The sequence below is a fragment of the Thalassorhabdomicrobium marinisediminis genome, assembly GCF_003072065.1.
Taxonomy (GTDB): Bacteria; Pseudomonadota; Alphaproteobacteria; order Rhodobacterales; family Rhodobacteraceae; genus Octadecabacter; species Octadecabacter marinisediminis.
In genome coordinates, this window is record NZ_QCYG01000001.1 from 113,674 (window position 1) to 223,353 (window position 109,680).

The window sequence follows — 109,680 nt, forward strand, 5'->3', positions numbered from 1 at the left end:
GGCATGACGGTCTCTCCTGCTGCTGCATGGGACGTGATTCTGTCGCGGTATACTATTGCACACAATTCCTGCCAAGGGGCCGATGCGCTGTATTTGAGGTGTTTTCACACGGACCCCCGTAAGGCGGGCAGACAGCGACCGGGCAAGGGCGGGCAAGGGCCGCGATGCGGTCCCGCGGCCACAGAAGGTGAATGTAACAGGCCCCTCGCAAACGGTTGATTGGCACGCACCGGCGCCCTGCGATAGGCACGGTGCAACCACAGGATATCTTATGCGCCAGTTTCTTGCCAGTCTCCTTACCCTAGCGGCCTTCGCGACCCCGGTTGTGGCCGAGGGGCCCGTGGTGGTTGAGCTTTATACCTCGCAAGGCTGTTCAAGCTGCCCGCCCGCGGACGAGATGTTGCTTGAGCTGGCCGACCGGCCCGACGTTCTGGCCCTGGCGCTGCACGTGGATTACTGGGATTACATCGGCTGGGCCGACGCCTTTGCCGATCCGGCGTTCACCCGACGGCAGCAGGCCTATGCCAAGGTTGCGGGCAGCCGGTCGATCTATACCCCGCAGATGGTGATCGGCGGGCAGGATCACGTGATCGGCAGCAAGCCGATGGATGTGATGGAACTGATTGAGGCACATCGCGACAGCAAGACCGAGGTGCAGATCGCCTTGCACCGCGACGAGGGCGGGCTGGTGATCACCGGCGCCGCCGCCGCGCCCTTCGACGCAAGCGCAATCGTGCAGGTGGTGCGGTTCGTGCCGCAACGGACGGTGGATATCCAGCATGGCGAGAACGCGGGAAAATCCATCGTTTATGCCAACATCGTCACCGAATGGCGCCGCGTTGGTCATTGGAGCGGCGCGCGCGACCTGCACTTGACGGTGCCCGGTCCGGACGAGGGCCCCGTCGCGGTGATCGTGCAAGAGCGGGGGCCCGGAGCGGTGCTTGCGGCGGCGCGTCTGCCCTAGGGTCAGGCGGCTTCGTCTTCCTCGACGATCAGGGTGATCGTGCCCGCATCGACGGCAGCGCGGATCGCGCTGACCACGGCGGTCTGGGCCGCCTCTGCTTCGGACTGCTTGATCGTACCGACTTCGCCCATCTCCTCACGCAGGTTGTCAGCCATCCGGGTGGACATGTTGTCGAGCAGGTGATCGGCGGCCGCAGCCAGCGGCCCGTCCGTGCCCGCCGCCGCGCCAAGCGCACGCACCAGATCGGCCTGATCGATGTCGCGCAGGATCTTGGGCACGTCCAGCGCCGCCAGCCGCGCGGGAATGTCGGCGAAGGTGAAGATCGCCTTGCGCACCCCCTCACCAAAGCTGCGATCCTCGGCCATGAGTCCTTCAAGCACCTGATCCCTGGTCGAAGCCGGGCTGGAGTTGAGGATCGCCCCGATGCGGCTTTCGGCGGTCTCGGCAAAGGCGGGCAGGGCCGCGCCGCAGTATTGCTGCGCCAGACCGGTGCCGATCCGGGCGATGGCATCGGCGCGGATGGTGGTCGTGCGCGACATGGCATAGGCGATGCGGCGCGCGACCTCACCGGGGACAAGGCCAAGCAATTCCGCCGCCTTCGCCGTGGGCAGTTTGGACAGCAGGATCGCCGCAACCTCGGGGCTTTCGCCTTCGGTGATCGGGATCATCTCTTCGGCGGAAAGGTCCATCACGATGGCCCAGGGGTCGCGCCCCGAGGTGCCGGCCGCTTCTTCGCGCAGCCGCGCCACGGTGCTGGACGAGATGCGCCCGTCGAGCGATTTCAGCGCCGCCTCGACGCTGCCCGGCGCGGTGAGGGCGACGTCAGCCAGTTCGGTGGCAAATTCGCGGGCCACGCTGTGCAGCGTTTCGCGGTCGATCAGGTTGAGCGCGCCCAGCTCCCGCGTGAGGCGCGCCTGCGCCGCTTCGGGCAGGTCGCTCAGCGGCAGGTCCCCGCCATCGCGCAGCAGCAGTTGCACCACCATCGCGGCCTTGCGCGAACGCGAGAGGGAAGAACGGGGGGCGGTTGTGGGAAGTCCGGTCACGGGCGGCGATCCTTGGAATCTGGTCGCCCCCGTTTAACCGCAGCTTGGTGAAAGCAGTCTTAACGGGCGCCGCCCGAATCGCGCCACGGTGATAAAGCTGCGGTCGCGCAGCGCCCAATAACGGGCAAGCGGCGCGGGTATGCACCTTTAGGTTGTATCTTAGGGGGACTTATTGGTGCGTCATTTTGACCGAGAGGTCATGCAGACGCGCGCGCAGATCGTCGCTCATCCCGGTTTTTGACGCGGTCAGGTCGTGCAGATGTTTGACGCAGCGGCTCAGTTCCTCGATTTCCTCATCGGTGAATTCGCGGTCATTGCGCGCGAAGCCCGCGACGCTGCGGCTGCCATCGGTTTCGGTTGAAATGGCCACGCCGAAGCCCATCTCATGCTCTTGTGATTGGGCAAAAATATCGTGGTCGTCTAAATGTTTAAGGGAAGACCAACGCTTCGAGCCAGTTTCGCTGAGGCCCCAGCGCACGATGGGGTCAACCATGACGTAACCTTTTTCGGAGTAGGTGTCGGTCCAGGCTTTCGGATAGGTCTGGAACAGAAAATCAGGAGAGGTGAGGCGGATGTGGAACGCAATGGCGAAGCCCGAGGGCGACATTGCCTCCATTGTTTCCAAATGGGATTTAATCTTCGAGAGCTCAGGCATTGGTATTGGTCCACTCGCTTTGCAGTTGCCAGACTGCGCCAGGTCGCAGTATGCTATATGCTTTAGTCGGTCGCCGGATGGAAGGTGTTCTTGTTCCCAAATAACAGCGACACCTACTTTGATCGACCGACGGGGTGCCCCGCGGTGAGAGAGCTTGTTTCTACAGACGATGTCGCAGAGCTGGCGACGAAAGGGTATTACCTTGCCTTGCGCGTCGGTTTCGCCTTTCCCCTGGAAGAGGTGAACGAACTGCCCCCAGCTTGGGTCGAGCACTACACCACGCACCGGTTCATGCTGCATGATCCTGTGATCCGCTGGAATTACGCCAATATCGGTGCCATCCGCTGGAGCGAGATCACGTTGGACGACCCTATGCGCGTGCTTGATCAGGCGCAGACCTTCGGGCTGCGCTATGGGGCGGCGGTCGCCTGTTTTGACGGGGACCGCGGCGGCCAGCGGTCCTTCGGCCATTTTGCCCGGGCCGACCGGGAATTCGAGCAGGACGAGATCGACGCGCTGTACCGGTATGTGGAAAAGCTGCACCGCGCGAAAGCACCTCCGACGAATTTGACAGCGGCGGAGCTTGAAGCCCTGAAAATGGTCATGGACGGGCTGCGGCTGAAACAGATCGCCCATGCGCTTGGCGTGACCGAGGGGGCCGTGAAGCAGCGTCTGAAGAACGCCAAGACAAAGCTCAACGCGCAAACCTCCGCGCAGGCGGCGGCCATGGTCAAAGAATTTAACCTGATTTGATAGCGGCAAAACCTTAACAAATCGTTAAGAAATCCCGGGGGAGGGACCTCTTTGCCGCCTAGGGGGGAATTAAGGGCCTTTCAATTATTCATGGTTAACAATTAATTTCACCCGTCCCTAAATGAACTCGCCTAATAGGAGAGTTCAAATGAAAACCATCACTTTCGACTTGTCGAATGCCCACCAGCACGGCGCTGCTTTCTTTGACTACCTCGCCCTGCGCAAACACTTCTTTGTCGATACGCTCAACTGGCAAATCCCCCACAATGCCGAGGTCGAGATGGATCAATACGACAACCCCATGGCGCGCTACGCGCTGGTTCTGGATGACGGGGGCCGCGTGTTGGCCGGGGCGCGGGCGATGTCCACGGCGGCGCAGTGGGGCGATCATACCTACATGCTCAAGGATGCGATGACCGGCAAGCTGTCGAGCATCCCCGGCGATCTGATCCCCGATCTGATCGAGAGTCCGGAGGTCTGGGAATGCACGCGGCTGGTGATCTCGCCCGAGGTCAAATCCATGCGAATGCGCACCCGGTGTCTTGACAGCATCGTCGAGGGGCTGATCGGAATGGCCCGTGACGAAGGGGCGAACACGTTGATTTCCCTGTCGAACCTGTGGCTGCTGCGGGCGCTCAAACGGTTGGGCTATGGCGCGGAACTGCTGGGCGCACCCTATCGCAACGATGAGGATGGCCACAAATACGCGGTCATGGCGATTGCTGCGCGACACAAGGTGACGACGGCCCGCGAGGGGCAGGCCGCCGCGTAAGCGCCGCCCGACCCGAAGGCCGGGCAGGGGCCGGATCAATCCGCCGCGCCGAACACGCGGGCGAAGATCGTGTCCACGTGTTTGGTGTGGTAGCCGAGGTCGAACTTCTCGCGGATGGCATCTTCGCCCAGGGCGGCGACTACTTCCGCGTCGTTCAGCAGCTCTTGCTGGAAATCCGTGCGCTCTTCCCAGACCTTCAGGGCGTTGCGCTGCACCATGGCATAGGCATCCTCGCGGCTGACGCCGGCTTGGGTGAGCGCCAGAAGCACCCGCTGGGACATGACCAGCCCGGGGAACTTGTTCATGTTGTCGAGCATATTGTCGGGGAAAATCAGCATCTTGTCGATCACCCCGGTGAGCCGGTTCAAGGCGAAATCCAGCGTCACGGTCGCATCGGGCCCGATGCCGCGCTCCACCGAGGAATGCGAGATGTCGCGCTCATGCCAGAGTGTGACATTCTCCATCGCCGGAATCACCGTCATGCGCACCAGCCGTGCCAGCCCGGTGAGGTTTTCGGTCAGCACGGGGTTTTTCTTGTGCGGCATCGCGCTTGAACCCTTCTGGCCCATGGAGAAGAACTCCGCCCCCTCAAGCACTTCGGTGCGCTGCATGTGGCGCACTTCCGTGGCGATGTTCTCGATGGACGACGCGATGACGCCCAGGGTGGCGAAGAACATCGCGTGCCGGTCGCGGGGGATCACCTGCGTGCTGATCGGCTCGGGGCGCAGACCGAGTTTTTCGCAGACGTGTTCCTCGACCCGCGGGTCGATGTTGGCGAAGGTGCCCACGGCGCCGGAAATCGCCCCCGTCGAGACCTCGTCCCGGGCCTGTTTCATCCGCGCAAGGTTGCGGTCCATCTCGGCATAGAACCGCGCGAAAGTCAGGCCCATGGTCGTGGGTTCGGCGTGGATTCCGTGGCTGCGGCCCACGCGCACGGTCATCTTGTGCTCCATCGCCCGTTTCTTCAGCGCCGCCAGCAGGGCTTCGAGATCCGCGATGAGGATATCGGCCGCGCGCACCAGTTGCACGTTCAGGCAGGTGTCGAGCACATCCGAAGATGTCATGCCCTGATGCACAAAACGCGCTTCATCCGCGCCGACGTGTTCGGCCAGATGGGTCAGGAAAGCGATTACGTCGTGCTTGGTGACGGCCTCGATCTCGTCGATGCGGGCGACGTCGAACTCCACATCCTTGGCCGTCCAGACCGCTTCGGCATTCTCGCGCGGGATCACGCCAAGGTCGGCCATGGCGTCGCAGGCGTGGGCCTCGATCTCGTACCAGATGCGGAATTTCGTGGCGGGCTCCCAGATCTGGGTCATTTCGGGGCGGGCATAACGGGGGATCATGGGCAACGGGCCTTTACGTGAGGTTCAAAAGCAGATGCCCGCGTCATAAGCTGCGCGCAGGTCGGTCACAAGAGAGAGGGCAGGCCGCAAGGGGCGGTTTTGCCGCCGGACGGGCGGAACGGGGGTCGCGTGACACGAACATTGGCAGATTTCATCGGGCGCTACGCGGTCGCGCGCGAGATCGAGGATCACCTCACCGGCGGGCGCACGCGCTTCACAGGCGTGGCCGAAATTGTGGCGCAGAACGCAGGCGCGCACTACCGCGAGAGGGGGCGTCTGACCCTGCCCACGGGGCAAGAGGTGATGGCCGAGCGGCGCTATCTGTGGCGGCCGGAGGAGGAGGCGATTGCGGTGGATTTCGCGGATGGCGCGCCGTTTCACCGGTTCGATCCTTCCCTCGGGGGGGCCGCAAGCGCGCATCTGTGCGGCGCGGACGTGTATCGCGGCGGCTATGACTTCACCGGCTGGCCCGAATGGTCCCTGCTGTGGGAGGTGTCCGGCCCGCGCAAAAGCTACCGGTCGCGCACCGTCTTCCGACCCGATCCATAGGCGGCCCGCCACGGCTTCGCACTTGCAGAAAGCCCGGTGCTGGGGCATCACTTGGGCAATGACATGCAACAAAGGAGCCTGACAGATGGCGACAACGATGAACAAACCGGCGCTGGCGGAGATTTTCGGGCCCACCGAAGGCTCGGCCTTGCGGATCAAACAGGCCGCGCTGGTGGCATTGGGCATCGCGGCGCTGGCGCTTTGCGCAAAGGTGCAGTTCTTCCTGCCGGGCAATCCGGTTCCGGTGACGTTGACGACCTTCGGCGTGCTGACGATCGGCGCGGCCTATGGCGCGCGTCTGGGTCTGGTGACGGTTCTGGGCTATCTGGCGCTGGGCGCCATGGGGGCGAGCGTTTTTGCCGGCGAAGAAGCTGGCCTGACCTACTTCATGGGTGGCACCGGCGGCTACCTGCTGGGCTATGCGCTGGCGGCGGCCGCCCTGGGCCATGCGGCGCGGATCGGCTGGGACCGCAACGTGGCGCTGATGGCGCTGGCGATGCTGATCGGCAACGCGCTGATCTACGTGCCCGGCCTTTTGTGGCTGAACGGTTTCGCCGAAAGCTGGTCGCAGACGCTGGCATGGGGCCTGACGCCGTTCCTCGTCGGGGACGCGCTCAAGCTGGCGCTGGCGGCACTGATCCTGCCCATGGTGTGGAAGCTGGTAGGCAAGGCCCGCGGCTGACCGCGGCAGCAGACCGAATTGAAAGGCGCGGGGCGAGGGCTCCGCGCCTTTTTTGTTGCTTGGGTGTCGGGGATGGGGCCGCGGGCGGGATCGCGTGCTTAGACCTGCGCCTCCGGCGGGGATATTTGACAAGCAAAGATGGGGTCAGGCGAGCTTTGTTTCGATGTGGCTGGTGCGCTCTAAGGTCTGGTGCACAGGGCAGCGGTCGGCAATCTCGCGCAGGCGCTGGCGTTGAGCGTCGTCAAGCGCGCCCTCAAGGTGGATGGTGCGTTTGAAGCTGTCGATCTTCGCCTCGGTCTTGCTGCTTGCGTCCTGTCCGTGGACCTTGTCATGCACCACGTCGACGCTGACATGGGTGAGCGGCCAGCCCTTGCGGCGGGCATACATGCGGATCGTCATGGAGGTGCAGGCCCCCAGACCCGCCGAGAGCAAGCCGTAAGGCGTAAGCCCCTGATTGGTGCCGCCATAGGCTTCGGGTTCGTCCGCAAGAATGTGGTGCGGGCCGGACTGGACGTCCTGCAAGAAACCGTCGGGGTCGGATTCAGACACCCGCAGCACCCCTTCCGGCGCGCCCACGGGCGGTGCGGGGCGGTGCAGGGCGATATATTTCCCGGCCCATGCGGCGATCACGGCGGCGGCGTATTCGGCATCGTCTGCCGCGGTCAGCAGGTGGTCGGCATCGTCGAGGGTCACGAAACTCTTGGGGTGTTTCGCAGCCAGAAAAATCTGCGAGGCATTGTCGATAGAGACCGAGGCATCGCCCGGCGCGTGCAGCACCAGAAGCGCGGCCCCGAGGTCGCGGATCGCGGGGGCAAGCTCACCCTGCGCGATGTCGTCCAGAAAGGCCTTCGAGATGCGGAACGGCCGCCCCCCGAGCGAGACTTCGGCCACGCCTTCGCGCAGGATGTCCGGCAGGCTGTCGTCGAACTGCGTGGTGACATGGGCCGGATCGAAGGGGGCGGCGATGGTAACGACGCCTTTGATCCCGCTCAAGTCAGGAGCAGCCTTGAGCACGGCCGCGCCGCCCAGCGAATGGCCGATCAGCAGCGCGGGCGCCATGTCGCGCGCGGCCAATGCCGCGCAGGCGGCTTTCAGGTCGGCGACGTTGGTGGTGAAGGTCGTGTTCTCGAATTCCCCCGCCGAATGGCCCAGCCCGGTGAAGTCGAACCGCAGCACAGCGATGCCCAAAGCGGCCAGACGCGCGGCGATGCGGCGGGCGGCGGCGATGTCCTTGGAGCAGGTGAAACAATGGGCGAAAAGTGCCGTCGCCAAATGCGGTCCGTCGGGGCGGTCAAGGCGGGCGTCAAGGTCTTGGCCATCGTGACCGGGGAAGGTAAAGCGTTCGGTGGGCATGCGACTTCCTTGCTGTTTTGTCCAAGGTGGACGCCGGGGTCATGGGCTGCAAGGCATGTTGCAAGGATGTGACGGAAGCGTCACGGGAAGGTGAGACGATGGGGTATTGGATCGGGCGCGGGTTTGTCGTCGCCGCGGCGGTGGTTCTTGCGGCGTCCTTCGCGGGGGACCTGCATCCCTTGGCGACAGTCTGGCGGTGTTCCGGCCAGTGGTGCTGACCGGCGCCGCGCTGGTGGCGCTGGCGGTCTGGCGCTGGACCGGGGCGCGGCTTCTGGCTGTTGCAGTGGTGGTGGTGGCGCTGTGGCACGGGGCGGGGATCCTGCGCACCGGCCCGCTGCCCGAGGGGCCAGCCGATCTGGTGCTGTATCAAAAGAACATGCTGTATCGCCCTGCGGACCGCGGCCCCCTGGCCGAGGATATCCGCGCAACGGGCGCCGATCTGGTGACCCTGCAAGAGGTGAGCCCCGCCAACCGCCCCATGCTCGACGCCTTGCGCGACACGTTTCCCCATCAGCTGCTGTGCGGCGAGAGCGAAGTGGGCGGCGTCGTCATCCTGTCGCGCACACCGCTGGCTGATGAGCGCTGTTCCGAACGGTTCGGCGTGGCGCGGGCGGTAACCCGGATCGACGGCCAGCCGCTGCAGGTGATCGCCCTGCATCTGCCCTGGCCCTGGCCGATGGCGCAACAGGAGCTTGCGCAAGAATATGTGGCTGACATGGCGCCCTTGCCGGACGGGCCGACCGTGGTGGGGGGCGATTTCAACATGGTCGCCTCGGGGCGCAGTCTGGCGTGGGTCGAAGCGGCGACGGGCACGACGCGGGTCGGGCCGCTGGTGCGCACCTTCAGCCTGAAGGGCTATCCGCTGGGAATCGACCATATTCTGGCCACCGGGGGGACGGCGCGGCTGTCGGTGCGGCCAAAACTGGGGTCCGATCACTACGGTCTGGCGGCGGAAATCCGGTTTCCTTGAGGCGTTTGGGCGTACGCGTCACGCCAGCATCACAACAAGCGCACCCAGCAGCCCCGCGCAGACGGCTTTGCGCCAGGTCGCGGCCAGCACCCAGCGCAGCGGGTCGAGTGCAATGTCGCCCAGGCTGCGCACGCTGTCCGCACCGGGAAACGGCTGGGCCTTCGGCGCCTCGCGCGATTGCCAGGCGGCCGGCATCGATGACGCGCCGGACGCCACGGCCGATGCGGGCCGGTCGCCCATCCGGTGGGCGCCGAAGCTGAAGGTATGGGACATGCGCGACGGATCGGGCGCGGGTTTGTTGTGCTGGGTCATGGGGCGATCCTTGCCCCGATTGGCGTCAAAGTTAGGTTAACAGCGCGAAAAATTTGTGCCGTATTCATGGCAGGAATGGGACGTGTTCCGCCCGGTGGGGGGCATAGAAAAGGGCGCCACGGGGGCGCCCTTTGGTGGTGGTCTGATATGCGTTAGCAGCTGTAATACAGTTTGAACTCAACGGGATGGGGCGTGTGCTCGTATTCGTAGACCTCTTCCCACTTCAGATCGATGTAGCCCTGCAACTGCTCTTTGGTGAAAACGTCGCCTTGCAGCAGGAAGTCCATGTCCGCCTCAAGCGCTTCCAAAGCCTCCCGCAGGGAGCCGCAGACCGTCGGGATGTCGGCCAGTTCTTCCGGCGGCAGGTCGTAGAGGTCCTTGTCCGAAGCCGGGCCCGGATCGATCTTGTTCTTGATCCCGTCAAGTCCGGCCATGAGCAGGGCGGCAAAGCACAGATAGGGGTTCGCCGTGGGATCGGGAAAACGTGCCTCTACCCGCTTTGCCTTGGGGCTTTCGGTCCATGGAATGCGCACGCAGCCCGAGCGGTTGGATGCGGAATAGGCCCGCAGCACCGGCGCCTCGAACCCCGGGATCAGCCGCTTGTAGCTGTTGGTCGAGGGGTTGGTGATCGCGTTGAGCGCCTTGGCATGCTTGAGGACGCCGCCGATGAAATAGAGCGCTTCCTGGCTCAGATCGGCATATTTGTCGCCTGCGAACAACGGCTTGCCGTCCTTCCAGATCGACATGTTCACGTGCATGCCCGAGCCGTTGTCGCCAGCGATGGGCTTGGGCATGAAGGTTGCCGACTTGCCATAGGCCTGTGCGACATTGTGCACGATGTATTTGAACTTCTGCTGCTCGTCGGCCTGTTTGGTCAGCGTGCCGAAGATCAGCCCCAGCTCGTGCTGGCAGGACGCAACCTCATGGTGGTGCTTGTCGACCTTCATGCCCAACCGCTTCATGGTTGAGAGCATTTCCGAGCGGATGTCTTGAGCATCGTCGATGGGGTTCACGGGGAAATAGCCGCCCTTGACGCCGGGGCGGTGGCCGGTGTTGCCCATCTCGTATTCGGTGTCGGTGTTCCAGCTCGCATCGATGGCGTCGACCTCATAGGCGACCTTGTTGATGCCGACCTTGTAGCGCACATCGTCGAACAGGAAGAACTCGGCCTCGGGCCCCCAGTAGGAGACATCGCCGATTCCGGTCGAAATCAGATAGGCCTCGGCGCGTTCGGCGGTGCCGCGGGGGTCGCGGTCATAGCTCTCGCCCGTGTCCGGCTCGACGACCGAGCAATGGATGCACAGGGTTTTTTCCGCATAGAACGGATCGACATAGGCGCTCGACGCGTCGGGCATCAGCTTCATGTCGGAATCGTTGATCGCCTTCCAACCGGCGATGGAGGAGCCGTCGAACATGAAGCCCTCTTCGAGGAAATCCTCATCCACTTCGTCGCTCACCAATGTCACGTGCTGCAACTTGCCGCGCGGATCGGTGAACCGGATATCGACGAATTCGATACCCTCGTCCTTGATCATTTTGACGATGTCTTTGTTTTCCATGTCAGGTGTCTTTCTGTGTGGGGAAATGGGGGGCGGTTACAGGGCGTCGTCGCCCTGTTCACCGGTGCGGATGCGGATGGCCTGGCTTACGTCCGAGACGAAGATCTTGCCGTCGCCGATCTTGTCGGTGCGCGCGGCCTCGATGATCGCGTCGATTGCGCCGTCGACCTGATCGTCCGGCAGGACGACCTCGATCTTCACCTTGGGCAGGAAATCGACCACATATTCGGCACCGCGATAGAGTTCCGTGTGGCCTTTCTGGCGGCCGAAGCCCTTGACCTCGACCACGCTTAACCCCTGAATCCCGGCCTCTTGCAGGGCCTCTTTCACCTCGTCCAGCTTGAACGGCTTGATGATGGCTTCGATCTTCTTCACGGGGCAGTCTCCTTGGAACGCTTGACGTCGGGGATGTGAGACCAGCTTTTCCGGCAGGCCACAACGCGCTTGCACGAAAGGATAGGGGGGGGCGGTGCGATTCCAAGGCGATTGCCTAAAAATTGGGCGTTTTGCCCGCATAATCGGCATCCCGCGAACCGCGCCTTAGCCGATGGTTGAAATGCAGCCGGGCGGCGATACCATTTTGCCAGCACGGGAAAGGGGCACCATGGGCCAGACGATCAAGACGCTAGACCGCGACGACATCCTTACAGCAGGCCTCGGCAAGCATTCGGGGCATAAATACGACTACGGGCATGCGCTGGTCCTGTCGGGCGGCGCCGGGCGCAGCGGCGCGGCGCGGTTGGCGGCGCGCGCGGCGCTGCGGGTCGGGGCCGGGGCGGTGACCCTTGGCGTGCCGCCCAGTGCCCAGCTTGAGGTGGCGATGCAGGTCACGGCGGTCATGCTGCAACGGGTGGCCGACGCTGCGGCGCTTGCGGATGTGCTGCGTGACGACCGGCTTAATGCGCTTTGTCTTGGTCCGGGCTTCGGCCTGTCCGACCGGGAAGAGGCTTTGGTCGAGACGGCGCTGGCCTCGGGTCGGGCCTGCGTGCTCGACGCGGATGCGCTTACGTTGCTGGCCCGCTCGGACGCGCTCTTCGACAGGTTACACGAGGCATGTGTGCTCACCCCCCATGGCGGCGAGTTCGCGCGGCTGTTCCCGGATCTGGCGCAAGCGCTAGACCGCGGCACCTGCGACAAACCCGATGCGACCCGCGCCGCTGCAAAGCGGGCCGGCTGCACGGTTTTGCTCAAAGGTCCGCAGACCGTGATTGCCGACGCTGCGGGGGCCTGCGCGATCAATGACAGCACCGGCGCGCGGGCGACGCCGTGGCTCGCCACCGCAGGGGCAGGGGATGTCCTTTCGGGGGTGATCACGGGGTTGCTGGCACGGGGGCAACCGCCCTTTGACGCTGCCGGGCTGGGCGCATGGTTGCACAGCGAAAGCGCGCGCCACTTTGGCCCCGGCCTTATCGCCGAAGACCTGCCAGAGGCGCTGCCTCCGGTGTTCCGGGCGCTGGGCCTCTGACCTTCTCTGGTCCACAAATACCTAATTCCGCCGCCAAAACAAAACGCAGCCCCTAAAGGCTGCGCTGCTCCGTCAAAACGATCTTTTCCAAGCTGCCGAGGTGTCAGACCGCCGCCGAGGCCACCTCAAGCCCGTCCGCATAAAGAATGTGTTGCCGGTCGAAGATCAGCTCATGCACGGTCATCTTCCGCGGCGCAGCTTCCGAGACGAATTCTCCGTCGATCAGACGTCGCGCCTTGACCATGGCCACGTCTGCCCCGAACAGCGCCTTGGCCCGCCAGTCGCGGATATGGACCAGCGTGTCGGGTCCCACCTGCATGTCCGATTGCGGCCGCGTGTGCCCCAGAGACCCCGCCTTGATGCGGATCGGGGCGACGAAAACCTCTGACCGGCGGATATCGCGCAGGATCGACATGCCCGCATCGCGGGTGATGATCCGGTCGCCCGGTGTCAGGTGTTCGACGGGCAACTCTCCGTCAAGGGTCATCACCGTCGTGCCTTCGGTCAGCCCCGCCACATTCGCGGCCCTTGCGGCCACGGCGATACCGTCTTTGAAATCCTGTGTCTGTCCCACGTGCATTGGCGTTTCTCGCTCTGTGCTATGTTTCTGCCATCGTTTTTCGCATCAGAATATGGCAAGAAAGCGTTACGAAAAGGACAATTGTGGCGCGAAACCGTGTCGGCGGCGCGCTGAGTCTTTTGCGCCACGCCGTAAATTTGCCCCTGCGCGCTGCCCAATCCGCGCCGCCGCCCTGAAATGCGCGCGGTTTTGCACGGGCGGGGCGCTGTTTTTCTCTCGCATCCGGCAAAGGTCTTTGTTAGGAGGTGCGCAACTTTGGAGGGGGGCGCCTGTCGGCCCCTTCTGGGATCGTTGCGGGTGTGGCGGAATTGGTAGACGCACCAGATTTAGGTTCTGGCGCCGCAAGGCGTGGGGGTTCAAGTCCCTTCACCCGCACCAGAATGTCCCCGTTTCGGCGGGGGAGTTGAAGGAATCGCCCCCCTTTGGGGCGTGGTTGATATCGCCCCCTTCGGGGCGTGGTTGATATCGCCCCTTTGGGGCGTGATTGATAAGGAATTTACCATGACGGTCAAAGTGACCCTGAACGAAGGTCTCAAGCGTGGCTACGAGATTACGATCACCGCAGCCGAGTTGGACGCAACGGTCAACGACAAGCTGAAAGAGGCCCAGCCCGAGATCGAGATGAAGGGGTTCCGCAAGGGCAAGGTGCCCATGTCGCTGCTGAAAAAGCAGTTCGGCCCGAAGGTTCTGGGCGAAGCCATGCAGGAATCGGTCGATGGTGCGATGAACAAGCACCTGGAAGAAAGCGGCGACCGTCCCGCGATGCAGCCCGAAATGAAGATGGCGAACGAGGACTGGAAAGAAGGCGACGATGTGGTCGTCACCGTGTCCTATGAAGCGCTGCCCGACGTGCCCGAGGTCGATTTCTCGGACATCAAGCTCGAGAAGATGGTCGTCAAGGCCGACGACGCCTCTGTCGATGAAGCTCTGACCAATCTGGCCGAGACCGCGCAGAACTTCGAGGACCGCGAAGAAGGTGCGGCCGCACAGGACGGCGATCAGGTGATCTTCGACTTCCTCGGCAAGGTCGACGGTGAGCCCTTCGAGGGCGGTGCCGCCGAAGGCCACGCGCTGGTGCTTGGTTCGGGTCAGTTCATCCCCGGCTTCGAAGAAGGTCTGGTCGGCGTAAAGGCCGGCGAAGAGAAAGACGTCGAAGTCACCTTCCCCGAAGAGTACAACGCTGAACACCTCGCCGGCAAAAAAGCCGTGTTCGAATGCAAGATCCACAACGTCAAGGCGCCTCAGGCCGCCGAGATCGACGATGAGATGGCCAAGCAGTTCGGTGCCGAGGATCTGGACGGTCTGAAGGGCCAGATTCGCGAGAAGCTGGAAGAGGAATACGCGGGGGCCGCCCGTGCGGTGACCAAGCGTGCCCTGCTGGACGCGCTGGACGAGAAGGTCGACTTCGAGCTGCCACCGTCGCTGGTCGAAGCCGAAGCCGGTCAGATCGCTCACCAGCTCTGGCATGAGGAAAACCCCGACGTTCAGGGCCACGACCACCCCGAGATCGAGCCCACCGAAGAGCACACCAAGCTGGCCGAGCGCCGCGTGAAGCTGGGTCTGCTTCTGGCCGAGATCGGTCAGAAGGCCGAAGTGCAGGTTTCCGACGCGGAATTCACCCAGGCGGTGATGAACCAGGCCCGTCAATACGGCAACCAGGCGCGCCAGTTCTTCGAATTCGTGCAGCAGAACCAGCAGATGCAGCAGCAGATCCGCGCACCCCTGTTCGAAGACAAGGTCGTTGACCACATTCTCGAGCAGGCCGACGTGAGCGAGAAAGAGGTCTCGAAAGACGATCTGCAAAAGGCTGTCGAAGCGCTCGACGAAGAATAATCGCGCCACATCGCCAACACAAAGGCCGTCCCGGATCGGGGCGGCCTTTTTCGTTGCCGGTGTCGGCGTGGGCAGGGCAGGCCAAAGTTTACCCTAGGACAATCCCGCGTTTGCGGTTTACGCTGGGGGCACTTTGCGAACCGGAGATTATTATGAAACGTTTACTTCTTACCCTTGCCGCTTTGATCGGATTTGCCGGCACAGCGCAGGCTTGCCCGAATTGGAGCCTTAATCCGATTTACGGACAATATAATGTATCCATGGGGCAGTTGCGCGCGGGTCAGCAACTGTCTTTGACGGCGGGGGGCGACAATAATATCTGGAGCTGCCGGAACGTCCGGCCCCAGACCGACACCGGTGACGGTTATTTCGGCTCTTCCCCCGACGCGCGCATTTTCGTCAACGGGATTGAGGGGCGGACCCTCAAGCTTGAGGTGCGCAGCAATTGCGACAGTGCGCTTCTGATCAACACGGGCACGGCGACGTGGTATTACGACGATGACGACGCGGGCAATCTGGACCCGCAGATCGTGCTGACGCGCCCCCAAAGCGGGCAGATCGACATCTGGGTCGGCACTTATGACGGGGCCTATTGCGATGCGGTTCTGATGATGAGCGCCTATTAACAGCGCAGGCCGTCAGGCGGTCTGATGACCACAAACGAAAACGGGCCGCGCATGATGCACGGCCCGTTCTGTTTTGAAGTCTGACGGGATCAGTCCTCGTCAGAGGCAGCCTCATCGGTGGAAGCTTCGGCGGGGGCCGCCTGTTCATCACCGTAGTCGTCCAGACCGGCAGCACCGATGTCGTCGAAGAGCTCTTGAATCTCGAAGTCAGCGGCGGCTTCTTCTTCGGCGGCCAGTTCGGCAATGGTCTTGCCTGCAGCCTGAAGCTCGGCTTCCTCGGGGGAGCGCGCGACATTCAGCTTGATCTTGGCGTCAACCTCTGGGTGCAGCTTGATGGACACTTCGTGAATGCCCAGCTCCTTGATCGGATCCAGCAGCACGACCTGTTTGCGATCGATCGAGAAGCCGTTCTCGTTGGCGGCTTCGGCGGCGTCACGGGTGGTGACCGAGCCATAAAGGCTGCCGCCGTCCGATGCCGAGCGAATCACGATGAAGGATTCACCGTCGAGCTTCGCAGCCAGATCTTCGGCTTCTTTCTTGGTCTCGAGGTTGCGGGCCTCAAGCTGGGCCTTTTGCGCTTCAAAGACCGCCATGTTGGCGTCGTTGGCGCGCAGCGCCTTGCCCGTGGGGATCAGGAAGTTGCGGGCGTAACCGGGTTTGACGGCGACGACTTCGCCCATCTGACCAAGCTTCGCGACACGTTCGAGAAGGATAACATCCATTGGAACTCTCCTTACTTAACGGCGTAGGGCAGCAGGGCGAGGAACCGTGCGCGCTTGATGGCACGGGCCAGCGCTCGCTGGTTCTTGGCGCCAACTGCGGTGATGCGGGACGGCACGATCTTGCCACGCTCAGAGATGTAGCGCTGCAGGGTGCGGGTGTCTTTGTAGTCGATCTTCGGGGCGTTTTCACCCTCGAACGGATCGGACTTGCGACGGCGGAAAAATGGTTTTGTAGCCATGGGTTATGGTCCTTATCTGATCGGCTGAATTAGCGGCGTTCGCGGCGGCTGTCGCGCTCGTCACGTTTCTGCATCTGCACAGAGGGGCCTTCCTCGTGCTCGTCGACCTTGATGGTCAGGACGCGCATCACGTCGTCGTGCAGGCGCATCAGACGCTCCATCTCTTGCACGGCGGCGGCCGGTGCGTCAGAGCGGATGTAGGCGTAGTGGCCCTTGCGGTTCTTGTTGATCTTGTAGGCCATCGTCTTGACGCCCCAGTACTCGGATTCAACAACTTTGCCGTCGTTGTCCGCGAGAACCGTGGAGAAGTGTTCGATAAGGCTTTCGGCTTGCGTGTTGGACAGGTCCTGACGCGCAATGAACGTATGCTCGTAAAGAGGCATGCGATACTCCAGTCAAATTCAGCGCATTTCATAGGGCGAGGGTGACCCCTCCCGCTCTCGCCCACGAGAGCCTGCGCAGGTCATAATATGCTGCGGGAGGATTGGGGCCTTATACAGAGGGGCGGGTCAGGATCAAGGGGGGATCGGCGCGCCCGGGGCGCGTATGGCCGGAAATATCTTACCAAAAGGTTAATTTTCCCCCGTATCACCACGGACCTGCCGCGTTTGTGCCGAAGTTCGCGCAAAAGCTGACAGTGAGCAACGGAGCAGAGCCCATGACCGCACTACCTGACACCTTCGCCCGACCCTCGCGCCTGGGGACAGCCACGCCGCCGGATTTCCACTATCCGCGCGTGTCCGAGCGGTTTTGGGGCTACGAGGTCAGTTTCAACGAACAGGTGGTCGATCTGGCGGTGCTGGCGCGGGGCGTGACCCTGTTGGTCACCATCGGCGCCTTTCTGGCCGCGGCCGCCGTCTGGTTGCTGCCCGACGGCGCATTTACCGGCGCGGCGGCAGTCTCCAAGGCGCTGATTTCCTTCGGGCTGTTGATCCTGTCGGGGTGCCTTGCGCATTTCGCGGGCCGCAGCACGCGGGTGCAGGTGCAAGTGGACAAGAACGCGGGCGAGCTGCGCGAAGTGGTCAAGGGGCTGACGGGGGCGTCGATCGTGCTGACCCGCCACGGGCTGGACACGGTGCGCTCGGTGACCGTGGTGCCATCGATCATGCATCCCAGTCTGGGGCAGGTTCATGTGACGTTGCAGGACGACGCCCGGATCGCGGTGGGCGACGGGGCTGTGACCGCGCTGTACAGCCTGCGCGACCGCCTGTCTGCCGATTGTGGGCTTGAGCAGGCCGGGTCTGCACGCGAAGCGGTCTGGTCGGGGCCCTTGCAGGGCTGACACGGCCCGCGAAAGCCCGCCTTTGCAGCCCGTCTTCACACAGGATGCGCTTGTGCGCCCTTGTTCCCCGCGCTAACCCTAGGGCTGGCAAAACAAGGGTGCAGTATGAAATCATTCATCTTTCCGGGGCAGGGCGCCCAGACCATCGGCATGGGGCAGGCCCTGGCCGAGGCGTATCCGGCCGCAAAAGCGGTCTTCGACGAGGTGGACGCCGCCCTGGGCGAGAAGCTGTCCGACCTGATCTGGTCCGGTGACATTGCCGACTTGACCCTGACCCGCAACGCGCAGCCCGCGCTTATGGCGACCTCGCTGGCGGCGATGCGCGCGCTTGAGGCCGAGGGCGTGACGATTGACGCGGCCTCCTATGTGGCGGGGCATTCGCTGGGCGAATATTCCGCGCTGGCCGCGGCGGGTGCGCTGAGCCTGGCCGACACCGCCCGTCTGTTGCGCATCCGCGGTGAGGCGATGCAGGACGCGGTGCCCGTGGGCGTGGGCGCGATGGCGGTGCTTCTGGGCATGGACTTCGACGCGGCCAAGGCGGTCGCGGAAGAGGCGGCCCAGGGCGAAGTCTGCGAAGCGGCCAATGACAATGACCCCAGTCAGGTGGTCGTGTCCGGCCACAAGGCCGCCGTGGAACGTGCGGTCGAGATCGCCAAGGCGAAGGGCGCGAAACGGGCCATGTTGCTGCCGGTCTCCGCGCCGTTCCATTCCTCGCTGATGGCCCCCGCCGCCAAGGTGATGCAGGACGCGCTGGACGGGGTCGAGATGCAGGCCCCCGCCGTGCCCCTGATCGCCAACGTGCGCGCCGAAGCCGTCGATGCCAGCGACATCAAGACATTGTTGGTCGAACAGGTGACCGGTTCGGTGCGCTGGCGCGAAAGCGTGCAATGGATGGCCGGCGCCGGTGTGACCGAGGTCTGGGAAATCGGCGCAGGCAAGGCCCTGAGCGGCATGGTCAAACGGGTCGATCGCAGCATTGCGACACGGGCCGTGGGCACGCCGGACGACGTGAAAGCGGCGGCGGCCGCACTCAACGAAGGATAGAACATGTTTGATTTGACAGGAAAAAATGCGCTGGTCACCGGCGCGTCGGGCGGCATCGGCGGCGAGATTGCCAGAACCCTGCACGCCGCAGGGGCCACCGTGGGCCTGTCGGGCACGCGCGAAGCCCCGCTTGAAGCTTTGGCGGCGGACCTGGGCGAGCGGGCCCACGTGCTGCCGTGCAACCTGAGCGACGCAGCCGCGGTCGATGCGCTGCCCAAACAGGCGGCTGAGACCATGGGCTCGGTCGATATTCTGGTCAACAACGCCGGAATCACCCGCGACCAGCTGTTCATGCGGATGAGCGATGACGAATGGGCCGATGTGATCAATGTGAACCTCACTTCGACCATGCGCCTGTGCAAGGGCGTGATCCGGGGCATGATGAAAGCCCGCTGGGGCCGCATCGTGAACATCAGCTCTATCGTGGGGGCCACGGGCAACGCCGGTCAGGCGAATTACGCAGCGTCCAAAGCGGGCATGGTGGGGATGAGCAAGTCGATCGCCGCCGAGGTCGCATCGCGCGGGATCACAGTCAATTGCGTGGCCCCCGGCTTTATCGCCACGGCCATGACCGACAAGCTGACGGACGATCAGAAAGCCAAGATCGACCAGCAGATTCCCGCGGGCCGGATGGGCACGCCGGAAGAGATCGCCGCCGCCGCCCTCTATCTTGCAAGCGAGCAGGCGGGCTATGTGACCGGCACGACTTTGCATGTTAATGGTGGCATGGCGATGCTGTGACCCCTATGTTGAGGGCACCTGAAAGCGTTTGCCACGGCGGGAATCTCTGCTATAGGCGGCGCAGAAATTGGAATTGTGACCCAACGTCGCATTCTGTATGAGGTTCTAACAAGGGCCGAACATCAGCTTTGATCGCGTAGCGGTTGGGGTAACAATGGGGCCCAAGGCCCGGAACGAAATGAGGAATTTAACATGAGCGACGTCGCAGATCGTGTTCGTAAGATTGTAGTAGAGCACCTTGGTGTTGAAGAAGACAAAGTCGTTGAAAGCGCCTCTTTCATCGACGATCTGGGCGCAGACAGCCTTGATACCGTTGAGCTCGTGATGGCGTTCGAAGAGGAATTCGGCATCGAAATCCCCGATGACGCTGCAGAAACGATCCAGACTTTCGGCGATGCCGTAAAGTTCATCAAAGAAGCCCAGTAAACGGGTCTTTGACGATTGAATGACAGGGCGGTGCCGCAGGGCGCCGCCTTTTTTTCTTGTCCGGTTTCATGTCCGGCGTTCCGATTCAACGGGCGCGGGCGTCCGGCGCGCGGCGCTCAACCTCGCCGTTGGAGATTTGCCGCACCTGTCGCGCGGGCAGGGTGCGGCGGAACACCAGACCGGCATAATGGCTGTTCTGCCAAGCCACCCGTGCGGCCACGGTGCGCCGTCCCAGCGTCACGAAAATATGGTCAAGCAAAGGCCGGTCCCCCGAGAGGCGCAGCTTCGCGCCCACGGCAGAGATGTCGATCAGTTGCAGGCGCTGCACGCCGCCGTCATCCTCGACCATGGCGGGCACGTTGCAACTGAAACGGACCTTTTGCAGCGCACGGTTGCGCGCCGCCCGCAAGAGCACGGCCACCAGCGCGAGGACCGCCGAGAGCAGCAGCGCGACCCGCGTGGCAGCGCCCGCGCCGCCGAGCCCGCGCAGGGCAGACATGGCTCCGGCCTGCGTCGAGGTGTCGACCGCGTCTTCGGAGGGCGGGGCCGGATCGCTCGCCGCGTTGCAGATCGGCGTGCCAAGGGTCATCATACGGCGCAGAAGGGCGTGATGAGCGGGGACCGCCAGCGCCCGCGCCGTGATTTGCACACCGACGGCGGGTTGCCGCCCATGGATCCGCGCCACATCGGCGACATAGGCGGCGACCGCGCGGTTGAAGGCCGCGTCCCGCGTGGCAAACGCAGACAGATCCCGCGTGCGCCGGACAAGCTGGCCGATGGTGGCGGCCACGGTGCGGGCGGGATCGGCGTCGGGCGTGGCCTCGGGCGCGACCATCAGCACCGCCTCCAGCCGCTCAACCTCATACATCACGGCGCACATCTGTGCCGCCGCCGGACCCGCCATCACCGCGAGCCAGACCACGCCTGCCAGCCGTTTCAACGCGGTGACCCCCGCCATGGCTCAAGCCTCCTTGCCTGTTGCGCGCTCGATACCCCATCGGCCTTTCCATCGGATTAATGGGCGAAAGGATGCCGCGCGACCCCTGTCGAACCCTTGCCCCGACGGGGTGATGCACGGTAAAGGGGGGAAAGCTTCAAAACGAGAAGGTACGCCCATGCGTCGCGTCGTCATTACAGGACTAGGATTGGTTACCCCGCTGGCAGACGGGGTCGAAAAAAGCTGGGAGCGTATCCTCGACGGGCAGTCCGGCGCCGGACCGATCACCCATTTCGACCCCGAAGGCTTCGCCACCACCTATGCCTGCGAAGTGCCCTATGGCGACGGCAGCGACGGCACCTTCAACCCCGACGCCTATATGCCCGCCAAGGAGCGCCGCAAGGTCGATGATTTCATCGTGTTCGCGCTGGCGGCGGCGGAACAGGCGGTCAAGGACGCCGACTGGACGCCCGAGGACACCGAGGCGCTTGAGCGCACCGGAGTTCTGACCGGCTCGGGCATCGGCGGGCTGAACTCGATTGCGGAAACCGCCGTGATGATGAAGGAAAAGGGGCCGCGCCGGGTCTCTCCGTTCTTCGTGCCCGGGGCGCTGATCAACCTGATCTCCGGCCAGATCGCCATCAAATACGGCTTCAAGGGGCCCAACCACGCGGTGGTCACCGCCTGTTCCACCGGCGCCCATGCCATTGGCGATGCCACCCAGCTGATCAAGTCGGGCCGCGCGGATGTGATGATCGCCGGCGGGGCCGAGGCCACCATCTGCGAGATCGGTATCGCCGGCTTCAACGCCTGCAAGGCGCTGAGCACCAAGCACGGCGACAACCCCAAGGCGGCCAGCCGCCCCTATGACGTGGACCGCGACGGCTTTGTCATGGGCGAGGGCGCGGGCATGGTCGTGCTTGAGGATTACGAACACGCCAAGGCGCGCGGTGCGAAGATCTATGCCGAGGTGCTGGGCTATGGCCTCACCGGGGACGCCTATCACATCACCGCCCCGCCAGAGGACGGCGAAGGCGGTGAGCGGGCAATGCGCATGGCGCTCAAGGATGCGGGTCTTGACCCTGCGGACATCGATTACATCAACGCCCACGGCACATCGACCATGGCCGATACCATCGAATTGGGCGCGGTTGAGCGGATGATGGGCGATGCGGCCAGCAAGGTCACCATGTCCTCGACCAAATCCGCGACCGGGCACCTTTTGGGTGCGGCTGGCGCGATCGAGGCGATCTTCAGCATCCTCGCGATCCGCGATCAGGTGGCGCCGCCGACCATCAACCTTGACAATCCGGCGGTGGAAACCGTGGTCGATCTGGCCCCCAAAGCCAAGGTTGAACGCAAGATCGATGTGGCCCTGTCGAACTCCTTCGGCTTCGGCGGCACGAATGCTTCGGTGCTCTTCGGCAAGGTCGACTGACCATGTGGAAACATATCGCCAGCAATGCGCTGACGTTCCTGATCGTGACGCTGTTCCTTGTGGGCGGCGTCATTGCTTGGGGCACGGCCGAATATTCCGCCGAAGGACCGCTTGAGAACGCGATCTGCCTGAAGGTGCAGTCCGGGTCGAACATGAGGCTGGTGAGTGAGGATCTGGCCGAGCGTGATGCGATCTCTTCTCCTGCGATCTTCCGCATGGGCGTTGATTATTCCGACAAATCCGCGCTTCTGAAGGCGGGCAGCTTCCTTGTTCCCGCGGGCGCGTCGATGGAGGAGATCGCCGAGATCGTCACCCGTGGCGGGCAGAACACCTGCGGCACCGAAGTGGTCTACCGCGTGGCGGTCAACCGGCTGAGCGCGCAGGTGCGTGAGCTTGACCCCGCCGAAGGTGAATTCGAAGAACTGGTGCGCTTCGACATCGAAGAGGGTGTGGAGGCGCCCGAAGACTACCTGCGCACGCGGCAGGATGACGACACGCAATACCGGATCGTGGTCTCGGAAGGGGTGACAAGCTGGCAGGTGGTGCAGGCCCTGAACGCGCTGGACGTGCTTGCCGATGACGCCACCGAAATCCCCCCCGAAGGGATGCTCGCCCCCGATTCATACGAGGTGCAGCCCGGTGATTCCGTCAAGGCGCTGCTGGCGCAGATGCAGGCCAAGCAGGAGCGCATCCTTGCCGACGCCTGGGCAGGCCGTGCCGAAGGGCTGCCGCTGGAGTCCCCCGAGGAGGCGCTGATTCTCGCGTCGATCATCGAGAAAGAGGCTTCGACCTCGGATGAGCGGTTCGACGTGGCCTCGGTCTTCGTGAACCGGCTGAACGAGGGCATGCGGCTGCAGACCGACCCGACGGTGATCTACGGCATCACCGAGGGCAAGGGCGTGCTGGGCCGCGGTTTGCGCCAGAGTGAGCTTCGCGCGGCAACCCCCTGGAATACTTACGTGATCCAGGGCCTGCCAGAGACGCCGATCGCCAATCCGGGGCGCGGGTCCATCGAGGCGGCACTGAACCCGTCGGACAGCGATTATCTGTTCTTCGTGGCGAAAACCCTTGATCCGCGGGACGGGCACAACTTCGCCGCCACGCTGGACGAGCACAACCGCAACGTCGCGCTTTATCGCCAGCTTGAGGCCGAGCGTGACGCGGTGCAGGACAACTGAAGGTTAACAAAGCGTGGCGCGAACGGGCGCTAACCTTCTGTAAAGATTTCGAAAAACAACCGGTTTGGCGTAGTGTGTGATCTGCGCTGGTCGAAAAATCAGCGGGCGTCGGGGCCATCCCGATGCCCGTTTTTCGCTTCATGGGCGGAGCAACCTGAAAGGGATCCTCCCTTATGAGCACCAAACCTGGTGGACCCTCCACCGATCACACCACGGCTGCCGCCCGGATCGAAGAGGCGCGGCAGCTTTTCGAAACCATCGGCACGACGTTGAGCGCGGTTCTTGAGCTGGTGAGCGCCGGCGACTTCAAGGACATCGATCTGTTGCCCAGACAGATGGCGCGCCTGACCGATGCCCTTGCCGACATTCGCAAGAAGGAGGCGGACTTCAATGAAAAATTTTCAGATCAACCGGCAGGAGGCGAGATTGATTTCGACGACCTCAGACACGAAATCGGGTGCCGCCTTAATCGCATCCGCCAGTGCTGCCGACCGCAAGGCGTTTCTGGACAGTCTGACGAATGAACAGGTGCGGGCGTTGCCCTATCTGTTCGAGTTCTGGGCGCTGGAGCATCAGATACCGCCCGAAGGCGACTGGCGCTCTTGGGTGATCCTGGGCGGACGCGGGGCGGGCAAGACCCGTGCGGGCGCTGAATGGGTCCGCAGCATGGTTGAGGGGTCGCGTCCGCGCGACCCCGGTCAGGCCAAACGCATCGGGCTGATCGGTGAGACGATGGAACAGGCGCGTGAGGTCATGGTCTTCGGGGAAAGCGGGATTTTGGCCTGCTCTCCACCGGACCGCAGGCCCACGTGGATCGCCGGGCGGCAAATGCTGGTGTGGCCCAACGGGGCCGAGGCGCGGCTCTATTCCGCCTTTGATCCCGAACGCCTGCGCGGGCCGCAATTCGATGCGGTCTGGGCTGATGAATTGGCGAAGTGGCCCAAGGCACAAGCGACCTGGGACATGATGCAGTTCGCGTTGCGTTTGGGCAAGAACCCCCGCGCCTGCGTCACCACGACGCCGCGAAATGTTGGAATATTGAAAGCGCTTCTGGAGCGCGACAGCACGGTGACGACCCATGCGCCCACCGAGGCCAACCGCGCCTATCTGGCGGACAGTTTTCTGGAGGAGGTGCAGAACCGCTATGCGGGCACCCGGTTGGGCCGGCAGGAGCTTGAGGGCGTTCTGCTGGCCGATGTGGACGGCGCGCTCTGGACCTCGGACCAGATCGAGGCGGCGCGCGTGAAGGAGGTGCCGAAACTCGACCGTATCGTGGTCGCGGTGGACCCGCCCGCGGGGGCGACCGCCGCCTCGGACGCCTGCGGGATCATCGTCGCGGGGATCGTGGCGCAGGGGCCCCTGCCCGAGTGGCAGGTCTACGTGCTGGAAGATGCCAGCGTGCAGGGGGCCAGCCCCAACGACTGGGCGGCGGCGGCGATTGCGGCGATGGACCGGCACGGGGCCGAGCGGCTGGTGGCCGAGGTCAATCAGGGCGGTGCGATGGTCGAGGCGATCGTGCGGTCGATCGATCCGGCCGTGCCCTACCGCGCGGTCCACGCGACGCGCGGCAAGGGGCTGCGGGCCGAACCGGTGGCCGCGCTTTATGAACAGGGCCGCGTGCGGCACCTTCCGAACCTCGGCGCGCTCGAGGACGAGATGTGCCAGATGACCGCGCAGGGCTATGCAGGCCAGGGGTCGCCGGACCGCGTGGACGCGCTGGTCTGGGCGCTGACCGAGCTGTTTATCGACCCCGCCCGCCGCTGGCGCGCGCCCCAGGTGCGCAGGCTTTAGCCTTGGTATTGCACGATTTTTCGGGCCGTTGCGCCGGGGGCGCACGGTCGCTTGCGGGCTTGGTAACAGATTTCGTCGAAAGTGCATCGTGTTGGATCGGACGCCAGATCGAAGCGGCACCAAAGGGGATTTGAATGTTTGAGTTTTTGAAACGACCAGAGGCGGACGAACAGGTCGAGGTGAAGGCCTCGGCCACCGGGCGCATCGCGGCGCGGGCCGCGGGCTGGGGAACCGCCGGTCGCGCGGTCTGGTCCGCGCGGGACAGCGCCACCCTGACGCGCCACGGCTTTGCGGCCAATCCAGTGGGCTTTCGCGCGGTCAAGATGATCGCCGAAGCCGCCGCGTCGCTGCCGCTGGTGTTGCAGGACGACGAACGCCGCTACGACACCCATCCGGTGCTTGCGCTGCTGGCGCGGCCCAATGGCGCGCAGGGCCGGGCAGAGCTGCTTGAGGCTTTGTTTGGCCAGGTGCTGCTGTCCGGCAACGGCTATGTTGAAGCCGTGGGCGGCGAGGGCGTGCCGGTGGAGCTGCACGTGCTGCGCTCGGACCGGATGACGGTCGTGCCCGGGGCCGATGGCTGGCCCGTGGCCTATGATTACACCGTGGGCGGGCGCAAACACCGCTTTGCTTTGGGCGAGGGGCCCGCGCCGATCTGCCATATCAAGAGCTTTCATCCCCAGGATGACCACTACGGCCTGTCCCCCATGCAGGCGGCGGCGGCGGCGCTGGACGTGCACAATGCCGCCAGCCGCTGGAGCAAGGCACTTCTTGACAATGCGGCGCGGCCGTCGGGGGCGATCGTTTACAAGGGCGCGGACAACCAGAGCCAACTGTCGAGCGATCAGTATGACCGTTTGCTCAGCGAGATGGAGACCCAGCATCAGGGTGCGCGCAACGCAGGACGGCCGATGCTGCTGGAAGGGGGGCTCGACTGGAAGCCCATGGGGTTCAGCCCCTCGGACATGGAGTTCCAGAAAACCAAAGAGGCCGCCGCCCGCGAGATTGCCGTGGCCTTCGGCGTGCCGCCCATGCTGCTGGGCATCCCCGGCGACGCAACCTACGCAAATTTTCAAGAGGCCAACCGCGCCTTTTACCGCTCGACCGTGTTGCCGCTGGCCACCCGGGTGGTGAGTGCGCTGGCCCATTGGCTGGGAGATTTCACCGGCACGACTTTCGAGCTGAAACCCGACCTGGATCAGGTGAGCGCGCTGGCGGCGGAACGCCAGTCGCAATGGACGCGGATCGGCGATGCGAGCTTTCTGACCGACGCCGAGAAGCGCCGCCTGCTGGGACTGCCCGCGCTTGAGGTGGGCGATGGGTGAGTATCGCGAGACCTTCGAGTGCGGCCCCAGCCTGCGCATCGAGGCCCATGAGCGCGTGGCCGCGTTGCAGTTCGCCCAGCTCAACACCCAGTTGGGCAAGATCGAAGAAATGATGCAGCGGCTGGAGCGACGCTTGTGGCTGACGGTCTACGGCGTGGTGGCCGTGATCCTCGCCCAGGCGGTGGATTCGATGCTGAACCTGACCCCGTGAGAGGAAGAGACATGACCTTAGAGCATAAATTCATGGCCCTTGGTGACAGTGTCGCCGTCGAGGACGGGACCCGGATCAGCGGCTATGCCTCGCTGTTCGGCAAACCCGATCAGGGCGGTGACGTGGTGGCCCGTGGTGCCTACGCGGCCTCGCTTCGGGCGCTGGCGGGCAAGGGGGCGCGGGTCAAGATGCTGTGGCAGCACGACCCGGCCCAGCCCATCGGCGTCTGGGACGAGGTGCGCGAGGATGCGGCGGGGCTTTGGGTCAAGGGGCGCATCCTGCGCGATGTGGCCCGCGGGCGCGAAGCCGCGGCGTTGATCGAGGCGGGGGCCATCGACGGGCTCTCCATCGGGTATCGCACCGTTCGTGCAAGCAAGTCCGACAGCGGCGGGCGGCTGCTGTCCGAACTGGAGCTTTGGGAGGTGTCGCTTGTCACCTTCCCGATGCTTCCCGATGCGCGGGTGGGGGCCAAAGGCGATGCCGGTTTGGCCGACACCCTGCGCGATCTGGCGGGGGCGTTTCAGGATGCCCGCGCCGTGCTGGGCCAGAGATAGGCGCGGCGCACCAACCCAACCGACGTAAAGGATCGAAACATGACGACACCTGAGCCCAAGGCCCGGGCCGGGGAGGCTGCGCCCGATGCGGCGACCCCCGCCCGTGAACTGAAGTCCGCGATGGCGGGTTTCGTGACCGATTTCAAAGACTTCACCCGTGACATTCACACCAAGCTGAAAGAGCAGGACGACCGTATGACCAAACTTGATCGCAAATCCATGATTGCAGGTGCGCGGCCCGCGCTGGCCGGGGCCGTGACCGAAGGGGCGCCGCACCAGAAGGCGTTCGAGGCCTATCTGCGCTCGGGCGACGATGACGCGCTGCGCGGCCTTGAGGTTGAGGGCAAAGCCATGTCGACCGCCGTGGCCGCCGACGGGGGCTATCTGGTCGATCCGCAGACCTCGGCCACGGTGCAATCTGTGTTGTCATCCACTGCGTCATTGCGGGCAATCGCCAATGTGGTGAACGTCGAGGCCACGTCTTATGACGTGCTGATCGATCACACCGAGATGGGCGCGGGCTGGGCCACCGAGACCGACCCCACCGCCGAGACCGGCACGCCGCAGATCGACCGCATCACCATTCCCTTGCACGAATTGTCGGCGCTGCCGAAAGCGTCGCAGCGGCTGCTGGATGACAGCGCGTTCAACATCGACGAATGGCTGGCCCAGCGCATCGCCGACAAGTTCGCCCGCTCCGAGGCGGCGGCCTTTATCAACGGCGACGGCATCGACAAGCCCACGGGCTTTCTGACCGCGCCGCAGGTGGACAATGACGTCTGGGTCTGGGGCAACCTGGGCTATGTGGTCACCGGCACCAGTGGCGACTTCGACGCCACCGATCCGGCCGATGCGGTCATCGATCTGGTCTATGCGCTGGGCGCGGAATACCGCGCCGGAGCGTCCTTCGTGATGAACTCGAAAACCGCCGGTGCCGTGCGCAAGCTGAAAGACGCCGACGGGCGGTTCCTGTGGTCCGACGGGCTGACCGCCGGCGAGCCTGCGCGCCTGCTGGGCTATCCGGTGCTGGTGGCCGAGGATATGCCCGACATCGCTACGGACGCCACGGCGATTGCCTTTGGCGATTTCGGCAACGGCTATACGGTTGCGGAACGCCCCGATCTGCGGGTGCTGCGCGATCCCTTCAGCGCCAAGCCGCATGTGTTGTTCTATGCCACCAAGCGCGTCGGCGGGGCGATCAGCGACTTCGCCGCGATCAAGCTTCTCAAGTTCGGCCTGAGCTAAGGCCGCCAGAGACGGGCGCGGAGGGCTTGCCTTCCGCGTCCGGGGTCCGGGCGCGCGCGCGGCGAGAGCCGACCTCCGTGTTGTCCAGCTGCTTCCTTCCGTCCGAGCGACGCGGAGGGCACGCGCCCGGACCCGCCCACCGGCCCATCCACGCACAGAACAGCCGTTTTCGGAGTAGACCCATGATATTGATCGAAGACACCAGCGTGCCCGCAAGCGCCCTGCCGGTCGCCCAGTTCAAAGACCATTTGCGCCTTGGATCGGGGTTTGCCGATGACGGGCTGCAGGATGGCTTGCTTGACGGGTTCCTGCGCACGGCGCTGGCCGCGATCGAGGCGCGCACCGGAAAGGCGCTGCTTGAGCGCACCTTCTCCTGGACCGTCACCCGCTGGCGCGCCGCCGACGCGCAGGCGCTGCCGCTGGCGCCCGTCTCGGCCATCGTGTCGCTGGTGCTGACCGACGCAGGCGGCGGCGCCGTGACCGTTGATGCGGACCGCTACCAGCTGAGGCCCGACATCCAGCGCCCGGTGCTGGCCGCGCGCGGCGCCACCTTGCCGCCGGTGCCGACGGGCGGATCGGCGACGGTCACGATGTTGGCGGGCTTTGGCCCGGACTGGAGCGATCTGCCCGCCGATCTGGCGCAGGCGGTGTTGCTGCTGGCCGCGCATTACTACGAATACCGCCACGAGATGCAGTATGATGGCGGCTGCATGCCCTTCGGCGTGAGCGCGCTGATCGAGCGGCACCGCACCGTGCGGCTGGGCGGGGGGGCTGCGTGATGGCGTATCGTCTCAACCGCAAGCTGGTGCTGGAAATGCCCGCACGGGTGCCCGATGGCGCAGGCGGCTTTGCCGAAAGCTGGATGCCGCTGGGGATCGTCTGGGCCAATGTCACCGCCCGCACGGGGCGCGAGGCTGCGGGGATCGCTGCACCGCTGAGCCGCGTGGCTTACCGCATCATCACCCGCGCGGCCCCGCCCACCTCGAACGCGCGGCCCCAGCCGAACCAGCGGTTCCGCGAAGGCGCGCGCTATTACCGCATCCTGTCGGTGGCCGAGCAGGACGCCGACGGGCGCTATCTGATCTGCACCGCGCAAGAGGAGACCGTCGCATGAGCTATGGCGTATCCGCCGCCTTGCAGGTGGCGATCTTTCAGGCCCTGACCTCGGACGCGGCTTTGGGCACGCTGGTCGGCGCGAACATCTTCGATGCGGTCCCCTCGGGCACCGCGCCCTCGCTTTACGTGACGCTGGGCCCCGAGCTGGCCCGCGACCGGTCGGACGGGACGGGAGCGGGGGCCGAGCACCGCTTCACCGTTTCGGTCGTCACCGACAGCGCCGGATTTGCCACCGCGAAACAGGCGGCGGCGGCGGTGTCGGACGCTTTGGTTGATGCGGACCTGAGCCTGAGCCGCGGCACGCTGGTCTCGCTCACGTTCTTTCGAGCGCGCGCGGTGCGGGTCGCCAAGGGCAATGAGCGCCGCATCGATCTGACCTTCCGCGCGCGGGTGCAGGACGATTGAGCCTGCGCCAAAGACGATAATTTTCAACCCCTTACGGAGTATTCGATATGGTAGCCCAGAACGGCAAGGATCTGTTGATCAAGATCGACATGACTGGCGGAGGCCAGTTCGAGACCGCGGCGGGCCTGCGGGCCACGCGGATCAGTTTCAACGCGGAAACGGTGGATGTCACCTCGCTCGACAGCACCGGTGGCTGGCGCGAGGTGCTGGGCAGCGCCGGGGTGAAGACGGCCGCGATCAGCGGCTCGGGCGTGTTCAAGGACGAGGCCACGGACGAGCGCGTGCGCGAGATTTTCTTCGCGGGCGAGACGCCGGACTTTCAGGTGATCGTGCCGGATTTCGGCACCATGGAGGGGCCGTTTCAGGTCTCGTCCATCGACTACGCCGGCACCCATGACGGTGAGGCGACCTATGAAATGGCGCTGACCTCGGCTGGCCAGATCATCTTCACGCCGTTCCCGTGATGCAAAGCGAGCCGCACAACCCCTGGCGCGGCGAGGTCGCGCTGATGCTCAACGGTGAGGCGCACCAATGCCGGCTGACGCTGGGTGCGCTGGCCGAGCTTGAGGCCAGCTTGGGCGAGGACACGCTCGTGGCGCTGGTCGCCCGGTTCGAGCGCGGCGCCTTTTCGACCCGCGACGTGCTGGCGCTGATCGTGGCCGGATTGCGCGGCGGCGGCTGGCGCGGCACGGCGCGCGACCTGCTGAGCGCCGAGATCGAAGGCGGTCCGGTGCGCGCGGCCGAGGCGGCGGCGGAGCTTCTCGCCCGCGCCTTCGCCACCCCGTGAGCGGCCCTGAACCCGCGCTCGACTGGCCCGCGCTGATGCGGGCGGGTCTGCGCGATCTGGGGCTGGCGCCGGATGTGTTCTGGGCGCTCACCCCGGCGGAACTCTGGCTCATGCTGGGGGCCGACACGGGCACGCTGCCCATGGGGCGGCGCAGATTGGATGAACTCAGCGCGGCCTATCCAGACGGGGGCCGGGAAGGAGACGATGATGGACGAGATTGACGGGCTCGATGCCCTTGAGAGCGAGGCCAAACAGCTTGAGGCGACCCTGGGCTCGGTCACCACGATGACCGACGCCTTTGAGGGTCAGTTGCGCCGGATGAAGGCCACGTTGGGCGACACCACGCGCGATCTGGGCAATCTGGAGCGCGGCTTTTCCGGCGGGCTGCGCCGCGCCTTTGACGGGTTGGTCTTTGACGGCAAGTCCCTGTCGGACGCCTTTGCCACCTTGGGGCAAGCCATGTCGCGCACGGTTTATAACAACGCCATGCGGCCGGTGACGGACCACTTCGGCAGCATCCTTGCGGGGGGCGTCAACTCGCTGGTGTCGGCGATGATGCCTTTCGCCAAGGGGGGCGCGATTTCCCAGGGCCGGGTGACGCCTTTTGCCAAGGGGGGCGTCGTGTCGGGGGCCACCAGCTTCCCCATGCGAAGCGGCACCGGGCTGATGGGCGAGGCGGGGCCGGAGGCGATCATGCCCCTCAGCCGCGGCCCCGACGGCAGCCTTGGTGTCAAGGCGCAAGGCGGGCAGGCGGTCAACATCACCATGAACATCACCACCCCCGACGTGGCCGGTTTCCAGCGCAGCCAGAGCCAGATCGCGGCGACCCTTGGCCGTGCCTTGGGGCGTGGCCAGCGCAACCGCTAGGACAGGAGCAGCCAAGATGAATTTCCACGAAGTCCGCTTTCCCACGGATGTCAGTTTCGGCGCGCTGGGCGGGCCGGAACGCCGCACCGAGATCGTGACGCTTGCCAACGGGCACGAGGAACGCAACACGCCATGGGCCCATTCGCGCCGCCGCTTCGACGCCGGGATGGGCCTGCGCTCGCTTGATGATCTTGAGGTGCTGATCGCGTTCTTCGAAGCCCGGCGCGGGCAGATGTATGGGTTCCGCTGGAAGGATTGGGCCGACTACCGCTCGGCCAAGCCCAGCCGCGAAATCTCCGGCGGCGATCAGTTGATCGGCATGGGGGACGAGGTGCAGACCGTGTTCCAGATCGTAAAGAATTACACCTCGGGCGGGGCGGCCTATGCGCGCCCGATCGAAAAGCTGGTCGCCGGCACGGTTGAGGTGCAGGTCTCGGGCGATCCTTTGGTTGAGGGCGTGGACTACGAGGTGGACCTGAACACCGGGCTTGTGACCTTTGACCACCCGCCGGACATTCAGGCCGAGATCACCGCAGGCTATGAGTTCGACGTGCCCGTGCGTTTCGACATGGACACGCTGATGACCTCGGTGGCGACCTATCAGGCGGGCGAAGTGCCCCATGTGCCGCTGGTCGAGGTGCGGATATGAGCGCGTTTCAGGAGCATCTGGATCAGGGGCTGACCACGCTGGCGCGGTGCTGGGCGCTGACCCGCCGCGACGGCACGGTTTACGGCTTCACCGATCACGACCGCGATCTGGCGTTCGACGGGATCACCTTCAAGGCCGATGCCGGCCTGACCGCGCGGGCGATCATCTCGGGCACCGGGCTGGCGGTGGACAACTCCGAGGCGATGGGCGCGCTCTCGGACGCGGCGATCACCGAGGACGACATCGAGGCCGGGCGTTTCGACGGCGCGCTGGTGCAGGCGTGGTTGGTGAACTGGGCCGACGTGGCTGTGCGATCGCTGCGGTTCACCGGCCATATCGGAGAGCTGCGGCGCGAGGGCGGAGCCTTCCATGCGGAGTTGCGCGGGCTGACCGAAGCGCTCAACCAGCCGCAGGGGCGGGTCTATCAGACCCCCTGTTCCGCCATTCTGGGCGACAGCCGCTGCCGGTTCGATCTGGAGACCGAGGGGTTCCACACCGAGGTCGCGGTTGAGGTGTTGGAGGAAGACCGCCGGTTTCGCTTCTCCGACCTGCGCGGGTTCGAGCCCGCGTGGTTCGAGCGCGGGCGGCTGGTGGTGCTGAGCGGCGCGGCGGCGGGGCTGGTCTCGGTCATCAAGCGCGACCGGTTTCGCGACGGCGTGCGCGAGGTCGAGATCTGGGAAGCCCTGCGCGCGCCCGTTGTGGCGGGTGACAGGATCCGGCTTGAAGCGGGCTGCGACAAACGCGCCGAGACCTGCAAGGCCAAGTTCAGCAACTTTCTGAACTATCAGGGCTTTCCCGACATCCCCGGCGATGACTGGTTGATGAGCACCCCCAGCCGGGGCGGCCAGAACACCGGTGGCAGCCAACGGCGGGAGGGGCTGTTTTGAGCTCCATTGTCGCCGCCGCGCGCGGCTGGATCGGCACGCCTTATGTGCATCAGGCAGCGCGGCGCGGGATCGGGTGTGACTGTCTGGGCCTGTTGCGCGGCCTCTGGGCCGAGGTCACGGGCACGCCGCTGATCCCCGTGCCGCCCTACACCGCCGACTGGTCCGAACCGCAGGGCGATGAGCGGCTGCTGCGCGCGCTGGCTGCGCGGCTTGCGCCCAAGCCCCGCGACCGGGCGGCGGCGGGCGATGTGCTGGTGTTCCGGATGCGGCAGGGCGCGGTCGCCAAACACGTGGGCGTGCAGGCCGAGATCGGCCCGCAGGCCAGTTTTATACATGCGTATCAGGGGCATGGCGTGATCGAATGCGCCCTGACCCCGCCGTGGCAGTCGCGCCTTGTGGCGCGGTTTTCCTGCCCGGATTTCGCGTAACTTGAGGGTCTGACTTATGGCGACGATTGTTCTTTCGGCAGCAGGCATGGCGCTGGGCGGCTCCATTGGCGGCACGGTTCTGGGGATCGGCATGGCGGCGATCGGCCGCGCGGCGGGCGCCGCCATCGGCAGCGCCATCGACCAGCGGCTGCTGGGGGGCGGGGCCGACGCGGTCGAGACGGGCCGCATCGACCGGTTCCGGCTGACCGGCGCCAGCGAGGGCGCGGCGATCCCGCAGCTTTACGGCCGCATGCGCATCGCGGGGCAGGTGATCTGGGCCACCCAGTTTCAGGAATCCAAGACCACCACCGGCGGTGGCAAGGGCGGCCCGCCCAAGCCAAAGGTCACGCGCTACAGCTATTCCGTCTCGCTGGCCATTGCACTGTGCGAAGGCGAGATTTCCCGGGTCGGGCGCATCTGGGCCGACGGGGTGGAGATCGCGCCGGACGACCTGAACCTGCGCGTCTATACCGGCGGGCGCGACCAGATACCCGACCCCAAGATGGAGGCGGTCGAAGGCGCGGGGCAGGTGCCCGCCTATCGCGGCACGGCCTATGTGGTGATGGAAGACCTCGACCTTGAACCCTACGGCAACCGGGTGCCGCAATTCTCGTTCGAGGTGATGCGGCCGGGCCCCGATGAGATGGGCGCTGACCCGGTGCACGACGATCTGCACGATCTGGTTACCGGCGTGGCACTGGTGCCCGGCACCGGGGAATATGCGCTCGCCACCACCACCACGACGCTGAAAAAGGGCTTTGGCCGGCGCGAAGTGGTCAACGTCAACACGCCGGCGGGCAAGACCGATTACCTCGTGTCGATGGAGGCGCTGGACGCGGAACTGCCCAAGGCCAATTCGGTGACCATGGTTGTGTCGTGGTTCGGCGACGATCTGCGCTGCGCCGAGTGCCGGATCAAGCCCAAGGTCGAGCAGACGACGACCGACGCGAGCAAGATGCCGTGGCGGGTCGCGGGCGTCCCGCGCGGGGCCGCCGGGGTGGTCCCGTTCGAGGCGGGCCGGCCGATCTATGGCGGAACGCCTGCCGATGCCTCGGTCATCGAGGCGCTGCGCGATATGGCGGCGCGGGGCAAGCGAGCGGTGTTCTATCCGTTCATCCTGATGGAGCAGCTCGCGGGCAACTCCCTGCCCAACCCCTGGACCGGAGAGCCGGGCCAGCCGCGGCTGCCATGGCGCGGTCGCATCACGACCTCGCTGGCACCGGGGCAGGCGGGCACGCCGGACCAGACCGCCGCCGCCGATGCGGAAGTGGCCGCGTTTTTCGGCACGGCGCAGGTGTCGGATTTCGCAATTGACGGCGACCGGGTGACCTATTCGGGGCCGGACGAATGGTCCTACCGCCGGTTCATCCTGCATTACGCGCATCTCTGCGCGGCGGCGGGCGCGGTTGATGGCTTCTGCATCGGCTCCGAGATGCGGTCGCTCACCCAGATCCGGGGGGCGAACGGCTTTCCGGCGGTGCAGGCGATGGTCGATCTGGCCGCCGATGTGCGCGCCGTGCTGGGGCCGGACGTCAAGATCGGCTATGCCGCCGACTGGTCGGAATATCACGGCTACCAGCCCGGGGGCGGCGACAAGTTCTACCACCTCGACCCGCTCTGGGCCTCTGACGACATCGACTTCATCGGCATCGACAACTACATGCCCCTGTCCGACTGGCGCGAGGGGGAGGATCACCTCGATGCGTCTTACGGATCGATCTACAACCTCGACTACCTCGGGGCCAACGTCGAGGGGGGCGAGGGTTACGACTGGTATTACCATTCGCCCGAGGCCGCCGAGGCGCAAATCCGTACGCCGATCACCGACGGGCTGGGGGAGCCTTGGGTCTGGCGCTACAAGGACCTGCGCAACTGGTGGCTGCGCGCGCACCATGACCGCGTGAATGGAGAGCGCGCACCTTTGCCCACCGCGTGGGAGCCGGGCAGCAAGCCCATCTGGTTCACCGAGGTCGGCTGCCCCGCCGTGGACAAAGGCAGCAACGAGCCGAACCGCTTCGTGGACCTGAAATCCTCGGAATCCGGCCTGCCGCGCGCCAGCACCGGCATCCGCGATGACTACATCCAGATGCAGTTTCTGCGGACGATCTATCGCCACTACAACGACCCCGACCTGAACCCCGTCTCGCCGGTGACCGGCCTGCGCATGGTCGACCCCGAGCGCATCCACGTCTGGTCGTGGGACGCGCGGCCTTTTCCGGCGTTTCCCGGTAATGGAGAGCTGTGGTCGGACAATGTGAACTATGCACGCGGGCATTGGTTGAACGGGCGGGCCTCGGCGCGGCCCTTGTCCTCGGTCGTGGCGGAAATCTGCGAACGGGCGGGGGTGACCCGCTATGACGTCTCGGACCTGCACGGCGTCGTGCGCGGCTACGTCGTGGACCGGGTGAGCACAGCCCGTGCCGCGCTGCAGCCCTTGATGCTGGCCTATAGCTTCGACGCCATCGAGCGCGAGGGGCGGTTGATCTTCCGCACCCGCGACGCGCGGCTGGATGCGGCAATCACGCCGGGTGAGTTCGTCTATGAAGACGACGCGGAGGGTGCGGTCGAACTGGTGCGCGCGCAAGAGCCGGAGGTCGCGGGACGGGTCCGGGTGGCCTTCATCGAAAGCGACGCCGACTACGAGGTGCGCGCCTCGGAAGCGGTGTTCCCCGACGACCGCGCCCAGACCACCACGGGCACCGAGTTGTCGCTGGTGCTGACCAGCGCCGAGGCGCAGCGCATCGCCGAGCGCTGGCTGGCCGAGGCGCGGGTGGCGCGGGACACGGCGCGGTTCGCCCTGCCGCCGTCGCGTCTTGAGGTCGGCGCGGGCGACGTGGTGCATCTGCCAGACACCTATGGCGACGGGCTGTTCCGCATCGATCAGGTGGAACGCACGGACCGGCAGGTGCTGGAAGCGGTGCGCATTGAGCCTGCGATCTACGAGCCGCAGGACGTCACCGAGCGGACCTTCAACCTGCGCGGCTTCGTGCCTCCGGTGCCGGTGGAGCTGATGTTCATGGACCTGCCACTGCTGCGCGGGGACGAGGATCCGGTCGCCCCCTATGTCGCCACGTCCGGCATCCCGTGGCCCGGCTCGGTGGCGCTTTATTCGGCCGCGCAGGATGCGGATTACGCGCTGAACCGCCTGCTGACCGCGCCCTCGGTCATGGGGCTGACGCAGACCGAGCTGCCGCGCGCGGGGGCGGGGCTTTACGATCACGGGCCGGCCTTGCAGGTGCAGCTGATCCGCGGTGCGCTGCAATCGGTGTCCGACGCGCAGATCCTCGGCGGGGCGAATGTGGCGGTGATCGGGGATGGCACTGCCGACAATTGGGAGGTGTTCCAGTTCGCCCAAGCCGATCTGGTGGGAGAGGAGACCTATGAGCTGCGCCGCCGGTTGCGCGGGCAGGCGGGCAGTGACGGGATCATGCCCGACGTCTGGCCTGTGGGGTCGGTCTTTGTGCTGCTGGACGGGGTGCCCGAACAGATTTCCCTGCCCGGCTCGGCCCGCGGGGTGACGCGGCATTACCGCTATGGCCCCGGCACGCGGCCGATCAGCGACCCGAGCTACCAATACCGGACCGAAGCCTTTGCCGGCGTGGGCCTGCGCCCCTATTCCGTGGCGCATCTGCGCGCCGAGCCCGAGGGCAGCGCCGTGGCGATCCGCTGGACCCGCCGCACCCGGCTGGATGGCGACGGCTGGGACGGGCCGGACGTGCCGCTGTCGGAAGCTTACGAGCGCTACGCCGTGCGGGTGTTCCGCGACGGGGTGCAGGTGCGCGCGGCGACGACGTCGCAGCCGCAGTGGACCTACAGCGCGGCGATGCAGGCGGCGGACGGGACCGCAGGCGGGACGGCGGTGACGCGGATCGACGTGGCGCAGATCTCGGACGTGTACGGCGAAGGCCCGTCACGGGCGGTCACGCTGGCCCGCTGATGCGTCAAGTGGGGTGGAGCGATCTGGACATGGCGGCGCGGGCGCTGCTGGCGCGGCCCCCGGCAGAGCGCCCCCGCGCCGCCCGCGCGATGATCGAAGCGGCCCATGTGGCCGACCTGTGGCGCAAGCGCTTCGGCACCGCCCATCCCGGCGGCGGCACCGGGTCGCTGCACGCGGAAGCCTGTTTGCACGCGCGCCGTGCCGCGCGCCCGGGATCGCCCGAATATTGTGCGGCGCTGGCGCAGGTTCTGGCCGCGCTCGCCGCTTGGCGGGCGCGCCTGCATGACGATTTGTGATCACCCGCGCCACCGGTTTCATCTTGGATTTTGCAGCCGTTTCGCGGTAGGAGGGGCCCGAAAGAGAGGTGCGCCCATGGCCCGGACCAACCCAAAACTCGCCCAGATCGACCCCGTCTGGCAGCGCATCTGCCGCGAGGCCGAGGAGGCGATCGCCGATGAGCCGTTGATCGGCGGCTTCGTGCACACCTCGGTCCTGCATCACAAATCGCTGCAAAACGCGCTGGCCTACCGGATTTCGATGAAGCTCGCCTCGTCCGAGATGTCCGACCAGATGCTGCGCGAGATTGCCGATGCGGCCTATGCCGACGATCCCGATCTGGCCGAGGCCGCCCGCGCCGACATCGTGGCGATCTTCGACCGCGACCCCGCCTGCCTGCGGTTTCTGCAACCGTTGTTGTTCTTCAAGGGATTTCAGGCGGTGCAGGCGTATCGGCTTGGCAATTATCTTTGGAAACAGGGCCGCCGCGATCTGGCCTATTACGTGCAGATGCGCGTGTCGGAGATTTTCGGCGTCGACATTCACCCCGGGGCCGCCATCGGCAAGGGGCTGATGATCGACCACGCCCATTCCATCGTCATCGGCGAGACGGCGGTGGTCGGCGACAACGTGTCGATGCTGCATTCGGTAACGCTGGGCGGCACCGGCAAAGAGGAAGAGGACCGGCACCCGAAGATCGGTGACGGCGTGCTGATCGGGGCCGGGGCCAAAGTGCTGGGCAACATCCGCGTGGGCGAATGCAGCCGCATTGCCGCCGGATCGGTCGTGCTCGACCATGTGGCGGCGAAAAAGACCGTCGCGGGGGTGCCGGCGAAGGTGGTGGGCGAAGCGGGCTGTTCGCAGCCGTCGCGGACCATGGATCAGTTGTTGCGCACCCACGGGTAGGCGTGCGGCTTGGCGGGACGAAAGAGGGGGGGCAGCCCCCCGTCCTGCGGACTCCCCCCGGGATATTTTTCAAGCAAAGATGAGGCGGGGGGCGAATGAATAAGGCCGCCGGGGTGGGTCCGGCGGCCCTTGTGTTTCGGCGTGTGCTGCCTTAGGCGAGCATGCCCATGGGGTTTTCGAGGTGCGTCTTGATCGCGTTGAGCAGGTTCGCCCCCAGCGCCCCGTCGATCACCCGGTGATCAACCGAGAGCGTGGTGGACATGACCGTTGCGACCTTGAGCTCTCCGTCTTCGCCGACCACGGGCTTTTTCGCGCCGGCCCCGACCGCGAGGATCGCGGCGTGGGGCGGGTTGATGATCGCGTCGAAGTTGTCGATGCCGAACATGCCGAGGTTGGAGATCGCGAAGCTGCCGCCCTGATATTCATGCGGCGCGAGCTTGCGGTCGCGGGCGCGGGCGGCGAGGTCTTTCATCTGGGTGCTGAGCGAGGACAGGGATCGGGATTCTGCGTCCTGCAGCACCGGCGTGAAGAGCCCACCTTCGATGGCCACGGCCACCGCCACGTCCGAGGCTTTCATCCTCAGCACGCGGTCCCCGGCCCAGACGGCGTTGGCGTCCGGCACCTCTTGCAAAGCGAGCGCGCAGGCCTTGATGATGAAGTCGTTGACGCTGAGCTTCACGCCGCGGTCTTCCAGCGTTTTGTTGAGCTGGCTGCGGAACTTCAGCAGGGCATCGAGTTCGATGTCGCGGCGCAGGTAGAAATGCGGCACGGTCTGCTTGGCTTCGACCAGACGGGTGGCGATGACCTTGCGCATCCCGTCAAGCGAGACCTCTTCGTAGTCGCGGCCCTGATACATCGCGGCGACCTGATCGGCGCCCATGCCCGTGGGCATCGCGGGTTTTTGGCCTTCGGTCTTGGCCGCGGGGGCCTCGGCCTTGGCGGCTTTCGGCTGGGCGGTCGCGTTTTCAACATCGACCTTGATGATCCGTCCGCGCGGGCCGGAGCCTTCGATCTGCGCCAGATCGAGGCCTTTGTCCTTGGCGATACGGCGGGCCAGCGGGGTGGCGAAGATGCGGTCTCCGTCCTTGCCGGCGGGGGGCGAAGAGGCGGCGGGGGTCGCATCTGTCGCGCCCTTGCCGTAGCCCTTGGCGGGCGCGGTCTTCTCGCTCGCCCCGGCGGGGGGCGCATCGGACGCGGTGTCGGCGGAGGACGTGTCGGCGGGTGTGGAGGCGGAGGCGCTGCTCATATCCTCACCCTCTTCGCCGATGAGGGCGATGGGGGAATTGACCTTCACGCCCTCAGTGCCCTCGGCCACCAGCAGCTTGCCGATGACGCCTTCCTCGACGGCCTCGAACTCCATCGTCGCCTTGTCGGTCTCGATCTCGGCCAGAAGGTCGCCCGACTGCACGGTGTCGCCCTCTTTCACCAGCCATTTCGCCAGCGTGCCTTCCTCCATCGTGGGGGACAGCGCGGGCATGAGAATTTCGGTTGCCATTGTCTGTTCTCCTTAACGGTAGGTGACTTGGTTCACGGCCTCGATCACCTCATCAGTGGTGATCAGGGCGTGTTTTTCGAGGTTCGCGGCATAGGGCATCGGCACGTCCTTGCCGGTGCAGTTGATCACCGGCGCGTCGAGGTAGTCGAAGGCCTGCTGCATGATCGTGGCACCGAGGTGGTTGCCGATGGAGCCCACGGGCCAGCCTTCCTCAACCGTGACGCAACGATTTGTTTTCTTTACACTTTCCAGAACGGTGCCATAGTCGATGGGGCGCAGGGTGCGCAGGTCGATCACCTCGGCCGAGACGCCATCCTGAGCCAGCTTTTCAGCGGCCTCCATGGCGTATTGCATGCCGATGCCGAAGCTGACGATGGTCACGTCGGTGCCTTCCACGGCCACGCGGGCCTTGCCGAAGGGGATGGTGAAATCGTCGATCTTGGGCACCTCGAACGAGCGGCCATAAAGGATCTCGTTCTCGAGGAAGATGATCGGGTTGGGGTCGCGGATCGCGGTTTTCAGCAGGCCTTTCGCGTCGGCGGCGGTGTAGGGCATCACGACCTTGAGGCCGGGGACCATGGCATACCACGCCGCGTAATCCTGCGAGTGCTGGGCCGCCACGCGCGCCGCAGCGCCATTGGCCCCGCGGAACACCATGGGCGCGCCCATCTGGCCGCCAGACATGTAGAGCGTTTTGGCGGCGGAGTTGATGATCTGGTCCATGGCCTGCATGGCGAAGTTCCAGGTCATGAATTCGACGATCGGCCGCAAGCCGCCGAAGGCCGCGCCGACCGCAACGCCAGTGAAGCCATGTTCGGTGATCGGCGTGTCGATCACGCGTTTTTCGCCGAACTTGTCGAGCAGGCCCTGACTGATCTTGTAGGCACCCTGATACTCGGCGACCTCTTCGCCCATCAGGAACACGGTGTCGTCGCGCTCCATCTCTTCGACCATGGCTTCGTTCAAAGCCTCGCGCACGGTCATCGTCTTCATCTCGGTGCCTTCGGGATAGTCCGGCGAGCGGTCCGAGGGGGCGAAGTCGATGGCGCCCGAGCCGCTGTCGGAGCGGGCGACGGCGGGGGCGGCGGGTTCGTCGGAGGGGGTGGCCTCGGCAGAGGCGGTAGAGGAGGCAGCGGCCTCCATGTCTTCGCCTTCTTCGCCGACGATGGCGATGGGGGTGTTCACTTTCACGCCCTCGGTGCCTTCGGCGACAAGGATCTTGCCGATCACGCCGTCATCGACGGCTTCGAATTCCATCGTTGCCTTGTCGGTCTCGATCTCGGCGATGATATCGCCGGATTTCACCTCGTCGCCTTCTTTGACAAGCCATTTGGCGAGCGTGCCTTCCTCCATAGTGGGGGAGAGGGCGGGCATGAGTAGTTCAGTAGCCATAAATGTGCCTCTTATGTCGTCTGGTGTTGCAGTGTCTACGGCGCTGATGCGTGACCTGGCGCTGCGGTTGATGTGTGAAGGTGCCGGTCATCGGCATAGTAATCGTCGACAAAGCGCCGCACGGGGCCCTCTGTCAGCTCCGGCAGCACGCGCCAATCCGAAACCTTCTGTTCCGGCTTCGCCAGATTAAGCAACCGGCGCAGCCCGCGGCGGGAAGACCGTCCCCCGCTTGTAGATTGATTGCGGCGACGGGATGACAGACGTTTACCAGTCACCTGCTCTATGTGCTGCAAAGCTGCGGTGTAATCTTCCAACCGGAAGATATCTGCCACGATCTGTTGATCATCTACGTAGAAAAACGCCTTCTGCTTCGAGAAATGGCAATACTCCGCAGGCGCACATTCCGGCCGCGCCTCGATAGCGCGCAGCACTTCGTCAATCAGGCCTTTGCGTTCGGTATCGCTGTAGCTGTCTAAAGCGCGATCGCGAAACCGGCGCGTGTGTTCGGCCAAAGCAGAGCCGAACCGTTGCACCGGATCCCTGACCAGTCCGAAGGCTTTGACCTTTTGCACAATCGCAAGATCCTCGGAGAAAAACCGCGCCATGACAGGTAGCGTGACATGGCCCATATCAACAGTGCCATACCCCGGCAAAACATGCGTCCTCGCCTTATATTTGCCACCCGTCTCATCATAACGCATCAGTTGCTTGCGCACAGACGATCCTCCCGCTTTGGGATTGTGGATGAAGGCAAAGCCCCGGGACTGTGCGAGCACATGCGTCATCTCTAGCTTGCGCTGGCCTGCGGAAGATCGTCGGCGTAGATGTCTGTCCAGAGTTCGCTGAGGTCCGGCTCGGGGCTTTCCTTGGCGAATTCGGCGCTTTCGTTGACGACGGCCTTGATGTCCTTGTCGATGGCCTTGAGGTCATCTTCGCTCGCGTGTTTGCCGGTGAGCAGCAGGTCGCGGACCTGTTCGATGGGGTCGCGTTCGTCGCGCATCTTCTGCACCTCGTCACGGGTGCGGTATTTGGCGGGGTCCGACATGGAGTGGCCGCGGTAGCGGTAGGTTTTGACCTCAAGCACGTAGGGGCCCTTGCCCGCGCGGCAGTGGGCGACGGCTTTTTCCGAGGCTTCCTTGACCGCCAGCACGTTCATGCCGTCGACAATCTCGCCGGGGATGCCGAAGGCTTCGCCGCGGGTGTAGAGGTCGGGGGTGGAGGTGGACCGCTTCTGGCTGGTGCCCATGGCGTATTGGTTGTTCTCGATCACGAAGATCACCGGAAGATCCCAGAGCGCCGCCATGTTAAAGGTTTCGTAGATCTGGCCCTGATTGGCCGCGCCGTCGCCGAAATAGGTGAAGGTGACGTTGTCGTTGCCTTTATATTTGTCCGAGAAGGCAAGGCCCGCCCCCAGCGGCACCTGCGCGCCGACGATGCCGTGGCCGCCGTAGAAATGCTTCTCGGACGAGAACATGTGCATCGAGCCGCCCTTGCCCTTGGAGTAGCCGCCCTCACGTCCGGTGAGTTCGGCCATCACCCCCTTGGGGTCCATGCCGCAGGCCAGCATGTGGCCGTGGTCGCGATAGGAGGTGATGCGCTTGTCCCCCTCTTTCGCGGCGGCCTCGAGCCCGACGACGACGGCTTCCTGACCGATGTAGAGGTGACAGAACCCGCCGATCAGGCCCATGCCGTAAAGCTGGCCGGCCTTTTCCTCGAATCGACGGATGAGAAGCATGTCCCGATAATATTCAAGGAGCTCTTCGGCAGAAACGTTTGATTTCTTTTGCGATTTCTTGGCGGCCATGGGTCCTCCCTCGGGGCTGCGGAAAAGTAGTTTAACATTAAACTATCTTCTACAGCGATTGACAGGAAAAATCGACACACAATCTGACGTGCGGTAATTTTCCTTGCCCAGCAGGGCAATTCGCGCCTGACGGCGCTGGCGCGAGGGGAAGGGCCGGACGGGACAGGCGGCGCGGGTGCGCGGTTAGCGGATCACGATTTCGTCGGCGCGGACCATGCCCAGCACGTCGCGGGCGCGTTCGTCGAGCAGGTCCAGATCAAGGTAGGTGTCGCTGAGCCGGCGGGTGAGGTTTTCCAGCCGCGCCACGTCGGCCTGCACCAGCGCCAGCTCTTCGGTGAGCGCGCGAGCCTCGGCGTCGATCTCGGCGCGTTTGAACACGCCGTAATCGCCCTGCACCGCGGCGAAGGTGAAGTAGAGCCCCAGCATCAGGGTGCCTGCGAAATAGAGAAGAACCCCCATCGGGGCGCGGTTCACTCGGGTCATCTGGGTCTGCCTCATGTTTGCGGCCTCTGGGGGCCGCTTGCGGGCAGAATCGCACAAATGATTCGCCTTGGGAATCCCCTTTATGTAGGGGCGCGACCCTTTGCCGGTGGCAGATGCAGGTTTTGCCGGACCGTTTGGCTCAGGCGACCGAGGCTGCGTGAATGCTCGCGATCGCGCGGCCCAGTGTGGCGTTGAACTCCGCGTCGGACTGGTGCGCCGAAAGCCCTTCGGTCAACGCCCGGCTGAAGCTGGCAATCACGCCGGGGTTCTGTGCCAGACGGGCGTTCGCCTCGTCCCGGTCATAGCCCCCCGACAGCGCCACCACCTTGAGGCAGTTGGGATGATCCACAAAGGGCTGATACTGGCCGGGGGTTTCCGGCAGGGTCAGCTTCAGCATGACCTGCTGGCCCTCGGGCAGGGCGTCCAGATGGCGCAGGATGGTCTGGGTGACCATCTCTTCGATCTGCGCCTTGTCGGTGGCCTTGATGTTCACCTCGGGCTCGAGGATCGGCATCAGGCCGTGGCCATAGACCTGCGCCCCAAGCGCGAACTGCTGGGCCACGATGGCGTTGATCCCGTCTTCGTTGGCCGCATGGATGACCGAGCGTTCCTTGGTGCCGAAGATGCCGCCCTTGGCCGCCCGCTCAAGCAGGTGATCAAGGTTCGGGATCGGCTTCATCATCTGCACGCCGTCCTTTTCCTCCTCAAGGCCCTTGTCGATCTTGAGGAAGGGGACCACGCCGTTGTCTTCCCAGAGCGCCTTGGCCGAGGGTTTGCCGCCGATCTCGCGGTCCATCGTCATCTCGAACAGGATCGCGCCGATCACCTTGTCGCCGTTGAAATCCGGCGCGTTGACGATGCGGGCGCGCATCTCGTGGATCAGGTCGAACATCTGGTCGTCGTTGGCATAGGCATCCTCGGACACGCCGTAAGCCTTGAGCGCCTTGGGCGTGGAGCCGCCCGACTGGTCGAGCGCTGCGATGAAGCCTTGGCCGTTGCGGATCTGGTCTGTCATGGCGGAGGTCATCGGGGCGTCCTTTCAGTTGTGTTTCCAGCGTCATACGGGAGGCGGGCGGGGCCGACAATTCTGGTTACGCTAACAGGCGCGACGAATGCGCAAGGTCGCCCCGTCCGCGGCGCAGGTCAGCCGCCCAAGGCCGCGACCCCGGGGAGCGTCTTGCCCTCCATCCATTCCAGAAACGCGCCGCCCGCGCTGGAGATATAGGTGAAATCTCCGGCCACGCCCGCCTGATTGAGCGCCGCAACGGTGTCCCCACCCCCCGCCACGGTGATCAGATCGCCGGCTTGGGTCATCTCGGCTGCGGTTTTCGCGGCGGCGAAGGTGGCCTTGTGGAAGGGCTCGATCTCGAAAGCACCCAGCGGGCCGTTCCAGATCACGGTTTTCGCGCGCTCGAAGACCTGCCCGATGTGCGCGACGCTGTCGGGGCCCGCGTCAAGGATCATCGCGTCCGAGGGCACGTCCCCGGCCATGACGGTCTGCGCCTCGGCACCGGCCTTGAACTCTTTCGCCACGACCACGTCGCGCGGCAGCAGGATTTCGCAGCCCTTGTCGGCGGCCTTGGCGGCAATCTCGCGCGCGGTGTCGGCGAGATCGTGCTCGCAGAGCGATTTGCCCACGTCGATGCCCTGCGCGGCGAGGAAGGTGTTCGCCATCCCGCCGCCGATCACGATCACATCGACCTTGTCGATCAGGTTGCCCAGCAGGTCCAGCTTGGTCGAGACCTTGGCCCCGCCCACGACCGCCACGACGGGGCGGTCGGGTGAGCCGAGCGCCTTTTCCAGCGCGCCCAGTTCCTCTGCCATCAGCCGGCCCGCACAGTTGGGCAGCAATTCCGCCACACCGGTCGTCGAGGCATGGGCGCGGTGCGCGGCCGAGAAGGCATCGTTGCAGAACACATCCCCGAGGCTAGCCAGAAACTGCGCCATTTTCGGGTCGTTCGCTTCCTCCATCGGGGAAAAGCGCGTGTTTTCAACAAGGATCACGGCGTCGTCCGGGGCGGCGTCGATGGCGGCGCGGTCGGGGCGTTCCATGAAGGTCACTTCGCGGCCCAGCACCTGTTCCAGCGTCGGCACGGTGACGCGCAAAGACATTTCGGGGACGGGCTGGCCCTTGGGGCGGCCGAAGTGGGCGAGCAGCACGGGTTTGCCCCCCTTGGAAAGGATGTCGGTGATCGTCGGCTTGATCCGCTCGATCCGCGTCGCATCGGTGACCTTGCCGTCCTCCACGGGGACGTTGATGTCCACCCGCGTCAGCACCACCTTGCCCGAAAGATCCATGTCGTCGAGTGTATTCCAGCCCATCGTCGCCTCCTGCTTGACTGGCGCTTTAATCGACAATCCGCCCCCACGGGTCAACCGCGTCTTGGAATTCCCGGCCGCGCGCACTAGGTTCCGCCGCAACGCACAACACAAAGGACGCCCGCAATGGCCGGATACAAAGACCCCGAGAACACAATCCTGATGGAGCTGAAGGACGGCACCGTGGTGATCGAGCTTCTGCCCGACGTGGCCCCCAAGCACGTGGAGCGCATGAAAGAGCTGGCCCGCGCCGGCGCTTATGACAATGTGGCCTTTCACCGGGTGATCGACGGCTTCATGGCGCAGACCGGCGACGTGGCCCATGCCAACATGGAAAAGGACTATAACCCCGGCCGCGCTGGCACGGGCGGGTCGGACCTGCCGGACCTGCCTGCGGAATTCTCCAAGGTGCCCCATGCGCGCGGCTCGCTCGGGGCGGCCCGGTCGGCCAATCCTAATTCCGCCAACAGCCAGTTCTTCATCAACTTCAAGGACAACGATTTCCTGAACGGGCAATACACCGTTTACGGGCAGGTCGTCGAAGGCATGCAGTTCGTCGACGCCATCGCCCGGGGTGAGCCGCCCGCCAACCCCGACCGGATGATCTCGGTCAAGGTGGCCGCCGATGCGTAAGCTGTTGGATGGCACCGGCGCGCTGGTCGTTGCGCTGATCCTGTCGGCCTCGCTGGGCGCGCCCACTGCCGCCACCGCGCAAGAGGGTGCCTCGGCGGACCCCGAGATCGTCGAGGAGGCCGCGCCGACGACACCCGTGGCGGGCACCACCGATGTGGTCTCGGTCCCGGTTGAGGGCGACAAACTGGCGATCACCATCGAAGGCTCGGCCAATGGCACCGTGGTGATCGACCTGTTCGAGGATGTGGCCCCGCAACACGCCGCACAGCTCAAGGCGCTGGCCCAGCAGGGCGCCTATGACGGGGTGGTCTTTCACCGCGTGATCGACGGCTTCATGGCCCAGACGGGCGACGTGGAGTTCGGCGACAGCACGGCGGAGAATTTCGACATGCGCCGCGCGGGCACGGGCGGCTCGGAGCTGGACGACATCCCGCTTGAGGTCAGCGATGAGCTGTCCTTCACCCGCGGCATGGTCGGCATGGCCCGCGCGGAAAACCCCGACAGCGCCAACAGCCAGTTCTTCATCATGTTCGAGGATGGCCCGTTTCTGGACGGGGATTACACCATCGTCGGCGAAGTGACCGAGGGCATGGACGTGATCGACGAGATCAAGCGCGGCACCGGCCCGAACGGCGCGGTCGTGGGCGAGGCCGACGTGATGACCACGGTGCGCGTGCTCGAGTAACGCGCCCATCACATGACCGTAGGGGGGCTATGCAGCGCTGCATGGCCCCCTTTACGTTGGGGCACCCCTAGGAAGGAGGTTGCCCCATGCTGCGATTTGCCATGATCCTGTCCGTTCTGGCTTGCACCGCCAGCGCCGATCCCGCGCGTTGGCGCAGCGCCTGGCCCGAGACGGATTTCGCACGAACCACCATTGACAATTGGTCCGAGATCATCTCGGGCGGGCCGCCGAAAGACGGCATTCCGGCGCTGAATGATCCGGCGTTCATCGCGGTGGGCGACGAGGCGCGCCTGACCGATCGCGAACCGGTCATCTCTTTAGAAATGGAGGGGCACCCCCCGCGCGCCTATCCGTTGCGCTACTTGATGTGGCACGAGATCGTGAACGACGTGATGGGCGGCGTGCCTGTGGCGGTGACCTTCTGCCCCTTGTGCAATTCCGGCATCACCTTTGACCGGCGCACCGACCATGGCACGTTGACCTTCGGCGTTTCGGGCAAACTGCGGCAGTCGGACATGGTGATGTTCGACCGCGAGACCGAATCCTGGTGGCAGCAGGCGATTGGCGAGGCGATCGTGGGCGAGCTGACCGGCACCCGGTTGCGCACCCTGCCGTCCTGGATGGAAAGCTGGGCGGCGTTCCGCGACCGCAATCCGCGCGGTCTGGTGATGGACCAGCCCGATGCCCGACGCAATTACGGGGCGAACCCCTATGTACGGTATGACAGCGCGGACCGGCCGTTTCTGTTCGACGGAGAGATGCCGCCCCACGGGATCGCGCCCTTGGCCCGGGTGGTGCGCGTGGGCGATGCGGCCTGGCCCCTGACGCGGCTGGCGCAGGCGGGCGAGCTGCGCGAGCGTGGCGTGACGCTGAGCTGGCACAGCGGCCAGGCCTCGGCCCTGGACAGCGCGAGGATCGGGGAGGGGCGCGACGTGGGCAACGTGCGCGTGCGCGACCCCGCGGGCCGCGATCTGCCGCATGATGTGCTGTTTGCCTTTGCCTTTCATGCTTTCTGGCCCGAGGGGGCTTGGATGCTGGGCGATTAGCCCGTGGCAGACCGGCCCTCCGGGGGGAGTTTATCCGGTCAGATGAAGGCTCAGGTGCCGCAAAAGGTCTGGTGGACCTTTTCGTGCGTCTGTGGCGGCTGCATGTAGGCTTCGGACTCCGTGAATGGTGCGCTGACCGCTGCCAGCATCGCGTGGAAGGGGGCGAAATCTCCGGTGACGGCGGCCTCGATCACCTCCTCGATCTTATGCGTGCGCGGGATCACTGCCGGGTTCGTCCTGCGCCAGAGCGCGTCGTCGGGCTTGGCCGCGCGCCAGCGGGTATGCCAGTCGGGCAGGGTGTCGGCGGTGCGGTCGAGCGCGTGGAAAGTGTTCGTGAAATCCAGCCCGGCGGTGGCCATCTCGGTGAGCAGATCCTGCGCAAGGGCGGTGGTCTTGTTCCCCGCCGTGAGGCCCAGCTTGCCAGCAAAGACCCGCGACCAGGCCGCTTGGTAGAGTGCGGGGAAGCGGTTGAGCGCCTCGGTGTAGGCGTCGATGGCTTTGTCTTGATCCGGTTCCAGCAGCACCAGCGCCGTGCCGAGCTGTGCAAGGTTCCAGTGGGTGACTGAAGGCTGGTTGGAATAGGCGTAGCGCCCCTGTCGGTCGATGGAAGAAAACACGCGATCGGGGTGGTAGTCGTCCATGAAGGCGCAAGGCCCGTAGTCGATGGTCTCTCCGGCGATCTGCACGTTGTCGGTGTTCAGCACGCCATGGATGAAGCCCAGACCCATCCAGCGCGCCACCAGACCGGCTTGCCGTGCGACCACCTGTTCGAAGAATTCCAGCGGGGTCGTGGCCTTGGGGTAATGGCGGGCCATGGCGTAATCAGTGAGCGCGCGCAAACCTTCCACATCGTTGCGGGCGGCGAAGAACTGGAAGGTGCCCACGCGGATGTGCGATGCGGCCACGCGGGTCAGGATCGCGCCGGGCAGGGGGCCGTGTTCGCGGCGCACGGTCTCTCCGGTGCTCACGGCGGCCAGCGCGCGGGTGGTGGGCACGTCGAGCGCGTCCATGGCGCAGCTCATGAGGTATTCGCGCAGGACCGGGCCAAGCCAGGCGCGGCCGTCACCGTTGCGCGAATAAGGGGTCGGGCCGGAGCCCTTGAGCTGGATGTCGACGCGGCCCTCGGGGGTCTCAAGCTCGCCCAGATGCAGGGCGCGGCCATCGCCCAGTTGTGCGGAAAAGCCTCCGAACTGGTGGCCTGCATAGACTTGCGCGAAGGGGGTCGCCGCGTCCGGCAGCGCGTTGCCCGAGAAAAGCGCCGCGGCCTCGGCGTCGGTCATCTGCGCCGTGTCGAGCCCGAGGCGGGCGGCGAGGTCATGGTTGAACACGATCAGCCCAGGCGCGGCCACGGGGGTGGCCGGTTGGCGGGTGTAGAACCTCTCGGGCAGGTCGAGATAGGTGGCGGTGAGCGGCAGGGTCAGGGGCATGGCGCGGCCTTTGTGGCGGATCGGGACGGGTTCGGGGGTGATATAAGGGCGCGGGGCGCACTTTTACACCCGCGCCCGCGTTCTGCCCCCGTGGCGCGACTTACAGGCTGCGGGTCATCACGGCGGCGCGCGCGTGCGGTTTGAAATGCGCCCGGGCGAAGAGCCGCTGCGTCGCCTCGTCCGCGGGGTCGAGCTTGACGTGCAGCGCTGTAATCCCCGCGCCGCGCAGGCTGGCCGAGATCGCCGAGAGCACTTCCGAGGCGATGCCGCGTTTGCGCACGCTGGGGCGGATGAAAAGCTCTTCCACCGTGGCGTCCATGCCGCCGTGTTCCACGGACCAGCCGAAGGTGATGATGATGTAGCCCGTGGGCGCTTTCGCCAGCCCGAAGAGCCATGCGGCCCCCAGCGGCGAGCCTTCGAGCAGCGGGGCGAGGGCGGCGGCGCGGTGGTCTTCGCTGCGCGCAATCCCGGTTTCTTCGTGGCACGCGGTGACAAGCGCCAGCAGGCGGGGCGCGTCTTCAGGGCCGGCGAGGTGGATGGCGGTGGTCATGGGGCGGATCCTTGGGCGGGAAAGGGCCTGCCATACCGGTGACGGGCGATGGGGGAAAGCCCCGGGCGCGCGTGGTGGGCGCGCCCGGGAGAGTCGGGGGTGGGATGGGCGGTCAGCCCAGCGTGGCGAGGCGTTCGGCCAGCAGGGCAAAGAAGCCGTCGGCGTCGATGTCGCCCATGAAGGTGCAGTTCGGTTCGCGGTCGGTGACGCGCCACCAGTCGGCGACGGTCATGCCGAGGGTGAGTTCCGATTTCGTTTCGATCTCGACGTTGATGTGCCGGCCGGTGAACAGCTCGGGCCGGATCAGGTAGGCGATCACCGTAGGGTCGTGCAGGGGCGCGCCTTCGGAGCCGTATTTCTCTTTGTCGAAACGTTCGAAGAAGTCGGTCCATTCGGCGGTCATCCGGCCCACTTCGGTGCCCATGTCGCGGAACGCCTGCACCCGGGGCGCGGTGGTGAGCGCCTTGTGCGTCATGTCCAGCGGCATCACGGTGATCGGCAGGCCCGATTTGAACACGATGTCGGCAGCCTCGGGGTCGACGTAGATGTTGAATTCTGCGGCGGGGGTGATGTTGCCGCCTTCAAAGAAACCGCCGCCCATGAGCACGATTTCGGCAATCGCCTCTTTGATCTCGGGGGCGCGCTCTAGGGCGGTGCCGATGTTGGTGAGCGGGCCGAGCGGGCAAAGGGTGACGGAGTTCGCAGGGGCCGCGCGCAGGGTCTCGATGATCCAGTCGACGGCGTGCTGCTCTTGCAGGGGCATGGTCGGGTCGGCCATCTGCGGGCCGTCGAGGCCGGTTTTCCCGTGGACGTGTTCGGCGGTGACCAGCGGGCGCGACATCGGCGCGTCGCAGCCGGCAAACACCAGCGTGTCGGGCTTGCCGGCCAGTTCGCAGACGATGCGGGCGTTTTTCTGGGTCAGGTCCAGCGGCACGTTGCCGGCGACGGCGGTGATGCCCAGCACGTTGAGTTCGGGCGAGGCGAGCGCCAGAAGGATGGCGACGGCGTCGTCCTGACCGGGATCGGTGTCGATGATGATATTGCGCGACATGGGGCACCTTTGTTTGACAATCGGAAGGCAGGCGGGCCTGCGTTGCCCCTGTCTTAACGGCGGCGGATGCGGAGGTGAAGGTCTGCCGTGCGTTATCGCGGCACGGGCGGGATTTAGGTATTTTTGAACCAGAGAATGCGGGGTGGTGCGGGTTATTGCGCACAGGATGCGCGAGGGGATGGGCTGCGGCAAAGGACTGCCGAAGGCGCGGGGCGATCTGGCAGGGAGTCGCGCATCGGGTGGGGTTTCGCCGCGGTGCTCTGGAAGGGCGGGGCGCGGGCGCCTAGATCAGGGACATCGGGTCGCAATGGCCCCAACGTCCTGAGGAGACACTGATGCAGAGTTTCAAGATGTTCGCCAGCGCGCTGGCCCTGACGGCCGCAGCAGGCGCGGTCGCCGCGCAAGAAGCGAACCCCGAAATCGACGTGAACAATGACGGCTTTTACAGCTTTCCCGAGGTGACCACCTTCTACCCTGAGGTCACTGTGGATGTGTTCACGCAGATCGACACCACCGGCGACGGCCTGCTTGATATGGCCGAGGTTGCCGCCGCGCAGGAGGCCGGTCTGATGCCGGTCGAGGCGCAGGACTGAGCATTGCGGACACGTCAGGTTGCTGCCACAGCCTGACGGAGCCTCGTGCGTCCCCCAAGCGTGACGAGGTATCTGCCCCCTGATCCCATTGTGGATCAGGGGGCATTTTATTGCTGAGAGGGCACGTTCAGACGCTTAGGCCGTGCGACCGCGCGAGAGGGCCGCAACGCCGGTGCGGGCCATTTCCACCAGACCGATGGGGCGCATCAGGTCGGCGAAAGCGTCGATCTTGTCGGTGGTGCCGGTGATCTCGAAGGTGAAGCTGTTGAGCGTGCTGTCGACCACGCTGGCGCGGAACACATCCGCCAGACGCAGCGCCTCGACCCGGTCGTCGCCCTCGCCCTCGACCTTGAAAAGCGCCAGTTCCCGCTCAACCGCGCGGCCCTCAACGGTGAGGTTGTGCACCTCGCGCACCGAGACGATCCGCCCGAGCTGCGCGGTGATCTGGTTGATGGTCTGCGGCGTGCCGGTGGTCACCACGGTGATGCGCGACAGATGGCCGGTGTGATCCACCTCGGCCACGGTGAGGCTTTCGATGTTGTAGCCGCGCCCGGAGAACAGCCCGATCACCCGCGCCAGAACGCCGGGTTCATTTTCCACCAGAACGGCAAGCGTGTGGCGCTCCTCAACGTCGGAAAACGTCGGGCGCAGGTTGTAGGCGGAGTGGGATGTAGAGCCCTTTTTGATGTTAAGTGCGGACATTTGGCTGACCTTTGCTTTTGATGGGGGCAGTTTTTCGCGCAGCTGACGGTTCCGTGATCTGCGCGCAAGTATTTGGTTTCATTGTGCGAATGGCGCTCTGTTCCGTTTGCGACGTTGCGTCACCTGTCATGCTGTCACAAGGGCGGGAACGGATCGGGGATTTCGGCGGTTGACCCTGTGAAGGCCCGCAGGACAGCACGTCCCCCACGGCGGGTCCACGTAATTGTATGGAGAACCGAATGACCCTGCTTAAGAAAACCCTGATCGCAACGACTGCCACCATGATCGCCAGCACCGGCGCCGTCTGGGCCGAAGCGCACCAGCTTGACGCCAATGCCGCCCGTCTGGACGCAACGCTGGACACCGATGGTGACGGCGAGGTGTCCAACGACGAGATCATCGAAGGCAACATGGCCTTCTTCGACACCGACGGCAACGGCGCGATCGACGCGGACGAGCGTGGTGTGGCCGAAGAAATGCTCATGACCTCGAACGGCACGATCACCGTCGACATGATGCAGGAGGCCAGCGGCAGCGCCGGTCTGATGGTCGACTTCGACGTGAACGCCGCCCGTCTGGACACGACGCTGGACACCAATGGTGACGGTGAAGTCTCGGACGACGAGATCATCGAAGGCAACATGGCGCTGTTCGACACGGACAACAACGGCATGGTTGATGCAGATGAGCGTGGTCGCGCCGAAGAAGCCCTGCGCACCGGGTCCTTCGCCGAAGTGGATGCGGTCCGCACCGGTGGCTCTGACGGTCTGCCCATGATCGACGTGCGCGCCGCCCGTCTGGACATGACCCTTGATACCAACGGTGACGGCGAAGTCTCCGACAGCGAAATCATCGAGGGCAACGTGGCCGTCTTCGACATGAACGGCGACGGTGTGCTGGACGCGGAAGAGCGTGGCATTGCCGAACAGAAAGTCCGCAGCAACTCGTAATTGCGTGCAGACCCGACAAAGGCGGCCCCCCGGGGGCCGCCTTTTTTCGTGGCCCAAAGATATGCGACCGCGCCCGGCATCACCCCTCGCAATCGAGCGTGGCATAATAGGTGTTGGCCAGCCCGTCCTTGACGATGGTCTCGACCGTGCAGCCGGTGACCTGTTCCGCCGCCAGTCCCGCGTTCGCCAGAAGCACCGCCGGAGAGGTGCGGCCGGTCTCGAAGTTCTGCACCGTGACGCCCTGCGCGGTGCGGTTGACCGTATAGGGGTAGCCGTTCACGACCACCGCCTCACCGGGCATGAACTCGGTCACGGCCTTGCCGGAACAGGCCGCTAGCAGCAGCAAAAGGGGCAGGGCGAGCAGGCGCATCAGACCAGCACGCTGCCTTTGGCGTCGATCACGCCTTGGGTTTCGGCATCGCCCAGCAGCATGTCGTTGTGCGCCTTGCCCGAGGGGATCATCGGGAAGCAGTTTTCGTGCTTTTCCACCAGACAGTCGAAGATCACCGGCCCGTCGTGGTTGAGCATCTCCATGATCGCGTCGTCCAGATCGGCGGGGTCGGAACACAGGATGCCCTTGGCGCCGAAGGCCTCGGCCAGTTTCACGAAATCGGGCAGGCTTTCCGACCAGCTCGAGGAATAACGCTCACCGTGCAGAAGCTCTTGCCACTGACGCACCATGCCCAGACGTTCATTGTTGAGGATGAACTGTTTCACCGGCAGGCGGTACTGGGTCGCAGTGCCCATTTCCTGCATGTTCATCAACCATGAGGCTTCACCGGCCACGTTGATGACCAGCGCGTCCGGATGCGCCATCTGCACGCCGATGGACGCGGGGAAGCCGTAGCCCATGGTGCCCAGACCGCCCGAGGTCATCCAGTGGTTCGGCTCTTCAAAGCCCATGTATTGCGCGGCCCACATCTGGTGCTGGCCCACTTCGGTGGTGATGAAGCGGTCCTTGCGGTCCTTGGTCAGCGCTTCCAGCCGGGACAGGGCGTGCTGCGGTTTGATGGTCTTTTCACCTTGGGTATAGGCAAGGCAGTTGATCTTTTTCCACGTGTTGATCTGGTCCCACCATTTGCCGACGCCTTCGGCGTTGGTCTTGCGGCCGCGGGATTTCCAGACCTTGAGGATGTCTTCCAGCACATGGGCCACGTCGCCGATGATCGGGATGTCCGTGCGGATCACCTTGTTGATCGAGCTGGGGTCGATGTCGATATGCGCCTTGATGGAATTGGGGCTGAACTTTTCGATCACGCCGGTGATGCGGTCGTCGAAGCGCGCGCCGATGTTGATCATCAGATCGCAGTCGTGCATCGCCATGTTCGCTTCGTACAGCCCGTGCATGCCCAACATGCCCAGCCATTTGTCGCCCGAGGCGGGATAGGCCCCCAGCCCCATCAGGGTCGAGGTGATGGGAAAGCCCGTGCCCTCAACCAGTTCGCGCAGCAGCTGGCTGGCCGCGGGGCCGGAGTTGATGACGCCGCCGCCGGTGTAGAACAGCGGCTTCTTGGCGGTCTCCATCGCGGCGACCAGCTCGGTGATCTCGTCCAGATCACCCTTCACCTGCGGCTGATAGTGTGAAGAGGCAGGCGCGGGCTTGGTGTATTCGCCCGAAGCGAACTGCACATCCTTGGGGATGTCCACCAGCACCGGACCGGGGCGGCCCGTGGTGGCGACGTGGAAGGCCTCATGAATGATGCCGGACAGCTTGTCGGTCTCTTTCACCAGCCAGTTGTGCTTGGTGCAGGGGCGGGTGATGCCCACGGTGTCGGCTTCCTGAAAGGCGTCCGACCCGATCATGAAGGTCGGCACCTGACCGGAGAAGACGACGATCGGGATGGAGTCGAGCAGCGCGTCGGTCAGACCGGTGACCGCGTTCGTGGCACCGGGGCCCGAGGTGACCAGCGCCACGCCGACCTTGCCGGTCGAGCGGGCATAGCCCTCGGCGGCGTGGACCGCGCCCTGTTCGTGACGCACAAGGATGTGCTTGATCGAGTTCTGCTGGAAAATCTCGTCATAGATCGGAAGCACCGCGCCGCCGGGATAGCCAAAGACTGTGTCCACACCCTGATCTATCAGGGCCTGAACCATCATTTTCGCACCGGTCATCTGAGCTGACATCTTGTAATCCTCGTTCTGGCGTTCGTCAGTGTCGTTCTTGGGTATCGTGATCGTGTCGCATAAAAAAGCCCCCGAGGGTATCGGAGGCGCATGGGAACCGGAATGGTCAACCTGTCAAAAGCCCATGCGCGTTCGTCCTACTACGATTAGAATGCGTGACATTCCCATTGCTCCTGTCTGCGTTAGGGGCGTTATGCCCGCGCGAGGTTGAAGGGTCAACCGCCCGCGTGGAGAAAATGTCGCGGGGCGGCGGGTTTTTGTAATTTTGTTAAATACGCCGGCATGAGGCCATGCGGCCCACGGGGCGCCGCGCCGGGGCGGGGGCTGTCCGACAGTGGACCCGGCGGCGGGAGATGAGAAGGGCGCAGGCTTTCGCAACAGGCGGCAATGTGCGGTGGTGCGGCTGCCCGATGTAGCAGCGAAGCCGGTTGCGCCTCAGCGCTGCCCGCCGGGCAGGTCGATCCGCGCCACCTGCTCGGCGATGGGGTCCACCGAGATGGGGTTCAGCTCATTGGAATAATCGCCGGTGTCGCGCAGCACTTCCCAAGCGCCATCGCGATACACTTCAACCCCCTTGAAGCGCGCCTTATAGCCCATCTTCTCGGACCCCGGGACCCAATAGCCCAGATAGACGTAAGGCAGCCCCAGTTCGCGCGCGATCTCGACATGATCGAGGATCACATAGGTGCCCAGCGAGTTCTTCATCAACTCGGGCGCGAAGAATGAATAGACCATCGACAGCCCGTCATCGAGAATGTCCGTCAGGCAGACCCCGCGCAGCCCTTCGTAAGTGTCGGATCGGTCGTCCCCCACCGTCGGGTCGCGGTATTCGATCAGCCGTGTGCGGATCGGGGTTTCCTCGACCATGGCGGCAAATTCGAACAGGTCCATGTCAGCCATGCCGCCGGTGGCGTGGCGACTGTCGAGGTAGTCGCGAAACAGCGCGAACTGCGCCTCGGTCGCCCAAGGAGAGGAGGCCGTGCGCTCCAGATGGCGGTTGCGCTTGATTACCCGCCGCTGGCTGCGCGAGGGCGCGAAATCCGCGACCTTGATCCGCGCGGACAGGCAGGCGTTGCAATCCGCGCAGGACGGCCGGTACAGCACGTTCTGCGACCGGCGGAAGCCCTGCTTGGACAGGCTGTTGTTCAGCGCGTCCGCCTCATCCCCTTGCAGCGCGGTGAACAGCTTCCGCTCCATCCGGTCCGCCAGATAGGGACAGGGCTGGGGGGCCGTCACGTAGAACTGCGGCGTAAGGGGAAGGCTGTGACGCATGAACACTCAGCATTTGGGGCAAGGACAGGCGCAGCCTAGCAACAACAGGCTGCGGGCCACAAGCTGCATATAGCACGGGTTTTCAAAGGATTGGTTACACCTGCCGCGCGGCGGCGCAAGACGTCGTCAAGGCCTTGTCAGGGCAACGAGCGGTTGAGCATCGTCGTCCCGAGCACCAGATCGGTCAGGCCCTGACCCTTTTCGGTCACGATCATCGACAAGACCGAGAGGGCTTGCACGACGAATGTGCCGAAGCTCAACGTGCTGCCCAGCGTGTGCAGAAACGCCATGCCCGACGACAGGGGTTGCTGCGCGTGGTCGCGCAATTCGATGGCCATCAGACGCATGCCCCAGGTGGCCGAGCGGTTCGAGATCGTGATCCAGCGATAAAGAAAGCCGGTCATGGCCCAGATCACCGGGATCGCCATGAGCGGAAAGACCAAGAGCGCGCCGATCAGCGCCAGCGGCAGGATCAGCGGCGCGGCGAGCAGGGCGGTGAAGCACACGTCGATCAGCCAGGCGAACAAGCGCTTGGGCAGCACGCCTTCATAGAATTCAGCGGGCAGGGTGTCTGTCTGATGATCGAATGTCGCGGTCATATGGGGTCCGTGTGCTGGGGCGTGGTTCGGTGTGATGTGCGGCGAACCGCAGGCCGCCCCCGCGCGGGATGGGCGGCGGGGGCGCTGTCTTGCAGATAGGGGCGTCAAGCGCGGGTGTCATCCCCGTCGCGGTCTGCCGATGTCGCGGCGCCGGATTCGGCGCGGGCGGCGCGGTCTTTCATGAACTGGTCGAACTCGGCCTTGTCCTTGGCCTCACGCAGACGCTTGAGGAACTCCTCAAAGCTGTGCTGCTCGTCTTCCAGACGGCGCAGGGTCTCGGCCTTGTAGGCGTCGAACGCCGCGTTGCCGGAAGAGCGCATGGTGGTGCGCAGGGTGGAGGTATGGGTGCGCTTGGATGCGCAGGTGCCGGTAAACATGCGTTTGCTCCAGATCATATAAGCCAGAAGGGCGAGGCCAACGGGCCAGACGAAGATAAAGCCCAAGACCATGGCGGCGATCCATGCGCCCTTGCCGCGGTCGTCAAGCCAGCCTTCGGCGCGCCTGAACCAGTTTCCGCGCACCGGCTGCGCATAGGGGGCGGAGTAGTCGATGGTGGATGAGGTTGTCATTTGGTGGCTCCAGATTGCTTCTTGATGTGAATGCCTTTCACATTACCCAAATGGGGAGGGTGGGGCAGCCGCGCAAGATTTAATGTGAATGTATTTTACATTTACATTCTAGTGCCTTGTAAAAATTAGCTAAAAATTGCCGTATCAGGCGGTGAAGTCGCCCGTCTGCGCGGTCGACAGGCGCTGCAGATCGTCCGGAGCGATGGGGAAAATGTGCCGCGGCGTGCCCGCGGCGGCAAAGACCACGTCGAACTGCGACAGGCGCGGATCCCAGAAGGCCCGGATCGGGGAGAGGTGCCCCACGGGGGAGACGCCGCCGATGGCAAAGCCGGTCTGACTGCGGATCAGGGTGGCGTCCACCTTGCCCAAAGGCTCTCCGGCGAGCGTGCTGGCTTTCTCCGCGTCCACCTGATGGCCGCCTGCGGTGACGAACAGGATCGCCTCGCCCGTCTGCTCACCGCGAAAGATGATCGACTTGGCGATCTGGTCAAGGTGACAGCCCGCCGCTTGCGCCGCGTCGCGGGCAGTGCGGGTTCCGCCCGGCATCTCGAGCGGTTCAATCTTGAGACCGGCGTCGGCAAGGGTGCGGGTGACACGTTTCAGACTTTTGCTCATGGCCGCACTCTGGCGCGGGATTGGGCCGTTGACCAGCCCCCCCGTGCGCTCCAGAGTCGGGCCATGAATTTTGCCAGCCGCCTGACCCGCTCACCCGACCCTTACGACGCCGACCGCGCCGCCGAAGGGGTGGCCGCGTTCGGCGATTGCCCGCCCGAGGTGCGCGGGCTGATCGCGGGCGCGGCGGGGTGCAGCCCCTATCTGCACGGGCTTTTGGCGAAAGAGGGGGACTGGCTGAAGGGCGCGTTGGACGACCCCGAGGCCGCTTTGGAGGCCGAACTTGCCACGGCGGCGGATCTCGCGCTGGGCGCGCTGATGCCCGGGCTGCGGCAGGCAAAGCGGCGGGTGGCCTTGCTCACCGCGCTGGCCGATCTGGGCGGGGTCTGGTCGCTGGAGGAGGTGACCGGCGCGCTCACGCGGCTGGCGGATGTGGCGGTGGACGTGACGCTCAAGCGGCTGGTTGCCGCCGAGATCAAGCGTGGCAAGCTGCCCGGACAGGAACCGCAGGACGCCGAGACCGCGGGCGGCATGGTCAGCATCGCCATGGGCAAGGGCGGCGCGCACGAGTTGAATTATTCCAGCGACATCGACCTGATCTGCCTGTTCGATGAAACCCGCTTCGACCCCGACAGCTACCACGACGCGCGGCAGGCCTTCGTGCGGGTGACGCGCAAGATGACCGCCACGCTCAGTGATCTGACCGGCGACGGCTATGTGTTCCGCACCGATCTGCGGCTGCGGCCCGACCCCTCGGTGACGCCCGTGTGCCTGTCGATGGAGGCCGCGGAGCGCTACTACGAAAGCCTTGGCCGCACGTGGGAGCGGGGCGCCTACATCAAGGCGCGCGCCTCGGCCGGGGATATTGCGGCGGGTGAGGCGTTTCTGCAAACGCTGACCCCGTTCGTGTGGCGCAAACATCTGGATTTCGTGGCCATTCAGGACGCCCACGACATGCGCCTGCGCATCCGCGAGCATAAGGGGCTGGGCGGGGAGATCAGCCTGCCCGGGCACGACATGAAGCTGGGGCGCGGCGGCATTCGCGAGATCGAGTTTTTCGCCCAGACGCGGCAGTTGATCGCCGGGGGGCGCGATCCGGCGCTGCGCTGCCGCGACACGGTGGGCGCTTTGGCGGCGCTGGCGCAGACCGACTGGATGACACAAGAAGAGGCGGACACCCTGACCGCGCATTACCGCGCCCACCGCGAGGTCGAGCATCGCTTGCAGATGTTGCGCGACACCCAGACCCACGCCTTGCCGCAAAGCGACGAGGGCTTCGCGCGGCTGGCGGCTTTCATGGGCACCGATGTGGCCACGTTGCAAAGCGATCTGCGTGCCCGACTTGAGGAGGTTCACACGCTCACCGAAGGGTTCTTTGCCCCTGACGAGGTGCCCGTCGCCGACGACTTCGGCGCCGAGATCACCGACCGCTGGGCCACCTATCCGGCGCTGCGTTCGCCCCGGTCGGTGGAGATCTTCAAGCGGCTCAAACCGCAATTGATGGAAGCCCTGAAGGACGCCGCGAAACCCCATGAGGCGTTGCTCGCTTTCGACGGGTTCCTCAAGAGTCTGCCCGCGGGGGTGCAGGTGTTCTCCCTGTTCGAGGCGAACCCGAAGCTCACCACCCTGATCGTGGACATCGCCGCGACCGCGCCCGCGCTGGCGCAATATCTTGGCCGCAATGCGGCGGTGTTCGACGCGGTGATCGGCGGCGATTTCTGGGCCGATTGGCCGGGTCCTGACGGGTTGCTGGCGCAGGTGCAAGAGGTCCTCGCGCGTGAGGATGACTATGAAGACAGGCTGGATGCAACGCGACGCTGGATGAAGGAATGGCACTTCCGCATCGGCGTGCATCACCTGCAAGGGCTGATCGACGCCGAGACGGCGGGGCGGCAATATGCCGATCTGGCCCGCGCGGTGTTAGAGGCGCTGTTTCCGGTGGTTGTAGAGCAGTTCGCCGAGAAGCATGGGGCACCGCCGGGGCGCGGTGCCGTGGTCGTCGGCATGGGCAGTCTGGGCGCGGGGCGGCTGCATGCGGCGTCGGACCTCGACCTGATCGTGATCTATGACGGCGCGGGGGTTGAGGCCTCCGAGGGGCGGCGGCCACTTGCCACGCGGCCCTATTACGCGCGGCTGACGCAGGCCTTGGTGACCGCGCTGACCGCGCCCATGGCCGAGGGGCGGCTTTACGAGGTCGATATGCGGCTGCGTCCCTCGGGCGGGCAGGGGCCGGTGGCCACGGCGCTGGCGGGGTTTGAGCCCTACCAGATGGAAGAGGCCTGGACCTGGGAGCATCTGGCCCTGACCCGCGCGCGGGTGATCGCCGGGGACGCGGGCGTGGCGGCAGACGTGGAAGCGGTGCGCGAGCGGGTGTTGCAGATCAAGGGGCAGGAAGCGGGCATCGCCGAAGACGTGGCCGCCATGCGCGCGCGCATCGCCGGGTCGAAACCCGCGCAGGGCCAATGGGATGCCAAGGTCGGCCCGGGGCGCCTGCAGGATGTGGAACTGGCCGCGCAGATGGTGGCGCTGCAGGCCGGATCGACCGTGCGCGCCACCGCCGCGCAGATCGAAGCGGGGCGGGCGGCGGGGCTGCTGGATGCGGCGCAGGCCGAGACGCTCACCACTGCGGCGGATCTGTGTTGGCGGGTGCAGGCGGCGGCACAGCTTGTTCTGGGCACCGGGCTGGACGCGGGCCTGAATGCAGACAAGCTGGGCGAGGGCGCGCGGCGCTTCCTGCTGCGCGAGACCGACACGCAGACACTGGACGATCTGGCCGCGCGGATGGATAAGACCTGCAGCGCTGCAGCGCGGGTGATCGCGCAATTGGTAGGAGAGAGCGATGGCAAAGGGTGATGCGACGGACCCCAAGGGGTTGATCGAGGAAGCCTACCGGATCGAGGGGATCAGCACGGCCGAATGCCGGTCGATCTTTCTGGACTGGGCGCTGAGCGTCGCAGGCGATTCCCGCCGCGCCGTGCGCGCCCTGCAGGACAAGCACCGCGACAAGGACGAGGATCACCCCATGAGCCGGGTGCTGGCGCAGGCCGTGGACGACGGCGCGCCGCCCGTGCGCCGGGGTGGGCGGCGCGGGCGCACTGTGGGCTAAGGCCTAGCGCGGCAGGGCGGACGCTTCGGCCGCCAGCGCGGTGATCGCATCCCAGTCGCCGCTTGCGACCTTGTCCTTGGGCGCCACCCACGAGCCGCCCACGCAGAGCGTGTTGGACAAGCTGAGATAGTCGCGCGCATTGGCCAGTGACACCCCGCCCGTGGGGCAGAACCTCACCTGCGGGATCGGCGCGCCGATGGCTTTGAGCGCGGGCGCGCCGCCGTTGGCCTCGGCCGGGAAAAACTTCTGCGTGCTGTAGCCGCGTTCCAGCAGGCGCATGGCCTCGGACGCGGTGGCCGCACCGGGCAACAGCGGCAGGTCGTTCGCCTCGCAGGCGTCGAGCAGCCGGTCGGTGGCGCCAGGCGCGACGCCGAAGGTTGCGCCCGCCTCTTTCGCGGCTTCGACATCGGCTTCGGTGAGCAGCGTGCCCGCGCCCACGACGCCGCCCTCAACTTTTGCCATCTCGCGGATCACGTCGAGGGCGGCGGGCGTGCGCAGGGTGACTTCAAGCGCGGGCAGGCCGCCGGTGATCAAGGCGCGGGCCAGGTCGGCGGCGATGCTTGCATCGTCCACCACAAGGACCGGCACCACGGGGGCGAGGGAGCAGACCTTGGCGGTGAGTTCTGAGGCGTGTTCGGGGGTCATGAAAAACCTTTCGCGGGATCGTGCGGGGCGATGTGCGCCTCCGGCGGGAGTTTATTTGGTCAGATGAAGGGACCGGGGCGCTAGAGCACCACGGCCGCGCCTTCGGTTGAGGGGCCGACGGTCTGGCGGAACATCTCGAACAGCTCGCGCCCCACGCCGGTGCCGTTGCCGGCCAGATCGGCTTGTGCCGGTTCGCGGCCGGTGAGGTCCGTGAGGCATTCCAGCGTGCCGGTGCTGGCGTCAAGCCGGACGATGTCGCCGTCGCGCAGCAGCGCGATCGGGCCACCGTCGGCGGCTTCGGGGGCGACATGTATGGCGGCGGGCACCTTGCCCGAGGCGCCGGACATGCGCCCGTCGGTGACCAGCGCGACCTTGAGGCCGCGGTCCTGCAGCACCGCGAGCGTCGGCGTCAGCGAGTGCAACTCCGGCATGCCGTTGGATTTCGGACCCTGAAAGCGGACGACGACGATGGTGTCTTCGGTCAACTCTCCCGCCTGGAATGCGGCCTTGCAGTCGTGTTGTTCGTGGAAGATGCGCACGGGTGCTTCGATGATATGGCGTTCGGGGGCCACAGCGGAAACCTTGATCACGCCGCGCCCGAGGTTGCCGGCAAGCTGGACCAGCCCGCCTTGCGGCGCGAAGGGGTCCGAGGCGGGGCGCAGGATCTTGTCGTTGTGGCTGGTTTTGGGGCCAGCGCGGTAGCCGAAGCCCGTGTCCGTCAACATCGGTTCTTGCGTGTAATGGTTCAGCCCCCGCCCGGCGACGGTCTTGACGTCCTCATGCATCAGGCCTTCTTCGAGCAGGTTGGAGATCATGAACTGCAGACCGCCCGCCGCGTGGAAGTGGTTCACGTCGGCCAGCCCGTTGGGATAGACCTTGGCCATCAGCGGCACGGCAGACGAAATGTCGGAGAAATCCTCAAGGTCGAGGATCACCCCGGCGGCGCGGGCCATGGCGGGCAGGTGCAGCACAAGGTTGGTCGAGCCGCCCGTGGCCATCAGCCCGACAAGCCCGTTCACGAAAGCCTTTTCGTCAAGGATGTCCGAGACGGGGGTGTAATCGTTGCCAAGGGCCGTGATCTCAAGCGCGCGGCGGGTCGCCTGTTTGGTCAACTCCTCACGCAAGTCGGTGTGGGGGTTCACGAAGGACGCGCCGGGCAGGTGCAGCCCCATGAACTCCATCAGCATCTGGTTGGTGTTGGCGGTGCCGTAGAAGGTGCAGGTGCCCGGCCCGTGGTAGCTTTCCATCTCGGCCTTCATCAGCTCGGCGCGGTCGATGTTGCCCTTGGCGAATTCCTGCCGCACGCGGGCTTTTTCATCGTTGGGCAGGCCCGAGGTCATGGGGCCGGCGGGCACGAACAGGCCGGGAATATAGCCAAAGGTGGCGGCGGCCATGATCAGGCCGGGAACGATCTTGTCGCAGACGCCCAGATAGAGCGCCGCGTCAAAGACGTTGTGCGACAGGCCCACGCCTGCGGCCAGTGCGATGACGTCGCGCGAGAAAAGCGACAGCTCCATCCCCGTCTGGCCCTGGGTGACGCCGTCGCACATCGAGGGCACACCGCCTGCGACCTGCGCGGTGCCGCCGGCCGCGCGGGCCGCGTTGCGGATCTTTTCGGGGTAGTTTTCGAACGGCTGATGCGCAGAGAGCATGTCATTGTAGGCGGTGATGATCCCGATATTGGGCGCGCGGTCGGCGGCCAGCATCGCCTTGTCGTCGCCCATGGCAGCATAGGCGTGGGCCTGGTTGCCGCAGGACAGATGCGCCCGGCGCGGCCCCTCTTCGGCGGCGCGGGCCATCCGGTCGAGATAGGCGCGGCGCGGGCCTTCGCTGCGCGCGATGATGCGTTCGGTCACGCGGTCGACGGTGGAATTGAGGGTCATGGGGGCACCTCTGGCTCATTTGCGGTCAGCGCGGCTCTAGCACATCTAGTTAGCGCTAACAACGGATGTTTGGACCCGAATTCGGGCCGTTGGACGGCTCGCAGTGCGATCTTCGCCTTGCTGTTACCCCGCAATGACCCTTCGTTAACCACATTTTCGCCCCATGGAACGGGACAGTATGGGGGGCCCATCACAAAGGGGCATGCAGATAGGGCGACGCCCCGGAGGACTGAATGAAACATCTGAAGTATATCGCATTGGCGACCCTTGTGACAGGGCTGAGTGCCTGTTCCACCGTCGACATCGTATCCCGCAACACCGCCTTTCAGGGCACACCGGTCGCCACGGCGGCGCCGCAACAGATCGTGCGCGACTACAGGGTGCAATCGGTGCGCTTCGCCGTGCCCGAGGATCTGACCGTGTCCGAGGCCAATTCCTATTACCCCATCGCGGACATTGTCTGGCGGGGGGACCCGCTGGGGGATCGCGGGGCGCAGATCGCCGAGATCTTCGAGACCTCGATCGATGGTGCCGGTGCGGCGCTGGACGGGGCGACCCCGGTCACGGTCGACGTGGTGCTGGCGCGGTTCCATTCCCTGACCGAGCGGACGCGCTATTCCGTGGGTGGCACCCATTCGATCAAGTTCGACCTGACGGTGCGCCACGCCCGGACCGGCGCAGTGTTGGAGCCTACGCGCCGCATCGTGGCCGATTTCCCGGCCTTGGGTGGCTCTGCCGCGATGGCGGCGGAAGGGGCAGGGCAGACGCAAAAGGTGCGGATCATCAGCCGCCTGACCAGCCTGTTCCGGCAAGAGTTGTCGGGGGTGTCCGAGACGGGGCCAGCGGCGGGCACCGACGCCTAAGGCCGCTTTCCAAGGGCCGATGAACGCGCTAAGGGGGCTGTCATGACACAGCTCCCTTTGCCGATCGTTCGCCTGCTGCCTAAAGCCAAACCGCAAGTCATCCGCCACGGATTTCCCTGGGCCTTTGCCAATGAGCTGGTGATGGACCGGCGCACCAAGGGGCTGAGCCACGGCGGGCTGGTGGTGCTTGAGGATGCGGAACGCAAGCCTTTGGGGCTGGGCGCGATCAACCCCAAGGCCAAGATCGCTGTGCGGATGCTGGACAGCGACCCCGAGGCGCAGATCGACGAGGCTTGGTTCACTGCGCGGCTGACCCGCGCGCTGGCCCATCGCGCAGCACTCTATGACGCGCCCTTCTACCGGTTGGTCCATGCCGAAGCCGACGGCTTGCCCGGGGTGATCATCGACCGCTTCGGTGAGGTGGCGGTGGTGCAGCCGAATGCCGCCTGGGCCGAGCGTTTGTTCGATCCGCTGGTTGCCGCGCTGGTGGCGGTCACCGGCGTGACCACCGTGATCAAGAACGGCACCGGCCGGGCCCGGGCGCTGGAAGGGCTTGACGAGGAGTTGAGCGTCGTGACCGGCGCCGCTCCCGAACGCCCGCTGTTGGTGCCAATGAACGGCGCGACCTATCTGGCGGACGTCATGGGCGGGCAGAAAACCGGTTTGTTCTACGACCAACGCCCGAACCACGCCTTTGCAGCGGGGCTGGCGAAGGGCGGGCGCATGCTGGACCTGTTCAGCCATGTGGGCGGATTTTCCCTTGCCGCGCTGGCCGCAGGGGCCGAGAGCGCGCTGGCGGTGGACGGGTCGGCCGCGGCGCTGGAGCTGGCCCGCGGCGGGGCGGACGCGTCGGGGCTGGGGGACCGGCTCGAGACCCGGCAAGGCGACGCTTTCGAGGTGCTCGAGGCGCTGGGCAAGGCAAAGGAACGGTTCGATGTGGTCGTCTGTGACCCGCCGGCCTTCGCGCCGTCGAAGACCACGCTCGACAAGGGACTGCGCGCCTACGAGCGGGTCGCACGGCTGGCCGCGCCGCTGGTGCGCCAAGGGGGTTATCTGGTGCTGTGTTCGTGCTCCCACGCGGCGGACCTGAAGCAGTTCCGCGACGCCAGCGCGCGCGGCATCGGCAAGGGCGGGCGGCGCGGCCCCCTGATCTACACGGGCTTTGCTGGCCCCGATCATCCGTTGCTGCCGCAACTGGCCGAGGGGGGATACCTCAAGGCGCTGGCCTTCCATTTGTGATCCCATGCGGGTTCTGATCGACGCTTGCGTGCTCTACCCCACCGTCATGCGCGAGGTGGTTCTCGGCGTGGCCGAGGCGGGGCTGTTCACGCCGCGCTGGTCGCCGCGCATTCTGGAGGAATGGGCGCGGGCGGCGCGCAAGATCGGCCCCGAAGGAGAGACCATCGCCCGGGGCGAGATCGCGGCCCTGAGCCTGCGCTTCCCCCGCGCGCTGGTGCCCGAACCGCAAGGGCTGGCGCGGCACCTGCGGTTGCCGGATGCCGATGACGTGCACGTGTTGGCGGCGGCGGTGGGGGCGTCTTGCGACGCAATCATGACGGTGAACGCCAAGGATTTCCCCCGCAACATTCTGGCCGAAGAGGGGGTGGAGCGGATCGACCCGGACGGGTTCCTCTGGCGGTTGGGGGCGGAGCATCCCGAGGTGGTGCGCGGGGTCGCGGACAACGTGCTGGCCGAGGCGCGGCGGCTGTCGGGCGCCCCGTGGGAGATGCGCAAGCTGATGCGCAAGGCGCGTCTGCCGCGGCTGGGCAAGTGGTTGGCGGGGTAGGGGTTTTGTAGCGGAAGATCGGGGGCGCTGCCCCCGGCCTGCGGCCTCCCCCGGGATATTTTTGAAGCAAAGATGAGTTGGCGCGCGGATGGCGGGTCAGGTGGTCCAGCGGGCTTCGTTGGCTTCGATCGCGGCGATGCGTTCGGCGGTTTTGGGGTGGCTGAGCAGCCACGCGGGCTGCGCGGCACCGCCCGCACCGGTGAGGCGTTCGAGCTTCTTGAAGAGTGATTTCTGACCTTCGGTGCCGATCCCCGCCTTGACCAGAAGCGCCGAAGCATAGGCGTCGGCCTCGTATTCATCACCGCGCGACATCCGCGCCATGAGCACCGACATCGCCGCATTGGCGATCAGCGGACCGATGCCCGGAATGAACCGCGACAGGACCATGGCGAGCGCCGTGCGCAGGGCGTTCTGGCCGGAAAAGTCGATCATCCGGCGCCGCGAATGGCCCAGGGCCACGTGCCCCAGCTCATGGGCGATGACGCTGGCGAGTTCTTCTGCCGTGACCTCGCCCTTGCGGTAGGTGTCATAGAAGCCGCGCGTGATGAAGATGCGCCCGTCCGGCGCGGCGAGGCCATTGATGGGCGAGACTTCGTAGATGTGGACCTTGATCTGCGGGATATCCACCACGCGGGCCATTTTCGCCGTCAGCGCGCGCAGGGGGCCGTCGGCCAGCTCGGTCGATTTCGCGTCCAGCTCCCGCGCGAGGCGCCAGGCCGACAGGCGATACATGACGATGCCGTAACCGATGGCGAGCAGGAGCGGGAGGAGTTTGAGCATGGGGAAGATATGGGCGCTTGGCGGCGGCGGGGCAAGGCGGATCACGGAGATGACCGGGCCGGGCCAAAGCGCGAGGGAGTGATGCAGCGGGGGAACACCCGTCACGAGACTGTGATTTGTTGCAACCATACGCCCGCTTCGGCGTCTTGTTCTTGAGGGGTAAAGGAGCATCGCCATGTTTGGTAACGAGTTATACAGAGAGAGTGTCGAGGCGCCGTTGCAGCGGGCCTTTGACGGAGTGCCGGAAACCGATGAGAGGTTCGCGGCCTTGTTGGAGAAGATTGCGCAGGCGGACCGCGAGGGCAGCGGGCAAGGGGCAGGCGCGCCACGCGATGCGCGGGAATGACGTCGCAGGCGAGGGCCGTCAGCTGAGCAGTTTCATGCCCCGTTCGATGCCCTCAAGCGTCATGGGCACCATGCGGTCGGCGCCGAAAACCTCGCGGATCATCTGCACCGATTGGGTATAGGGCCAGTAGCGTACGGGCAGCGGGTTGAGCCAAAGGTGGTCGGGCCATTGATCGCGGGCCCGTTCCAGCCAGACGTGGCCCGCTTCTTCGTTCCAGTGTTCGTTGGCCCCGCCGGGGGAGGCGACCTCGTAAGGTGACATGGAGGCGTCGCCCACGAAAATACATTTGTAATCAGAGCCATAGGTGCGCAAAACCTCCCACGTGGGGGTTTGCGCGTCCCAGCGGCGGCGGTTGTCGCGCCAGACACCTTCGTAAAGACAGTTGTGGAAATAGTAATGTTCGAGGTGCTTGAACTCGGACTTGGCGGCGCTGAAAAGCTCTTCCACCAATTTGATATGCGGATCCATTGAGCCGCCCACATCGAGAAACAGCAGGACTTTCACCGCGTTGCGCCGTTCGGGGCGGGTTTTCACGTCAAGATAGCCGTGCTCGGCGGTGGCGCGGATGGTGCCATTGAGATCGAGTTCCTCCGCAGCACCGTCGCGGGCCCATTGGCGCAGACGTTTCAGGGCGACCTTGATGTTGCGGGTGCCGATCTCGACCGTATCGTCGAGGTTGCGGAACTCACGCTTGTCCCAGACCTTCACCGCCCGCTGGTGGCGGCTTTCATCCTGTCCGATGCGCACGCCTTCGGGGTTGTAGCCATAGGCGCCGAAGGGCGAGGTGCCGGCGGTGCCCACCCATTTGTTGCCCCCCTGATGGCGGCCCTTTTGCTCTTTGAGGCGTTGTTTCAACGTCTCCATCAGCTTGTCGAAGCCGCCCAAAGCCTCGATCTCGGCCTTTTCTTCCGCCGAAAGATGCTTTTCGGCCATCTTCTCGAGCCAGTCTTGCGGGATGTCCACGGCCTCAAGCACCTGATCGGCGCTGATGCGTTCGAGCCCTTCGAAGGCAGCGGCGAAGGCGCGGTCGAACTTGTCGATGTTCCGCTCGTCCTTGACCATGCAGGTGCGGGCGAGGAAATAGAACGCCTCGATGTCATAGGTCGCAAGACCGGCGGACATCCCTTCAAGGAACGTGAGATATTCGCGCAGGGAGACCGGCACACCGCCCCGACGCAACTGGTCGAAGAACGGCAGAAACATCAGACGGCGAGGCGGGTGAGGATCACGGCAATGAACAGACCGATCACGCCGAAGATCATCGCGAAGACCGCCGCCCATTGCAGGATGTCAGCGAGCTTGCCGCCCTGGGCGCGGGCCCGATACGCCCCCAGCAGTGCTCCGAGTATCAGGCCGCCGAGGGGGTAGATCATGGGTCAGGTCCCTTTGAGTGGATTGAGCGACGCAATCTCCGAGAGGCGCGCACGCACGTTGTCATCGTGGCCGAACCCGTAGCGCGCCCAGCCCAGACTGTCCAGCCGGACGGCGCTGGCTTCGCCGCTGCGGCCCTGCATCTCGAGCGCTTCGGCCTTGAACATCATCAACGTCGCCAGAAGGGCGGCGTTCTCATGGGCGGCGGCCACGGGCAGGGCCCATTCCGCAAGATCCAGCACTGCCTGTCCGTCGCCCGAGGACAGGGCGAAGGCGGCCAGTTGCACTGAGACATGGGCCGCGTGAAGGCGGGTTTCCGGCGAGCCGTTGTAGATTTGCAAGGATTGCTGAAACGCGTTCAGGGCCAGATCGCTGTCGTAGCCGACGTTGAGGCGGCCGAAGGCGTAAAGGGCGAAACCGTCGCGCGGGCCGGACCAGTTCAGCGCCCGCGCCAGATTGACCGCGCGCAGGGCGGCGGTGCGGCGGGTGGTGCCCGAGGACCCGGCCGTCAGCGCGGTTTCGATGTTCTGGATCCAGTCGCGAGTGGTGTCGTTCTGCGGTCGGGCCGGGCGGGCCTGTCCGGCGGGGTTGAGCCGGTCGAGCACGGGACCCAGCCGCGCGGCCACCTGACCGCGGGTCATGCCGTTGGCAAGTGCGGGATCGTAATAGGCGCGCAGGATCAGCATGTCGAACGACGTCAGAACCGCGTGGATGTTGTCATCGTTGAAGACCGAGTCGGGCAGGCGGTAGAGGTCGTTGAGCGGCCCCAGCGCCTGCGCCAGTTCTTCGTGCAGGCAGTCGCGGATTTCCTGCGGTGCCACGTCCGAGGGGACGAAAACGGTCGCACGGTCGCGGCGTTCAAGGGTGGTCCAGTCCACCGTGGGCGTGCGCCGCACGGACTTGAACTCGGCCCAGGACGACACGCGCGGCACCACGAAACAGGCGGCACGCGGCACGGCCTTGTTGAGCACGGCGCGGGGGATCGCCTCAACGGTGATGGCCGCGCTTTCCGCGCCGGTCATGAAAATGTCGATCCCGGCTTCGTCGCGCAAACGGCCCAGCAGCGCGCGCAGATCGGGGGTCAGACTGGGTGGCACCTGACCTGTCACCCGCACGGAGATCGGCGTCTCGAAACGGGTCAGGCGGGTCACCGGACGGCCGCTTTCCATCTGGAAGGACAGGTCCATGAAATCTTTGCCGATCTCGCGGTTGGAGCGGGTCGGTGTGGTCACCCGGTCGCCGGCGAAGGACCGCATGGGCGGCAAGCTGTCCTGCAGGCCCATGGTGCGCGTGGGCAGGGACGGGCCCGAGCCGTTGGGCGCCGGAGAGCAAGCGGTGAGGAAGGCAATCGAAAGGGCCAGAAGGCGGCGATACCGGCGCTTCATGTCTTGCGCCCCGACGGAGCATAGGGATCGATCCCGGCGGGATCCTGCGCGGCGACGCGGGCCCGGTGGATGGTCAGCTCTTCGGTCCACGCCTGTCGTGCGCCCAGGGTGTCCTCCTGTGCTGGCGCAGGCTTCGCGACCGGCATGTTTGCCTTGGTCAACTTTGCTCTCCTCATCTCTCAGCCGCAGATTGCCCTTGGACTGAGGCCCGATTGGGTGCGAAATTGGGCAATTCCGCGACCCTTGACCGGAACCTTATTTAAGAGGAGAGAACGGCGCCGGGCGCACTAAAAAATTTTTACTTTTCGTAAACAACCGCAAGGTGTGGTGCAAAGAACGCAATCGGTGCGGGCCGCGGGTCTAGCGTTGGCCGCGCGCCATGAAGGCCAGCCGCTCGAACAGATGCACGTCCTGTTCGTTCTTGAGCAGCGCGCCATGCAGTTTCGGCAGGGCCGAGGCGCCGTCGCGCCTGAGGTCCTCGGCGGTCAGATCCTCGGCCAGAAGCAGTTTCAGCCAGTCGAGCACTTCCGAGGTAGAGGGCTTTTTCTTCAGCCCCTGTTGGTCGCGCACCTCGTAGAACTGCGTGAGCGCCGTGGTCAGCAGCGCATCCTTGATGCCCGGGTGATGGACCTCGACGATCTTGCGCATCGTCTCCATGTCGGGAAAGCGGATGTAGTGGAAGAAACAGCGGCGCAGGAAGGCGTCGGGCAGTTCCTTTTCGTTGTTCGAGGTGATGATAACGATGGGGCGCTGGCGCGCGCGCACGGTCTCTCCGGTCTCGTAGACGTGGAATTCCATCCGGTCGAGCTCCTGCAACAGATCGTTGGGAAACTCGATGTCCGCTTTGTCGATCTCGTCGATCAAGAGCACCACGCGGCCCTCGGCCTCGAACGCCTGCCACAGCTTGCCGCGTTTGATGTAATTGGCGACGTCGTGCACCTTCTCGTCGCCCAGCTGGCTGTCGCGCAGACGCGAGACGGCGTCGTATTCATAAAGACCCTGTTGCGCCTTGGTCGTCGATTTGATGTGCCATTCGATCATCGGCAGGCCAAGGGCAGCGCTGACCTGACGGGCCAGCTCGGTCTTGCCGGTGCCCGGCTCGCCCTTCACCAGAAGCGGGCGTTCCAGCGTCACGGCCGCGTTGACGGCCACGGTCAGATCGTCGGTTGCCACATAGGTGTCGGTGCCGGTGAATCGCATCTTTTGCCAGTCTTTCCGATAATTTACGTTTTGCCCTAGCTATCATGTGGGGCCTGTCCATCAAGCCATGAAAATTTGCACGTGATCGGGGGTGACAGGGCGCGTGGATGGGAGTAAAGGGTGCCCAAAGGAGGGCAGGGTTATGGCAAGTGCAAGCGAACATTCTGCAGGGATCGCCTCTGAGGGAGACACAATGAAAGCTGAGAATTTCCTTCCGGATGACTACAGACCGGCCGAGGATGAGCCGTTCATGAACGAGCGGCAGCTCGAATATTTCCGCCGCAAGTTGCTGGCGTGGCGGGCCGAGATCCTTGAAGGCAGCCGCGACACGGTGGAAAGCATGAAAGGCGGCACGCGCAACATCCCCGACGTGGCCGACCGCGCTTCAGAAGAGACCGATCGCGCGCTTGAGCTGCGCACCCGCGACCGTGAGCGCAAGCTGGTCGCCAAGATCGACAGCGCCCTGCGCCGCATTGATGAAGGTGAGTTCGGCTATTGCGACGTCACCGGTGAGCCGATCAGCCTCAAGCGGCTCGATGCCCGCCCCATCGCCACCATGAGCCTTGAGGCGCAGGAGCGGCATGAGCGGCGCGAAAAGGTGCATCGCAACGATTAAGGGGTCCTTTGCGTGACCGGACATGAAGACAGGATCGGCGGCGGCCTCAACAGGGGTCGCCGCATTTGCGTTGTGGGTGGCGGGATCGGCGGGCTGACGGCCGCGCTGGCCTTTGCGCGCAGCGGTGCCCGGGTCGAGGTTTACGAACAGGCGCCGGCGTTGACCGAGGTGGGCGCGGGCCTGCAGATCACGCCGAACGGCGCGCGCGCGCTTGAGGCGCTGGGAATGCGCGAGGCGCTGGATGCCGCAGGGATCACTGCGCAGGCGGTCGCGCCGATGGATGCGCTGAGGGGGCGCGCGGTGACGCGGTTCGACTTATCCGACCTCGACGGGCCGCCCTACCGTTTCTTTCACCGCGCCGATCTGGTCGACATTCTCGCCCAAGCCTGTCGTGCCGCGGGCGTGACGGTGCACCTTGGCGCGCGGGTCGAGGCGCAGTCGCTTTCGGCGGACCTTGTGGTGGGGGCTGAGGGCATCCATTCGCCAACGCGGGCAGTGCTGAACGGGCCGCAAGAGCCGTTCTTCACGGGGCAGGTGGCCTGGCGCGCGGTGATCGACGCGCCCGACGCCCCGCCGGTGGCGCGGATCTGGATGGCCCCGCGCCGCCACGTGGTCACCTATCCGATCTCCGGCGGCCGGTTAAACGTGGTCGCCGTGCAGGAACGCCAGAACTGGGCGCCCGAGGGCTGGGCCCATGCGGACGATCCGGGCAACCTGCGCCACGTGTTCCGCGACGTTTCTGCCCCGCTCAAGGCCGTGCTGGCGCAGGTGGAGGAGGTTCACCTGTGGGGCCTGTTCCGCCACCCCGTGGCCGAGGTGTGGGGCCGCAGCGGGCTTTGCCTGCTGGGCGATGCCGCGCATCCGACGCTGCCCTTCTTGGCACAGGGCGCGAATTTGGCGATCGAGGATGCCTACGTTCTGGCGCAATCCTGCGATGGGCATGAGGATATTGCCGCAGCGTTAAGAATGTATGAATCCCGTCGCAAGCCACGGGTCAAACGCGCCATCGCTGCGGCGACGGCCAATGCGCGCAAGTATCACCTGTCGGGTGCTGCGCGAAGAGTCGCCCATACAGGGTTGAAAACGCTGGGGATTGTTGCCCCCGGGGCTTTTGTGGGCCGGATGGATTGGCTGTACGGGCATGACGTGACCGCACCGCCGCGCGGTCGTTAAGCGGCCAGATCTACCCAGACTGGCACGTGGTCCGAGGGTTTTTCCCGGCCCCGCACATCGGCTTCGATCCAGCAATCGTTGAGCATGTCAGCACATTGATAGGACAGCAGAAAATGGTCGATGCGGATGCCGTCGTTGCGGTCGTAAGCGCCCGCCTGATAATCCCAGAACGAGTAGTGCCCGCCCCCCTGATGGCGCGCGCGGAACGCCTCGGTCAGGCCGAGGTTCAGCAACCGCCGGAAGGCCGCCCGGCTGTCAGGGCGGAACAGCGCATCATCGCGCCAGGCGTCGGGGCGTTTCGCATCCTCGGCCTGGGGAATAATGTTGTAATCTCCGGCCATTAGGAAGGGTTCTTCTAGTTCGATCAGCGCTTGGGCACGGGCGCGCAGACGCTCCATCCAGCGCAGCTTGTAGTCGAATTTCTCGCCCGGAGCGGGGTTGCCGTTGGGCAGATAGAGGCCGCAGAGCCGCACAGGCGTCTCGCCGATCACCGTGGCCTCGATATAGCGCGCCTCGATGTCGTCGGCCCCGTCGCGCCCTGCGCCTTCGCCCCCGGGCAGGCCGCGGGTCACATCCTCAAGCGGCAGCTTTGAGAGGATCGCAACCCCGTTGAAGCCTTTTTGCCCATGGGTTTCAACGGTATAGCCGAGGTTCTCAAAGTGCTCACGCGGGAAATTCTCGTCCACCGACTTGATCTCCTGCAGCAGGGCGACATCCGGTTGCGATGTCTCGAGCCACTCCGTCAGGGCGGTGATGCGGGCTTTGATGCCGTTGATGTTGAACGTCGCGATTTTCATGGGCCACCTGTGATTGCCCGCCCGTTCTGCCCTGCAACGGGCCGCGGCACAAGGCGCAGCGCGCTACATCGAGAAGCTGACGCCGCAGCCGCACGAGCTGCTGGCGTTCGGGTTCTCGATCACAAAGCGCGCGCCGATCAGCTCTTCGCTGAAATCGATGGTGGCATCGGCAAGGAAGGGCAGCGAGACGCTGTCGATCACGACCTTTTCGCCCTCACCCTCAAGCACCAGATCGTCATCGGCGGGGGCATCAAGGTCGATTTCATACTCGAACCCCGAGCAGCCGCCGCCCTTGACGCCGATCCGCAGCGCCTTGCCGTCGGCACTGGCGCCAATCTCGGCGAGCCGTTCAAAGGCGCGGGGGGTCACTTTCGGGGGCAGGGTCAGCATAATCGGGCCTATCGGTTGCGCGTCAGGTTTAATATAGGAAAGGCAGGCAGAGGCGACAAGGCAGTGTCGCCAGTAAGGGACGAAGATGACGGCAGTATTCGCGTGCAGCCCGGCGCAGACGCACGGGCGCTTGTATCCGGAAGACGAGAGCGCGTTTCGCTCTCCGTTCCAGAGGGACCGCGACCGGATCATCCATTCCAGCGCGTTCCGGCGGCTGAAACACAAGACACAGGTATTCGTCGAGCATGAGGGCGATTATTTCCGCACCCGTCTGACCCATTCCATCGAGGTGGCGCAGGTGGCGCGGACCATCGCCGGGGCGCTGGGGCTCAACGGAGAGCTGACCGAGGCGGTGGCGCTGGCCCATGACCTTGGCCACACGCCCTTTGGCCACACCGGAGAGGACGCGCTGTCCGCGCTGATGCAGCCCTATGGCGGCTTCGATCACAACGCGCAGGCGATCCGCATCGTCACCTCGCTTGAACGGCACTACGCGGAGTGGGACGGGCTGAACCTCACATGGGAGACGCTGGAGGGGATCGCCAAACACAACGGTCCTGTTGCGCCCTTTCAGGGCGCCGGGCCGGTGGAGGCTCCTGTCCCTTACGCGCTTGAGGATTACAACGCCCGGCACGATCTGGAACTGCACACGCATGCCAGCGCCGAGGCGCAGGTGGCGGCGTTGTCCGACGACATCGCCTACAACCATCACGACATCCACGACGGGCTGCGGGCAGAGCTGTTCAGCACCGACGATCTGCTGCAATTGCCCGTGGTCGGTACCTGTTTCCGGCGGGTCGATGCCAAATACCCCGGTCTCGACAAGTATCGCCGCCGGCATGAAGCGCTGCGGCGGTTCTTCGGGGTGATGGTCGAGGATGTGATCGGTGTGAGTCGCGCCAACCTCGCCGCACTTGGGCCGCAAAGCTGCGCCGATGTGCGCGGCGCGGGGCGCATGATGGTGCAATTCTCGCCCGAGCTTTGGAATGACCTCAAGGTGATCCGCAAGTTCCTGTTCTCAAGGATGTATCGCGCCCCCAGCGTGGTCGACATGCGGCGCGATGTGACGCAGGTGGTCGAGGATCTGTTCCCGTTTTTCATGGAGCAGCCCGAGCACTTGCCCAAACAGTGGCGTCGCGATGTGGAACGGTCGGATACAAAAACAGACTTGGCAAGAATTGTAGCGGACTACATTGCAGGCATGACAGATCGATTTGCGCTGCGCGAACATGCCCGGCTGATCGGCAATACCCCGGTTCCGGAAGGTGTGACCTATGGCAATTGAAACAGCAACCGATGCCGCGATGTCGCCGGTGATGGCCTTTGCGCTGGTCGGCGTCCTTGGCGTCGGGAGCCAATGGGTCGCGTGGCGGCTGCGCATGCCGGCGATCGTGCTGATGCTGGCGGCAGGCATTCTGGTGGGGCCGGTGCTGGGCCTGTTCGATCCTGCGCGGGACATCGGGCCGCTGATGGGGCCGATGATCTCGATCGCGGTGGCGATCATCCTGTTCGAGGGCGGGCTGACGCTGAATTTCCATCAGTTGCGCGACGCGGCTGTGGGGGTGAAGCGGCTGGTGTTCATCGGCGCGCCGCTGGGCTGGATCACCTCGGCGCTGGCGCTGCACTACGGGGCCGGGCTGTCGTGGCAGGCCTCGGCCGTGTTCGGCGGCATCATGATCGTCACCGGCCCCACGGTGATCGCGCCGCTGTTGCGCACCGCGCGGCTGGCACGGCGGCCGGCGGCCCTGTTGCACTGGGAAGCCATTGTTAACGATCCGGTGGGGGCCATGGCGGCCGTTCTGGCCTTCGAGGTGGTCGTGGTGATCAACACAAAGACCATTTTCGGCGCGGCGGCGGTCGAACTGGCCGTCGGGATCGCGGCGGCGCTGGCCTTGGGCTGGGCTGCGGGCTTCGGGCTGGCGCGGGCGTTCAAGCGCGGCTGGGTGCCTGAATATATGAAGGTGCCGGTGCTGTTCGCAACGCTGCTGGCGGTCTTCGGGCTGACCGACGGCATCCTGCACGAAAGCGGGCTTCTGGCGGTGACGGTCATGGGCATCGTGATCGCCAACGCGGGTCTGCCGTCCTTTACCGAGGTGCGGCGGTTCAAGGAGCATGCGACGATCCTGCTGGTGTCGGGCGTCTTCATCCTGTTGGCGGCGGGTCTGGATTTCAGCCTGCTGGCGCAACTCACATGGCGCTCGGCGGTTTTCGTGTTGGCGGTGGTGTTGCTGGCGCGCCCGATCACGGTGTTTGCCTCGCTCATCGGGTCGGGTCTGCCGTGGCGCGAACAGGTGTTGGTGGCCTTCACCGGCCCGCGCGGCGTGGTGCTGGTCGCGGTGGCCGGCCTGTTCGGAGAGCGTCTGGTCTCGGTCGGGGTCGAGGATGCCGCCGTGATCCCGGCGCTGGCTTTCCTGCTGGTGGCGGTCACCGTGGTGCTGCATGGCTTCACGCTGGCGCCCTTGGCGCGGGCGCTGGGGCTGGCGGGGGCCGACAAGCCCGGCGTCATCATCATCGGCGGGTCGGACTGGTCCACCGCGCTGGCCGAGGCGCTGATGTCGGCGGATGTGCCGGTGCTGATGACCGACCCGAACTACAGCAACCTGCGCACGGCGCGGCGGGCGGGCGTGCCTACGTTCTCGGGCGATATCCTGTCCGAGGGCGCGGAAGAGCGGTTGGAGCTGATCAGCTATTCGATGATCATCGCGGCCACGGACAACGATGCCTACAACACGCTGGTGGCCACGGACCTCGGGCCGGAATACGGGCGCGAGAACGTGTTTCAGGTGGGCCGTGCGAAGTCCGAGAACCGTCGTCACCAGTTGCCTGCCACGCTGGGCGGGCGGCCGCTGGGCCTGCAGGCGACCTATAACGAGTTGGGGCAACTGCTGCGCGAGGGCTGGACCTTCCGCATCACCCGCCTGTCCGAGGAATTCACCTTTGAGGATTGGCGCGCCAAACGCCCCGAGGCGCGGGCGCTGGGGCTGTTGTCCGAGGATGGCGAGTTGAAGCTCTATTCCAAGGATTCCCACATGAAGCCCGAGCCGGGGATGCAGGTCGTCGCCTTCCGCCCGCCCAACGGCGAGAGCAACACGGACGAGACGCAGCCGCCGATCTCAGCCTGACATTGACCTAACCGCCACGGGTGGTAAACCGCGCGAACCCATCCCTGACGAGATAGACCCATGAACCTGTTTTCCGATATCCGCGCGCTTGTGATCGACTGCCTTGACGTTCTGGCCGCCGAAGGCGTTCTGCCCGACGGTCTGGCCTATGACAACGTCACGGTTGAGCCGCCCCGCGATCCGGCCCATGGCGACATGGCGACCAACGCGGCGATGGTGCTGGCCAAGCCTGCCCGTATGAAGCCGCGCGACATTGCCGATGCGCTGGCGGGCAAACTGGGCGCGGATGCGCGCATCAGCAGCGCCGAGGTGGCCGGACCGGGGTTCTTGAACCTGCGGCTTGCGGCGGGGGTCTGGGCCGATGTGGTGCGCGCCGCGCTCACCGATGCAAGCTACGGCACATCCGACATGGGGCAGGGCCGCAAGATCAACGTGGAATACGTCAGCGCCAACCCCACCGGCCCGCTGCACGTGGGCCACACGCGCGGCGCGATTTTCGGCGACGCACTGGCGTCCTTGCTGGATTACGCGGGCTACGATGTCACCCGCGAATACTATATCAACGATGGCGGCGGTCAGGTCGATGTCCTCGCCCGGTCGGTCTATCTGCGCTACCTTGAAGCCCACGGGCAAGAGGTCACCTTCGAGGATGGCACCTATCCCGGCGACTATCTGATTGCCGCGGGTGAGGCGCTCAAGGACAAAGTGGGCGATGCCTATGTGGGCAAGGACGAAGACGTCTGGCTGGCCGAGGTGCGCAGCTTTGCCACGGACGCGATGATGGACCTGATCCGCGAGGATCTGGCCGCGCTCGGCATCAAGATGGACGTCTTCTTCTCGGAGAAATCGCTGTACGGCACCGGCCGCATCGAACAGGCGATCGACGATCTGAAATCCAAGGACCTGATCTATTGGGGCACGCTGAAGCCGCCAAAGGGCAAGATGCCCGAGGATTGGGCCCCCCGCGAACAATGGCTGTTCAAGTCCACCGAGTTCGGCGATGACGAGGATCGCCCGGTGCAGAAGGGTGATGGCGCTTGGACCTATTTCGCCCCCGACATCGCCTATCACTATGACAAGGTGACGCGCGGCTTCGACGGTCTGGTCGACGTCTTCGGCGCGGACCACACCGGCTATGTCAAACGCATGAAGGCGGCGGTCGCGGCCCTGTCCGAGGGCAGGGTGCCGCTTGACATCAAGCTGGCGCAGATCGTGCGGCTGTTCAAGAACGGCCAGGAATTCAAGATGTCGAAGCGCGCCGGCACCTTCATCACGGTGCGCGATCTGGTCGATGAGGTGGGCAAGGACGTCGCCCGCTTCATCATGCTGACGCGCAAGAACGACACGCCCTTCGACTTCGATTTCGACAAGGCGGTCGAGCAGTCCAAGGACAACCCCGTGTTCTACGTGCAATACGCCAGCGCGCGGGTGCATTCGGTGCTGCGCAAAGCCGCCGAGGCGGGGATCGACACCTCCGATCCGGCGGCGGCGGACCTGTCGCTGGCCGCGCACGAGGCGGAGCTGGCGCTGGCCGGCAAGATCGCCGAATGGCCCCGCGTGGTCGAGGTAGCCGCCCGCACCCATGAGCCGCACCGCGTCGCCCTTTACCTTTACGACCTCGCGTCCGAGCTGCATTCGCTGTGGAATCGCGGCAACGACGATGCCTCTTTGCGCTTCCTGCAAGAGGATAACATCCCCGCAACACAGGCGAAAATCGCCCTGATCCGTGCCGCAAACGTTGTAATTTCCCACGGTCTGGGTATTTTGGGCGTAACTCCGGCAAAAGAGATGCGCTAAAGCGCACGTGTCTGGAGCGTTGAGGCGTAGTTTGGGATGAAGGCGCGGCCCTCATCCAGAGTGAGGCAGGCACATGGTTAAGTATTCAGACGACCCCGCTGCGGGTGAAACGGCGACTCCATCGGGGTTGGGCGCGGGCAAATACGTGAACGTGGCCGCGGCGGCGCTTTCCGTTGCGCTGATCGGTGGCGTCGGTGTCTGGGGCTACAAGCTGCTGGTGCGCGACGTGACCGGCATCCCCGTGGTGCGGGCGATGCAGGGCGACATGCGCGTGGCCCCCGAGAACCCGGGCGGCGAGATTGCCGCCCATGTGGGCCTTTCGGTCAATTCCGTCCCCGCAGACGGCGGCGCGGCAGAGCCGGAGGATCGCCTGATCCTTGCCCCCAGTCAGGTGAACCTGCAAGCGGAAGACATGGCCGTGGCACCGGTTCTGGCCGATGGGCGCGACGAAACCCCTGCCGCCGAGGCAGGTGAGGTCGTGGCCGCCGGATCGCCCGAGATCGCCGATCCGCTGGCCCAGTCCCCGACGCCCGCGGCCCTGACCGACGATGCGGACGATGGCGCGGACGCCGTGGCCGCGGTCGCCGCAACCTCCGAGCCTTCCGGCCCGCTGAGCGCCGAAGACGTGCTGGCGCTGGCCGACCAGATCGCATCGGGCTCCGAGCCCATGGGCGCGCTGGCCGAGGGTGAGGACGTGCCGGTTGCGGTGGCCGTCAACGGTGTGACAGTCGATCCCGACGTGATCCCCGACGCGGTGCCCGGTGTGCGCCGCTCGCCACGCCCCTCAAGCCGCCCGGCGCGACGGGTGGCCCCGGCGGCCGCGCCTGCCGCCTCCACTCCGGCACCACAGGCCCCGGCGCAGGTGACAACGGCCGCGATCCCCGAAGGGACGAAACTGGTGCAGCTTGGCGCCTTCGACAGCCCCGACATCGCGGCGAACGAATGGGCGCGGCTGACCGGGCGGTTCCCGGAGTTTTTCGACGGCAAGGATCAGGTTATCCAAGAAGCGAAGTCCGGCGGGCGCACCTTCTTCCGCCTGCGGGCCACAGGCTTCGCGGACCTGAGCGACGCACGGCGCTTCTGTTCGGCGATGTCCGCCGAGGGCGCGCCCTGCATCCCGGTCGTCGTGCGCTGATGCGGTTCAACGCAGCGATCTTCGGGCCGGAAGGTCCGGTCCTGACCGATTGGGAGAGGGGCTTTTTCCGCGACACACGCCCCTTTGGGTTCATCCTGTTTGCCCGCAACGTGGAAGACCCCAACCAGCTCAGCGGCCTGTGCGATGATTTGCGGGACGCGGCGGGCCATGACGCGCCCATCCTCGTGGATCAGGAAGGCGGGCGGGTGCAACGGCTGCGCGCGCCCCATTGGCGCGAATGGCTGCCGCCGCTGGAACAGATGCAGCGCGCCCGCGATCCGCTGCGCGCCATGTGGCTGCGCTACCGCCTGATTGCGGCCGAGCTGCGGCAGGTGGGGATCGACGCCAATTGCGCCCCCTGTGCCGACATTACGTCACGCAAGACTCACCCCTTTTTGCGCAACCGCTGTTACGGCGGCGACGCGGCGACAGTGCTGGACGCCGCGCGGGCCGTGGCCGAGGCGCATCTGGCGGGTGGCGTGCTGCCGGTGATGAAACACATTCCCGGCCACGGGCTAGCGGCGGTGGACAGCCACAAGGACCTGCCCCAGGTCGATGCAGCCCGCGCCGATCTGGAAGCGCAGGACTTTGTGCCTTTCACCGGGCTGGCCGATCTGCCCATGGGCATGACCGCTCATGTGATCTATGAGGCGATCGACCCTGATGCGCCCGCCACCACGTCGCGGACGGTGATGAACGTGATCCGTGAGCAGATCGGTTTTCAAGGCTTCCTGATGACCGACGATATCGGCATGGATGCGCTGGACGGCACGCCTGCGCAACGGGCCCATCGGGCCATTCTGGCGGGCTGCGACGCGGTGCTCCATTGTAACGGCAAAGCGCCCGAGATCGCCGCCGTGGCCGAGACTGTGGGCGAGATGACCGATGCCGCGCAGGCCCGCGCCGAAGCCGCCCTTGGCTGGCGCAAGACCCCCGCGCCCGTTGACATTGGCGCGCTGTCAGAGGAACTTGACGACCTGTTGAACTGACACCCGCAAGCGGTGGCGCACCGGCCCCCGCGGCGGCGCGTGAAAGGGTCTGATGAGCGAGACGAGCCTTTTTGCAAGCAACGTCAGCGAACGATTGGCCGCCGAGGCGCTGATCGTGGATGTGGACGGATTCGAAGGGCCGCTGGATCTGTTGCTGACCCTGTCGCGCACGCAAAAGGTCGATCTGCGACAGATTTCCGTGCTGGCGCTGGCGGAACAATACCTTGCCTTCATCCACAAGGCCCGCGATCTGCGGCTGGAGCTGGCGGCGGATTATCTGGTGATGGCCGCCTGGCTGGCGTTCCTGAAATCCCGGCTGCTGTTGCCGCCGGACCCCGCGGAAGAGGGGCCGTCGGGCGAAGAGCTGGCCGCGCATCTGGCGTTCCAGCTGGAACGGTTGGCCGCAATGCGCGATGCGGCGGCGAAGCTCATGGCGCGTGACCAGTTGGGCCGGGATTTCTTCGCCCGTGGCATCACCGAGGACGTGACCCGCACCCGGCGGGTGACCTATACCGCGACGTTGCTTGACCTCATGCAGGGCTATGCGCGGATCCGCACCAAGGACGAATTCCGCCCCTTCGTGATGGACCGCGACAAGGTCTTCACCATGGAAGAGGCGCTTGGCCGGATGCGCGGGCTGATCGGCTTTGCCGGTGATTGGACCGACATCCTGTCCTATCTTCCCGAAGGGTGGGAGGTGGACCCGATCAAGCGCCGCTCGGCCACCGCTTCGACCTTTGCGGCCTCGCTTGAGCTGGCGAAAGAGGGCCGCGTGGAAATCCGGCAAAGCGACACCTTCGCGCCGATCCAGATCAGGAAGAAAACCCATGACTGACACGCCCGCCACCGCAGCGGCCAACGACGACGCCCCCGAAGAGAGCCTGTTCGAGGCCCCGCCCATGGGCGAGCAGGAGCGGATGGTCGAAGCGATCCTGTTTGCCAGTGCCGAACCGGTGACCCTGCGCGATCTGGCCGGGCGGATGCCTCACGGCTGCGATCCGGCCGAAGCGCTGGTGCATCTGCGCAAACGCTATGAGGGGCGCGGCGTCACCCTGACCCGTGTGGGCGACGCCTGGGCCCTGCGCACGGCGGCCGATCTGGGCTTTTTGATGCAAAAGGAAACGGTCGAGACCCGCAAGCTCAGCCGCGCCGCGGTCGAGACACTCGCCATCGTCGCCTATCACCAGCCGGTGACCCGTGCCGAGATCGAGGAGATCCGCGGGGTCAGCGTCAGCCGCGGCACCATCGACCAGCTGATCGAGCTGGAATGGATCCGGTTTGGTCGCCGCCGCATGACACCGGGCCGCCCGGTGACCTTTGTCGTGACGCAGAATTTTCTCGACCACTTCGGTCTTGAAAGCGCCCGTGACCTTCCGGGGCTCAAGGAATTGCGCTCGGCCGGGCTGCTGGAAAGCCGGCCCGCGCCCCTGCCGGGGGGCGAGGACGGGGACGCAGAGGACGACAGCCAGTCCGAAATGTTCGATGAAAGCTAGGGGCGCGCGCCTTCGAATCGCCCGAATGTGCTGGCACACCATGGAAAACCGGGGTGATCCGGCCTATATCTGCAGGAACGAGCGGAGGGAAAGCCAATGAACCGACTGTTGAACATGGCGCTGCGGCTGATTATGAACAAGGGCATGAACCACGTGGCCAAACGCGGCGCGAAGCCCGGCCAGTCCCCCGCGCAGGCGCGCGAGGCGCAGCGAAACTCCCGTGAAAACATGCGCAAGATCCGCCACGCGTCCCGGATCATGCGCCGGATGGGGCGGTTTTAGGCCCCGCGCGGTAGTGTCTTATCGCGACCGCTCGTAGGCGCGCGACAGAGCGAGGGGTCGCGCTTCGCCGCCTAGGCGCGGAAGTGTTTCGACAGCTTCAGCCCCTGTCCTTGATAGTTCGACTTGATGTCCTGCCCATAGAGGGCGGCAGGACGCTCAGACATATGTTCATAGACGAGGCGGCCGACGATCTGCCCGTGCTCGAGCACAAAAGGCGCTTCATGGCAGCGCACCTCAAGCACGCCGCGCGATCCGGCCCCGCCTGCGCCATCCCAGCCGAAGCCGGGGTCGAAGAAACCCGCGTAATGGACGCGGAATTCGCCCACCATGGCCAGATAAGGGGCCATCTCGGCCGCGCAATCGGGGGGGATGGCGATGGCTTCGCGGCTGACCAGAATATAGAAGGCGCCGGGGTCGAGGATGATGCGACCCTCGCGGGTGCGCACCTCTTCCCAGAACTCCGCCGGATCGTAATGACCGATCCGCGCCAGATCGATCACCCCGGTGTGGGGCTTGGCGCGATAGCCCACAAGGTCGCCGCTGCGGGGTTCAAGATCGACCGAGAAGCCCAGCCCGTCCGAGATCAGCGCCGGACCATCGACGATGGGGGTCGCGTCGTGCAGGGCCGACAGGGCGGCATCATCCAAAAAGGTCTTGCCGTTGCGAAAGATGATCTGGTTCAGCATCAGCCCCGGCCGCACCAGAACCGAAAAGGAGCGGGGGCAGATTTCAACGTAAAGCGGCCCGTCGTAGCCTTCGGGGACGCGGTCGAACTCTACCCCGTCGTCGGTGATGATCCGGGTCAGAAGGTCCAGCCGCCCGGTCGAGGATTTGGCGCTGGCGGCTGCGGTCATGCCCTCGGGCAGGGCGAGCCGCTCCATAAGCGGCACGACGTAAACGCAGCCCTTTTCCAGCACCGCGCCGCCGGACAGGTCGATCTCGTGCATGGTGAACTGTGCCAGCCGGTCGCTGACGGTTTGCCCGCGCCCCGCCAGAAACGAGGCGCGCACGCGAAAGGCGCGCTCTGCCAGCCGCAGATCGAGCGAGGCCGGTTGCACCTGTCCGTCGCTCAGCGGTTGCGTCGCGGTGATGGCCCCTTGACCGATAAGGCCGTGGATCTGGGTGTCGGAAAGAACGCCTGTTTTCATCTCAAACCTTTGGTCCGGTTGCAAAAACGCCCGCCGACGCAAGAAGCGTGGCGGGCGGTTTTGTAATGGTCGGGCTAGCAGGACTCGAACCTGCGACCTTCCGTCCCCCAGACGGACGCGCTACCAGGCTGCGCCATAGCCCGACTTGATGCACCTCATACCGCACTGGCTGGTCAGGGCAAGATGAAAATCGCATCAATTGCCAAGTCTATTGGGTCGGAACCCGGTCGCGCAGGGTTTGCATCCGTTGCAGCAGGGGGGCGATCTCACCCGCGCGGCGCATCAGCGCCTCCGGCGGGGTTTTTTGCAGCAGATGGAAGAGGCGCGCGGGGGCCTTGCTGTCGGTGTCGGACGGATCGTCGGGGACGGTGATGGGCGGCGGCGCCGGTGTGGTTTCATCGGGCGTCGGGGCCGCTTCGGCCCGTGCGGGGTCCGCCGCAGGAGGTGTCGAGGTCGAATCGGTTGGTGCGTCCGGGTCCTCAGCGGGCGTCGGGGCCGGCTCGCTGCTGGCGGTGCTTGTAGGCGTTGGCGCGTCCGGCGTCTCTGTGACCTCCGCTGCGGCCTTGGCCGGTGCGGTCGGCGGCAGGGCAGGCGCATCCGCATGGGGCGGCAGGGCGTCTGTTTCGTCGGGCCGGGGCGGTGTCGTGGGCGATTCGTCGTCCTCCGGGGGCTGTGCCGCCTCACTCTCTGCGGGGGGCGTCTCGGCCTCTGCTTCCAACGGCGCAGGCGGAGCGGGATGCGAGACTGCCTCGGCGCCGGCGGGTGATTCCTCACCCGCGCCCCGCGCGCCGGTCTTGTCCTCGGCAGAGGAGAGGTTCAGCGACAGGGCCGGCCCGCGCGCTTCGACCTTGGGCAGGGTGACGACGTTGGAGATGTCGAGGTCCTGACCGGCGGGGACGGCGGGGGCGGCGGCGGTTGTTTGGTCCGTGGCCGGGGCAGGCGGGGGCACCGGCGTGCTGGTCCCCTCGATCGCGCCGTCCTGCGCGGCCTGCGCGTCCAGCAGCGCTTCGCCCACCTTGGCAATCTTGCGCACGCCCTCCTCTCGCAAGAGTTTCTGCGCGCCCTTGATCGTCAGCCCGTCGTCATGCAGCAGCTTCTTGATCCCGGCCAGCAGGTTCAGGTCAGCGGGGCGGTAATAGCGCCGCCCGCCCGCGCGTTTCACCGGCTTCACCTGCGTGAACTTGCTTTCCCAGAAGCGCAGCACATGGGCGGGCGTGTCGAGCGCCTCGGACACTTCGGAAATCGTGCGGAAGGCATCACGGGATTTGGACATATCTGCTCAGCCTTTGTGGGGCGTTATCGTTTGTTGCCCGCCGCCACACGGTCTTTCATCAGATGGCTGGGCCGGAAGCTCAGCACGCGGCGCGGGGTGATAGGCACTTCTTCGCCGGTTTTCGGATTGCGGCCGATGCGGGCGGCCTTGTCGCGAATCGAGAACGTCCCGAACGAGGAGATCTTGACGCTGTCCCCCCGGGCCAAAGCGTCGGACATATGGGTCAGCACGCTTTCCACCAGCTCGGCACTTTCGTTGCGCGACAGGCCCACCTCTTCGTGGACAGCCTCGGCGAGATCCATGCGGGTTAATGTCTTGTCGGTCATTCGGTCCCCCTGATTGGTGCCCGACTTTAGGCTGCGGCGAAAAGACAAGTCAATAACAGGGGGTTGTCGGCCGCGCCTTGGGCGAAATGGCGATCACCAACGCAGGACGACCGAGCCCCAGGCCAGCCCGCCGCCGATGGCTTCGGTGACCACCAGATCCCCGCGTTCGATCTGGCCGCGCTCCACCCCGACCGAGAGCGCAAGGGGGATCGAGGCCGCCGAGGTGTTGCCGTGGTCCTGCACCGTGAGCACGACCTTGTCCATGCTCATGCCTAGCTTCTTGGCGGTGCCCTGAATGATGCGGATGTTGGCCTGATGCGGCACGATCCAGTCCACATCACCGTGGCCAAGGCCCGCATTCTCAAGCGCGGCGTTGGCAGTTGAGGCAAGCTTTTCAACAGCTTGGCGGAACAGCGCATTGCCCTGCATCACCACGTGGCCGGTCTGGCCCGTGACCATGCCGCCGTCCACGTAGAGCATCTCGCGGTGCTGCCCATCGGAGTTCAGATCAACCCCGAGGATGCCGCGATCGCCGGTGGTTCCGTCCTCCTCGGACGCTTCAAGGATCAGCGCCCCGGCGCCGTCCCCGAACAGCACGCAGGTGCTGCGGTCGGTCATGTCGAGGATGCGCGAAAAGGTCTCGGAGCCGATGACCAGCACGCGCTTGGCCTGACCCGAGAGAATCAGCCCGTTCGCGGTGGAGAGGGCAAAGACGAATCCCGCGCAGACCGCCTGAATGTCGAAGGCAAAGCCGCGGGTCATGCCGATTTTGTGCTGCACCATCGTCGCGGAGGAGGGGAAGGTGCGGTCGGGCGTCGAGGTCGCGACAATGATCGCGTCGATGTCGTCCGGCTCCAAATCGGCGTTTTCGAGCGCGGCTTGCGCGGCCTTGGCCCCCAGATCCGATGTGAATTCGTCCTCGGCGGCGAAATGGCGGCGTTCGATGCCCGACCGCGTGCGAATCCATTCATCCGAGGTGTCCAGCGTGGCCTCGAACTCGGCGTTCGGCACGACCCGCTCCGGCAGGTAGTGTCCGACGCCACGAACCGTTGCGCGCAGTGTCATAAAGTCAGGTGTCCTTTGCCGTCTCCGAAGACGCATCTTCGATGTCGGTATCTTGGGCAAGGCTTGCTGCGGATGCAACCCGCGCCGCCAGTTTGTCCGTGAAGCCCGAGCGGGCGAGCTGCGCGGCAAGGGTCACGGCCGCCGCGACGCCCGTGGCATCGGCGCTGCCGTGGCTTTTGATGACCGTGCCGTTGAGGCCCAGAAAGACCCCGCCGTTGACGCGCCGCGGGTCGACCTTCTTGCGCAGCCGCTTGAGCGAGGACATGGCGAACAGCGCCGACATCTTCGACAGGACCGTTGCGGCAAAGGCCTCACGCAGGGAATCGGTGATCAGATTGGCGGTACCTTCGCCGGTTTTCAGCGCGACGTTGCCGGTGAACCCGTCGGTGACGACCACATCGACCCGCTGCGAGGGCAGGTCGCCCCCCTCAACGAAACCGACATATTCGAACTCGCCCTTGGGGGCGGCGCGGGCGATCAGCTCATGGGCGACTTTCAGCTCGGCGCGGCCCTTATGCTCTTCCACGCCGACGTTGAGCAGCCCCACGCGGGGCCGCTTGAGCCCCAACCCGTTGCGCGCGTAAGAGGCGCCCATCATCGCATAGGTCAAAAGATCCTCTTCATCGGCGCGAATGTCCGCGCCGGCATCGAGCATCACGTTGAAACCGGCGGCGTTGCGCGACGGCCAAAGGCAGGCAATCGCCGGCCGGTTGACCCCTTCGGCTTTGCGCAGGCGGATCATCGAGACCGCCATCAGCGCGCCGGTGTTGCCACAAGACACGCAGACCGAAGCCTCTTTGGTGCGCACGGCGTCGATCGCCGACCACATGGAGGTCGTCTTGCCGTGGCGCATCACGTGGGAGGGTTTGTCGGTCATGGCGACCACATCGGGCGCATGCACGATCGTGACCGCATGGCCCAGATCGCGCTTGGCGATCATCGGGGCAAGCGTGGCTTCATCCCCGTGCAACAGGATTTTGACGTCCGGCTCATCCCGCAGGAAAAGCGCAAGGCCCGCAACAACAGGTGCGGGCCCTTCGTCGCCGCCCATGGCGTCGACGGATAGAACAAGTGCAGCTTTGGTGTCAGAACCGGACATGTGACCCCTTTCCGACAACCCTATGGCTTAGGCTGCGTCGTCGTCCAGATCGATTTCATCCGCCTGTGCGACCACTTCGCGGTCGGCGTAGGAACCGCAGGACGGGCAAACGTGGTGCGGGCGCTTAAGCTCACCGCAGGACGTGCATTCGTTCGGGTTCGCACCGTCAAGCGCGTGGTGGGACCGGCGGTTGTTCCGGCGGGATTTGGAGATTTTATTCTGTGGGACAGCCATGTCGCAACCTCGGGGTAGGGGGCGCCCGATTCTGCGGGGACCCTGGTGAATTTCGTGTTTCGGATCGTATCAAGGGCGGGCTTTAGGCGATAATGCGCAGCCTGTCGAGACGTGATCTGAAAGGAAGCGCGAACATACTGTTTTCGCGCCGGATGGCAACCGTTTTTCTGCGCCGACCGGCGGGGGCGTCAGTCGTCCGTCTCGTCCTTGCTGGCAAGGCTGTCGCGCAGGGCCTGCAGACCCGCGAAGGGGCGGGCCTCTTCGTCGGTCATCGGCGTCTTGCCCGGTTCGGTGAACATGGCGCGCCCGTCGGTGCCGGTCTCCACCCCCTCTTTGCGGGGATAGGCGGGCAGGGCCAGCGCCAGCGCCTCGAGTGCGACGTCATAAAGATCGAGCGTGGCCGGCAGCGGATCGGCGGTGTCATCCTCGGTCAGCTCGACCTCTTCCGCGGCGGGATATTCGAAATCCGCCATGAAGGTGCGCGCGACCGTCTCGTCGATCCGCGTATTCACCGGCTCAAGCGTGACGACGCAGGCCTGCTCGACCGTGGCACCCAACGTGCCCTCAAGCCGCCAGTCGCTTTTGCCCATGGGCGACAGCACCCCTTCAAAGCGGAACTTCCGCAGGCCGGGCACGCCGAGTTCTTGCGCCAGCGCCGCGCGGGCCTGCGCATCGGGCTGCAGATCGAAGCCCGTGCGTTTGCGGTTCGGCAGGTCGGCAAAGCGGACCCGATGGCGGGGAAGATCACTCATGCGAAGGCACCCTTGAATAACGTCGCGTGTTGCCTGTAAATGCGGTAAAAGCCATCAGAAGCCAAGACGAGATCACAGGTTGGGGAACGATATGAGCACGACAGCACGCAAATCCCGCGCAGTTCTGGCCGCCTGTGTGCTGGCCATGACGGTCGGCTGCACCACCCTGTATCGCAACCACGGCTATGCGCCCAGCGATGCGCAACTGTCCGAAGTGCTGATCGGCGTGGACACCCGCGCCACGGTGGCCGACACGCTTGGCCCCCCGACGGCGGGCGGCGTGGCGACGGGCAGCGACTATTACTACGTGCAAAGCCGGTTCCAGCTTTATGGCCCGCTTGAGCCGCGCGAAATCGACCGTGAGGTTGTGGCGATCCGCTTTGACAGCGCCGGCGTGGTTGAGAATGTCGAGCGGTTCGGGCTGGAGAATGGCAACGTGGTGCCCTTGTCGCGCCGTGTGACCGAGCGCAACGTGCGCGACACGACCTTCCTGCGCCAGCTTTTCGGCTCGATCGGACGGTTCGACGCGGGCGATTTCCTGGGCGACAGCTAGAAACCATGCAACACGCGCGGCCCGCAGCATGACGCGACGGTCCACGCCGCCCCGGTTGCCCGCCCCGTTTTCGCGCGGCGGCTTCACTGTGCGGTTCGCAGGGGACACAGACGACCAGCACCGGGCGCAAGAGCTGCGACATCTCTGTTTCATCGACGCCGCCGGACGTCCGGCAAAGCCAGGCGCGCGCGATGCGGACCGCTTCGATCCGCTGTGCGATCATGTGCTGGTCGAGGCTGCGGGCCGTCTGGTCTGCACCTTCCGTCTGATGCCCTATGCCAATGGCGCAGAGGCGCGGGGCGGTTATACCGCGGGCCATTACGACCTGAGAGCACTTGCGGACCATCCCGGACCGATGGTGGAGCTTGGCCGTTTCTGCATCGCGCCGGGGGGTGAGGGTGCGGACCTGTTGCGCGTCGCATGGGGGATGGTCGCCGCCTATGTGGACAGCATTGATGCGGCGCTTCTGTTCGGATGCTCGTCTTTCGCGGGGACGGACCCGCAGCCCTATGGCGCGGCCTTCGACCTTCTGGCCGCGCGGCATCTGGCCCCTGTACCTTGGCGGGTGGGGCGCGGCGCGCGTCCGGCGGTGGCCTTTGCAGACAGCGCCGCACCGGTGACCGATCATCGCCAAGCGCTGGGGCAGGTGCCGCCCCTGTTGCGCAGCTATCTGACCATGGGCGGCTGGGTCAGCGACCATGCGGTGATCGACCATGAAATGAACACCCTGCACGTCTTCACCGGTCTGCAAATCTCCGCGATCCCGCCCGCCCGGGCGCGGGCCTTGCGCGCCATAGCCGCCGAAGCCGGGGCCGGCTGACGACGTGGCCCCCGCGAAGGGGGTTGCAGGTTGCAGGGCGGGGGGCTAGCAGACCCCTATGGCCCGGACACCCCTTTTACAACTGACCGACATCGCGCTGACCTTCGGCGGCGATCCCGTATTCGACGACCTCTCGCTGGTGGTGCAACCGGGGGACCGGGTGGCCCTTGTGGGGCGCAACGGCTCGGGCAAGTCCACGTTGCTTAAGGTGATGGCCGGATTGGTCGAGGTGGACCACGGCGGCGTCGTCTCGGCCCCCGGCGTCACCGTTGGCTACATGGAGCAGGACCCCACGATGGAAGGCTGCGCCACCTTGGGCGACTACGCTGCCAGCGGGCTGGACATCTCAGAGGCGTGGAAGGTTGAGGCTGTGGCCGAAGGGTTGAAGTTCGACCCCGCCCGCGACGTCAACGTAGCCTCGGGCGGAGAGCGGCGGCGCGCGGCGCTGGCCAAGCTCATGGCCGAAGAGCCGGGGTTGATGCTGCTGGACGAGCCGACGAACCACATGGACATCGAAGCGATCCGCTGGCTGGAGCGCGAACTGGGCCAGACCCGCGCGGGATTCGTGGTGATCTCGCACGACCGCGCGTTCCTCAATGCGCTGACCCGGGCGACGCTCTGGATCGACCGGGGCCGCGTACGACGGCAGGAAAAAGGGTTCGAGCATTTCGAGGCGTGGCGCGACAAGGTTTGGGAAGAAGAGGACCAGCAGCGCCACAAGCTGAACCGGAAAATCAAGGAAGAGGCCCGCTGGGCCGTCGAAGGCATCTCTGCCCGCCGGACCCGCAACCAGGGCCGTGTGCGCGCGCTGCAGGCGCTGCGTGAAGAGCGGGCCAGCCAGATCCGCAGGCAGGGCACCGCGGCGATGGTGCTCGAAGCGGGTGCGACCTCGGGCAAGAAGGTGATCGAGGCCAAGGGCCTGACCAAGTCCTTCGACGGCAAACAGATCGTGCGCGGCTTCGATATCGACATCCAGCGCGGTGACCGGATCGCTTTCGTTGGCCCCAATGGCGTCGGGAAAACCACGCTTATCAAGATGTTGCTGGGGGAAGTTGACCCCGATGAAGGATCGGTCAAACACGGCACCAACCTGCAGATCGCGGTCTTTGATCAGGCGCGTGCGCAACTGGCGCCGGACCGCACGCTCTGGGACAATCTGACCTCGGATCCCGCCATGGCGGTGAGCGGAAAAAGCGATCAGATCATGGTGCGCGGACAGCCGAAACACGTGGTCGGCTACCTCAAGGAATTCCTGTTCGACGAGGCGCAGGTGCGCGCGCCGGTGCGGTCCCTTTCGGGGGGCGAGAAGGCGCGGCTGCTGCTGGCGCGGCTGATGGCGCGGGAAAGCAACGTGCTGGTGCTTGATGAGCCGACGAACGATCTGGACATTGAAACTCTGGACCTGTTGCAAGACCTGTTGGGCGAGTATCCCGGCACGGTGATGCTGGTCAGCCACGACCGTGATTTCATCGACCGCGTGGCCACCACCACCATCGCCATGGAGGGCGACGGCCGCGCCGTGACCTATGCCGGCGGCTGGAGCGATTATCAAAGCCAGCGCGCAGAAGAGGTGCGCGCGGACCGCAAAGCCGAAACACCCCCCGCAAAGGCCGAGAAACCCGCCGCCAAAGCCGCATCCGTTGGGGAAAAAGCCCCAGCAGCAGGCCTCAGCTTCACCGAGAAGCACCGGCTTGAGGCTTTGCCCGCCGAAATCGAACGGCTGGAAGCGGAAATCGCCAAGTTGGAGCAGCTCATGACGGACCCGGAGCTGTTCACGCGCGAGCCTGTGAAGTTCCAGAAAGCCACCGAGGCGCTGGTGGAACGGCAGGCGAAACTCGCCGCGGCGGAAGAGGAATGGCTGGAGCTGGCGGAGAGGGCGGACTAGGCCCGCTCGCGCCGTTTTGCCTCGTCCCAAAGCGCGTCCATCTCGGCCAAGTCACTGTCCGCAGGGGATTTTCCCCGCGCGGCCAGCAGGTCTTCGACCGCCTCGAACCGGCGCTGGAACTTGCCGTTCGCGGCGCGCAACGCCTCTTCGGGGTTCACGTCCAAATGCCGCGCAAGGTTGGCCATGACGAACAGCAGATCGCCCACTTCCTCGCTCAGCGCTTCATGGCTGAGCGTGTCGCGCGCCTCGACCACCTCCTGCGCTTCCTCGGCGATCTTGTCGATCACATCGGCCACATCGGGCCAGTCGAACCCCACGCGGGCCGCGCGTTTTTGCAGTTTCAACGCGCGTAGCAGCGCGGGCAGGCCCACGGCGACCCCGTCCAGCGTGCGCCCCTCGTCGCGGTTGGCGCGTTCGGCGGCCTTGATCGCCTCCCAATCGGCGGTCTGCTGATCGGCGGATTTGTCCCGCGATTCGTCGCCGAAGACATGGGGGTGCCGCGCGACCATCTTGTCGGACATGGTGCGGGCCACATCGGCAAAATCGAAATGCCCGGCTTCCTCGGCCATCTGAGCGTGGAACACCGATTGAAACAGCAGATCGCCCAACTCGCCGCGCAGATCCGCCATATCGTCGCGCGCGATGGCATCGGCGACCTCGTAAGCCTCTTCGATGGTATAGGGCGCGATGGTGGCGAAGGTCTGCTCAAGGTCCCAGGGGCAACCCGTGGCCGGGTCGCGCAGGGCGCGCATGATCGCCAGAAGACGGTCCATCTGGCGGGCGGGGTCGGTGCTGTGGATCAGGGGATCGTGGGGCCGTGTCTGGGGCATTGAGGGCGCGCTCCTTTGCTGTCAGAGTGACGCTAAACAGCCCCTGAACGAAGGTCCACCCATGCCCGTACTCAACCGCATCGCCGCCTTTTCCGACGATATGACCGAATGGCGCAGACATCTGCACCAGCATCCCGAACTGGGCCAGGAGTGCCATGAAACGGCGCGCTATGTGGTTGATCGGTTGAAGGAATTCGGGATCGAGGAGATTCACGAAGGCGTCGCCGTCTCCGGCGTTGTGGCGATCATCGAGGGGCGCGGCACTGGCGCGGGCGCGGGGCGCACCATCGGGTTGCGCGCGGATATGGACGCGCTGCCCATCACCGAGACAACCGGCGCGCCCTGGGCCTCGACCCACCCGGGGCGGATGCACGCCTGCGGCCACGACGGGCACACGACGATGTTGCTTGGGGCCGCGAAATATCTGGCCGAGACGCGCAATTTCGCTGGCCGCGTGGCGCTGATTTTCCAGCCCGCGGAAGAGGTCGGCGGCGGGGCCGAGCTGATGGTCGAAGAGGGCGTGCTCGAGCGTTTCAACATCGACGAGGTCTATGCCATCCACAGCGCACCGGGCACCCCCGTGGGCCAGTTCTACACCACGCCGGGCCCGCTGATGGCGGCGGTGGACACCTTCCACGTGGACATCAAGGGCGAAGGCGGTCACGGGGCCTATCCGCAGGACACGCGCGATCCGATTCCCGCCGCCTTGGCGATCGGTCAAGCGATGAGCACCATCGTCAGCCGCAACCACCGTGCGCTGGACGATCTGGTGGTGTCCGTGACGATGATCCACGCCGGGTCCGCGGACAATGTGATCCCCGAAGGGGCCTATCTGGGTGGCACGGTGCGGACCTTCGACAAGAGCGTGCAGGCGATGGTGAAGCGCCGGATGGAAGAGATTGTCAAAGGCCACGCCGCCGCCTTCAACGTCGAAGCGGTGCTGCGCTATGAAGAGGGCTATCCGCCGACCGTGAACTCCGAGCGCGAGACGGCTTTCGCCGTGGACGTCGCGCGGGATGTGGCGGCCGAAGGTGTGGTCACGGACGATGTCTCGCCCGAGATGGGCGCCGAGGACTTCGCCTACTTCCTTGAAAAGAAACCCGGATCCTATCTGTTTCTGGGCAACGGCGACACGGCGGGCCTGCACCAGCCCGACTACGATTTCGACGATGCCGCCGCGCCCTATGGCGCGTCCTTCTTCGCGCGGATCGCCGAGCGGGCCTTGCCGGTGGAGGGCAATTAATGGCCCTTGAAGATGCGAAAACGCACGTCGATCTGGCCTTCACGCGGGACGATCTGAAAGGTTGCGCCGCCGAGAACACCTTCGGCGGGGCCACATCCTTTTTACGTCGCAAATATACCAAAGACCTGCGCGGGGTGGACCTCGCGGTGACGGGCGTGCCCTTCGATCAAGCGGTGACAAACCGGCCCGGCACACGGTTCGGGCCCCGCGCGATCCGCGAGGCGAGCACCCTGCAACCCTACGATCCGCCCTATGGCTGGGGCTTCGATCCGCTGGGCGACTTCGCCATCGCGGACTACGGCGATCTGGCGTTTGATTATGCGAACGTCGCAGGCACGCCCGCCGCGATCGAGGGTCATATCGCGGAGATCCTTGCCGCGGATGTGGGCACGGTGGCGCTGGGGGGCGATCATTTTATCACTCTGCCGATCCTCAAGGCCTATGCCGCCAAGCACGGCCCCCTCGGGGTGATCCAGTTCGACGCGCACTCCGACCTCTGGCCCGACGATGACATGGACCGCGTGGATCACGGGACATTCATGTACAAGGCGGTGAAGCTGGGGCTGGTGGATCCGGCGCGGTCGCTGCAGATCGGCATCCGCACCGAATGCGAGGATTACCAAGGTGTTCAATATCTTGACGCGCGAACTTGCCACGAAAAAGGTGCCGCTTGGGTGGCCCATCGCGCGCGTGAGATCGTGGGCGACGGCGCGACCTATGTGACCTTCGATATCGACGGCTTGGACCCGGCCTTCGCGCCGGGCACCGGCACGCCTGTCTGGGGCGGTCTGGCGTCCTGGCAAGCGGCCGCGATCCTGCGCGATATGGCGGGGATCAACATGGTCGGTGGCGACGTGGTTGAGGTGTCGCCGCCCTATGACGCGAGCGGGATCACCGCGGTGGCCGGTGCTCATGTCGCGTTTGAGCTTTGCTGTCTATACCTTTGGAATAAAAGAAACAAATGACGTCGGGCGCGGAGGTGTTGCGACGTGGCAGCGCGTCGCATCGGGGCCCGGGAGCCGGATGGGTTAATCTGAATGTAATGGTTGAGGTTGGGTGCGTAACATGCTGGAATACTTGATATATATTGCCGTCGGCCTGCTAGTGGCCGTGTTGGCCCTTGCGCTTTATGTGCGTTTGGCCCCCCTGAGGGCCGAAGCCTGGCACGCGGATACGCCGCCGATCCTGAAACCGGGCACCTATCCCGGCGCGGGGAGCCACGTGGTCGAGCGGCGGATCGATGGCGACGGGCGCGCCACGTTGGAGCAACTTGACCGGATCATCCGCGCCACACCGCGCACGCGAGCGGTCGCGGGCTCGACTGAGGCGGGGAAGATCACCTATGTGACGCGCAGCGCGGTGATGGGGTTTCCCGACTACACCACCGTCACCCTGGCCCGTGCGCCGGATGAGGCGACCGTCGCCTTGCAGATTTATGGCCGGTTGCGTTTCGGCCGCTCTGACCTTGGGGTGAACCGCAAACGGATCGAAGGCTGGCTGGCGCAGCTTGACGCGGCCGGCTGAGCGGATAGACCGAAGCCCATGATACCCAGCGAACGCCTTCTGCAGATCACCGAACGGTTCGAATACCTTGAAGCCCGCATGGGCGAGGGGCTGTGCGGGGACGAGTTCGTCCGGGTCAGCCGCGAATACGCCGATCTGCGCCCGGTGGTTGAGGTGGTGCGCGCCTATCAGGCGCTCGTCGCCGAGATCGAAGAGGCCGAGGCGATGCTCTCGGATCCGGAAATGCGCGAACTGGCCGAGATGGAACTGCCAGAGCTGCGCGAGAGGCTGCCCGAGGCGGAGCAGGCGGTGAAGCTTGCCCTGATCCCGCGCGACGCCGCCGACAGCAAGCCCGCGCTGCTCGAGATTCGCCCTGGCACCGGCGGCGATGAGGCGGGGCTTTTCGCCGGCGACCTGCTGCGCATGTATCAACGCTACGCCGAAGCTCGGGGCTGGAAGTTCGAGATTTTGGAAGAGAGCCTGTCGGAGCTGGGCGGCGTCAAAGAGGTGACCGCGCGGGTCTCGGGCCAGAATGTCTTTGCGCGTTTGAAATACGAAAGCGGCGTGCACCGGGTGCAACGGGTCCCCGAAACCGAGAGCGGTGGCCGCATCCATACGTCGGCGGCGACCGTGGCGGTGCTGCCCGAAGCCGAGGATGTGGACATCCAGATCAACGCCAACGACATCCGGATCGACACGATGCGAGCCAGCGGCTCTGGCGGGCAGCACGTCAACACCACCGATTCGGCGGTGCGCATCACGCATATTCCCAGCGGCATCGTGGTGACGAGCTCGGAGAAGTCCCAGCACCGCAACCGCGAGATCGCGATGCAGGTGCTCAAGACGCGGCTTTACGATGCGGAACGGCAAAAGCTGCACGATGAGCGGTCGGCGGACCGCGCGTCGCAGGTGGGCTCCGGCGACCGGTCCGAACGGATCCGCACCTATAATTTCCCGCAGGGCCGGATGACCGACCACCGCATTAACCTGACGTTATACAAATTGGATCAGGTTATGCAGGGCGACCTGGATGAGGTGATCGACGCGCTCATTCAGGATGCACAGGCCGCCGCGCTTGCGGAGATGGGCGGGTGACGAAGGACGCCCCCGGCGCGGACGCCCGGACCGGGGCGACAGGGCCGCCCGCGGCGACCGTTCAGGACGTGCTGCGCCACGCTGCGACAGCGATTCCCCAGCGCGATGCGCGCCTGTTGCTGGCGCATGTGCTTGACGTGCCAGCGGACCGGATGACCCTGATTCTGCGGGATGCGGTAAGCGCGCCGCAGCGCGATGCGTTCGACGCTTTGGTGGCGCGGCGCGCAGCGGGGGAACCTGTGTCGCATCTGGTCGGCAGGCGGCAGTTCTATGGCCGCTGGTTCGAAGTGACCGCGCAGGTGCTCGACCCGCGTCCCGAAACGGAAACGCTGATCGAAACCGCGCTGGAGGTGGATTTCACCCGCGTGCTCGATCTGGGCACCGGCTCGGGCTGCATCCTTCTCACGCTGCTGGCGGAACGTCCGGACGCGACGGGGCTTGGGTTGGACCTTTCCGAAGCTGCCGTCGAACTGGCGACCCGCAACGGGGGCGCGCTCGGGGCCCACAAGAGGGCCGCCTTCGCCGTGTCGGACTGGTTCGAGCGGGCCACGGGCCGCTTCGATCTGGTCGTCTCGAACCCGCCGTATATCGCCGCCGAGGAGATGCCCGGCCTCGCGGTGGAGCTGAGTTTCGAGCCGCGCATGGCGCTCACCGACGAGGGGGACGGCCTGTCGTGCTACCGCCGGATCGCGGCGGGTGCCGATGCCCATCTGCACCCGGGCGGCTGGCTGATGGTCGAGATCGGGCCCACGCAAGCGCAGGCCGTCGCTGGAATGTTCACCGCTGCGGGGCTGGGAGAGGTCGGGATTCGGCAGGACCTTGATGGGCGGGATCGAGTCGTTCTGGGCCGAAAACCGCTGTAAATCCGCAAAAACGCGCCAAAATCGTGCCGAATCCGCAGAAACCCCTTGCGAAACAGGGCTGCAACGGCTTAGTCAGGGGCATCGGACCCAAGGGCTTGCCCTCGGTGCGATACAGCCAGAACATCGCAGGCACGTTAATCTGAGGCTCACATGAGGTGAGACCGGGCCGCGACAGAAAAGTTAACTGGAACACCCTTTATGAAGTCTTCCCGGTCCCGTTCGCGGAACAAGAACCGCAATAACAATCGCCCATCGGGCGGAAACATCGTCAACCGCGTGTTCGACAGTTCCGGCCCCGAAGGGAAGGTGCGCGGAACGCCGCAGCAGATCATCGAGAAATACAACCAGCTGCACCGGGATGCGGTGCTGTCCGGTGACCGGGTGAACGCCGAGAACTTCGCCCAGCACGCGGAGCACTACACGCGGATGCTGGCGGAAGCGCAAAAAGAAATCGACGCCAAGCGCGAAGAGCAGGAAAAACAGAACCGCGACCGTCAGGCGGAGCGGGATCGCGAGCGGGCGGAACGGCTCAAAGCGCAGGAAGACGCGGCCGCTGGCGGGTCCGACAGCCAGAGCGAGCAGGGCGCACAGCCCGACGCGGAGGCCCAGGACACCGGCGGGAGCGATCTGGTCGAAACACCGGAAGACGCCCCCAAAAAGCGCCGCAGCCGCAAGCCCAAGGCGCGCCCGGACCAGTCGAAAGACGACAAACCCAAGTCCGAGAAGCCAAAGGGCGAGAAGAAGGCTGACAAACCCAAGGGTGATAAACCAAAGGGTGATCAGGATGATGCGAAGCCGTCCCGGGATGACAGCGCGCAGGGCGGCGCGGATGGCTCGGACACGGGCAACGGGTCGGCACCGGAAGCTGCGGAATAGCCGCGCAAAGGGTCACCGTAAGACATGTAAAGCCCTCGCACCCTGCGGGGGCTTTTTCATGGGGGCGGGGGCCAGCCCCCGTCGCGCCGAGGCGCGACTCCCCCGGGATATTTGCAATAGCAAAGATGAAGGTCAGGCGGACAGGCTGCGGACGAGGGCGCAGAAGCGTTCGACGTCGATCTGTTCGGCGCGATCCGTGGGCTTGATGTCCGCCGCGCGCAGGTGATCCTCGATGTCCGGCGCCAACCCCTTGAGCGAGGAACGCAACATCTTGCGGCGCTGGTTGAACGCTGTGGCGGTGACGTGCTGCAACATCTTGGCGTCGGCCGGAAACCGGGGCTCTGGCAGGGCGGCGAGGTGGACGACCGCGCTCGACACCTTGGGCGGAGGCGAGAAGGCCTCGGGCGGGAGGTTCAGCACGATCCGCGCCTCGGTCCGCCATTGGGCCAGAATAGCCAGACGTCCGTAGGCCTTGGAGCCCGGTTGCGCCGTGATCCGTTGCGCCACTTCGCGCTGAAACATCAACGTGAGGCTGTCCCAGAAGGGCGGCCAGTCCTTCGGGGTGAGCCAGCGGACAAGAAGCTCGGTCCCGACGTTATAGGGCAGGTTGGCTGCAACACGGATCGGCGGCCTAAGGTGGGCCAGCGGGTCGATGTCGAGCGCGTCCCCCTGCATCACCGTGAGCCGCCCGGGATAGGCGGCTTCGATCTCGGCCAGCGCGGGCAGGCAACGGGCGTCTTTTTCGATGGCCAGCACGTGGCGCGCCCCTTCGGCCAGCAGACCGCGCGTCAAACCGCCGGGCCCGGGGCCGATCTCGAGCACGTCGTGATCCTCGTTCCGGCCCGACAGCCGCGCGATCTTGGCCGTCAGGTTCAGGTCGAGCAGGAAGTTCTGCCCCAGCGACTTTTTCGCCGCAAGCGCGTGGGTCTCGATGACCTGCCGCAACGGGGGAAGGGTGTCGATGCTCATAAGTGGGTCCCTTGTTTCATCTGACCAGATAAACTCCCCCCGGAGGGTCGGTCAGCCCTGTGCCCGTGCGGTGGCCATTTGCGCCGCCATGCGCAGCGCGGCGATCATCGAGGTGGCGTCGGCCCGTCCGGTGCCGGCGATGTCGAAGGCGGTGCCGTGGTCGGGCGAGGTGCGCACGAAGGGCAGGCCAAAGGTGACGTTCACGCCGCCGGAGAAATCGAGCGTCTTGATCGGGATCAGCGCCTGATCGTGATACATGCAGATCGCCGCGTCGTATTGCGCGCGGGCGGCGGGGTGGAACATCGTGTCCGCCGAGAGCGGGCCCGCGATGGAAAGACCTTCGGCACGCAGGGCGGCCAGCGTGGGTATGATCAGGTCGAGTTCTTCCTGCCCGATCTTGCCGCCTTCGCCCGCGTGGGGGTTCAGCCCCGCCACCGCAAGGCGTGGCGCGGGGATGCCGAAATCGCGGATCAGGGCGGCGTGGGTGATCAGGATCGTGTCGGTGAGGGTCGCCGCGGTGAGCTGTTCGGGCACCTGCGCCAGCGGGATATGGATCGTCGCGGGCACCACACGCAACATCTCGCAGGCGAGCATCATCACCACACTGTCGCGCCCGGCCAATGCGGCGAGGTATTCGGTATGGCCCGGATAGGCGAAGCCCGCGCCGTCGATCAATGCCTGCTTGTGGATCGGTGCGGTGCAGAGCGCCGAACAGGCGCCCGATTGCACCAGTGACACCGCATCCTTGATGGCATCGATGACGCCCTGCGCGTGGCGCGGGTCCGGCGTGCCGGGCACCCGAGGCGGGCCGAAGTCCCGTTCCAGCACCGGAAAGGCGGGCGCGGTCGCGGCGTCCGCGATGTCGGCCACGCCGACCCAATCGGTCCCCTGTGGCAGATGGCGCGGATCGCCGATCCAGACCATCGGCACCTCGCCCCGCAGCGTCTGCCACGCGGCGAGTGCGATTTCCGGACCGATGCCCGCAGGTTCACCGCAGCTTATGGCGATGGGTCGCATGGCGCTCACGGGGTGCGGATGGTCGCCGCTGCGCGCAGGTCTGCAAGCAGGGCGCTGGCATAGGTTTCAAGCCGCTGGCCGGTGAGCTGGGTGCGGATCGTGTCACGGTCCGGACCGTCGCCCAGGGTCGGTGTGCGGCTGCACATCATCAGGAACACCAGCGTGTTTCCGTTGGCGCGGGTCAGGGCATAGGACGTCTCGCCCGGGTCGAGCTTGGCAAGCTCAAGGGCCACGTCCTGCGGGATTTGCGCGGGCGGCAGCGTGTCGCGCTGGAGCTGTTCCGCAGGCAGGCCGCGCGCCACGCCGTAAAGGTCGTCGCAGGTGTCGACACGGGCGTCGATCTGGGCTGCTTCGCGCAGGGCGCGTTCACTCAGCCCGCCGTCGATGTAGAAGGCCGCGTATTCGATGGCGGCGGGTTCCGGCGCGGGGCGGGGCACTTCGCGCACGCCGCGCATCTGGAACAGCGCCACACCGTTGGTGATCGGGATCGGGGCGGTGACCTCACCCGGGGCAAGATCAAGGATCACGCCGCGCAGGCCCGCCGGGTAATTGGTGATCGGCAGCCAGTCGAGGCGGCCGCCCTGCGCGCGGGAGGGCAGCGCGGAAACACGGCGCGCCTCGGCCTCGAAGGTCGCGGTCGAGGTGGTCTGCGCGATGCGGTTTGCCGTGGCGATGGCCTGCTGCGCCTGAGGCGGTGGGGCGGGGATGATGATCTCGGACAAGAGCACTTCGATCGCCGAAGACCCGCCGGACTGCCCCAGCGCGCGGTCGATGTCGGATTCGCTCACCCGTGCCCGGTCGGCATAGCGCGAGCGGATGAAATCGCGCCAGCTGACGTTGACGCGCACGAAATCGCGGAACGTCTCTTCCGAGACGCCACCCTGTGCCAGAACGGTCAGGAACTGGTCAAGCTGAAGATCCGCGCGGCCTGCGAACTCTTCCATGGCGGTGCGCAGGCTGTCGTCGGACAACCGCAGGCCGGCCCGGTCGAGGGCTTGCAGCTTCAGGCGATCCTCGATCAGTTGTTCGCGGGCCAGCTCGGACAGGTTGCCCGGGGTGCGGAAGGCGCGCAGCAAAGCCTCGCGCTGGGTGATCTCATACTCCGTCACCACGCTGTCGTTGACGATGATCGCAGGGGAGAATTGCGCCACGGCGCCCGTGGGAAGGGCGATGGGGGGCAGGGTCAGGGCCAGCGTTGTGGCGATCGTCGAGATCAGGGCGCGCATGGAAATCCTCATGTGTTGTCGGTCCGCTCGGTTCAGTTCGTGCAGCGGTGGGTCGGGCCGTCGACCGTGCGTCCGGCGCTGAAGCCGTTCAATTCGATCGCAAGCCCGAAGTCCGTGCTTGGGTCCACTGTAGTGGAAGAGGTGAAGCGGCGCGACACCGAAAAATCGACCGTCACGCATTCGTTTTGCCAGCCCACATCAAGGCCCGCGCGGGTCGGGTCCGAGGTGGTGACATCGTAGCGGGCGTCAAAACCGGCCGACCAAGTGTCGTTGAAACGGTAATCCGCGTCGATGGTCCATTCGGACACGGACGAGGGGCGCACCTCGGCCAGATCGGCGGGCAGGAAGATGTAGCTGGTGGCCAGATCGAGCTTGTCGCCGGACCAGAGCGCACGGGTTTCCGATTTCGTCACCCCCAGCCGGTCGTCGAAGATCACCCGACTGTCGAGGCTGAGGCCCGTGGGCGTGCGGATCTGCCCAGCCAACAGCCAGTCGGACAGCGTCTCGCCCAGCCCCGAGGTCGAGGAGAAGACCGGATCGCGTTCGGCCCGGAACAGCCGCCCCACGGTGAGCGTGCTGTCCCAACCCTGCGCCCCCAGCCGCGTCCACGTCAGACCCGCAGCCCCCCGCAACCCGGTCTCCACCGCATCCTCCCCGGCGAAGCGGGACAGGGCATAAAGGTTGGCCTGATCGAACTCGGTGGCGGTGCTGTCCTCGTTGCGGACCGGATCGCCGTCCACTTGCGACCACGCGAGGTTGAGCACCGGTTCCAGCACGTGGCTCGCCCGGGCGGTGCGGCGCAGCATGGGGTAGCGCAGCGTCGCGGCGGTGTAGAGGGTGGTGCGGAAGCTGTCGCCGATCGCACTGTCATCGCGCACGGCGTAGTAGTCCAGTTGCGTGCCAAGGCGGTTTTCCACCACCAGCCCCGCGTCGGTCACATGGGTGCCCCGCCAGTCCGCGCCCACGCCGAAGCGCGCCACATCGCGGCCGTCGACGTCGGTGCCGATGTCGCGGTAATGGCCTTGCAGGTCCGTGGTCAGCGTCAGCGTGCCGCCCCAACGTGTCAGGCGACGTTCGCGGCTGACGTCCAGCAGATAGGGGGGCAGCGTGGCCGAGTCCTCACTGTCGCGCAGGCTGTCGTAATAGGTGAAAGTGGTGCGGCCCAGGTCGCGATCCCGCACCCGGTCCAGCGTGATCTGGCTGTCGAGGCGGTCCTTGTCGGAATAGCCGTATTCCAGAAGATAGGCGTTGTCCGAGGCGGCTTCGATGTCGAAGCGCAGCTTGATGTCATGGCCGAGATCGAAAATACCGTCCGCGAAGATATAGCCGCGCGCGTCGGCAATCAGGTCGTCTTGGGTGACGGCCGCCTCAACCCGCAGGTCGCCGTTGGCGTAAGCCTGCCGGTAGCGCCCTTCGAGCGTCGTCGTCACCGAGGACAGATAGGGCGTGAGCGTCAGGTCGCGGTGATCGCCCAGCTTGATGAAATAGGGCAGCTTGATGCCGATCCCCAGCGCATCGGTTGAGCTGACGCGCGGGATCAACAGCCCGGTCGCGCGGGCAAGGGTCGGGTCGGGCAGGCGCATGCGGGGGATGTAGAAGATCGGCAGGCCGGCCACGCGGAAGCTGGCGTCATCGAAATAAAGCTGCCGCTCGGCTTCGTCATGGATCACCCTGCGGGCGCGGATTTCCCACAGCGGGGCATCGCCCTCGGCGCAGATGTGGCAGGACGTGGCGGCGACCTGATAAAGCTGGGTGTAGCGCCCGTCGACCCGGTCGATCTGGTTAGCGGCCAGTTGCAATTGTTGATCCAGCACCAGCCGCGCCCCGCGCAAAAGCCCGTTGCGCAACTGCGGATCAAGCGAGGCCGCGTCGGCGGTGAAAAGCGTGCCATCCGCGCCTTCGATAAAGATCGGCCCCTCGATGCTGAGCCGGTCCGCGCTCGCGTCAAAGGTGATACGCCCGGCGGTCAGGCGGGTGCCCTCGAAGAACACCTCGACGTTGCCCTCGGCCACCAGCGATTGCCCGCCCGCCGGCACGAAAACGCGGTCGGCGACCAGACTGGCTGCCGCCTGCGCCAATGCCGGGGCGGGGACCAGCACCAAAGCGAGCACGGGCAACACCCACAGGGCAAGCGCCGAAAGAAACCGCATCAGCCATCCTCCAGATGCAACAGCAGGCCAAGGGCGGCACCGATGGCCGCCACGGGCGGGCCCCAGGCGGCAAGCACCGGCGGGATCTGCCCGTTCTCGCCCAGAATCTGCGCGAAATTGCGCAGGAAGAACAGGGCAAAACAGATCAGGATCGCGGTCAGCACCATCACGCCCGTCTTGCCGCCCCGCTGATGCCGCATGGTGAACGCCGAGCCGACCAGCACCATCGCCATCAGGAACGCGGGCAGGGCCAGTTCCATCTGCAGCCAGACCGCGTGCCGCGTGGCGGAGAAGCCCGCAACCTCGAGCCGGTCAATGAAGGCGGGAAGGTCCCAGATCGGGATCGCCGAAGGGTCGCCGAAACTGTCGCGGATTTCATCGGCGGTGAGGGTCGAGGGGATGCGCAGGGTGGGGTGCGTCGTGGCCCAAGCTTCGGCCACGCGCGAGCGGTCCAGCGGCCAGGCCTTTGCTTCTGTCAGGTCCCAGGCCCCGTCGCTCAGCGTGGCGGTCGCGGCCTCGATGCGGCGGGTCGGGCCACCGTCGGGGGTGAAAGTCAGGAAGGTGACATCCTCAAGCCGGGTGCCGTCGAGATTGGTGCGCGCGGCGCGGATCACCGTCTGGCTCAGGTCGTTGCCCTGCCGCAGCCACAGCCCGTTGTCCGAGATCGACAGGATCGACGGCCCGCCCGAGCGCAGGCTCGCCTCTTGCAGCTCAAAGGCTTTCGAGGTGGCGGCGACGATGGGGTTGAAGACGGCCACGGCCAAGGCCCCGATCAGCACGGTCACGAAAAGCGGCGCGACCAGCGCCTTGAGGGCCGAGCGCCCCGCCGCGCGGGTCACGACCATCTCGGACGAGCGCGCGAGCCCGAGGAACATGGCAATCGTCGACAGCACCATGATCAGCGGCAGGATGCGGTAAAGACCGGCGGGCAGGTTCAGAAGACTTAGTTGCAGCAGCGTGCCGAAGGTCGCGTCCGACCCGAAGCGGCGCACCTGTTCGACCAGATCGATCAGCAGCATCAGCGTAAAGAACCCCAGCAGGGTTGCCGCGAAGGTCCAGGCGAAGCGGCGGGCGAAATAGCGGTGCAGGATCACGACGCACCCCCCGGCGCCGGGGGCCGCCGTTTGAGTGCATAAGGATGCGCTGCGATCCACAACAGCGCGTAAGAGATCACCAGCCCGCCCAGCCCCGCAAGATACATGAAGGGCCACAGCGCCGGATCGGACCGCGCCAGATTGGTGCCGGTGGATTCCAGCCCCTTGACCACGACCACCAGAAACACCGCCAGCGCGATGTTGCGCCACAGGCCGAAGCGGCTGAACCCGCCCGCGATCAGCGCGGAAAAGCCGATAAGGCCCGCGACGAAGCCCAGAAAGGCCTCACCAAAACGGTCGTGGCCGCGCACCATGAGCTGGCCTGCGGTCTGATGCACTTCATCGAGAATTTCAGGGGTGGGATCGAACAGCTCCCACGTCATCAGGCTGCTGGCCGAACGGCGCAGGGTGCGATCGCCGTCGATCAGCCCGCCGATGTCATAAACGAAATCCTCGAACCCCGTGGTGGTCAGCCGGTTGCGGCGCCGGTCCAGATCCTGCACCAGCCCGTTGACCATAACCAGTTGCGGCCCCTTGTCGGTCTTGACCAGATAGGCGCGGTCGGCGGTGTAGGTCAGGCTGCGGTCGGGGTCGGTGTTCTCGGAGATGAACAGATCGACCATCTCGCCGGTCTGGGAAATCTCGCGAATGTAGAAGGTCACATCGCCGGTTGGGGTGAGGAACTCTCCGGGCGTGAGGAGCCGCGCGGTGACGTTCTGCGCGATCTCGTCCTGCCTTTCGCGCAGTTGCTGCGTCGCCAGCGGGACAAGGAAATGGGTCAGCACGGACATCATCAGCGCCACGATCAGCCCGAACCAGATCACGGGCTGGGCAAGACGGTAGGGCGAATAGCCCGTGGCCTGCACCACGGTCAGTTCGGATTCCGAGGCCATGCGGTTCGTCACATAGACCGCCGCGACAAAGGCCGACAGCGGCAGCACGATGCGGATCAGGCCCGGCAACGACAAAGAAGTGAGTTCCAGAAACACCCAAGCCGACTGGCCGTCCGCGATCAATTGGTCGAACAGCACGACAGCGCGGTTGATCCAGTAGATCAGGATCAGGATGAGCGAGAAAAACCCGAACAAAACAAGGAGTTGCGACAGCATATAGCGGTCAAATCGAGCCACCGAAGCATTCCCCTGTCCGTGATCCCCAAACCGAAGCTGTTCCTAGCGCATATGCCCGGTCAACCCAAGAGCTGTCTGGTCATCGCCGCGCGGGCAAGCTAGCTATTGCCCAAATTCGAAATGACCAACCCCGGAAGGTGCCCCATGACCGAACTCGCCCCCCTATCCATCACCGAAATCGACCTTGGCACGCTGGCCGAGCGCTCCGGCGCGATTGCGGTCTTCGCCACCGAAGACGGCAAGCTGGATCAGAACGCCCGCAAGGTGAATTCACTGAGCAAGAAAGCGGTGGCCCGCCTCGTCGAAAGCGCGGCCTTCGAGAAGGCGAAAACCGGTGAGGCGGTGACGGTCAGCTATCCCGCAGGACTGGCCGCCGCCAAGGTGATCGTGGTCAAGATGCCGCGCCGCCCCTCGGTCGAGGTAGCGCGCAAGGCCGGCGCCGCGATTGCCAAGGCCCGCGGTGAGGATGACGTTCTGGTGCTGGGCGGCTCGATGGCGCGCATGGCGGATGTGGCCTTTGGCGTGGCGCTGCGCGGTTACGCCTTCACCCCGCACAAGACCGGCGCGCAGGACGCATTGGGCAAGATCGAGTTCATGGTGTCCGCGCCAGACGAGGTGCAGGCCGCTGCGGATGTGCTGATGGCCGTGGCCGAGGGCATCGTCTTCACCCGCGATCTGACCAATGAGCCCGCCAACCACCTGACCACCACCGAATTCGCCAACCGCTTGAAAGAGATGGAAAACATCGGCCTCACGGTTGAGGTTCTGGACGAGGACAAGCTTGAGGACCTCGGCATGGGCTCACTGCTTTGCGTGGGTCTGGGCTCTGCCTCGCCCTCCAAGGTCGTGGTGATGCAGTGGAACGGCGGCGGCGATGAAGCGCCCGTGGCACTGGTCGGCAAGGGCGTTGTTTTCGACACCGGCGGCATCAGCCTCAAGCCTGCGGGCGGCATGGAAGACATGACGATGGACATGGGCGGCGCGGGCGTCGTCTCGGGCGTGATGCGGACGCTGGCCCTGCGCAAGGCCCGCGCCAACGTGGTCGGGCTGGTCGGACTGGTCGAGAACATGCCAAGCGACCGCGCCACGCGCCCCGGGGACGTCGTGACTTCGATGAAGGGCGACACGATCGAGGTGATCAACACCGACGCCGAGGGGCGTTTGGTGCTGGCCGACGTGCTGTGGTATGCGCAAGAGCGGTTCAAACCGTCCGCCGTGGTCGATCTGGCAACGCTGACCGGAGCGGTGATCATCGCGCTGGGGCGCGAGAATGCCGGCGTGTTCTCGAACGACGACGCCCTGTCCAAGGCGTTCTTGAAGGCCGCCGAGACCGAGGGCGAGGGCGCTTGGCGTCTACCGCTGGGCGCGGCCTATGATGCGAAGCTCAAAAGCCGCATCGCCGACATGAAGAACGTGGGCGGCGGGCGTGACGCGGGCAGCATCACGGCGGCGCAGTTCCTGCAGCGCTTCATCAAAGAGGGCACGCCCTGGATGCACCTAGATATCGCAGGTGTGGCCAGCGTGAAGGAAGATACAGTGCTGGCCCCCAAAGGGGCCACCGGCTGGGGTGTCGCGGCGTTGAACCGTTTGATCTCAGACACTTACGAAGCGGAGTAAATCCACCGTGGGCGCTGCGTTCTTCTACCATCTGACCGAGGCAAGCCTTGAGCAGACCCTGCCCATGCTGCTGGAGAAATCCCGCGCGGCGGGCTGGGTGGTGGAAGTGCGCGGCACCGATGCGGGGGCGATGGCGCGGCTGGATCAGGCGCTCTGGTCCGGCCCGCCCGAGAGCTTTCTGCCCCACGGGCTGGCGGGCGGCGATCACGACGCGGACCAGCCGATCCTGCTGACTGCCGGTCAGGCGGCGGCGAACGCGCCCGATTGCGTGATGTCGGTCCACGGCGCCGAGGTGCGCGCGGAGGAAGTGACGGCGGCTGAGCGGGTCTGCGTGCTGTTTGACGGCCACGACGGCGACGCGCTTGCACGGGCGCGGGTGCAGTGGAAGACACTGACCGACGCCGGCGTTTCGGCGCAATACTGGGCGCAGGACGCAGGCCGTTGGGAAAAGAAGGCCGAGAAATAGCGCGGAGTGGCCCGCCGCTAGCGGTTCAGGATCAGCAGGTCGCGGCGGATTTCGATGCTTTCGAACCGGTTGAGATAGGACATCCCCAGCAGCGAGGTGTCCATGTTGCCCGAATTGACACTGGCGCGCAC

120 protein-coding genes, 2 tRNA genes and 1 pseudogene (2 of these 123 cut by a window edge) are annotated in these 109,680 nt (G+C 65.4%); 67 read left to right on the top strand and 56 right to left on the bottom strand.

Features of this window, described 5'->3' with window-relative positions; all coding sequences use genetic code 11:
- Positions 1-5: the 5' end (the start) of an aconitate hydratase AcnA gene (gene acnA / locus DC363_RS00540; protein WP_108639178.1), read on the bottom strand. Its footprint begins 2,770 nt before the window's first position; the window shows 5 of its 2,775 coding nt (coding positions 1-5); the start codon lies at positions 3-5; its stop codon lies beyond the left edge, outside the window.
- A 266-nt stretch (positions 6-271) separates the two neighbouring features.
- Between acnA and DC363_RS00545 the strand changes: the two genes are divergently transcribed.
- Entirely contained in the window at positions 272-964 is a 693-nt protein-coding gene (locus DC363_RS00545; protein WP_108639179.1) for a DUF1223 domain-containing protein, read from the top strand.
- Positions 965-966: 2 nt separating this feature from the next.
- On the opposite strand, the gene DC363_RS00550 is transcribed toward DC363_RS00545, so the two are convergent.
- A complete protein-coding gene (locus DC363_RS00550) occupies positions 967-2,007 on the bottom strand; it encodes a FliG C-terminal domain-containing protein (protein WP_108639180.1) in 1,041 nt (346 codons plus the stop codon).
- Positions 2,008-2,176: 169 nt separating this feature from the next.
- Positions 2,177-2,662: an autoinducer binding domain-containing protein gene (locus tag DC363_RS00555; RefSeq protein WP_108639181.1), complete on the bottom strand. Its 486-nt coding sequence runs from the start codon at positions 2,660-2,662 to the stop codon at positions 2,177-2,179.
- Positions 2,663-2,806: 144 nt separating this feature from the next.
- Between DC363_RS00555 and DC363_RS00560 the strand changes: the two genes are divergently transcribed.
- Together DC363_RS00560 and DC363_RS00565 are read left to right on the top strand one after the other, a co-directional pair.
- Complete coding sequence (locus tag DC363_RS00560; protein ID WP_108639182.1) at positions 2,807-3,415, top strand: helix-turn-helix transcriptional regulator; 609 nt, start codon at positions 2,807-2,809, stop codon at positions 3,413-3,415.
- Between the two features lie 148 nt (positions 3,416-3,563).
- Positions 3,564-4,187, top strand: coding sequence for an acyl-homoserine-lactone synthase (locus DC363_RS00565; RefSeq protein ID WP_108639183.1), 624 nt, complete (start codon positions 3,564-3,566; stop codon positions 4,185-4,187).
- 35 nt (positions 4,188-4,222) lie between these two features.
- Here the strand turns inward: DC363_RS00565 and purB are convergent, their stop codons facing one another.
- Complete coding sequence (gene purB, locus DC363_RS00570; protein WP_108639184.1) at positions 4,223-5,533, bottom strand: adenylosuccinate lyase; 1,311 nt, start codon at positions 5,531-5,533, stop codon at positions 4,223-4,225.
- Between the two features lie 129 nt (positions 5,534-5,662).
- Between purB and DC363_RS00575 the strand changes: the two genes are divergently transcribed.
- Positions 5,663-6,082, top strand: a complete 420-nt coding sequence (locus DC363_RS00575; protein WP_108639520.1) for a DUF6314 family protein — start codon at positions 5,663-5,665, stop codon at positions 6,080-6,082.
- Between the two features lie 85 nt (positions 6,083-6,167).
- Positions 6,168-6,764 carry a biotin transporter BioY gene (locus tag DC363_RS00580; RefSeq protein ID WP_108639185.1) on the top strand — a complete coding sequence of 199 codons (597 nt, stop codon included), beginning with the start codon at positions 6,168-6,170 and terminating at the stop codon, positions 6,762-6,764.
- Between the two features lie 144 nt (positions 6,765-6,908).
- Here the strand turns inward: DC363_RS00580 and DC363_RS00585 are convergent, their stop codons facing one another.
- Positions 6,909-8,117 carry a bifunctional alpha/beta hydrolase/OsmC family protein gene (locus tag DC363_RS00585; protein WP_108639186.1) on the bottom strand — a complete coding sequence of 403 codons (1,209 nt, stop codon included), beginning with the start codon at positions 8,115-8,117 and terminating at the stop codon, positions 6,909-6,911.
- A gap of 196 nt (positions 8,118-8,313) precedes the next feature.
- On the opposite strand from DC363_RS00585, the gene DC363_RS00595 reads away from it, so the two are divergent.
- The gene (locus tag DC363_RS00595; protein WP_146180721.1) at positions 8,314-9,087 is read left to right on the top strand and encodes an endonuclease/exonuclease/phosphatase family protein; all 774 of its coding nucleotides are present in this window, start codon (positions 8,314-8,316) and stop codon (positions 9,085-9,087) included.
- A gap of 18 nt (positions 9,088-9,105) precedes the next feature.
- Here DC363_RS00595 and DC363_RS00600 read toward each other — a convergent pair whose 3' ends face one another.
- The 3 genes from DC363_RS00600 to DC363_RS00610 form a co-directional block, all read right to left on the bottom strand.
- Positions 9,106-9,399, bottom strand: coding sequence for a hypothetical protein (locus DC363_RS00600; protein WP_108639189.1), 294 nt, complete (start codon positions 9,397-9,399; stop codon positions 9,106-9,108).
- 152 nt (positions 9,400-9,551) lie between these two features.
- The gene (gene glnA, locus DC363_RS00605; protein ID WP_108639190.1) at positions 9,552-10,958 is read right to left on the bottom strand and encodes a type I glutamate--ammonia ligase; all 1,407 of its coding nucleotides are present in this window, start codon (positions 10,956-10,958) and stop codon (positions 9,552-9,554) included.
- A gap of 36 nt (positions 10,959-10,994) precedes the next feature.
- The gene (locus DC363_RS00610) at positions 10,995-11,333 is read right to left on the bottom strand and encodes a P-II family nitrogen regulator (protein ID WP_108639191.1); all 339 of its coding nucleotides are present in this window, start codon (positions 11,331-11,333) and stop codon (positions 10,995-10,997) included.
- Between the two features lie 274 nt (positions 11,334-11,607).
- On the opposite strand from DC363_RS00610, the pseudogene DC363_RS00615 reads away from it, so the two are divergent.
- Positions 11,608-12,423 (top strand): annotated as a pseudogene (locus DC363_RS00615) (NAD(P)H-hydrate dehydratase); the annotation flags it as partial.
- Between the two features lie 103 nt (positions 12,424-12,526).
- On the opposite strand, the gene DC363_RS00620 reads toward DC363_RS00615, so the two are convergent.
- Positions 12,527-13,003 carry a Hint domain-containing protein gene (locus tag DC363_RS00620; RefSeq protein WP_108639193.1) on the bottom strand — a complete coding sequence of 159 codons (477 nt, stop codon included), beginning with the start codon at positions 13,001-13,003 and terminating at the stop codon, positions 12,527-12,529.
- Positions 13,004-13,296: 293 nt separating this feature from the next.
- On the opposite strand from DC363_RS00620, the gene DC363_RS00625 reads away from it, so the two are divergent.
- The 3 genes from DC363_RS00625 to DC363_RS00635 all read left to right on the top strand — a co-directional run bounded on the left by DC363_RS00625 (position 13,297) and on the right by DC363_RS00635 (position 15,462).
- Positions 13,297-13,381, top strand: a tRNA-Leu gene (locus tag DC363_RS00625).
- Between the two features lie 123 nt (positions 13,382-13,504).
- On the top strand, positions 13,505-14,836 hold the full coding sequence (gene tig / locus DC363_RS00630) for a trigger factor (protein WP_108639194.1): 1,332 nt from the start codon (positions 13,505-13,507) through the stop codon (positions 14,834-14,836).
- Between the two features lie 152 nt (positions 14,837-14,988).
- Positions 14,989-15,462, top strand: a complete 474-nt coding sequence (locus tag DC363_RS00635) for a hypothetical protein (RefSeq protein ID WP_108639195.1) — start codon at positions 14,989-14,991, stop codon at positions 15,460-15,462.
- Positions 15,463-15,551: 89 nt separating this feature from the next.
- Here DC363_RS00635 and rplI read toward each other — a convergent pair whose 3' ends face one another.
- Genes rplI through rpsF form a run of 3 tightly spaced genes read right to left on the bottom strand, consistent with a single transcriptional unit; the run spans position 15,552 to position 16,806 of the window.
- Positions 15,552-16,184, bottom strand: coding sequence for a 50S ribosomal protein L9 (rplI, locus tag DC363_RS00640; protein WP_108639196.1), 633 nt, complete (start codon positions 16,182-16,184; stop codon positions 15,552-15,554).
- An 11-nt stretch (positions 16,185-16,195) separates the two neighbouring features.
- Positions 16,196-16,423 (bottom strand): 30S ribosomal protein S18, encoded by a 228-nt coding sequence (rpsR, locus tag DC363_RS00645; RefSeq protein WP_049834805.1) that lies wholly within the window; start codon positions 16,421-16,423, stop codon positions 16,196-16,198.
- Between the two features lie 29 nt (positions 16,424-16,452).
- Positions 16,453-16,806, bottom strand: a complete 354-nt coding sequence (gene rpsF, locus DC363_RS00650; protein WP_108639197.1) for a 30S ribosomal protein S6 — start codon at positions 16,804-16,806, stop codon at positions 16,453-16,455.
- 275 nt (positions 16,807-17,081) lie between these two features.
- On the opposite strand from rpsF, the gene DC363_RS00655 reads away from it, so the two are divergent.
- From DC363_RS00655 to DC363_RS00670, 4 genes are all read left to right on the top strand, one after another.
- Positions 17,082-17,705 carry a hypothetical protein gene (locus DC363_RS00655; protein WP_108639198.1) on the top strand — a complete coding sequence of 208 codons (624 nt, stop codon included), beginning with the start codon at positions 17,082-17,084 and terminating at the stop codon, positions 17,703-17,705.
- A gap of 105 nt (positions 17,706-17,810) precedes the next feature.
- Positions 17,811-18,749, top strand: a complete 939-nt coding sequence (fabD, locus tag DC363_RS00660) for an ACP S-malonyltransferase (RefSeq protein WP_108639199.1) — start codon at positions 17,811-17,813, stop codon at positions 18,747-18,749.
- A 3-nt stretch (positions 18,750-18,752) separates the two neighbouring features.
- Entirely contained in the window at positions 18,753-19,490 is a 738-nt protein-coding gene (fabG, locus tag DC363_RS00665) for a 3-oxoacyl-ACP reductase FabG (RefSeq protein ID WP_108639200.1), read from the top strand.
- 192 nt (positions 19,491-19,682) lie between these two features.
- On the top strand, positions 19,683-19,916 hold the full coding sequence (locus tag DC363_RS00670) for an acyl carrier protein (RefSeq protein WP_108639201.1): 234 nt from the start codon (positions 19,683-19,685) through the stop codon (positions 19,914-19,916).
- A gap of 85 nt (positions 19,917-20,001) precedes the next feature.
- Here the strand turns inward: DC363_RS00670 and DC363_RS00675 are convergent, their stop codons facing one another.
- Complete coding sequence (locus tag DC363_RS00675) at positions 20,002-20,874, bottom strand: PilZ domain-containing protein (protein ID WP_108639202.1); 873 nt, start codon at positions 20,872-20,874, stop codon at positions 20,002-20,004.
- Between the two features lie 157 nt (positions 20,875-21,031).
- Between DC363_RS00675 and fabF the strand changes: the two genes are divergently transcribed.
- The 21 genes from fabF to cysE all read left to right on the top strand — a co-directional run bounded on the left by fabF (position 21,032) and on the right by cysE (position 38,850).
- Positions 21,032-22,291, top strand: coding sequence for a beta-ketoacyl-ACP synthase II (gene fabF, locus DC363_RS00680; RefSeq protein ID WP_108639203.1), 1,260 nt, complete (start codon positions 21,032-21,034; stop codon positions 22,289-22,291).
- Positions 22,292-22,293: 2 nt separating this feature from the next.
- Positions 22,294-23,469 carry an endolytic transglycosylase MltG gene (mltG, locus tag DC363_RS00685; protein WP_108639204.1) on the top strand — a complete coding sequence of 392 codons (1,176 nt, stop codon included), beginning with the start codon at positions 22,294-22,296 and terminating at the stop codon, positions 23,467-23,469.
- A 173-nt stretch (positions 23,470-23,642) separates the two neighbouring features.
- On the top strand, positions 23,643-23,993 hold the full coding sequence (locus DC363_RS17060; protein WP_241962884.1) for a hypothetical protein: 351 nt from the start codon (positions 23,643-23,645) through the stop codon (positions 23,991-23,993).
- Complete coding sequence (locus DC363_RS00690; protein ID WP_241962885.1) at positions 23,896-25,260, top strand: DNA-packaging protein; 1,365 nt, start codon at positions 23,896-23,898, stop codon at positions 25,258-25,260. The genes DC363_RS17060 and DC363_RS00690 overlap by 98 nt, the downstream gene beginning before the upstream one ends.
- A 134-nt stretch (positions 25,261-25,394) precedes the next feature.
- Positions 25,395-26,582: a phage portal protein gene (locus DC363_RS00695; RefSeq protein WP_108639206.1), complete on the top strand. Its 1,188-nt coding sequence runs from the start codon at positions 25,395-25,397 to the stop codon at positions 26,580-26,582.
- Positions 26,575-26,793, top strand: coding sequence for a GTA head formation protein, RCAP_rcc01685 family (locus DC363_RS00700; protein WP_108639207.1), 219 nt, complete (start codon positions 26,575-26,577; stop codon positions 26,791-26,793). Before DC363_RS00695 ends, DC363_RS00700 begins: the two co-directional genes overlap by 8 nt.
- Before the next feature lie 11 nt (positions 26,794-26,804).
- Positions 26,805-27,347, top strand: a complete 543-nt coding sequence (locus tag DC363_RS00705; protein ID WP_108639208.1) for an HK97 family phage prohead protease — start codon at positions 26,805-26,807, stop codon at positions 27,345-27,347.
- 39 nt (positions 27,348-27,386) lie between these two features.
- Positions 27,387-28,592, top strand: coding sequence for a phage major capsid protein (locus DC363_RS00710; protein ID WP_108639209.1), 1,206 nt, complete (start codon positions 27,387-27,389; stop codon positions 28,590-28,592).
- Between the two features lie 182 nt (positions 28,593-28,774).
- Complete coding sequence (locus tag DC363_RS00715) at positions 28,775-29,371, top strand: head-tail connector protein (protein ID WP_108639210.1); 597 nt, start codon at positions 28,775-28,777, stop codon at positions 29,369-29,371.
- Positions 29,371-29,706: a head-tail adaptor protein gene (locus DC363_RS00720; protein ID WP_108639211.1), complete on the top strand. Its 336-nt coding sequence runs from the start codon at positions 29,371-29,373 to the stop codon at positions 29,704-29,706. The genes DC363_RS00715 and DC363_RS00720 overlap by 1 nt, the downstream gene beginning before the upstream one ends.
- Complete coding sequence (locus tag DC363_RS00725) at positions 29,703-30,113, top strand: DUF3168 domain-containing protein (protein ID WP_108639212.1); 411 nt, start codon at positions 29,703-29,705, stop codon at positions 30,111-30,113. The genes DC363_RS00720 and DC363_RS00725 overlap by 4 nt, the downstream gene beginning before the upstream one ends.
- 47 nt (positions 30,114-30,160) lie before the next feature.
- On the top strand, positions 30,161-30,577 hold the full coding sequence (locus tag DC363_RS00730; protein WP_108639213.1) for a phage major tail protein, TP901-1 family: 417 nt from the start codon (positions 30,161-30,163) through the stop codon (positions 30,575-30,577).
- On the top strand, positions 30,577-30,900 hold the full coding sequence (locus DC363_RS00735) for a gene transfer agent family protein (RefSeq protein WP_108639214.1): 324 nt from the start codon (positions 30,577-30,579) through the stop codon (positions 30,898-30,900). The genes DC363_RS00730 and DC363_RS00735 overlap by 1 nt, the downstream gene beginning before the upstream one ends.
- Positions 30,897-31,121, top strand: a complete 225-nt coding sequence (locus DC363_RS00740; protein ID WP_277871139.1) for a rcc01693 family protein — start codon at positions 30,897-30,899, stop codon at positions 31,119-31,121. Before DC363_RS00735 ends, DC363_RS00740 begins: the two co-directional genes overlap by 4 nt.
- Positions 31,108-31,767, top strand: a complete 660-nt coding sequence (locus tag DC363_RS00745) for a phage tail tape measure protein (protein ID WP_108639215.1) — start codon at positions 31,108-31,110, stop codon at positions 31,765-31,767. The genes DC363_RS00740 and DC363_RS00745 overlap by 14 nt, the downstream gene beginning before the upstream one ends.
- A gap of 16 nt (positions 31,768-31,783) precedes the next feature.
- Positions 31,784-32,416: a DUF2460 domain-containing protein gene (locus DC363_RS00750; RefSeq protein WP_108639216.1), complete on the top strand. Its 633-nt coding sequence runs from the start codon at positions 31,784-31,786 to the stop codon at positions 32,414-32,416.
- Complete coding sequence (locus DC363_RS00755) at positions 32,413-33,303, top strand: DUF2163 domain-containing protein (protein ID WP_108639217.1); 891 nt, start codon at positions 32,413-32,415, stop codon at positions 33,301-33,303. Before DC363_RS00750 ends, DC363_RS00755 begins: the two co-directional genes overlap by 4 nt.
- Positions 33,300-33,731: an NlpC/P60 family protein gene (locus tag DC363_RS00760; protein ID WP_108639218.1), complete on the top strand. Its 432-nt coding sequence runs from the start codon at positions 33,300-33,302 to the stop codon at positions 33,729-33,731. The genes DC363_RS00755 and DC363_RS00760 overlap by 4 nt, the downstream gene beginning before the upstream one ends.
- 16 nt (positions 33,732-33,747) lie before the next feature.
- Positions 33,748-37,668, top strand: a complete 3,921-nt coding sequence (locus tag DC363_RS00765; protein ID WP_108639219.1) for a baseplate multidomain protein megatron — start codon at positions 33,748-33,750, stop codon at positions 37,666-37,668.
- A complete protein-coding gene (locus DC363_RS00770; protein WP_108639220.1) occupies positions 37,668-37,964 on the top strand; it encodes a DUF7742 family protein in 297 nt (98 codons plus the stop codon). Before DC363_RS00765 ends, DC363_RS00770 begins: the two co-directional genes overlap by 1 nt.
- Positions 37,965-38,040: 76 nt before the next feature.
- Entirely contained in the window at positions 38,041-38,850 is an 810-nt protein-coding gene (gene cysE / locus DC363_RS00775) for a serine O-acetyltransferase (RefSeq protein ID WP_108639221.1), read from the top strand.
- Between the two features lie 151 nt (positions 38,851-39,001).
- On the opposite strand, the gene DC363_RS00780 is transcribed toward cysE, so the two are convergent.
- From DC363_RS00780 to DC363_RS00810, 7 genes are all read right to left on the bottom strand, one after another.
- Positions 39,002-40,345 carry a pyruvate dehydrogenase complex dihydrolipoamide acetyltransferase gene (locus DC363_RS00780; protein ID WP_108639222.1) on the bottom strand — a complete coding sequence of 448 codons (1,344 nt, stop codon included), beginning with the start codon at positions 40,343-40,345 and terminating at the stop codon, positions 39,002-39,004.
- 12 nt (positions 40,346-40,357) lie between these two features.
- Positions 40,358-41,737, bottom strand: coding sequence for a pyruvate dehydrogenase complex E1 component subunit beta (locus DC363_RS00785; protein ID WP_108639223.1), 1,380 nt, complete (start codon positions 41,735-41,737; stop codon positions 40,358-40,360).
- 35 nt (positions 41,738-41,772) lie between these two features.
- On the bottom strand, positions 41,773-42,453 hold the full coding sequence (locus DC363_RS00790; RefSeq protein ID WP_146180722.1) for a hypothetical protein: 681 nt from the start codon (positions 42,451-42,453) through the stop codon (positions 41,773-41,775).
- 71 nt (positions 42,454-42,524) lie between these two features.
- Complete coding sequence (gene pdhA / locus DC363_RS00795) at positions 42,525-43,541, bottom strand: pyruvate dehydrogenase (acetyl-transferring) E1 component subunit alpha (protein ID WP_108639225.1); 1,017 nt, start codon at positions 43,539-43,541, stop codon at positions 42,525-42,527.
- 183 nt (positions 43,542-43,724) lie between these two features.
- A complete protein-coding gene (locus tag DC363_RS00800) occupies positions 43,725-44,024 on the bottom strand; it encodes an FtsB family cell division protein (protein ID WP_196778359.1) in 300 nt (99 codons plus the stop codon).
- A gap of 139 nt (positions 44,025-44,163) precedes the next feature.
- Complete coding sequence (locus tag DC363_RS00805) at positions 44,164-45,051, bottom strand: fructose bisphosphate aldolase (protein WP_108639226.1); 888 nt, start codon at positions 45,049-45,051, stop codon at positions 44,164-44,166.
- A gap of 116 nt (positions 45,052-45,167) precedes the next feature.
- Complete coding sequence (locus DC363_RS00810; protein ID WP_108639227.1) at positions 45,168-46,346, bottom strand: phosphoglycerate kinase; 1,179 nt, start codon at positions 46,344-46,346, stop codon at positions 45,168-45,170.
- A gap of 123 nt (positions 46,347-46,469) precedes the next feature.
- Between DC363_RS00810 and DC363_RS00815 the strand changes: the two genes are divergently transcribed.
- The 3 genes from DC363_RS00815 to DC363_RS00825 all read left to right on the top strand — a co-directional run bounded on the left by DC363_RS00815 (position 46,470) and on the right by DC363_RS00825 (position 48,707).
- Positions 46,470-46,976 carry a peptidylprolyl isomerase gene (locus tag DC363_RS00815; protein ID WP_108639228.1) on the top strand — a complete coding sequence of 169 codons (507 nt, stop codon included), beginning with the start codon at positions 46,470-46,472 and terminating at the stop codon, positions 46,974-46,976.
- A complete protein-coding gene (locus tag DC363_RS00820) occupies positions 46,969-47,661 on the top strand; it encodes a peptidylprolyl isomerase (RefSeq protein WP_108639229.1) in 693 nt (230 codons plus the stop codon). Before DC363_RS00815 ends, DC363_RS00820 begins: the two co-directional genes overlap by 8 nt.
- 86 nt (positions 47,662-47,747) lie before the next feature.
- On the top strand, positions 47,748-48,707 hold the full coding sequence (locus tag DC363_RS00825) for a DUF3179 domain-containing protein (RefSeq protein ID WP_108639230.1): 960 nt from the start codon (positions 47,748-47,750) through the stop codon (positions 48,705-48,707).
- A gap of 50 nt (positions 48,708-48,757) precedes the next feature.
- Here the strand turns inward: DC363_RS00825 and DC363_RS00830 are convergent, their stop codons facing one another.
- From DC363_RS00830 to DC363_RS00840, 3 genes are all read right to left on the bottom strand, one after another.
- On the bottom strand, positions 48,758-50,134 hold the full coding sequence (locus tag DC363_RS00830; protein WP_108639231.1) for a protein adenylyltransferase SelO: 1,377 nt from the start codon (positions 50,132-50,134) through the stop codon (positions 48,758-48,760).
- A gap of 100 nt (positions 50,135-50,234) precedes the next feature.
- Positions 50,235-50,684 carry a GNAT family N-acetyltransferase gene (locus tag DC363_RS00835; RefSeq protein WP_108639232.1) on the bottom strand — a complete coding sequence of 150 codons (450 nt, stop codon included), beginning with the start codon at positions 50,682-50,684 and terminating at the stop codon, positions 50,235-50,237.
- Positions 50,685-50,796: 112 nt separating this feature from the next.
- Entirely contained in the window at positions 50,797-51,735 is a 939-nt protein-coding gene (locus DC363_RS00840; protein WP_108639233.1) for a nucleoside hydrolase, read from the bottom strand.
- Positions 51,736-52,070: 335 nt separating this feature from the next.
- Between DC363_RS00840 and DC363_RS00845 the strand changes: the two genes are divergently transcribed.
- A complete protein-coding gene (locus DC363_RS00845) occupies positions 52,071-52,328 on the top strand; it encodes an EF-hand domain-containing protein (RefSeq protein WP_108639234.1) in 258 nt (85 codons plus the stop codon).
- Positions 52,329-52,463: 135 nt separating this feature from the next.
- Here DC363_RS00845 and ilvN read toward each other — a convergent pair whose 3' ends face one another.
- Positions 52,464-53,030, bottom strand: coding sequence for an acetolactate synthase small subunit (ilvN, locus tag DC363_RS00850; protein WP_108639235.1), 567 nt, complete (start codon positions 53,028-53,030; stop codon positions 52,464-52,466).
- Between the two features lie 239 nt (positions 53,031-53,269).
- Here ilvN and DC363_RS00855 point away from each other — a divergent pair, with 239 nt between their 5' ends.
- Entirely contained in the window at positions 53,270-53,980 is a 711-nt protein-coding gene (locus DC363_RS00855) for a hypothetical protein (RefSeq protein WP_158270810.1), read from the top strand.
- Between the two features lie 79 nt (positions 53,981-54,059).
- On the opposite strand, the gene DC363_RS00860 is transcribed toward DC363_RS00855, so the two are convergent.
- The 6 genes from DC363_RS00860 to DC363_RS00885 all read right to left on the bottom strand — a co-directional run bounded on the left by DC363_RS00860 (position 54,060) and on the right by DC363_RS00885 (position 59,159).
- Complete coding sequence (locus tag DC363_RS00860) at positions 54,060-54,350, bottom strand: hypothetical protein (RefSeq protein ID WP_108639237.1); 291 nt, start codon at positions 54,348-54,350, stop codon at positions 54,060-54,062.
- On the bottom strand, positions 54,350-56,104 hold the full coding sequence (locus tag DC363_RS00865) for an acetolactate synthase 3 large subunit (RefSeq protein ID WP_108639238.1): 1,755 nt from the start codon (positions 56,102-56,104) through the stop codon (positions 54,350-54,352). The genes DC363_RS00860 and DC363_RS00865 overlap by 1 nt, the downstream gene beginning before the upstream one ends.
- A 435-nt stretch (positions 56,105-56,539) precedes the next feature.
- Positions 56,540-57,376 carry an arginyltransferase gene (locus DC363_RS00870; RefSeq protein WP_108639239.1) on the bottom strand — a complete coding sequence of 279 codons (837 nt, stop codon included), beginning with the start codon at positions 57,374-57,376 and terminating at the stop codon, positions 56,540-56,542.
- A gap of 137 nt (positions 57,377-57,513) precedes the next feature.
- Complete coding sequence (locus tag DC363_RS00875) at positions 57,514-57,975, bottom strand: RDD family protein (protein WP_108639240.1); 462 nt, start codon at positions 57,973-57,975, stop codon at positions 57,514-57,516.
- A gap of 104 nt (positions 57,976-58,079) precedes the next feature.
- Complete coding sequence (locus DC363_RS00880) at positions 58,080-58,544, bottom strand: DUF2852 domain-containing protein (RefSeq protein WP_108639241.1); 465 nt, start codon at positions 58,542-58,544, stop codon at positions 58,080-58,082.
- Between the two features lie 144 nt (positions 58,545-58,688).
- Positions 58,689-59,159, bottom strand: coding sequence for a YbaK/EbsC family protein (locus DC363_RS00885; RefSeq protein ID WP_108639242.1), 471 nt, complete (start codon positions 59,157-59,159; stop codon positions 58,689-58,691).
- Positions 59,160-59,222: 63 nt separating this feature from the next.
- Between DC363_RS00885 and DC363_RS00890 the strand changes: the two genes are divergently transcribed.
- Positions 59,223-62,009: a [protein-PII] uridylyltransferase family protein gene (locus DC363_RS00890; RefSeq protein WP_108639243.1), complete on the top strand. Its 2,787-nt coding sequence runs from the start codon at positions 59,223-59,225 to the stop codon at positions 62,007-62,009.
- A complete protein-coding gene (locus DC363_RS00895; RefSeq protein WP_108639244.1) occupies positions 61,996-62,262 on the top strand; it encodes a hypothetical protein in 267 nt (88 codons plus the stop codon). The genes DC363_RS00890 and DC363_RS00895 overlap by 14 nt, the downstream gene beginning before the upstream one ends.
- Positions 62,263-62,265: 3 nt before the next feature.
- Here DC363_RS00895 and eda read toward each other — a convergent pair whose 3' ends face one another.
- Together eda and edd are read right to left on the bottom strand one after the other, a co-directional pair.
- Positions 62,266-62,907, bottom strand: a complete 642-nt coding sequence (gene eda, locus DC363_RS00900; protein WP_108639245.1) for a bifunctional 4-hydroxy-2-oxoglutarate aldolase/2-dehydro-3-deoxy-phosphogluconate aldolase — start codon at positions 62,905-62,907, stop codon at positions 62,266-62,268.
- Positions 62,908-62,987: 80 nt separating this feature from the next.
- Complete coding sequence (edd, locus tag DC363_RS00905; RefSeq protein WP_108639246.1) at positions 62,988-64,790, bottom strand: phosphogluconate dehydratase; 1,803 nt, start codon at positions 64,788-64,790, stop codon at positions 62,988-62,990.
- 233 nt (positions 64,791-65,023) lie between these two features.
- Between edd and DC363_RS00910 the strand changes: the two genes are divergently transcribed.
- From DC363_RS00910 to DC363_RS00920, 3 genes are read left to right on the top strand one after another with little or no spacing between them, the layout of a single operon-like run.
- On the top strand, positions 65,024-65,653 hold the full coding sequence (locus DC363_RS00910; RefSeq protein ID WP_108639247.1) for a DUF6778 family protein: 630 nt from the start codon (positions 65,024-65,026) through the stop codon (positions 65,651-65,653).
- Positions 65,654-65,695: 42 nt separating this feature from the next.
- The gene (locus DC363_RS00915; RefSeq protein WP_108639248.1) at positions 65,696-66,892 is read left to right on the top strand and encodes an RSP_2647 family RNA methyltransferase; all 1,197 of its coding nucleotides are present in this window, start codon (positions 65,696-65,698) and stop codon (positions 66,890-66,892) included.
- A 4-nt stretch (positions 66,893-66,896) separates the two neighbouring features.
- The gene (locus tag DC363_RS00920) at positions 66,897-67,439 is read left to right on the top strand and encodes an RSP_2648 family PIN domain-containing protein (protein ID WP_108639249.1); all 543 of its coding nucleotides are present in this window, start codon (positions 66,897-66,899) and stop codon (positions 67,437-67,439) included.
- A gap of 96 nt (positions 67,440-67,535) precedes the next feature.
- Here the strand turns inward: DC363_RS00920 and DC363_RS00925 are convergent, their stop codons facing one another.
- Positions 67,536-68,219, bottom strand: a complete 684-nt coding sequence (locus DC363_RS00925) for a M48 family metallopeptidase (RefSeq protein WP_108639523.1) — start codon at positions 68,217-68,219, stop codon at positions 67,536-67,538.
- Positions 68,220-68,394: 175 nt separating this feature from the next.
- On the opposite strand from DC363_RS00925, the gene DC363_RS16770 reads away from it, so the two are divergent.
- A complete protein-coding gene (locus tag DC363_RS16770) occupies positions 68,395-68,565 on the top strand; it encodes a hypothetical protein (protein WP_158270811.1) in 171 nt (56 codons plus the stop codon).
- Between the two features lie 18 nt (positions 68,566-68,583).
- Here the strand turns inward: DC363_RS16770 and DC363_RS00930 are convergent, their stop codons facing one another.
- From DC363_RS00930 to DC363_RS00940, 5 genes are all read right to left on the bottom strand, one after another.
- Positions 68,584-69,768, bottom strand: a complete 1,185-nt coding sequence (locus tag DC363_RS00930; RefSeq protein WP_108639250.1) for a vWA domain-containing protein — start codon at positions 69,766-69,768, stop codon at positions 68,584-68,586.
- Entirely contained in the window at positions 69,768-69,938 is a 171-nt protein-coding gene (locus DC363_RS16920) for a hypothetical protein (protein WP_196778350.1), read from the bottom strand. Before DC363_RS16920 ends, DC363_RS00930 begins: the two co-directional genes overlap by 1 nt.
- Before the next feature lie 3 nt (positions 69,939-69,941).
- A complete protein-coding gene (locus DC363_RS00935; protein ID WP_108639251.1) occupies positions 69,942-71,321 on the bottom strand; it encodes a DUF2927 domain-containing protein in 1,380 nt (459 codons plus the stop codon).
- Complete coding sequence (locus DC363_RS16775; protein WP_158270812.1) at positions 71,318-71,482, bottom strand: hypothetical protein; 165 nt, start codon at positions 71,480-71,482, stop codon at positions 71,318-71,320. The genes DC363_RS00935 and DC363_RS16775 overlap by 4 nt, the downstream gene beginning before the upstream one ends.
- 199 nt (positions 71,483-71,681) lie before the next feature.
- Entirely contained in the window at positions 71,682-72,521 is an 840-nt protein-coding gene (locus DC363_RS00940; RefSeq protein ID WP_108639252.1) for an AAA family ATPase, read from the bottom strand.
- A 193-nt stretch (positions 72,522-72,714) separates the two neighbouring features.
- Here DC363_RS00940 and dksA point away from each other — a divergent pair, with 193 nt between their 5' ends.
- Positions 72,715-73,137, top strand: coding sequence for an RNA polymerase-binding protein DksA (gene dksA / locus DC363_RS00945; RefSeq protein WP_108639524.1), 423 nt, complete (start codon positions 72,715-72,717; stop codon positions 73,135-73,137).
- 12 nt (positions 73,138-73,149) lie between these two features.
- A complete protein-coding gene (locus DC363_RS00950; RefSeq protein WP_241962886.1) occupies positions 73,150-74,310 on the top strand; it encodes an FAD-dependent monooxygenase in 1,161 nt (386 codons plus the stop codon).
- On the opposite strand, the gene xth is transcribed toward DC363_RS00950, so the two are convergent.
- Together xth and DC363_RS00960 are read right to left on the bottom strand one after the other, a co-directional pair.
- Positions 74,307-75,107: an exodeoxyribonuclease III gene (gene xth, locus DC363_RS00955; protein WP_108639253.1), complete on the bottom strand. Its 801-nt coding sequence runs from the start codon at positions 75,105-75,107 to the stop codon at positions 74,307-74,309. The two genes, DC363_RS00950 and xth, sit on opposite strands and share 4 nt — an antisense overlap.
- A gap of 63 nt (positions 75,108-75,170) precedes the next feature.
- Positions 75,171-75,497 carry a HesB/IscA family protein gene (locus DC363_RS00960; protein WP_196778351.1) on the bottom strand — a complete coding sequence of 109 codons (327 nt, stop codon included), beginning with the start codon at positions 75,495-75,497 and terminating at the stop codon, positions 75,171-75,173.
- 85 nt (positions 75,498-75,582) lie between these two features.
- Between DC363_RS00960 and DC363_RS00965 the strand changes: the two genes are divergently transcribed.
- From DC363_RS00965 to DC363_RS01000, 8 genes are all read left to right on the top strand, one after another.
- Positions 75,583-76,782: a deoxyguanosinetriphosphate triphosphohydrolase gene (locus DC363_RS00965; protein ID WP_108639254.1), complete on the top strand. Its 1,200-nt coding sequence runs from the start codon at positions 75,583-75,585 to the stop codon at positions 76,780-76,782.
- Positions 76,772-78,619: a cation:proton antiporter gene (locus DC363_RS00970; RefSeq protein ID WP_108639255.1), complete on the top strand. Its 1,848-nt coding sequence runs from the start codon at positions 76,772-76,774 to the stop codon at positions 78,617-78,619. Before DC363_RS00965 ends, DC363_RS00970 begins: the two co-directional genes overlap by 11 nt.
- 60 nt (positions 78,620-78,679) lie before the next feature.
- Positions 78,680-80,416, top strand: coding sequence for an arginine--tRNA ligase (argS, locus tag DC363_RS00975; protein ID WP_108639256.1), 1,737 nt, complete (start codon positions 78,680-78,682; stop codon positions 80,414-80,416).
- A gap of 73 nt (positions 80,417-80,489) precedes the next feature.
- Entirely contained in the window at positions 80,490-81,551 is a 1,062-nt protein-coding gene (locus DC363_RS00980) for an SPOR domain-containing protein (RefSeq protein WP_108639257.1), read from the top strand.
- Positions 81,551-82,540 (top strand): glycoside hydrolase family 3 N-terminal domain-containing protein, encoded by a 990-nt coding sequence (locus tag DC363_RS00985; protein ID WP_108639258.1) that lies wholly within the window; start codon positions 81,551-81,553, stop codon positions 82,538-82,540. The genes DC363_RS00980 and DC363_RS00985 overlap by 1 nt, the downstream gene beginning before the upstream one ends.
- Before the next feature lie 52 nt (positions 82,541-82,592).
- On the top strand, positions 82,593-83,375 hold the full coding sequence (locus tag DC363_RS00990) for a segregation and condensation protein A (protein ID WP_108639259.1): 783 nt from the start codon (positions 82,593-82,595) through the stop codon (positions 83,373-83,375).
- Positions 83,368-84,033 carry an SMC-Scp complex subunit ScpB gene (gene scpB / locus DC363_RS00995; protein WP_108639260.1) on the top strand — a complete coding sequence of 222 codons (666 nt, stop codon included), beginning with the start codon at positions 83,368-83,370 and terminating at the stop codon, positions 84,031-84,033. Before DC363_RS00990 ends, scpB begins: the two co-directional genes overlap by 8 nt.
- Before the next feature lie 96 nt (positions 84,034-84,129).
- Positions 84,130-84,315: a hypothetical protein gene (locus DC363_RS01000; RefSeq protein WP_108639261.1), complete on the top strand. Its 186-nt coding sequence runs from the start codon at positions 84,130-84,132 to the stop codon at positions 84,313-84,315.
- Between the two features lie 71 nt (positions 84,316-84,386).
- Here the strand turns inward: DC363_RS01000 and DC363_RS01005 are convergent, their stop codons facing one another.
- From DC363_RS01005 to DC363_RS01040, 8 genes are all read right to left on the bottom strand, one after another.
- Complete coding sequence (locus DC363_RS01005; protein WP_108639262.1) at positions 84,387-85,463, bottom strand: 2'-deoxycytidine 5'-triphosphate deaminase; 1,077 nt, start codon at positions 85,461-85,463, stop codon at positions 84,387-84,389.
- Positions 85,464-85,529: 66 nt separating this feature from the next.
- Positions 85,530-85,606 (bottom strand) — tRNA-Pro (locus DC363_RS01010).
- Positions 85,607-85,671: 65 nt separating this feature from the next.
- Complete coding sequence (locus DC363_RS17065) at positions 85,672-86,736, bottom strand: MerR family transcriptional regulator (protein WP_241962887.1); 1,065 nt, start codon at positions 86,734-86,736, stop codon at positions 85,672-85,674.
- A gap of 23 nt (positions 86,737-86,759) precedes the next feature.
- Complete coding sequence (gene ihfA / locus DC363_RS01020; protein ID WP_108639263.1) at positions 86,760-87,062, bottom strand: integration host factor subunit alpha; 303 nt, start codon at positions 87,060-87,062, stop codon at positions 86,760-86,762.
- Positions 87,063-87,155: 93 nt separating this feature from the next.
- Positions 87,156-88,127 (bottom strand): beta-ketoacyl-ACP synthase III, encoded by a 972-nt coding sequence (locus DC363_RS01025; protein ID WP_108639264.1) that lies wholly within the window; start codon positions 88,125-88,127, stop codon positions 87,156-87,158.
- 4 nt (positions 88,128-88,131) lie between these two features.
- On the bottom strand, positions 88,132-89,226 hold the full coding sequence (gene plsX / locus DC363_RS01030) for a phosphate acyltransferase PlsX (protein ID WP_108639265.1): 1,095 nt from the start codon (positions 89,224-89,226) through the stop codon (positions 88,132-88,134).
- A gap of 27 nt (positions 89,227-89,253) precedes the next feature.
- Positions 89,254-89,460: a 50S ribosomal protein L32 gene (rpmF, locus tag DC363_RS01035; protein WP_108639266.1), complete on the bottom strand. Its 207-nt coding sequence runs from the start codon at positions 89,458-89,460 to the stop codon at positions 89,254-89,256.
- Between the two features lie 188 nt (positions 89,461-89,648).
- A complete protein-coding gene (locus DC363_RS01040) occupies positions 89,649-90,212 on the bottom strand; it encodes a YceD family protein (RefSeq protein WP_108639267.1) in 564 nt (187 codons plus the stop codon).
- Positions 90,213-90,303: 91 nt separating this feature from the next.
- Here DC363_RS01040 and DC363_RS01045 point away from each other — a divergent pair, with 91 nt between their 5' ends.
- From DC363_RS01045 to DC363_RS01055, 3 genes are read left to right on the top strand one after another with little or no spacing between them, the layout of a single operon-like run.
- Positions 90,304-90,765 (top strand): outer membrane protein assembly factor BamE, encoded by a 462-nt coding sequence (locus DC363_RS01045; RefSeq protein WP_108639268.1) that lies wholly within the window; start codon positions 90,304-90,306, stop codon positions 90,763-90,765.
- A gap of 28 nt (positions 90,766-90,793) precedes the next feature.
- Positions 90,794-91,585 (top strand): GNAT family N-acetyltransferase, encoded by a 792-nt coding sequence (locus tag DC363_RS01050; protein WP_108639269.1) that lies wholly within the window; start codon positions 90,794-90,796, stop codon positions 91,583-91,585.
- A 58-nt stretch (positions 91,586-91,643) separates the two neighbouring features.
- Entirely contained in the window at positions 91,644-93,470 is a 1,827-nt protein-coding gene (locus DC363_RS01055) for an ABC-F family ATP-binding cassette domain-containing protein (protein WP_108639270.1), read from the top strand.
- Here DC363_RS01055 and mazG read toward each other — a convergent pair.
- Entirely contained in the window at positions 93,467-94,300 is an 834-nt protein-coding gene (gene mazG / locus DC363_RS01060) for a nucleoside triphosphate pyrophosphohydrolase (protein WP_108639271.1), read from the bottom strand. The genes DC363_RS01055 and mazG overlap by 4 nt on opposite strands.
- Positions 94,301-94,361: 61 nt before the next feature.
- On the opposite strand from mazG, the gene DC363_RS01065 reads away from it, so the two are divergent.
- From DC363_RS01065 to DC363_RS01090, 6 genes are all read left to right on the top strand, one after another.
- Positions 94,362-95,543 carry a M20 aminoacylase family protein gene (locus DC363_RS01065; RefSeq protein WP_108639272.1) on the top strand — a complete coding sequence of 394 codons (1,182 nt, stop codon included), beginning with the start codon at positions 94,362-94,364 and terminating at the stop codon, positions 95,541-95,543.
- Positions 95,543-96,508 carry an agmatinase gene (speB, locus tag DC363_RS01070; protein ID WP_108639273.1) on the top strand — a complete coding sequence of 322 codons (966 nt, stop codon included), beginning with the start codon at positions 95,543-95,545 and terminating at the stop codon, positions 96,506-96,508. The genes DC363_RS01065 and speB overlap by 1 nt, the downstream gene beginning before the upstream one ends.
- A gap of 100 nt (positions 96,509-96,608) precedes the next feature.
- Positions 96,609-97,067 carry a DUF1499 domain-containing protein gene (locus tag DC363_RS01075; RefSeq protein ID WP_108639274.1) on the top strand — a complete coding sequence of 153 codons (459 nt, stop codon included), beginning with the start codon at positions 96,609-96,611 and terminating at the stop codon, positions 97,065-97,067.
- Between the two features lie 18 nt (positions 97,068-97,085).
- Positions 97,086-98,141, top strand: coding sequence for a peptide chain release factor 1 (gene prfA / locus DC363_RS01080; protein ID WP_108639275.1), 1,056 nt, complete (start codon positions 97,086-97,088; stop codon positions 98,139-98,141).
- On the top strand, positions 98,138-99,004 hold the full coding sequence (gene prmC / locus DC363_RS01085) for a peptide chain release factor N(5)-glutamine methyltransferase (protein ID WP_277871141.1): 867 nt from the start codon (positions 98,138-98,140) through the stop codon (positions 99,002-99,004). Before prfA ends, prmC begins: the two co-directional genes overlap by 4 nt.
- A 198-nt stretch (positions 99,005-99,202) precedes the next feature.
- Positions 99,203-99,880, top strand: coding sequence for a DUF4167 domain-containing protein (locus DC363_RS01090; RefSeq protein ID WP_108639276.1), 678 nt, complete (start codon positions 99,203-99,205; stop codon positions 99,878-99,880).
- Positions 99,881-100,012: 132 nt separating this feature from the next.
- Here DC363_RS01090 and rsmA read toward each other — a convergent pair whose 3' ends face one another.
- The 6 genes from rsmA to lptF are packed head-to-tail and all read right to left on the bottom strand — an operon-like array spanning position 100,013 to position 107,466.
- Complete coding sequence (gene rsmA / locus DC363_RS01095; protein WP_108639277.1) at positions 100,013-100,849, bottom strand: 16S rRNA (adenine(1518)-N(6)/adenine(1519)-N(6))-dimethyltransferase RsmA; 837 nt, start codon at positions 100,847-100,849, stop codon at positions 100,013-100,015.
- Positions 100,850-100,900: 51 nt separating this feature from the next.
- Entirely contained in the window at positions 100,901-101,866 is a 966-nt protein-coding gene (gene pdxA / locus DC363_RS01100) for a 4-hydroxythreonine-4-phosphate dehydrogenase PdxA (protein ID WP_108639278.1), read from the bottom strand.
- A 5-nt stretch (positions 101,867-101,871) separates the two neighbouring features.
- Positions 101,872-103,092, bottom strand: a complete 1,221-nt coding sequence (locus DC363_RS01105; protein WP_108639279.1) for a peptidylprolyl isomerase — start codon at positions 103,090-103,092, stop codon at positions 101,872-101,874.
- Positions 103,093-103,124: 32 nt separating this feature from the next.
- Positions 103,125-105,242, bottom strand: a complete 2,118-nt coding sequence (locus tag DC363_RS01110) for an LPS-assembly protein LptD (protein WP_108639280.1) — start codon at positions 105,240-105,242, stop codon at positions 103,125-103,127.
- Positions 105,242-106,336 carry an LPS export ABC transporter permease LptG gene (lptG, locus tag DC363_RS01115; protein ID WP_108639281.1) on the bottom strand — a complete coding sequence of 365 codons (1,095 nt, stop codon included), beginning with the start codon at positions 106,334-106,336 and terminating at the stop codon, positions 105,242-105,244. Before lptG ends, DC363_RS01110 begins: the two co-directional genes overlap by 1 nt.
- A complete protein-coding gene (gene lptF / locus DC363_RS01120; protein ID WP_108639282.1) occupies positions 106,333-107,466 on the bottom strand; it encodes an LPS export ABC transporter permease LptF in 1,134 nt (377 codons plus the stop codon). Before lptF ends, lptG begins: the two co-directional genes overlap by 4 nt.
- 144 nt (positions 107,467-107,610) lie before the next feature.
- Between lptF and DC363_RS01125 the strand changes: the two genes are divergently transcribed.
- Positions 107,611-109,083 (top strand): leucyl aminopeptidase, encoded by a 1,473-nt coding sequence (locus DC363_RS01125; RefSeq protein WP_108639283.1) that lies wholly within the window; start codon positions 107,611-107,613, stop codon positions 109,081-109,083.
- Positions 109,084-109,090: 7 nt separating this feature from the next.
- The gene (locus DC363_RS01130; RefSeq protein ID WP_108639284.1) at positions 109,091-109,549 is read left to right on the top strand and encodes a DNA polymerase III subunit chi; all 459 of its coding nucleotides are present in this window, start codon (positions 109,091-109,093) and stop codon (positions 109,547-109,549) included.
- 17 nt (positions 109,550-109,566) lie between these two features.
- On the opposite strand, the gene DC363_RS01135 is transcribed toward DC363_RS01130, so the two are convergent.
- Positions 109,567-109,680: the 3' portion of a retropepsin-like aspartic protease family protein gene (locus DC363_RS01135; protein WP_108639285.1), read on the bottom strand. The gene runs 450 nt beyond the window's last position; only the last 114 of its 564 coding nucleotides appear in the window; the start codon falls outside the window, past its right edge; the stop codon is at positions 109,567-109,569.

Coding starts and splice junctions, on each gene's coding strand:
- DC363_RS00545 (WP_108639179.1), top strand. CDS start 272: ATGCGCCAGTTTCTTGCCAGTCTCCTTACCCTAGCGGCCTTCGCGACC.
- DC363_RS00555 (WP_108639181.1), bottom strand. CDS start 2,662: ATGCCTGAGCTCTCGAAGATTAAATCCCATTTGGAAACAATGGAGGCA.
- DC363_RS00565 (WP_108639183.1), top strand. CDS start 3,564: ATGAAAACCATCACTTTCGACTTGTCGAATGCCCACCAGCACGGCGCT.
- purB (WP_108639184.1), bottom strand. CDS start 5,533: ATGATCCCCCGTTATGCCCGCCCCGAAATGACCCAGATCTGGGAGCCC.
- DC363_RS00580 (WP_108639185.1), top strand. CDS start 6,168: ATGGCGACAACGATGAACAAACCGGCGCTGGCGGAGATTTTCGGGCCC.
- DC363_RS00585 (WP_108639186.1), bottom strand. CDS start 8,117: ATGCCCACCGAACGCTTTACCTTCCCCGGTCACGATGGCCAAGACCTT.
- DC363_RS00600 (WP_108639189.1), bottom strand. CDS start 9,399: ATGACCCAGCACAACAAACCCGCGCCCGATCCGTCGCGCATGTCCCAT.
- glnA (WP_108639190.1), bottom strand. CDS start 10,958: ATGGAAAACAAAGACATCGTCAAAATGATCAAGGACGAGGGTATCGAA.
- DC363_RS00620 (WP_108639193.1), bottom strand. CDS start 13,003: ATGCACGTGGGACAGACACAGGATTTCAAAGACGGTATCGCCGTGGCC.
- tig (WP_108639194.1), top strand. CDS start 13,505: ATGACGGTCAAAGTGACCCTGAACGAAGGTCTCAAGCGTGGCTACGAG.
- DC363_RS00635 (WP_108639195.1), top strand. CDS start 14,989: ATGAAACGTTTACTTCTTACCCTTGCCGCTTTGATCGGATTTGCCGGC.
- rplI (WP_108639196.1), bottom strand. CDS start 16,184: ATGGATGTTATCCTTCTCGAACGTGTCGCGAAGCTTGGTCAGATGGGC.
- rpsR (WP_049834805.1), bottom strand. CDS start 16,423: ATGGCTACAAAACCATTTTTCCGCCGTCGCAAGTCCGATCCGTTCGAG.
- rpsF (WP_108639197.1), bottom strand. CDS start 16,806: ATGCCTCTTTACGAGCATACGTTCATTGCGCGTCAGGACCTGTCCAAC.
- DC363_RS00655 (WP_108639198.1), top strand. CDS start 17,082: ATGACCGCACTACCTGACACCTTCGCCCGACCCTCGCGCCTGGGGACA.
- fabD (WP_108639199.1), top strand. CDS start 17,811: ATGAAATCATTCATCTTTCCGGGGCAGGGCGCCCAGACCATCGGCATG.
- fabG (WP_108639200.1), top strand. CDS start 18,753: ATGTTTGATTTGACAGGAAAAAATGCGCTGGTCACCGGCGCGTCGGGC.
- DC363_RS00670 (WP_108639201.1), top strand. CDS start 19,683: ATGAGCGACGTCGCAGATCGTGTTCGTAAGATTGTAGTAGAGCACCTT.
- DC363_RS00675 (WP_108639202.1), bottom strand. CDS start 20,874: ATGGCGGGGGTCACCGCGTTGAAACGGCTGGCAGGCGTGGTCTGGCTC.
- fabF (WP_108639203.1), top strand. CDS start 21,032: ATGCGTCGCGTCGTCATTACAGGACTAGGATTGGTTACCCCGCTGGCA.
- mltG (WP_108639204.1), top strand. CDS start 22,294: ATGTGGAAACATATCGCCAGCAATGCGCTGACGTTCCTGATCGTGACG.
- DC363_RS17060 (WP_241962884.1), top strand. CDS start 23,643: ATGAGCACCAAACCTGGTGGACCCTCCACCGATCACACCACGGCTGCC.
- DC363_RS00695 (WP_108639206.1), top strand. CDS start 25,395: ATGTTTGAGTTTTTGAAACGACCAGAGGCGGACGAACAGGTCGAGGTG.
- DC363_RS00700 (WP_108639207.1), top strand. CDS start 26,575: ATGGGTGAGTATCGCGAGACCTTCGAGTGCGGCCCCAGCCTGCGCATC.
- DC363_RS00705 (WP_108639208.1), top strand. CDS start 26,805: ATGACCTTAGAGCATAAATTCATGGCCCTTGGTGACAGTGTCGCCGTC.
- DC363_RS00710 (WP_108639209.1), top strand. CDS start 27,387: ATGACGACACCTGAGCCCAAGGCCCGGGCCGGGGAGGCTGCGCCCGAT.
- DC363_RS00715 (WP_108639210.1), top strand. CDS start 28,775: ATGATATTGATCGAAGACACCAGCGTGCCCGCAAGCGCCCTGCCGGTC.
- DC363_RS00720 (WP_108639211.1), top strand. CDS start 29,371: ATGGCGTATCGTCTCAACCGCAAGCTGGTGCTGGAAATGCCCGCACGG.
- DC363_RS00725 (WP_108639212.1), top strand. CDS start 29,703: ATGAGCTATGGCGTATCCGCCGCCTTGCAGGTGGCGATCTTTCAGGCC.
- DC363_RS00730 (WP_108639213.1), top strand. CDS start 30,161: ATGGTAGCCCAGAACGGCAAGGATCTGTTGATCAAGATCGACATGACT.
- DC363_RS00735 (WP_108639214.1), top strand. CDS start 30,577: ATGCAAAGCGAGCCGCACAACCCCTGGCGCGGCGAGGTCGCGCTGATG.
- DC363_RS00745 (WP_108639215.1), top strand. CDS start 31,108: ATGGACGAGATTGACGGGCTCGATGCCCTTGAGAGCGAGGCCAAACAG.
- DC363_RS00750 (WP_108639216.1), top strand. CDS start 31,784: ATGAATTTCCACGAAGTCCGCTTTCCCACGGATGTCAGTTTCGGCGCG.
- DC363_RS00755 (WP_108639217.1), top strand. CDS start 32,413: ATGAGCGCGTTTCAGGAGCATCTGGATCAGGGGCTGACCACGCTGGCG.
- DC363_RS00765 (WP_108639219.1), top strand. CDS start 33,748: ATGGCGACGATTGTTCTTTCGGCAGCAGGCATGGCGCTGGGCGGCTCC.
- DC363_RS00770 (WP_108639220.1), top strand. CDS start 37,668: ATGCGTCAAGTGGGGTGGAGCGATCTGGACATGGCGGCGCGGGCGCTG.
- cysE (WP_108639221.1), top strand. CDS start 38,041: ATGGCCCGGACCAACCCAAAACTCGCCCAGATCGACCCCGTCTGGCAG.
- DC363_RS00780 (WP_108639222.1), bottom strand. CDS start 40,345: ATGGCAACCGAAATTCTCATGCCCGCGCTGTCCCCCACGATGGAGGAA.
- DC363_RS00785 (WP_108639223.1), bottom strand. CDS start 41,737: ATGGCTACTGAACTACTCATGCCCGCCCTCTCCCCCACTATGGAGGAA.
- pdhA (WP_108639225.1), bottom strand. CDS start 43,541: ATGGCCGCCAAGAAATCGCAAAAGAAATCAAACGTTTCTGCCGAAGAG.
- DC363_RS00800 (WP_196778359.1), bottom strand. CDS start 44,024: ATGACCCGAGTGAACCGCGCCCCGATGGGGGTTCTTCTCTATTTCGCA.
- DC363_RS00805 (WP_108639226.1), bottom strand. CDS start 45,051: ATGACCTCCGCCATGACAGACCAGATCCGCAACGGCCAAGGCTTCATC.
- DC363_RS00810 (WP_108639227.1), bottom strand. CDS start 46,346: ATGGGCTGGAATACACTCGACGACATGGATCTTTCGGGCAAGGTGGTG.
- DC363_RS00815 (WP_108639228.1), top strand. CDS start 46,470: ATGGCCGGATACAAAGACCCCGAGAACACAATCCTGATGGAGCTGAAG.
- DC363_RS00820 (WP_108639229.1), top strand. CDS start 46,969: ATGCGTAAGCTGTTGGATGGCACCGGCGCGCTGGTCGTTGCGCTGATC.
- DC363_RS00825 (WP_108639230.1), top strand. CDS start 47,748: ATGCTGCGATTTGCCATGATCCTGTCCGTTCTGGCTTGCACCGCCAGC.
- DC363_RS00830 (WP_108639231.1), bottom strand. CDS start 50,134: ATGCCCCTGACCCTGCCGCTCACCGCCACCTATCTCGACCTGCCCGAG.
- DC363_RS00835 (WP_108639232.1), bottom strand. CDS start 50,684: ATGACCACCGCCATCCACCTCGCCGGCCCTGAAGACGCGCCCCGCCTG.
- DC363_RS00840 (WP_108639233.1), bottom strand. CDS start 51,735: ATGTCGCGCAATATCATCATCGACACCGATCCCGGTCAGGACGACGCC.
- DC363_RS00845 (WP_108639234.1), top strand. CDS start 52,071: ATGCAGAGTTTCAAGATGTTCGCCAGCGCGCTGGCCCTGACGGCCGCA.
- ilvN (WP_108639235.1), bottom strand. CDS start 53,030: ATGTCCGCACTTAACATCAAAAAGGGCTCTACATCCCACTCCGCCTAC.
- DC363_RS00855 (WP_158270810.1), top strand. CDS start 53,270: ATGACCCTGCTTAAGAAAACCCTGATCGCAACGACTGCCACCATGATC.
- DC363_RS00860 (WP_108639237.1), bottom strand. CDS start 54,350: ATGCGCCTGCTCGCCCTGCCCCTTTTGCTGCTGCTAGCGGCCTGTTCC.
- DC363_RS00865 (WP_108639238.1), bottom strand. CDS start 56,104: ATGTCAGCTCAGATGACCGGTGCGAAAATGATGGTTCAGGCCCTGATA.
- DC363_RS00870 (WP_108639239.1), bottom strand. CDS start 57,376: ATGCGTCACAGCCTTCCCCTTACGCCGCAGTTCTACGTGACGGCCCCC.
- DC363_RS00875 (WP_108639240.1), bottom strand. CDS start 57,975: ATGACCGCGACATTCGATCATCAGACAGACACCCTGCCCGCTGAATTC.
- DC363_RS00880 (WP_108639241.1), bottom strand. CDS start 58,544: ATGACAACCTCATCCACCATCGACTACTCCGCCCCCTATGCGCAGCCG.
- DC363_RS00885 (WP_108639242.1), bottom strand. CDS start 59,159: ATGAGCAAAAGTCTGAAACGTGTCACCCGCACCCTTGCCGACGCCGGT.
- DC363_RS00890 (WP_108639243.1), top strand. CDS start 59,223: ATGAATTTTGCCAGCCGCCTGACCCGCTCACCCGACCCTTACGACGCC.
- DC363_RS00895 (WP_108639244.1), top strand. CDS start 61,996: ATGGCAAAGGGTGATGCGACGGACCCCAAGGGGTTGATCGAGGAAGCC.
- eda (WP_108639245.1), bottom strand. CDS start 62,907: ATGACCCCCGAACACGCCTCAGAACTCACCGCCAAGGTCTGCTCCCTC.
- edd (WP_108639246.1), bottom strand. CDS start 64,790: ATGACCCTCAATTCCACCGTCGACCGCGTGACCGAACGCATCATCGCG.
- DC363_RS00910 (WP_108639247.1), top strand. CDS start 65,024: ATGAAACATCTGAAGTATATCGCATTGGCGACCCTTGTGACAGGGCTG.
- DC363_RS00915 (WP_108639248.1), top strand. CDS start 65,696: ATGACACAGCTCCCTTTGCCGATCGTTCGCCTGCTGCCTAAAGCCAAA.
- DC363_RS00920 (WP_108639249.1), top strand. CDS start 66,897: ATGCGGGTTCTGATCGACGCTTGCGTGCTCTACCCCACCGTCATGCGC.
- DC363_RS00925 (WP_108639523.1), bottom strand. CDS start 68,219: ATGCTCAAACTCCTCCCGCTCCTGCTCGCCATCGGTTACGGCATCGTC.
- DC363_RS16770 (WP_158270811.1), top strand. CDS start 68,395: ATGTTTGGTAACGAGTTATACAGAGAGAGTGTCGAGGCGCCGTTGCAG.
- DC363_RS00930 (WP_108639250.1), bottom strand. CDS start 69,768: ATGTTTCTGCCGTTCTTCGACCAGTTGCGTCGGGGCGGTGTGCCGGTC.
- DC363_RS16920 (WP_196778350.1), bottom strand. CDS start 69,938: ATGATCTACCCCCTCGGCGGCCTGATACTCGGAGCACTGCTGGGGGCG.
- DC363_RS00935 (WP_108639251.1), bottom strand. CDS start 71,321: ATGAAGCGCCGGTATCGCCGCCTTCTGGCCCTTTCGATTGCCTTCCTC.
- DC363_RS00940 (WP_108639252.1), bottom strand. CDS start 72,521: ATGCGATTCACCGGCACCGACACCTATGTGGCAACCGACGATCTGACC.
- dksA (WP_108639524.1), top strand. CDS start 72,715: ATGAAAGCTGAGAATTTCCTTCCGGATGACTACAGACCGGCCGAGGAT.
- xth (WP_108639253.1), bottom strand. CDS start 75,107: ATGAAAATCGCGACGTTCAACATCAACGGCATCAAAGCCCGCATCACC.
- DC363_RS00960 (WP_196778351.1), bottom strand. CDS start 75,497: ATGCTGACCCTGCCCCCGAAAGTGACCCCCCGCGCCTTTGAACGGCTC.
- DC363_RS00965 (WP_108639254.1), top strand. CDS start 75,583: ATGACGGCAGTATTCGCGTGCAGCCCGGCGCAGACGCACGGGCGCTTG.
- DC363_RS00970 (WP_108639255.1), top strand. CDS start 76,772: ATGGCAATTGAAACAGCAACCGATGCCGCGATGTCGCCGGTGATGGCC.
- argS (WP_108639256.1), top strand. CDS start 78,680: ATGAACCTGTTTTCCGATATCCGCGCGCTTGTGATCGACTGCCTTGAC.
- DC363_RS00980 (WP_108639257.1), top strand. CDS start 80,490: ATGGTTAAGTATTCAGACGACCCCGCTGCGGGTGAAACGGCGACTCCA.
- DC363_RS00985 (WP_108639258.1), top strand. CDS start 81,551: ATGCGGTTCAACGCAGCGATCTTCGGGCCGGAAGGTCCGGTCCTGACC.
- DC363_RS00990 (WP_108639259.1), top strand. CDS start 82,593: ATGAGCGAGACGAGCCTTTTTGCAAGCAACGTCAGCGAACGATTGGCC.
- scpB (WP_108639260.1), top strand. CDS start 83,368: ATGACTGACACGCCCGCCACCGCAGCGGCCAACGACGACGCCCCCGAA.
- DC363_RS01000 (WP_108639261.1), top strand. CDS start 84,130: ATGAACCGACTGTTGAACATGGCGCTGCGGCTGATTATGAACAAGGGC.
- DC363_RS01005 (WP_108639262.1), bottom strand. CDS start 85,463: ATGAAAACAGGCGTTCTTTCCGACACCCAGATCCACGGCCTTATCGGT.
- DC363_RS17065 (WP_241962887.1), bottom strand. CDS start 86,736: ATGTCCAAATCCCGTGATGCCTTCCGCACGATTTCCGAAGTGTCCGAG.
- ihfA (WP_108639263.1), bottom strand. CDS start 87,062: ATGACCGACAAGACATTAACCCGCATGGATCTCGCCGAGGCTGTCCAC.
- DC363_RS01025 (WP_108639264.1), bottom strand. CDS start 88,127: ATGACACTGCGCGCAACGGTTCGTGGCGTCGGACACTACCTGCCGGAG.
- plsX (WP_108639265.1), bottom strand. CDS start 89,226: ATGTCCGGTTCTGACACCAAAGCTGCACTTGTTCTATCCGTCGACGCC.
- rpmF (WP_108639266.1), bottom strand. CDS start 89,460: ATGGCTGTCCCACAGAATAAAATCTCCAAATCCCGCCGGAACAACCGC.
- DC363_RS01040 (WP_108639267.1), bottom strand. CDS start 90,212: ATGAGTGATCTTCCCCGCCATCGGGTCCGCTTTGCCGACCTGCCGAAC.
- DC363_RS01045 (WP_108639268.1), top strand. CDS start 90,304: ATGAGCACGACAGCACGCAAATCCCGCGCAGTTCTGGCCGCCTGTGTG.
- DC363_RS01050 (WP_108639269.1), top strand. CDS start 90,794: ATGACGCGACGGTCCACGCCGCCCCGGTTGCCCGCCCCGTTTTCGCGC.
- DC363_RS01055 (WP_108639270.1), top strand. CDS start 91,644: ATGGCCCGGACACCCCTTTTACAACTGACCGACATCGCGCTGACCTTC.
- mazG (WP_108639271.1), bottom strand. CDS start 94,300: ATGCCCCAGACACGGCCCCACGATCCCCTGATCCACAGCACCGACCCC.
- DC363_RS01065 (WP_108639272.1), top strand. CDS start 94,362: ATGCCCGTACTCAACCGCATCGCCGCCTTTTCCGACGATATGACCGAA.
- speB (WP_108639273.1), top strand. CDS start 95,543: ATGGCCCTTGAAGATGCGAAAACGCACGTCGATCTGGCCTTCACGCGG.
- DC363_RS01075 (WP_108639274.1), top strand. CDS start 96,609: ATGCTGGAATACTTGATATATATTGCCGTCGGCCTGCTAGTGGCCGTG.
- prfA (WP_108639275.1), top strand. CDS start 97,086: ATGATACCCAGCGAACGCCTTCTGCAGATCACCGAACGGTTCGAATAC.
- DC363_RS01090 (WP_108639276.1), top strand. CDS start 99,203: ATGAAGTCTTCCCGGTCCCGTTCGCGGAACAAGAACCGCAATAACAAT.
- rsmA (WP_108639277.1), bottom strand. CDS start 100,849: ATGAGCATCGACACCCTTCCCCCGTTGCGGCAGGTCATCGAGACCCAC.
- pdxA (WP_108639278.1), bottom strand. CDS start 101,866: ATGCGACCCATCGCCATAAGCTGCGGTGAACCTGCGGGCATCGGTCCG.
- DC363_RS01105 (WP_108639279.1), bottom strand. CDS start 103,092: ATGCGCGCCCTGATCTCGACGATCGCCACAACGCTGGCCCTGACCCTG.
- DC363_RS01110 (WP_108639280.1), bottom strand. CDS start 105,242: ATGCGGTTTCTTTCGGCGCTTGCCCTGTGGGTGTTGCCCGTGCTCGCT.
- DC363_RS01125 (WP_108639283.1), top strand. CDS start 107,611: ATGACCGAACTCGCCCCCCTATCCATCACCGAAATCGACCTTGGCACG.